Raw genomic sequence first — 111,311 nt, 5'->3', positions numbered from 1 at the left:
CTTCGGCCCATCCGCCACCACCCCGCCGCCAGGGCCGCGGCGGCGTAGACGGCGGGCACCGCCAGCCCGGCCCAGGTGCCGATCGGCGCCAGCCCGCCCTGCACGGCGAGCCCGGCCTCCATCGGCGTCAGCCAGGTCAGCCGCTCCTGCCAGAGGGGGTCCCGGAACAGGCGGACGACCAGCGGCAGTCCGTACAGGATGCCGAGGGTGACGCCCATGGCCACCGCCGCGTCGCGGACCAGCGCGGCCACGCCGAGGGCGAACTGCGAGACCAGGACGAGGTAGACGATCGACCCGGCGACCGCCGTCGGCGTGGCGCCGGGGCCGGCGAGCGCCGAGACGGGAATCGCGACCAGCGCCGCCGCGAGCGTGAGGCCGCCGGTCAGCAGGGCCTTGGCGGCGAGCAGCCGGCCCCGGCCGGGCACGGCGAGCAGGCTCGTCAGGACCATGCCGGTGCCGTACTCGCCCGACACGACCGCGACGGCCAGGGCGACGGCGGCGGCCTGCCCGGCCGCCACGCCCGCGAGCGAGACCCGTGACGGGAGCACGTCGCAGCAGGGCGTCAGCGCCGTGGCCGCCGCGCCCACGCCGACGGTCACCACGACCAGCGCCGCGACGAGCCACGGAAGGCCGGGCAGGGTGCGGAACTTGGTCCACTCCGCGCGGATCGCCGTCATGCGTCCCTCCGCCGCAGCAGCACGATCGCCGCGCCGAGCGCCGCGGCCGCGTACAGGAAGGAGACCGCGAAGCCGCCCCACGGCGGCAGGGGGTAGTAGCCGAGCGCGGGCACGGAGTAGTCCTCGACCTGCGGATACATGGGGATGCTCTGCTGGATCGCGAACCCGGCCGCCGGGGTGACGCGCAGCAGCCACTCGGCCGCCGCCGCCGGGATGACCGAGGCCGTCGCGAGCAGCTGCGGCAGCAGGACCAGCACGATCGTGGCGACGACCGCCGCCGCGCTGCGCCGGAAGATCGCGCCCATGGCGAGGGCCAGCACCGCCGTCACCGCCAGCAGCGCGGCCGTGCCGACGATCACGCGGACCTCGGTGAGCGTGCCGACGGGCGCGACGGCGTTGTTGCGGTCGCGCATCAGCCGCAGCCCGACGGGCACCGCGACGGCCGCCGCGACCAGCCCTCCGGCGAACGTCACCGCCGCGACCACGGCCGCCTTGGCGGGCAGGACCCCGGTCCGGCCGGGGGTGGCGGCCAGGGTCGAGCCGATCAGGCCGCGCCGGTATTCGGCCGTCACGAACAGCACCGCGACGACGATCACCGCGATCAGGCCGATGGTCGCGCCGCTCAGGGTGCGTTCGATGACCGCGCCGCCCTCGATCCCGGCCGGGGCGACGTCGCCCGACCCGGTGAGCTGGACGGCGGTCCCCCAGTCGCGCGCCGAACCGACCGACAACGAGGGCGCGCCGGGTTCGCCGCCGATGTCGTCGTGGGTCCAGCTTCCGGTGGCCCCTTCGACGCTGACGTTTTCGAATCTCCCGGTGACGTTGGTGAGCCGGCAGGCGCCGACGATGCCGCCGAGGGAACCCTGGCTGAGGGTGACGTCGCAGGGCGAGGCGGCGAACAGGCCGACGACCGCCGGTCCGGCCATTCGGGTCGAGGCGACCACCCGCCACGACTTCCCGTCGGGCGAGGTGGCCCCGGTGAGCACGTCGCCCTTCCGGGAGAGCCGCACCCAGGGGTCGCGGCCGGCGGCGAGGTCGTTCACGAAGTCGTCCTGCACGCGGGTGCCGTGGTCGCCGGTGACCATGACGGCGGTGTACGCCGACCCCTGGGTGAGGTCGCGCTTGACCATGACGCCGACCTTCGCCCAGGGCACCACGCCCGGAACGATCCGGTCGTGGCCGGGCGGCGGGTAGGTGATGACGCCGCTGACGCCGGTCACCCTGGCCGTGATCGAGCCGTCCGCGGGGAGCGCCCGGTGGTAGAAGGAGAATCGGTCGGTGACGGCCTGGCCGCCGGGCCCGATCGGGATCTCCGGGCAGACGTCCCCCTGCGGCCCTTCGCACGAGCGGACCGACCCGGCCGCGCCCAGCAGGCCGACCCCGGCGGTGAGCAGGATCGCGACGATCGACCCGGCGATCCAGCCGCGTACCGTGCGGAACTTGGTCCATTCGGACCTCAGCAGCGCGATCACCGGAACTCCACGCTCTCTCGGGTGAGCTCCATGTAGGCCTCCTCCAGCGTCGCCCGATGGGCGCTCACCTCGGCGAACGGCACCCCGGCCGCCGTCAGCACGGCGACCGTCCCGGCCCCCGGCAGCCCCGACACGGTCAGCGTGTCGGGGCCGGTCACCGTCACGGTCGCGCCCGCGCGGGCCAGCGCCTCCATGGCGTCCTCGCGCGCGGCGGTGCGCACGCCCACCCGGCCGTCGGAGGCGGCCGCGATGAGGTCCTCCACGTCGCGGTCGGCGACGACCCGGCCCCGGCCTGCGACGACGACGTGCCCGGCGACGTCCTGGAGCTCGCTCATCAGGTGGCTCGACACGAGCACCGCGCGCCCCTCGTCCGCCAGCGAGCGCAGCAGGCCGCGGATCCACACGATGCCCTCCGGGTCGAGCCCGTTGAACGGCTCGTCGAACAGCAGGATCGGCGGGTCGCCGAGCAGCGCGGCCGCGATGCCGAGCCGCTGCCGCATTCCGAGGGAGTAGCCGCCCGCCCTGCGCCGCGCGGCCGGTCCGAGGCCGACCTGGTCGAGCACCTCGTCGACCCGGCGGGCCCCGAGCCCCTGCGACTGCGCCAGCCACAGCAGATGGTGGCGGCCGGTCCTGCTCGGCTGCAGCGCCGAGGCGTCGAGCAGCGCGCCGACGTGGGTCAGGGGTCTTCTCAAGGTCCGGTACGCCACCCCTCCCACCAGCGCCGATCCCGCGTCGGGCCGATCGAGTCCGACGACGATCCGCATCGTGGTGGACTTGCCGGCCCCGTTGGGGCCGACGAACCCGGTGACCGTGCCCGGGCCGACCGTGAAGGTCATGCCGTCGAGGGCCGGGGTCGTCCCGAAACGTTTGCGCAGTCCGTTGACTGCGACGGTCGCGTCCATGCTCCGGAACCCTAGGGTCGGGGTCGCTGCGGGGGCGTCCCGCGACGGAGCGGTCTTGGGATCGCTCGTACGAGGGATGCCGGTTCCTCCCCCGGCGGGCAGAATGACCTGGGTGAACGGGCGTGTCGTCGCAGGTCTCCTCGTGGTGGCCGCCTTCGCCGTGGGCGTCTCCGAGTCGATGGCCCTGGCGCTGGTGGGCCTGGCGACGACCCTGCCGCTGGTGCTGCTGTGGCCGCAGCGTACGGCCGCCGCCGTGCTGGTCACGCTGGCCACGGCGGTCTCGCTGACGGCCTTCCGGCAGCCCGCGTACGCCGGCCTGGCGGCGTCCATGATCGCGCTGTTCCGTTTGGGCGAGACCGCCGACCGGGCGGCGCTGGCCTGTTCGCTCCCGTGCCTGGTCCTGGCCGTGACCGGGCACGCCCCGGTGGCGGCGGCGCTCACGCCCAGCGCCGCGCTGGCCGGGATCGCCTGGCAGGCCAGGAGCAGGGCCCGGGTCAGCGCCGCCGCGCGCGACGTGATCGAGGAGAGCCTGCTGCGCCGCAGCGCGGCCGGTGAACGGGCCAGGATCGCGCGGGAGCTGCACGACGTGGTCGCCCATCACATCTCGATGGTGGCCGTGCAGGCCGAGACGGCCCGGCTGGCCACCCCGGGGCTGCCGCCCGCCGGGGCCGAGCGGCTGCGCGCGATCGGCGACACCGCACGGAGCGCGCTGACCGAGATGCGCCGACTGCTCGGCGTGCTGCGGGAGGACACCGGGCCGCCGGAACGGGCGCCCCAGCCGGGGCTGCGGGAGCTGAACGCCCTGGTCGACGAGGCCCGCGCGGCCTCCGGCGGGGCCACCCGGCTCATCCTGCGCGGCACGCCGATCGCCCTCGATCCGGTGGCGGAGCTGGCGGCGTACCGGATCGTGCAGGAAGCCCTGACGAACGCCCGGCGGCACGCGCCGGGCGCGGCCGTCGACGTGGAGTTCGCCTACGGCGGCGGCGAGTTGCGGGTGACGGTCCGCGACAACGGGCCGGGGTCCGACGACCCGGCCGAGGGGCTGGGCCTGGTGGGCATGCGCGAACGCGCGGGCGCGGTGGGCGGCACGGTGCGGGCCGGAGCGGTGACAGGCGGCGGGTTCATGGTCGAGGCGGTCCTCCCCGGGGCGACGGCATGATCCGCGTCGTCATCGCCGACGACCATCCGGTCGTCCGGTCGGCCTTCGCCGACCTGCTCGCCACCCAGCCCGACTTCGCCGTCGTCGGCACCGCCTCCGACGGCGCGGAAGCGGTGCGGGTCTGCGCCGCGACCACGCCCGACCTCGTGCTCATGGACGTCCGGATGCCCGTCATGGACGGCATCGAGGCCACCCGGCGGCTGTCCCCCGGCGCCCGGGTGCTCATCCTGACCACCTTCGACCTCGACGAGTACGTCTACGACGCGCTGCGCGCCGGGGCCAGCGGCTTCCTGCTCAAGGACGTCACCGCCGAACGCCTCTTCGACGCCGTCAGGGTGGTGGCCGCCGGCGAGGCGCTGCTCGCGCCCACGGTCACCCGGCGGCTCATCGGCGAGTTCGCCCAGCTCCGGCCGAAGGTGTCGGTCGAGGGGCTGACGCCGAGGGAGACGCAGGTGCTGCGGCTGATCGCCGAAGGGCTGTCGAACCCGGAGATCGCCCACCGGCTGACCGTCACGGAGGAGACGGTGAAGACCCACGTCAGCCGGGTGCTGAACAAGCTCGGCCTGCGCGACCGGACGCAGGCCGTGGTCGCCGCCTACGAGTCGGGGCTGGTGGTGCCGCGCTTCAGGGGATGACGTCGAAGGTCGCCATCATGGCCATGTCCTCGTGTTCGAGGTTGTGGCAGTGGAAGACGTAGCGCCCCGGGTAGCCGTCGAACTTCGCGATCACCTCGAGGGTCTGCGCCTCGCGCAGTTCGACGGTGTCCTTCCACTCCGGGTTCGGCGTGCCGTCGGCCATCACCTGGAAGTGCGCCAGGTGCAGGTGGATCGGGTGGCTGACGTCGCTGGTGAAGCGCCAGATCTCGGTCGCGCCGAGCTTCACCGTGGCGTCGACCCGGTCGGCGGCGAACGGCTTGCCGTTGATGAGCCAGCCGGTGCCGCCGTGCAGGTTGCCGCTGGTGAACTCGAAGTCGCGGGTCGCGGTGGCCGACGCGGGGTCGAGCCGGTCGACCCGGGAGAGCACCTCGGGGATCGACGACTCGTCGGGGGCGTCGCGGTCGACGTCGAACCGCATCACGCGGCCGTCGTCGGCCAGGTCGCGCAGTTCGACGCGGTCGCCGATCCGGTGGGCGGCGAAGTCGACGACGAGATCGGCCCGTTCGCCGGGCGAGAGCCGTACGGAATCGAGGGTTCTCGGGGCGGGGAGGAGGCCGCCATCGGTGCCGATCTGGACGATCGGGCCGCCGGTCGACAACTCGTAGGGCCGCGCGTTCGACGCGTTGACCACCCGCAGCCGGTAGCGCGCGCGGGCGACCTTCAGCACCGGCCACGGCGCCCCGTTGACCAGCGTGACGTCGCCCAGCACCCCGCCCATGTACGCCTCCTTCGCCCCCGGCTTCCCCGGCACGCCCGGGTAGGGCATGGTGCCGTCGGCGGCGAAGGTGCGGTCGCAGATCACCAGCGGGACCTCGCGCTCGCCCTTCGGGAGCGGCAGGGCGTCCTCCTCGTCGTCGCGGACCAGGAACAGCCCGGCCAGGCCGCGCCAGACCTGCGGGCCGGTGTAGTCCATGCGGTGGTCGTGATACCAGAGCGTGGCGGCGCGCTGCGTCATCGGATAGTCGTATTCGCGGGTCGCCCCCGGGTGTACGAGATCGGTCGGATGCCCGTCCGAGGCCGCCGGGGTGTGGCCGCCGTGCAGGTGCAGCACGGTCGGCGCGGCCAGCCCGTTGGTCAGCCGGACCACGGTCCGCCGGTCGCGCCGGGTCTCGATGGTCGGGCCGGGGAAGACGCCGTCGTAGCCCCAGATCGGCGTGCGCAGCCCCGGGAGGATGGCGGCGACGGCCTGACGTGCGGTGAGATCGTAGTGGTCGGTGTCGCCGCGCCGGGCCGGCCGGGCCGTCGGCGGCACCGGCAGCGGGACGGCGAACGGTTCGGGCAGGGGCGCGGTGCTGCGCAGGACCTGGGGCACCGGGGTGCCCGCGAGCAGCGAGCACCCCGTGACCAGGGCGAACCCGCCCAGGCCGATGGTGGCCAGGGCCTCGCGCCGGCTGAGCCTCACGCCGCCGCCGACGCGGTCTGCCGGGCCGGGAACAGGTAGCCCAGCGAATGGACCACGCCGCCGAACATGAGCATGCCGATCGGCACGTGCAGCGCCTTGAAGTGCGCGATCCCCAGGTACATCTGCACGAAGACCAGCAGGAGGGTCATGACCGCCGGGACGATCACCTTCCGGTCCTTCGTCATGATCGACACCACCAGGGAGGCCAGCGCCGCCAGCAGCACCAGGATCGCGGTGGCGCGGTGCATGCCCCGCCCGCCCGGGGTGGCCAGCAGCAGCCCGGCGGTGATGCCCTGAATGAGGAGTGCGGCCGCGAGGACGATCGTCACGATCCGCCGCGCGCCCAGATATGCCGTGTTCATGGGCCGATCGTCGCCGCCCGCGGTGGCCCGGCGCGTCATGCCGGGGATGGCCCGTCGCCTACGCCCGCTGCGGTAGCCGTGGCCGCGTGTCAGCGCCGCGACGGTCCCGTGTCAGCGCGGTCGGCGACGGTTGACCCATCGAACACCGCTGAGGCGAGGAGCACCACATGTCCACCACACTGCAGGCCGCCATCGACGAGCTCGTCGGCCCCGGCATCCTGAGCGCCCAGCTGCGCCTGCGCGACCGGGGCGAGGTCTGGGTCGGCACGGCCGGCGTCGCCCGGCTGGGCGAGCCCGAGGGTCCCCCGGCCGACGGGCGGTTCCGGATCGGCAGCGCCACCAAGACCTTCGCCGCGACCGTGGTGCTGGCGCTGGTGGGCGAGGGCCGGTTCGGGCTCGACGACTCGGTCGCCGGCCACCTGCCCGGCTTCGACCTCGACCCCCGGATCACCGTGCGCATGCTGCTGCAGCACACCAGCGGGGTGTTCGCCTTCACCGGCGAGTACTTCGAGGACGGCACCGTCGTCCCCGGCATCCCGGTGCTGGGCAAGGAGTGGGTGGACGCCCGCTTCACCACCTACGAGCCCGCGGAGCTGGTCCGGTTCGCGCTGGCCAAGCCCGCGCGGTTCGAGCCGGGCGCCGACTGGAACTACTCCAACACCAACTACGTGCTGGCCCGGCTGCTGGTCGAGCAGGTCACCGGCCGCTCGCTGGCCGAGGAGACCCACCGGCTGATCCTCGGCCCGCTCGGTTTGGAGAACACCCTCCTGCCCGGGACCGACACCGGGATCCCCGGCCCGCACGCCCACGCCTACTACCGCTACGAGGAGGACGGCGTCGAGAAGACGGTCGACGTCACCGTCCAGAACCCGTCGTGGATCTCCACCGGCGGCGACATGATCTCCACCACCGAGGACCTCGCCACGTTCGTCTCCGCGCTGATGTCCGGCCGGCTCCTCCCGGCCCCTCTCCTGGACGAGATGCGCACCCCCCACCCCAAGGCGGGCTACGGGCTGGGCCTGTTCGTCCTCCAGGACGGCGCCCTGCTCAACCACAACGGCGGCCTGTCGGGCTACGCGACCCTCATGTACGCCACCCCTGACGGCGAGACCGTCCTGACCGGCTCGCTGACCTTCGTGGACGACGCCACGATGTCCCAGGTGGAGTCCTTCCAGAAGTTCGTGGAGCGGGTGCTCGCCGAGGTCTTCAGTCGGTGATCCGGTAGTGGTAGCCGTGGGACAGGGTGAAGCCGTGCCGGGCGTAGAGGGCCCTGGCGCCCGGGTTGTCCTCCTCGACCTGGAGGTAGAGACACCGGGCGCCCTCGCCCTCGGCCCAGGCGGCGCCCGCCGCCAGGATCTCCGAGGCGACGCCCCGGCGGCGCAGGCCGGGCCGGGTGACCATGCAGAAGACGCCGGCGTAGCCGTCGTCGACGGCGAACACCCCCATGCCGGCGAGCTCGCCGTCGACGGTCGCGGCGAAGAACGCGACCGGTTCGGGGATGCGCAGGACGACGTCGACGCTGGTGAGCCGCTCGTCGAGGCCGCCGAACACCTCGGGCCAGCGCGACCGGTCCCGGATCCGCTCCACCGACGGGGCCTCCCCCGCGACGGCCGACGCCGGAGCGGTCAGGATCAGGGTCGGGGCGTCGCGCCGGTAGCCCCGGGCGGCCAGGGCCGCGTCGAGGTCCGGGTGGGCCTCGGCCGGGCTGACCTGGACGCAGACCGCCCGGCCGCGCTCGCGGTAGTAGCGCTCGACCGCCTCGATCGACGGGGTCGAACCGGGCAGCGGCAGGGCCGAGTTGGTGCGCCGGCGCGGCACGGCGGGGGTGTGCCGGAGCAGCCAGCCGTCGCGCTCCTCGGCGTCGACGGCCGGCCAGGCGCGGGCGGCACGGCGTTCGAGCCGCCACCATTCGGGCTGGTCCATGGGCGGCACCATACACAAACCGGGCGGCAAAAGGTTCGCCCCGTATTGTCTAATGGCCAGCATGGAGATCGGGTGTGACGAGTCGGGAGCGGAGGGCGAGAAGCTCATCGGCGGGGTGACCGACGTGTTCGCCCACGCCGGCATCGCGCTCACCCTCGACGAGGCCGAGGCGTGCATGGACGAGGTGCGCCATCGCGCCCCCTCGCCGGTGACCGAGTACAAGGCGTTCGTCATCCGGCGGGCCAAGCACCGGCTGGCCCTGCAATGGCTGCTCGGCCCGACGGGGCCGCTGCCGGGCCGCGCCCACGTCCACCTGACCGACAAGACCCTCCACATGACCCGCCGGATCGCCGACCTGACGGGCGAGGACGGCGACCGCCTCTACCGGCTGGGCCCGGCCGCCTTCGGGGCCCGCTGGCCCGCCCTGCTGGAGGGCTTCAACGACCTGATGCGGCCCTACTCCGACCGGTCGATCGACGACGTGTTCGCCCTGGTCGACGACCTGGCCCAGATCCCCGGCGAGGCCGGCGACCTGCTGCGCCGCCTGGCCAAGACCCGCCCCCAGATCGAGGACCTGCGGGTGCGCCTGGCCCGCGAACCGGGCACCGCCGCGCCCCTCGACCCGCTGCTGCCGGCGATCGTGCGGGCGGTCGAGCACTGGGGCCGGGGCCGTCCGGTGACGATCGTGCACGACCGCCAGACCAGCCTCACCGAGGAGCGGGTCGAGCTGCTGCGCCGGGCCTGTCCTCTGGAGGAGCTGCGGCTCCAGGAGTCCCATCTCGACGCGCGCATCCAGGTGGCCGACCTGGTGGCCGGGATCGCCCGCGGGATCGCCGCCGACGCCCTGCACGGCCAGGGCGACCAGCTGCTGGCGGGGCTGCTCGCCCCCTACGTCGACTCCCAGTCGGTCTGGTCCGACGGGTCGATGTGGATCTTGGGGGGCTGATCGGGGTCGCGGCCGGCGGTCAGCGCCCCGGCCACGTCGTCGAGCCCGATGGTCGCGGCGACCAGCGGCGCCGGGTCGACCGCGCCGGAGGCATAGCGCTCGATCGCGCCGGCCAGCCCGCCTGACGCGCTGAGCACGCCGGTCACCCGCAGGTCCTTGAGCGCGATGACGCGGGTGTCGACCAGGCTCGGCTCCCCGGCCAGGCCGATGAAGACCACCCGCCCGCCGGGCTCGACCCTCTCGACGGCCAGGGCGGGCAGCCGGGCGGCGTTGGAGGCGTCGATGACCGCGTCGAACGGCAGGTCGGGCACCTCGGTGTGGCAGGCGAAGCCGAGCGAGCGGGCGAACCCCGTCGACAGGCCGAGCAGGTGGACCTCGGCGCCCTCGGCCGCCGCGAACATGGCCGCCAGCAGGCCGATCGTGCCCGGCCCGAGGATCAGCAGCCGGTCGCCCGCGCCCACCTGGGCCGCCCTGACGGCGCGCAGCGCGTTCCCGCCGGGCTCGACCAGCGCCCCGAGCGTGGGCCCGACCTCGTCGGGCAGCACGTGGAGCGCGAAGACGGGGACCGGCAGGAATTCGGCCAGGGCGCCCGGACGTCCGTACCGGATCCCGATCTCGAACCGGTCGGCGCACAGGTGCTGGCGCCCGCTGAGGCAGCGGTGGCAGGTCTGGCAGCCGAGCATGGTGTCCCCGGTGACCCGCCGGCCGAGCCACTCGCGGGAGACCCCGGCCCCGAGGGCGGTCACCACGCCGCACCACTCGTGCCCGATGCGGAGGGGGTAGCGGGCCTGTCCGTCGTGGAGGTAGGCCATCTCGCCGGTGAAGAACTCGGCGTCGGTGCCGCAGATCCCGGCGCGTTCGACCCGGACGATCACCTCGCCGGGCCCCGGCACGGGAGGCTCGACGTCCACGACTTCGCCCTGGAACGGCCCGGTTATGACGAACGCGCGCATGATCCCCTTTTCTCCTGGATCTTACGTTGGCGTACCGATTTCGGCCATCCCAAATCGCAAAGGGTTCTTTGCAAAGAGTTCTTTGCGGTTTATGGTGGTCGACATGAACGAGTCCGTCTTCCTCGACGCCAAGGGGCTGCGCGCGCTGGCGCACCCGGTCCGCGTGCAACTGCTCGGCCTGCTGCGGCTCCACGGCCCCCACACCGCGACCGGCCTGGCCGACCGGCTCGGCCTCACCTCGGGAGCGACCAGCTACCACCTGCGCCAGCTCGCCGGCGGCGGGCTGGTCGAGGAGGACGTGAACCGGGGCAACGGCCGCGAACGCTGGTGGCGGGCGATCCACCGCGTCACCCACTTCGACGACAGCGCGCTGGCCGAGCAGGAACCGGAGGCCACGTTCATGTACCTCCAGTCGGTGATCGACATCCAGGCCCAGCGCGCCCAGCGCACCCTGGCCGCCCACCAGACCATGCCCGCCCAGTGGCGCAACGTCTTCGACCTCAGCGACTGGTCGCTGCGCCTCACCCCCGAAGAGGCGCACAGCCTGATCGAGGAGCTGCACGCCGTGGTCGACCGCTACCGCCTCGACGGCGCCGACGCCCAGGCCCCCGACGACGCCGAGCGTGTCGTGCTCGTCGTCCACTCCCTCCCGGAGCCGTCATGACCCGCTCGTGGCGCCCGGTCGCGGGCCTGTTCGCCGCCTCCCTGACCGCCCTCACGGGCACCCGCGTCTCCGCGATCGCCATCCCCTGGTTCGTGCTGGTCACCACCGGCAGCGTCACCCAGACCGGCCTGGTCGCGTTCTGCGAGATGGCCCCGTACGTGCTGGTCAAAGCCCTCGCGGGCCCGGTCGTCGACCGGATGGGACCGCGGCGCATGTCGTGGCGGGCCGACGCGGTCAGCGCCGTGGCGGCCCTGCTGATCCCGATCCTGCACTTCTCCGGGGCGTTGTCGTTCCCCGTGCTGCTGGTCCTGGTCGCGGTCATCGGGGCGGTGCGCGGCCCGGGCGACCTGGCCAAGGAGATCATGGTCCCGGAGGCGGCCGAACTCGGCCGCATCCCCCTGGAGCGGGCGGCCGGCCTCGCGGGCGTCGCCGAACGGCTCGCGTCCACGGTCGGCCCGGCGGTCGCGGGCGCGCTGGTGGCCCTGACCGGCCCGATGGTCGCCCTGATCGCCAACGCGGTCTGCTTCGCCCTCGGCTCGGTGATCGTCGCGACCGTGCTGCCGAAGCACATGGGCCACCGCCCGGCCGAGACGGGCCCGAGCGCCGGCTACTGGCGGCGCTTCGGCGAGGGCTTCGCCTTCCTGAAGAACGAACGCCTCATGCTGACCATCACGATCATGGTCGGCCTCACGAACTTCCTGGACGCCGCCTTCGCCTCCCTGCTCCTCCCGGTGTGGGCCAAGGAGACCGGCGGCGGCCCGGCCGCGATCGGCCTGGCCACCAGCGTCATGGGCATCTCGGCCGTGGCCGGTTCGCTGATCGCGGCGATGGTCGCGCACCGGCTGCCCCGCCGGCTGGTCTTCTTCCTCGGCTTCCTCGTCATCGGCGCGCCAAGGTTCCTGATCCTGGCGGTCGACGTGCCGCTGTGGGCGGTGGTGGCCGTCTTCGCGGTCGGCGGCTTCGGCAGCGGCTTCCTGAACCCGATCATCGGCGCGATCTACTTCGAACGGGTGCCGAGGCCGATCCTGGGCCGCGTCAACGCCCTCAGCGACGCGGTGGCCTGGTCGGGCATCCCCCTCGGCGGCCTGGCGGCCGGCGCGGCGGTGGCCGCGACCGGGCTGGTCCCGGTGCTGATCGTCTGCGGCGTGGCGTACTTCCTGACCACGACGCTCACGGGCCTGCGCCCGGAGTGGAAGGAGATGCGCTCAGCGCCAGTGACCGGGCCGGTCGAGGTCGAGCCGGGTCTCCCGATCGCCTCGGGCGGCGGCGACCTGCGGCCGGGTCAGGAACAGCGCACCCCGTAGATCGGCCCCGCGCACGTCGGCCCCCCGCAGGTCGGCCCCGAGGAGGTCGGCCCGCCGGAGGTCGGCGCCGCGCAGATCGGCCCCGATGAGCAGCCGCCCCCGGAGGCTGACACCACGCAGATCCCGGCCGCGCAACCGCGCCCCGGCCAGGTCACGGCGCATCTCCTTGGCCGGCCCGCGCACCTGGGCGCTGATCTCCCCGAGCCGCGCCCCGACCCGCCCGCGCAGCTCGTCGACCGCGAACCCGTCGATCACCGATGAGGCGGCCAGCGCCTCGGCCTCCTCACGGAGGTCGGCGGCGTCCCCGTACCGGCACGCCTCCTCGAGATAACACAGCAGCTCGTGCAGCTGCCGCAGCAGCGGAAAGAGCGCGACGTCCCGCCCCTCCTGGGTGACCCGCTGCCCCGCCCCGAAGCAGTCGAAGGTGACGCACCCCTGGTAGCCGCTGTCGAGCAGCCGGTCGTGGATGCGGCAGCGGAAGTCCCCGGTCAGGTTCGCGCACGGCTTCCCGGCGGGCTTGTCGACGGCGAAGTCGGCCGACCGGGTGAACGGCAACTCCACGCAGCACAACCCGGCGCAGGAGGCGCAGTCGGAGCGCAGGTCGATCACACGTGCTCCATGACGATGACGGCGGTGGTCCGGGGTTCGAGCGCCCGGAAGACATGCGGCACGTCGCCAGGGTAGGTGATGTAATCCCCCGGCCCGAGCTCGACGGGCCCCTCGATCGGCCCGACGAGAGCCCGACCGGGCCCGATGATCACGTGCTCCATCGTGCCCGGGTTGTGCGGATCGGACACCCGCGCCTCACCGGGCTCGGCGTCGATGCGGAACAGATCCCGGCGAGCCCCCGGAGGACACGAGGCCAGCAACGTGGCCGCGTAGTCGGCCCGCTCGGAGTGCGTCACCGGCCCCTCCCCCGCCCGGATCACCCGCACATGCGGCCGGGGCGGATCGATGAGCCGGCTGATCGGCACCCCCAACGCGACCGCGAGCGCCCAGAGGGTCTCCACGCTGGGATTGCCGGCCCCCGATTCGAGCTGCGAGAGGGTCGACTTGGCGATCCCGGCCCGCTTGGCGAGCTCGGTCAACGACAGACCGGTCCGCTCCCGCTCCCGTCGAATCGACGCGGCGATGAGCGTGATCAACGCGGCGGAGGTGTCCAAGCCGTTCGCTCCATGAGTCCAATTGTTCGCCTTGACGAACAGTAGCGTGTGTGTTCATCCTAATGGCCATGCGTTCGATATCGCGAACGGCTTTGCGCGACATAGCCCTCGTCTGCACCGCCGACGCCATCGTGGGAGCCTCCTTCGGCGCGATCGCCGTGTCAGGAGGCTTCGAGCCATGGGTGCCCGTGGTGATGTCCCTGATCGTCTTCGCCGGCGGCGCCCAGTTCGCCGCCCTCGGCATCGTGCTGGGCGGGGGTGGTGTCGTGGCCGCGGTGGCGACCGGCCTGGTACTGAACGCCCGCCTGCTCCCCTTCTCGTTCGCGGTCGCCGATGTGGTGAGAGGGCGCTGGTACGGCGCCCAGCTCATCACGGACGAAACGGTGGCCTTCGCCCTGAAGGGGCGGGATGCACGGGAGCGGCACGACTACTTCTGGGTGAGCGGACTGACCCTGTTCGCGGCGTGGAACGTGTCGGTGGTGGTGGGGGCGCTGGCCGGGGCGGTCGTCGGGGACACCGACGCGCTGGGGCTCGACGCGATGTTTCCAGCGGTGCTGCTGGCTTTGATCGTGCCCGCACTTGCCGAGCGGAGGGTGCGGGTGCCGGTATTGGCGGGCGGGGTGGTGGCGTTGGCGGCTTCGGCGGTGCTGCCGGCGGGGGTTCCGGTGCTGCTGTCGTTGCTGGGGCTGCTGGCGCGGCCGAAGGAGGCGTGAGGTGGGGATGCTTCGGAGTTCCCCCTGTGCGGTGAAGGAGCCGACTCCTCATCTGGCCTGGGATTCATGCCCGCTGTCATCTACTGCGCTGCCGACGGGAGTTCCCCTGCCCTGCATCCATGGCCGCCTTCGGCGTGTTACGGGGATTCCTTTAAAGCGCTGCCTATAGGACCCGAGTCGACACACTGCGGGAGGCGTGGAATGGCCACCCTCCTAGGCGGTCGCCTGTCTCGACAGTCATCAAAGCGCCCTGCTGACTCGGCCAGAAAGTGGGGCCGGGCAACCGACAAGCGCCAGGGCCTCCGCCCGTCCGGTCTTTCGTGGCCGAGCCCATTGAAGCGCTCTGCCGACACGATCGGCGACGAAACCAGGACACGGTGGGGCGGCAGGACATTCACCCGCCCGGTCCTCCTTGACCGAGAACACCGAAGCGCCCTGCCGACACGACAACCAGGACTCCGACACGCTCCAGGGCATTCACCCGCCCGGTCCTCCTTGACCGAGAACACCGGAATGCCCTGCCGACACGACAACCAGGGGTCCGACATGCTCCAAGAAATTCACCCACCAGGTCTCCTCGGCCGAGGCCACCGAAACGCCCTGCCGACACGACAACCAGGACTCCGACACGCTCCAGGACATTCACCCGCCCGGTCCTCCTTGACCGAGAACACCGAAGCACCCTGCCGACACTCCGGCGACGAAAACCCAGACACCGACACGCTCCAGGACATTCACCCGTCCGGTCCTCCTTGACCGATGACACCGGAATGCCCTGCCGACACCACCCTTGATAGACCCGGCCGAAGGAGGGCCTGACATGGACATGCCGATCGTCGCCATCGTGGTGCTCGCCGCCGGAACGCTCGCGTTCCGGCTGGCGGGCCCCCTCTTCCGGGATCGGGTACGTATCCCGCCCCGCCTGGAGGACCTGCTGTCGGTGGCCGCACTCGTGCTGTTGTTCGCGCTGGTCGTGACCTCGTCGTTCGCCGGATGGGCGCGGCCGGCCGGGGTGCTGGTGGCGGGGGTGCTGGCCATCCGGAAGGCTCCGTTCCCGGTGATCGTGATCGCGGCGGCGGCGACCACGGCCGTGCTGCGGCTTATCGGAGTGCCGTGACGCGGGCGTCGAACTCCTCGCGGGTCGGCAGGAACCACGTCTGGTCGCCGCGGTTGCATTCGCGGACCAGGTCACGGAAGGCGTCACTGGCCGCGACATGGCGGGAGACGTCTCCGATGACGGCCAGGCGGAAGCCGTACTGGACGAACTTCTGCAGGATCGCGCCCGCGAGCCCGGTCCGCAGGGAGAAGAAGGCGTCGGGCAGCCGTTCGGCCGGGATGACCACCCAGGTCACGCCTTGTCCGAAGGTGGCACCGATGACGTCGAGCGCGTCGGCCTCGGTGGCGATCGGCGGCCCGTCGGCGGGAAGGATGTAGTGCACGGTCACTCCTGGGTGAGGGCGTCGACGATGGCGAGCAGCGCGGCGGTGTCGGCGACCCCGCCGATCACGATGATCTTCAGCGAGGCCCTGACCTCGTCGTAGACGGTCTCGACCCGGAGCCTGCCCTCGCCACTGCCGGTGTTGGCGGCGGCGATCAGCGCGTTGGAGAGGCGATCGGTCTGCTGCCGGCTGATCGCGTCGACCTGGACGACACTGGAGACCTCGACCGCCCGATGCCGCCGTACCGTCTCGGGGACCACGGGCTGTCCGGTGAAGGCTTCCAGGTCCTCGCGGGTGATGCGATATTGCTTGCCGATGCGGACGGCCTTCAGCTTCCCGTCCCGGACGTAGTTCCGCACCGTCTTGACGTGAAGGCCGAGCAGATTCGCGACCTGTTCGACCGAATATGGCTGCATCTTCCCCATTATAGGGAACGATAGGGAATGTCGGCGCCGTTAGCGAGAAGGCGACGAGCACCGCCTCGCTTAGGACGAACGGCGGTCAGCAGAGACCTGGCTGCCCCTGGTAGAGGTCCATCCAGCCGAAGATCCAGCGGATGAAGGCGTTGAACAGTAGCTCGTGATCAGCCGCATCCCCCCATGATCGGTGGTGCCATTGGAACCCTTCATGAGCGAGGGGCAGACCAAGGAGCCCGGGTCCCCTACGCACGGCACCGAGGCTGGCGGCAGCGACGGTCGCGGTGGTTTCGCAGGTCTCCTGGTGAAACGACTTCCGTCTTTCTGCTGACCGATTCGGCCTCGATCTCAGTGGAACCGCGCACTAGATGGCACCCGTCACGGCGAACACGGCCAGGGCGCGAAGCCGGCGCTCAGGCCAAGCCGTCCTTGTCGATCGCAGCGGGCCAGACAACAGCCGAATCGGAAGGAAGCACCTTGGCGGGATGGCGCAGTCCAGATGGACAAGCAGTCGGGCCGGAAATTACATGCGGCTTCCTCCCCTCACCCGGCCGCAACAAGGAACCAGCCAATCAAGCGGGGAGATCAGCGACTTGGCAGAGGAGCTAGTCGTAGCCATCTTCAGCAAACACGACCAAGCTGGGAGAACCAGCGGTCGAACCATCAGTCGGACCGCGAGAACCACCGGTCCAGCCGAGAAACCAGACGTGACCATCCTCAGCAAACGCGACCGAGCTGGGGGGGAACCGGCGGCCAAACCATCAGCTAGACCGCGAGAACCACCGGTCCGGCCGAAGAACCAGACATGACCATTTTCCAGCAAACACGACCGAGCTGAGAACGCCAGCGGTCGATCCATCAGCTAGGCCGTGAGAACCAGCGGTCCGCCCGAGAAACCAGACGTGGCCGTCTCCCCCGAATGCGTCTGCGCCGGGGAGAGCCAGCGACTGAGTCAGCAGCTGAGCCGGGAGAACCAGCGCGTGGCCGACGTAACCTAAGACTGAGCGTCCTCGTCGAAAGCGACCGAGCTGGGAGAAACAGCAGGCAATCAGGGGCTCGGCCGATGAACCAGATGCCATCTTCCCCTTGAGCGTGATCGCGTGTACCTGCGCCTCTGTGAGCTCCGTATGCAGGAAAGCCGATCAGCGCCCTCTCAGATATGCCAGCACGGCCAACACCCGGCGGTGGTCGTCTTCGGCCGGGGGCAGGTCGAGCTTGGCGAGGATGCTGGCGATGTGCTTGGCGACCGCCGCCTCGGTGACCACCAACGCGCGCGCGATGGCCGCGTTGGAGCGCCCTTCGGCCACCAGGCCCAGCACTTCGAGTTCGCGCGGGGTCAGCCGGGCCAGCGGTTCGCGGCGGCGGCTGATCAGTTGCCGCACTACCTCGGGATCGACGACCGTGTGCCCCTCGGCGACGCGTTCGACCGCTTCGACGAACTCGCGTACCTCGCCGATGCGGTCTTTCAGCAGGTAACCGATGCCGACGCCACCGCCGGAGTCGAGCAGTTCGGCGGCGTAGGTCTGTTCGACGTACTGGCTGAGCACCAGGACGGCCAGGCGGGGACGGGCGGCGCGCAGGGTGAGCGCGGCCCGCAGACCCTCGTCGGAGAAGCCGGGCGGCATGCGCGCGTCGGTGACGACGATGTCGGGTTCGTGGACGTTCGCGGCTTCGATGAGCGCGTCACCGTCGCCGACCGCGGCGACGACCTCGTGGCCGAACCGGTCGAGAAGCCCGGCGAGCCCTTCACGCAGCAACACGACGTCTTCGGCCAGCGCTACCCGGAGACGGGGCACACGACCTCCCCTTCACGATCTTCACTCGGGCGACCTGGAGAACCGAGAACCCGCTGGGAGAACCCTCGTAGACGGAACAACGGATCTCTGCCAGCGCTACACAGAATCGCCGGCGTCTCGTCTTGCGGAACTCGTCCACCGACTGACGAGAGAAGCGCCATTCCACCTCGCTTCGTCGACTACCCCCTCCCAGGTCATCGGGGGCATCACAAATGATCTCATCCGAAATCTCCCGCTAGACCCGGCATCGCCATCGGAACTATCCGGGCACCGGACACGGGATCTCCACTCGTAACAAGGTCGGGCCACCATGCGGACTGGAGACGGTCATCACGCCGTCGGTGACCGCGACGCGGTCGGCCAGGCCCGCCAGGCCCGAGCCCGCCGCCGGGTCGGCGCCGCCCACTCCGTCGTCGCGGACCTCCAGGATCAGGGCGCCCTCGTGGAGACGGCCGTACACGACGCCCTGTCGGGCGCCGCTGTGTTTGGCGATGTTCGCCATCGCCTCCGAGACGACGTAGTAGGCGGCGGTCTCGATCGGCGCGGGCAAGCGCCCAGGGAGCAAGACGTCGACGTCGACCGGGACCGGCGACCGGCCCGCCACGTCTTCGACCGCAGCACCGAGCCCCCGGTCGGTGAGGACCTGCGGGTGGATGCCCCGGATCAGTTCGCGCAGCTCGGCCAGCACACGTTTGGCCTCCTCATGGGCCTCGGCGACCTGGGTCTCGGCGGGCGAACCGGGTGGCAGGTCGAGGCGGGCGAGGCCGAGTTTCATGCTGAGGGACACCAGCCGCTGCTGGGCGCCGTCGTGGAGGTCGCGCTCGATGCGGCGGCGTTCGGCCTCGAACGCGTCGACGAGCCGGGCCCGGGAGCGGATGATCTCGGCCTCCCCCGGCGCGATGACCGCCCGCGCGATCATGGCCCGGGTGCCTGCCCAGGCCGCCAGCATGTAGGCCGACAGCGGCACCAGCAGCACCCCGCCGATGGCCAGGGGCAGACCGTCGGCCCAGTGCAGGCTCGGCTGGAACGGCGCCGACATCAGCAGCACCGGCAACCAGAACGCGGACGAGACGAGCCCGAGGTCCATCCAGCACAACACCGACAACGCAACGACCGTGAACCCCAGATCACGCCAGGTCGCCTGCTCCCGCACCCGGGTGTCAAGCCAGGCCCGCACCCCCGCTTTCGGTGGCCGCACATGCGGGTCATCCGCGGGCATGCGGTCGACCAGCCGCATCCGCAGCCGCTCGAACGCCGCCGCCGGCAACGACAGCACGATTAGGACGAGCAGCGCGGCCGCGAAGGCCGTGCCGGTGCCGAAGACGTAGGCGGTGTAGACGAGGAGGCACACGATCACGGCGTAGACGGCGCTGCACAATAGATATGCGAGCGCGCGCCACGGCCACGACGAGCACAGGAACGCCAGTGGCCGACGCGTCATCGCGGACATGACGGTTCTGGTCAGCACGCCCCGACCGTAGCCGATCGATCCGGGCCTGCACGGTAGTGCCAGGACTACCATCGCTTCTCGCCGCAGCACCAATGTGCCTGCATGGGCGGGTCGGCTTCGCTTGACGCCATGAAGGTTCACTTGAAAGCGGTACGCCGCACCTACGGAATGGTGGCCGCGCTCGACGGGGTGACGGCCGGCTTCGAGGCGGGCACCCTGACGGCGATCATGGGCCCGTCGGGGTCGGGGAAGTCGACGCTGCTGCACTGCGCGGCCGGCCTCGACCGACCGACCGAGGGAACGGTCATCGTCGACGGCACCGACCTCGGCACGCTGAACGAACACGGCCTGACCGTGCTGCGGCGCGAGCGGATCGGGTTCGTTTTCCAGGCGTTCAACCTGGTCTCCGCGCTGACCGCGGAGCAGAACGTCGCGCTGCCGTTACGTCTCGCCGGGCGTCCCGCCGCCCCCGCGTCGGTTCGCCAGGCGCTGGCGGAAGTCGGCTTGGCCGACAGGGCCGGTCATCGGCCGAACGGCTTGTCGGGCGGCGAGCAGCAGCGGGTGGCGATCGCCCGGGCACTGATCACCAGGCCCGCCGTGGTGTTCGCCGACGAACCGACCGGCCAGCTCGACAGCGAGACCTCACGCCAGGTGCTCGGCATGCTGCGCGGCCTGGTCGACGACCACGGCCAGACGATGATCGTGGTGACCCACGACCCGGTGACCGCGTCCTACGCCGACCGGGTGATCTTCCTGGAAGACGGTCGCATCGTCGACGAGTTGAGCGGCGCGCTGACGGCCGAGACCGTCGCCGCCCGGATGGCGGGATCATGCTGAGCTTCGCGACGGTGAGAGAACGGTGGCACTCGTTCGCCGGCGGCTTCGTCGTGCTGTTCCTCGGCATGGCGCTGGTGTCGATGAGCGTCTTAGCGCTGGCCTCGGCGCGGCCGAGGGTGCCCGACCGGCTGGCGGGCGCGCCGGTGTTCGTGTCGGCTCCGAGAGCGGAGCGGGCAGAGGGCAGCTTCGCCCCCGACCGCCCATGGTCACCCGAGACGGTCACGTCGCTGCTCGGCAGGCTGTCCGCGATCCCCGGAGTGGCACAGGCCGTCCCCGAACGCACCTTCTACGCCCAGCCGATCCTCGACGGTCGACCGGTGCCATCCGAGCGAGGTTACGCCTGGTCCACGGCGATGCTGGCCCCCTACCGGCTGATTGCGGGCACCGCACCGCGTAACGGCGAGGTGGTCGTCGACCGGTCGCTGGGGCTGGCGCCAGGGACACGGGTGTCCGTGCTGACGGCACCCGGTCCGGTGACCTACACGGTGTCCGGCACGGTCGACGGGCCCGGGGTCTTCCTGGACGACGCCGAAGCGGCCTCTCTCTCAGCGGGGGTGCGCGCGATCGGCCTGGTCGTCGAGCCGGGAGCCAACGTCGCCGCGATCGCGAAATCCGCGACTGTCATTTCCGCCGCTACGGAAGAGATCTCCGCCACTACGGAAGACAAGGCGGGCACCCCTTCGGAGGGCAGCGTATCGGGGCAGGAGCCTGCATTCGCAGGGTCCCCGACAGCCGACGCCACGATGCCACCGACGTCGGTCACCCCGTCGCAGAAGGTCGGCGACGTTCTCACCGGAGACGACCGGAGCGTGCTGGAATCCCGTGACGACGAGCGGACCCGCTGGATCGGCATGCAGGTCCTCACCGGCATGTTCGTCCTGTCGGCCCTCGTGTCCGTACTGGTGGTGGGGTCGACGTTCGCCGTCGGAGTGGCGCAGCGCCGCAGGGAGTTCGGGCTGCTGCGGGCCGTCGGTGCGACGCCGCGTCAGGTGCGGGCCATGGTCTACGGCGAGGCGCTCGTCGTCGGGGTCGCCGCGACGGCGGCGGGCGTGGCGGCCGGCGCGTTGCTCGCCCCCATGCTGGGCGGGGTCCTGGTCGATGTCGGGTTCGAGCCGGCGGGGTTCACGGTCGGTCTGTCACTGCTCCCGCTGGCGGGGTCGTTCGCAGGTGGGGTGGTTCTGACACTGGTGGCGGTCTGGTCGGCGTCGAGACGAGCGGCGCGGGTGAGTCCGCTGGAGGCGCTCCGCGAGGCCGACGTGGACAACCGGCCGATGCCGCGCCTGCGATGGATCACCGGGCTGGCCTTATGCGCGCTGGGCGTGGCCTCGGCGGTGAGCTCCGACTCTGAGGGCGCGTTCGTGATGTCGGGTCTGGTCGCCGCAGTCGGTGTGATCGCCGGTCTGGCGCTGCTGTCTCCCGTGGTGGTCCCGCCGGTGGCGCGGTTGGCGTCGTGGCCGTTCACCCGTGGACGTGGGGCGGTCGGGATGCTCGTCCGGGAGAACGCCCGGTCCTCGGTGCGCCGGACCGCCGCCACGGCCACGCCGGTGCTGGTCACTGTGGGATGCGCGGTGCTGATCACGGGCATGGTGCAGACGACAGCCGCCGGTTTCGCGGCGGTCCGCGCCACCACGATCCGCGCCAACGCGGTTATCGTGCCCGATGGCACCCCTGGCCTGACCGATGCGTCGGGTGGCGACTCGTCCTTGTTCAGTGCGGTGTTCGAGGCGAACGGCGACCCGCTGAGCGTCTTGGGGGCTACGCCGGAATTGCTGGAGAAGGCCGGGGATACCTCGGGTCCGCTCGATGTGCTCCGTCCTGACGACCGGATCCTGCTCGCCGACTGGCTCGCGGAGGAGCGGGGGCTGCGGCCGGGCGCGGTGCTGCCGGTGTCGTTCGAAGACGGCACGTCGGCACGGCTGACCGTCGCCGGCACCGTGGAGAACGCGGACGCCGACGCGCTCGTGTCCCGGGATCTGCTGAGGAGGCACGACCCGGCAGTGCTCGCGGACGAGGCCTACGTCGTCGGCGCCGCCGCCGACCCCGGTCCGGGGGCGCGGGTGGTGGACGTGGCGACCTACGCTGCCGAGGCCGACGCCGAGGAAGACCGGCTGGTGTGGATCGCGACGCTGCTGCTGGTCGTGGTGTCCACTGCTTACGCGGCTGTGGCGATCGTGAACACGATGGTGATGTCGGCCGCCGGCCGGGGACGCGACCTGGAGGTGCTGCGGCTGTCGGGGGCGACCCCTCGGCAGGTGCGCGGGACCGTCGCGGCGGAGTCGGGCCTCGTGGTGCTGCTCGGCGCCGGGTTAGGACTGGTGGTGGCGTTGCCCGCGCTGTTCGGCATCCGCGGCGCGTTCGCTGAGGCCATGAATGCGGAAGTCCCGCTGGTCATCCCGTGGCCGTTCATCGGAGGGCTGATCGCGGTCTGCCTGGTGCTGGCCGCCGGGTCGGCGGTGCTCGCGGCCACGACGAAAGTCGGGCATTGAGCGGCCGTTGTCGCATCGTCAGAGAGAAGGGTCTGTGGCCAAGCTCGGCACGATCGACGTCGCCACCGCTGCCGCTCCTGGTCCGTCGACTCGCATCGTTCGAGTCGGCAGTGGGCCTCGGGCTGCTCATAAGGCCACGCGGGTGCCAATCTCGATCTGCTGGCGCGCTTCGCTCTGGCCTTTCTCGACCAGGGGCGGGGACGGCGGACCGCGCGGCATCCGGTGGACGGCACCACCCGGCGAAGTTGCATGGGTCATCGTGGTCGTCTCAGTCCTGGTCGGACCTGATCGCGGGGCGCGACGATCGCGGCGCTGTGCAACCCGGCCATGTCTGGCTCATCTCACATGCCCGGGGCGTGTTCGGGCACTGCTCCCTGTCGCCTGTCGTCCTACGGCCCGATTCGGTCGATCTGAGTGGGACGTCCTGCTGGGCTCGCCCGTCCATGCCAGGGCCCTCTGGGGGATGGTGATCCATCATCGGCGGGAACTCGCACGATTGGGAGGCCCACATGGCGAGCGAGGCCCGTCTCTGGGCCGAACACGCCAGGTGCGGAAGCCATCGCCCGTCGGACGCACAACCTTCGTGGTGATGGGTTCTCAGCGTGCATGTGCGGGCGCTCGAGCTCTGCCCCGAATCAGCGGGCGGCAACGATCATCTGCGAGAGGACCTGGGTGATGTGATCGGAATGCCTGGCCTGCGGCAGCCGACTCCCGCCGAGGTCGGCCGGCTTATCGAGGAGCTGGATCCGGTGGGCATGCAGGGGAGATTGACGGAGAAGCTCGGGTGCGAGGTGCCCCCGCCTGGCCTCCGGGTGGAGCGGCCGCCGGGTTGTTCAGAGCGTCCGACCCACGCCCGCAAGCCCGCCCTGAACCGACGGGGAGGTGTCGATCACCCAGGCGCCGAAGGAGGGGCTTACGGTCGAGGACCGCAACTCGTGACCGCTAGAGCCAGAGTGATACCTGCGCCGATACCCGTATTGACGGCCAGCGCGGCACGCCAACTCACCGGGCCTGCTGTCCGTTCCCAGGTCCACGTAGCGGCGCTGAAGGTCGGCGCCGATGACTGCAGCGGAGCCGACGGCGCTCGGGCGCGCCTGATCCGCTGGCCACCTTTAACCGGTGACATGGACGAATGTCCGCCAGTTCCCCGTTGACGCGTCGGGGCCGGGCTGGGATTTAGTGGGCAATCCTGCGCTGGCTACCGAATGCGCACTCGGCTTTTGAGGCAGGTCAGGCAGTGTTGAACTACGACGTTGCCGATGCGCTCGGTGTCCTGCCAGTTGTGACGGAAGTGGAACCACCGTCGTCGACGTTCACGTTTCATAAGTGATCGCTTGCGAACTCTCTAGCGCCTGTGCGGACATCAAGGGGAGCTGGTTCAGACCTCGTCGATGCTCCGCGAATGCCAGGTGCCGTGATGGCATGAGAGAGCCGTCTCCGAACTGGAGGGAGCAGGGAGGTTCCCTGCTTGCTATCCGAAATGTCGCGATCGAATGATCTTCGAAGCGGACATTACGTCACAGGTCGGCGCGTGACAAGATCACCTAGGCGCTGACTTCATCTGTCGAAAATACTACGCTCTGAATTGTCAATGTTCACACACGGTAAGCATCCGAACGCACTGAACTAGTGTATTCACCTGACCAGTGGCGCACCGTCGCGATCGAGGTTGGAGATATGCCGTCTGTCACGATGGGTGATTGTTTAAGTCTTTTCTGTTTCTCGTGAGTGCCTATGCATGAGCGCACGAGGCGCAGCCGAATACAACACGGAGAACAAGCGCCAAGGGCCGCCAGCGAGTGATGCGGTTCAGCCGTTGGCACGGTCGGAGCGAGACTTGCGAGCCAATGTGTATGGGGGCAGGCGGGCGTTGGCTAACTACGTGCACTCATGAGATCGAGTGGGCAGCCAGCCGTCGCGTGTGGGTGCGCGGGCTTGCGAGTGTTGCCGGTCCAGGTGTGGGACGTGGCGGTTGAGACCTCATGGCGGATGAACTCATCGCTTTCCACCTGGTGCTGTAGCCCGTGCAGTTCACCCTGGTGCAGGGACCGGTGCAGCCACGCCGTCCGAATTTCGGCGCCCTGGCCATTGACCGATGTGTCGGCCGGGTCGGCCTCAATGCTGTTGGGACGTTGGGACGTTGGGACGTCGGGACGTCGGGACGTCGGGACGGCAGGGCTTCAGGACGGCGGGGCGTCGCGGCTTCGGGGCGTCGCGGCTTCGGGGCGTCGCGGCTTCGGGGCGTCGCGGCTTCGGGGCGTCGCGGCTTCGGGGCGTCGCGGCTTCGGGGCGTCGCGGCTTCGGGGCGTCGCGGCTTCGGGGCAGGATGTCGAAGCGGCAAGATGCCGAGGCGGCAGGACAGCAGGACAGCAGGACGGTGGGAAGGCAGTTGGCGGCGGGTGATTGCACGGGCGGCAGTCCGGCTTGGGCCAGAGTCACTTGATAGTCCGTCTGGTCGAGAGTGTGCCCAGTAGCCGGCCGTCGGCGGCCGGGACGAAACTGAGATCGCTCAACCACCTGCAGACTAGAGGTCGCCGTCGCGCGCGGTCATGGCAGCTCGAACGCCCAGATCAGTGCGGGACCTCATGCGCGCCTCCCAACGGTCAAGGCCGCGCGTCGAGCATCCTGGCCAAGGTCGGCTTCACATCGAAATGCACCCTCGGCCAAACCCTCCCTACCCTCTCGGGCGGTGAGCACCCGCACGGCCGTGAAAGGCGGCACTTACGTCAACGACAAAACTGGGCTGTTCCTCCGCGAGACGGGCCGGTCAACGCACCGCCTCGATGAGGATGCGCTGCGAGTGGGCCACGAACGGGCCGTGCCGCTCGATGAAGTCGTGCAGCGTCTCCAGGCGGTCACGGTAGGCATCAACGGTGAACCCCGGGACCGTCCAGACGACCTTGCGCAGGAACACCACGACGGCCGCGATGTCGAAGAACTCCATCCGCAGCGCCTCGTGCCGGACGTCGGTCACGTCGAGTCCGGCTCGTTCGGCTGCGGTCACGAGGCCGACGACGTCCACGCCGGAGTGGGTCGTCAGCGGGTCGTGGGGGCGGCGGCCGCCGGTGACCTGGCCCATCATGAACTCGGTCAGTTCGCGTACCGTGCCCGAGCCGACGTGCTGGGCCAGGTAGCGGCCGCCGGGGGTGAGGACGCGGGCGATCTCGTCCCAGCGGGTGGTGACTGGGTGGCGGGAGACTACGAGATCGAAGTGCGCGTCGGGGAAGGGCAGGTCGGCGTCGTCGGGAATGTGGGCGACGGCTTCGCCGAGCCGGCGACGGGCGAGGGCGAGGTTGGGCTCCCACGATTCGGTCGCGGCCACCACCGGTGGCAGGGCCGGCACCGACGCCAGCACCTCGCCTCCGCCGGTCTGCACGTCGAGCAGCGCCTTCGCCGAAGCGGCGCGGTCGGCGAGCAGGCGCGAATAGCCCCACGAGGGCCGCTGCTCGGTGGCCCGGCCGTCGAACCAGGAGAAGTCCCACCCTTCGACGGGAACGGCCAGGCCTTCTGCCAGACGATCGGAGAACATGCCGTCCACCCTGCCGGTCGCGATGCGGCATTCCCACCGATTTATCGGGCTCATGTACACCAGAGGTCATGCGGTGCAGAAGTGGACACGCTCGGGTTCTCGGCGATTCTGCGGCCAGCTGCGACGTAGAAACGTATGCGGCTCGCCCCGTGTATCCGGTCGGGGTGTCGTCCAAGACCGGCGGCAGGTTGCCCAATCAGTGCGTCGAACTCCTTGATGCACGCATTCACGTCGTGGCAGGTGACGCGTTCACGCTCGCCGATCTAGGCCACGCCGCCGTCGGCTGCCTTCTCATAAGCGGTGATCACGTCGGCGGGCATCGTCCACGAGGCGGAACACCGTCTGGAGCATCGCCTCGGTCGTATCGGACCTGCCCAACCAACGCCGGACGCGGTCTGCTCACGAGAAGCGCGCGATCAGCATGACACCCTGTCCACATCTCGGTCGCCGTAGAGGGGCGTTAGCGCTCCCCGTCCTCAACCGCCGTGAACTCTAGTGCCGGTGTCACCGCCGAGGAAGTCGTCCTCCGACACGTCGAGCATTCGGTCTCGGCCCCCCTCGACCACCCCGAGCCGCGGCCATGATCTCCGGCAGGTCGCGTTTTCCAGCCGGTCACACCCACCGCCGCAAACCCGATAGGGCCACCAAACGGTCACGTCCAAGATCACCCTGACCTCTCCCGAATGGGTCGTCGGACCATGAAGCGCCATGTGGCCCCACGCTGCGCGACCGAGACTTCACGCAGCCCCGCTGGTCATGCCTGTGATCGTCCCGAGCACTGGTGCCCAACCATGGGCCATCGAAAGCACGTGCCAGGGTCACCATCGAACGGCCCGGTCCACCAAGCCGAAAGTCGCACGCCAAAAACGCCCCCGCCGTCAGTTCACCTCTCCCCCCGAGCCCGTTCCGCCGCGATCCGCTCATCCAGTTCCGGCACCTCGAACACCTCCCGGATCTCCACCCCCTCCTCCCCGTCCTGCGCATAAGGCATCTTCAGCGCCCACCCCACCGCCTCCTCCTTGGAAGCCACCTCGATGATCCAGAACCCCGCGATGACCTCCTTCGTCTCCGTAAACGGCCCGTCGATCACGACGGCCTTCCCCTTCCGGTAAGAGATCCGCGCCCCCCGCGTCATCGGATGCAGCGCCTCCGCCGCGACCAGTACGCCGGCCTCCGTCATGGCCGCGTTGTACGCCCCCATCGCCGAGATCAGTTCGTCGCTGGGCAGCACCCCGGCCTCGCTGGCCTCGCTCCCCCGGCCCATGATCATGAATCGCATCCGCCCAGTCTGGTGGAATGGCCCGGTGACCAACAAGGCGCACCAGGCGGTGGAAGAGGTCTGGCGAGAAGAGGCGGCCCGGGTCGTCGCCGGGCTGGCCCGCCTCACCGGCGACGTCGCCCTGGCGGAGGAACTCGCGCAGGACGCCCTGGTGGCGGCCCTGGAGCAGTGGCCGCGCGACGGCGTGCCGAACAACCCGGGAGCGTGGCTGACCACCGTCGCGAAACGCCGGGCCGTCGACACGTTCCGCCGCCGGGCACGCCACGACGAGAAGCTCGCCGAGCTCGCCCGGACCGTCACCGAGGTGGAAGAGCAGCAGGAATTCGACACCATCGAGGACGACGTCCTGCGGCTGGTCTTCGTCGCCTGCCACCCCGTCCTCACGACCCAGTCGCGGGTCGCGCTGACGTTGCGCCTGCTCGGCGGGCTGAGCACCGACGAGATCGCCCGCGCGTTCCTCACCCCGGAGGCCACGCTGGCGCAGCGGATCTCGCGGGCGAAGAAGACCCTCGCCACGGAGCGGGTCCCCTTCGAGGTGCCGGACCGCGAGGAGCTCTCCGAACGTCTCGAAGCGGTCCTGGAGGTCGTCTACCTGATCTTCAACGAGGGTTACACCGCCACCGCCGGAGACGACTGGATCAGGCCGCACCTGTGCGAGGAGGCCCTGCGGCTGGCCCGGCTCCTGGAGGAGCTGCTCCCCGGCGAGCAGGAGGTCCACGGACTTCGGGCGCTGCTGGAGATCCAGGCGTCCCGGCTCGACGCCCGTACCGACGCCGACGGCGACCCGATCCTGCTGCCGGACCAGGACCGCACGAAGTGGGACCGGGCCCGCATCGCGGCCGGGCTCGCCGCCCTCGACCAGGCCGGGGAGGGGCCCTACGCCCTGCAGGCCGCCATCGCCGCCTGTCACGCGCGGGCCGAGACGGCGGAGGCGACCGACTGGCCGCGTATCGCGGCGCTCTACGAACGGCTCGACCCGTCGCCGGTCGTCGAGCTCAACCGCGCGGTGGCGCTGGCGATGGCCTACGGTCCCGAGGCCGGGCTCGAACTGGTCGACGAGATGGCCGGCGAGCCCGCGTTGCGGAACTACCACCTGCTGCCCAGTGTGCGGGGCGAGCTGCTGGCCCGGCTCGGCCGCGAGGAGGAGGCCCGCGCCGAGTTCCGGCGGGCCGCGGACCTGACGCGTAATGAGCGGGAGAGGGCGCTGCTGCTGGGGCGTGCCGGAGTATCCTGACGATCATGAGTCTGCCCGAACGGGTGATCGACGGCGTGGTGGCCCATGACGGCGAGGCGGTGCTCGACCGGCTCACGCGGGCCTGGTTGTTGTCGTTCGCCTCACCCCACACGCGGTCGGCCTACGGCTCCGATCTGAACCAGTGGCTCGCGTTCTGCGAGCGGCACGACGTCCATCCGCTGCGGGCGATCCGCGTGCACGGCGACGCGTTCGCGCGCTGGCTCGGGCCGGTCTCGCCGCGCACGCTGGCGCGGAAGTTGTCGGCGATCTCCTCCTGGTACGCCTATGCGACCGACGAGGGCGTGCTGGAGTCCAACCCTTTCACCCGGGTACGCCGCCCGAAGGTCGAACGTTTCCAGTCGGAGACCGTCGGGCTCACCGAAGACGAGGCGCGGGCCCTCGTGGCGGCGGCCGACGCGACGACCGGGCCGACGGCGCTGCGCACGGCCGCGTTCATCCGGCTGATGATCGAGCTGGGGCCGCGTGTGTCGGAGGCGCTTGCGGCCGGCATCGACGACCTGGGGCACCAGCGCGGGCACCGTACCCTCAGGATCGTCGGGAAGGGGCAGAAGACCCGCGTGCGCAACCTGCCCCCGGCCACCGCGGCGGCTCTCGACGCCTACCTCGACGACCGCGCCCGGCGCGCCGGGGTCGACAGGGAGAAGCTGACCGGGCCGCTGTTCGCGACGGCGGGCGGGCGGGCGCTCGACCGGGCCGACGCCTACCGGCTGGTCGTGAAGGTCGCCAAGGCGGCCGGGCTGGAGTCGAAGGTGACCCCCCACGCGCTGCGCCACACGTTCGCGACGGTCGCCAGCGACCGGGGCGCGTCGGTCAAGCAGCTCCAGCAGGCGCTCGGCCATTCGAGCTCGTCGACCACCGACATCTACATCCACAGCCGCGACAACCTCGAACGCGACCCGTCGCAGATCGTCGCGGCGGTCATCGGATGACCACGCCCGGCGAGCACGACCTCGCGACCCTGCTGGCCACCCTCGACCCGGTCCTCCACGACGGCGTCTACGTCTTCGCGACCGCCCCTGAGCGGCCGCCGGGCCTCACCCCGGTGTTCACGTTCAATGAGCCCGAGGGCGTCACGTTCGTGGTGCCCGAGGGGCAGGCCGAGGGCGTCTTCCCGTGCCGCTGGATCACGTTGCGGGTGCACTCGTCGCTGGCGGCGGTCGGCATGCTGGCCGCGATCACCGCCGCGCTGACGGCCGAGGGCATCCCGTGCAACGCGGTGGCGGCCTACTTCCACGACCACCTGTTCGTGCCGCCCGACCGGGCCGGCGACACGATGCGGGTGCTGCGTCAGTTGTCGGCGAACGTCCAGGCCAGGTGAGCCAGGCCCTCTTCGGCGTAGTGGTGGGCGCCGGGCTGGGTGAGGCCGTAGGCGATGTCCTCGACGATCGCGCAGCGGGCGTAGAAGCGGGCCCGCGTCTCGGCCGTCGGGCCGGCGTCGCCGCCGTGGGCCCGGTAGTGGCGCAGCGTCTCGGCGAACACCTCGGGGCCGAGGTCGCGCAGCACCAGGCCCAGGTCGTAGGCGGGGTCGGAGATGGCGGCGTCGGTCCAGTCGATGACCCCGGTGACGGTCGTGCCGTCGGTCAGCACGTGTTCGGCGCCGAGGTCGTTGTGGCAGAACGCCAGCGTCTTGGTCTCGTTGCGCGGCGGGTCGTGGCGGAGGAACTTCTCGATGGGCCCGCGCAGGTCGCCCGGCACGTGTTCGGCGACGACCTCCTGGTACTCCTCGATCGTCCCGGCCAGCCAGGCGTAGAACGGGTCGTCGTCGACCTCGACCAGGCCCGCGACCCGCTCGGCCGGCACCGCGTTCATCGCGGCGAGGAAGGCCCCCAGTGGTGCGGCGACCGCGATCCCGCGCCGGCTGTCGAGGGGGTCCCCCGCCAGTTTCCGGTACGCCATCACGCCCGCCGCCTCGTCCACGAACAGGACCTGGGGGGTCGGCACGGGTGAGACCTGCGCGACGACGGCGAGCAGCGCGGCCTCGCGGCGGATCTCCGCCGCGCCGCCCTCCTTGCTGCCGCGCACGATGAGGTCGCCGTCGACCTCGTAGGCGACGTTGTCCCAGCCTTCGCCGAGCTTGACCACCGAACGGGCCGGCCGCCCCAGATGACGCGCCGCCACGGCGCCGATCTCGTCGATCACCGGCCAGAGACTATCCGCCGCAGGTCGATGATCACCAACGTTCGGGCACCGGTCCGATGCGCGCTGAGCATGTCCCGCCGGTCGACGGTGACGGCGATCGTCGTGTACGCGCCCTCGGCGTTCAGCGGCATGTCGAGTTCCAGGCTCCCCGCCCGGCCGGTGGCCACGTCGACGAGGTACTGCTCCGACTCGCCCGAGCGGGAGTCGTCCAGTCCCATGATCCGGTCGGCGGCCAGCCCGAACGACACGCCCGGCAGCCTGCGCTCCCCGGTCCCGTCGCGGCCCCGGACGAACGGCGTGCCGTCGGCGTGCAGGCCCGAGCAGGTGGTCACCCCGCAGATCACGGTGCGGTCGCCCGGATCGGGGGTGACCTCGGAGACCTCGCCCGTCTCCAGGTTGACCAGGCGCCGGAACGCGATCTCCGCCATGTCGGACGGCTCGAAGGCGCCCGCCCACGGCCACTCCAGCAGGAACAGCCCCTGCCCGCCGGGCACCGGTTCGGGCCGGCCGCCGGTGAGCGGGACGCTGAACACCCCCTCCTGGGCGGAGTAGACGAACCGGTCGCCGCGCACCTCCATCCGCGCGGGGACGTGCGGAAGCCGGCCGGGCAGCCGCCGCGCGGTGCCGCCGGACAGCGGCGCCTCCCACATGACCGCCCCGGTGTCGGTGCTGACGTGCCAGATCAGCCGGTCGCCGACGACGAGGAAGCCGTCGGAGATCTCACCCCTGCGGGTGGGGACGTCGGTGACCTTGCGGGTCTCGCGGGTGACCTGGTCGTACGCGTAGACGGCGTTGGCGTTCTCGTGGGAGCCCCAGGTCGACAACAGGGTGGTCCGGTCGTCGACGAGCGCCAGCGCGCGCAGCCGGCCGACCCCCTTGAGGGTCGCCGGGACGACCCTGACCGCGTGCGGCCACACCTCCTCCACCGCCGGCGACCCGACCACCTGCTCGCGCGTGATCGCCGGCAGCGACGGGTTGACCACCACGGGTTCGGGCTTCTCGTACCGGACCGCGAAGACCGTGCCGGCCGTGACCACGGCGACGGCGGCGGCCGAGGCCAGCAGCCGGATCCTGGCCCGGCGGCGGCTCCTGCGGCCGACCCCGGCCAGCAGGCCGGGCGGGGCGAGGGGGGCGTGCCCGGCGGCCCGCCGCAGGGTGGCGCGCAGGTCGTCTTCGAGTGTCGTCGCGGGTTCCTGGCTCATCGCGCGCTCCTGTCGGCTTCGCGTGCTCCGATGACGGTGCGCAGGCGGGCCAGGCCGTGGCTCGCGTGGCTGCGGACGGTGCCGCGCGCGATGCCCAGCACCCGGGCGATCTCGGCGTCGGACAGGTCCTCGTAGTAGCGCAGCACGAGCACGGCGCGCTGTTTGCGGGGCAGGCCCGCCAGCGCCCGCCAGAGCCCCTGCTCGCGGTCGGAGGGGTGCTCGTCCTCCCACGCCCCGTCGGGCGGGTCGACGGCCAGGCTCTCGCGGCGGCGCCGCCGCCAGACGCTGATGTGCAGGCGGGCCATGACGACCCGGACGTAGGCCTCCGGGTTGTCCTTGCTCCGGACGCGGGGCCACGCCCGGTGCAGCCGCGCCAGCGCCTCCTGCGTGAGGTCGGCCGCGTCGTGGGGGTCGCCGCTCAGGACGTAGCCGTACCGTAAGAGGGCGTCGGCGCGTTCGGCGGCGAACGCGGCGAAGTCGGGGTCGGGGCTCACCTCACCTAGACGGCCGTGCCCCGCGAAGTGTTGAACGCCGGTCCGCCCGCCAGCGCCGTGAGCGTCTGACCCAGCGGCGCGTCGAGTTTCAGCAGCGCCTGGCCGTCGCCTCCGGTCGGGCCCTGGTTCACGATCGCGATCGGGATGCCGAGGGCCTCGGCCCGGTCGACGAAGCGGCGGCCCGACCGCACGGCCAGCGACGAGCCCAGCACCAGCAGCAGCCGCGCCGCCGCGACCATGCCGAAGCACTCGTCGACGCGCGGCTGCGGCACGTTCTCGCCGAAGAAGACCACGTCGGGCTTGAGCAGGCCGCCGCAGCCCGTGCAGTCGACCACGGTGAACCCGGCCACGAGCTCGTCGGGCACGACCGCGTCGCCGTCGGGGTTGATCGGGCCGACGGCCGCGTCGAAGCCGGGGTTGGCCGCCTTCAGGCGGTCGTCGAGCTCGGTACGCGGGATACGCGCCCGGCACTTCAGGCAGGCGACCCGGTCGAGGCCGCCGTGGAGCTCGACCACCCGCCGGGTGCCGGCCGCCTGGTGGAGGCCGTCGACGTTCTGGGTGACCACGCCGTCGACCAGGCCGAGCCGTTCGAGGCGGGCCACGGCATGGTGGCCGGCGTTGGGCTCGACGCGGCCCATGTGCCGCCAGCCGACGTGGCTGCGGGCCCAGTAGCGGCGGCGGGCGGCGGCGCTGGTGGTGAAGGTCTGGTAGGTCATCGGGTCGGCGCGGCGGGCCCGGCCTGTCTCGCCCCGGTAGTCGGGGATGCCCGACTCGGTCGACAGCCCGGCGCCGCTGAGGACCACCACTCCCCCGTCGCCGACCAGGCCGGCGAGTTCTCGCATCACCTGTCCATTCTGCGGTCGGCCTGGCGTGCCTTGTGCTCCAGGTAGCGGCGTTCGGGCTGGTTCGCGGTCTGGCGGGCCGCCTTGGCGTAGGCGGCGCGGGCGCCGTCGAGGTCGCCGGCCAGGTCGAGCAGGTGGGCCCGGACCGCCTCCACCCGGTGGTGGCCCTTCAGCCGGGCGTCCTCCTCGACCTCGGCGAGCAGGTCGAGGCCGGCCTCGGGGCCGTCGACCATGGCGACCGCGACGGCGTGGTTGAGGGACACCATGGGGCCGGGCCAGAAGCGCTTGAGGGTGGCGTACAGGACCAGGATCTGCCGCCAGTCGGTCTGTTCGGCGCTGGGGGCCTCGTCGTGGACGGCCGCGATGGCGGCCTGCACCTGGTAGGGGCCGAGCGAGGCCGAGCGCAGGGTCTCGGTGATCAGGTCGGTGCCTTCGGCGATCAGGGCCCGGTTCCAGCGGGAACGGTCCTGGTCGGCGAGCGGGATCAGGGTCCCGCCGGGGCCGGTGCGGCCGGGACGGCGGGCGTCGGTGAGCAGCATCAGGGCCAGCAGCCCCGACACCTCGCCGTCGCCGGGCAGCAGCGCGTGCAGCCGCCGGGTCAGCCTGATCGCCTCGGCGGTCAGCTCGACGTCGAGCAGCCCCTCTCCGGCGCTAGCGGCGTAGCCCTCGTTGAAGATCAGGTAGAGCACGTGCAGGACGACGGCCAGCCGCCCCTCCCACTCGGCGACCGGCGGGGGCTCGAACCGGGCCCCGGCGGCCCTGATCGCCTGCTTGGCGCGGCTGATGCGCTGGCCCATGGTCGCCTCGGGCACCAGGAACGCGCGCGCGATCTGGCCGGTCGTCAGCCCGCCGACGGCCCGCAGCGTCAGCGCGACCTGCGACGACGGCGAGATCGACGGATGGCAGCACAGGAACAGCAGGGTGAGGGTGTCGTCGTGGAGCTCGACGTCGTCGCCCTGGCCGGGCATCGCCGCGACACGCTCCTCGCGGCGTTCGCGCGCCTGGTCGCTGCGCGCCTCGTCGGCCAGTCGGCGGCCGGCGACGGTCACCAGCCACGCCTTGGGGCTGGCCGGCACGCCCTCGACGGGCCACTGGAGCGCCGCCGCCAGCAGGGCCTCCTGGACGGCGTCCTCGCACGCGTCGAACCGGCCCCAGCGGCGGACCAGCACCGCGAGCACCTGCGGCGCCAGCTCCCGCAGCAGGCGGTCGGTCACCGCGTCGACGCCGGTCATGCGCCCTCGTACACCGGTCTCACCTCGACGGCGGAGAATTCGGCCTCCGGCAGCAGGGCCGCCAGTTCGACCGCGCGCTCGGCCGAGCACTCGACGATGTAGAGGCTGGCCAGGAACTCCTTGGCCTCCACGAACGGCCCGTCGGTCACCACCGGGATGCCGTCGCGCACCCGGACCGACCGGGCCTGGTCTTCGCCTTCGAGCCCCTGCGCGGCCACCAGCTCGCCGGTCTCGCGGAGCTTGGCGATCCAGGCGTCGTGGCGGTCGACCAGGGCCTGGAACTCCTCCGGCGCGAACGCCGCGTAGCCCGCCTGATTGCCGTAGATCATCAGCGCGTACTTCATGGACCCGACCGTATCGCCCCCGATCAAAAAATCTTCAAAAACCGGTTGCCGCCCAGCTCACGGGCGGTTTCACCCTCGGTACGCCCCGGCCACCCTCCGGCGTTTCCGCAGGTCAGACCGAATGTGAACGTACATTTCACGTTTGCCTGCGAGCCGGTGGGCCGGTCAGGATGGAGCGATCCCGAAACGCCCCCGACCAGGGGTTTCTTCGGCGTGCAAGAAATCAAGGAGCGTCAATGATTCACGCCCGTGGACTGACCAAGACGTACACCCTCAAGAAGACCTCGGTCGACGCCGTGCGCGGCGTCGACCTGGACGTGGAGCCGGGTCAGCTGGTGGCCTTCCTCGGGCCCAACGGCGCCGGGAAGTCGACCTGCCTGCGGATGCTGACCGGCCTGCTCCCGCCGACGTCCGGGACGGCCCGGGTGGCCGGGCACGACGTCACCACCGAGGCGGCGGCCGTGCGCGCCCGGATCGGCTACATCGGCCAGAAGGGCGGCGCCGGGGAGGCGTTCCGGATCGGCGACGAGCTGGTCACCCAGGGCCGCTGCTACGGCCAGACCCGCCGCGAGGCGCGGTCGCGGGCCGAGGAACTGCTGACGGTGGTCGGCCTCGACGGCCTGTTCGCCCGCAAGCCGTCGACGTTGTCGGGCGGCCAGCGCCGCCGCCTCGACATCGCGCTCGGCCTGATGAACCGCCCGCCCCTGCTGTTCCTGGACGAACCCTCGACCGGCCTCGACCCGGCCAGCCGCGCCGACATCTGGTCGCACATCCTGCGGCTGCGCGCCGACCACGGGACCACGTTGTTCCTGACCACCCACTACCTGGAGGAGGCCGACACGATGGCCGAACGCGTCGTGGTCATCGACCAGGGCCGCATCATCGCCGACGGCACCGCCCGCGGGCTCAAGGCCGACCTGGCCGGCGACCGCCTGACCGTCACCCTGCACGACCCGGCCGACGTGCCCCGCGCGGCCGAACTGGCGGCGGGCCTGCCCGGCGCGGCCGAGATCGCCGCCGACGGGCCGCGGCTGACCCTGCGCGTCGCGGCGGCCGACCGCGCGCTCCCCGAGTTACTGCGGGCCCTCGACACGGCCGGCCTGAAGGCCGAGGCGGCCGAGAGCTCCCGCCCCACCCTCGACGACGTCTTCCTGGCCCTGACGGGCCGCACGATCCGGGACGAGGACGCCTGAGCCATGCCCTTCCTCCGCGACACCGCCACGATCTTCAGCCGCGAGTTCGCGCCCGTGTGGCGCGATCCCCTCTCGCTCGTCTTCACCATGGCCCAGCCCCTGCTGTTCCTCTACCTGTTCGGGCCACTGCTGGAGCAGGGCACCGCGACCCCCGGCCCCGCCTGGCAGTGGTTCGTCCCGGGCATCCTGATCATGATGTGCCTGTCGGGCCCGCTGATGGCCGGGTACTTCCTGCTGCTCGACCTCATCGGCGGCTCGATGGAACGCCTGCTGGTCACCCCGGTCAGCCGGACCGCCCTGCTGGTCGGCCGGACGCTCAAGGAGTTCGTCGTCCTGCTCGCCCAGTCGGTGCTCATCATCGGGCTGGCCGTGCCGCTCGGCCTCGACCTGCACGTGCCGGGCATGCTGACCGGGCTGACGCTGCTGGTCGTGTTCGGCGTCGGGCTCGGCGGGTTGTCGTTCGTGCTGGCCATCGTCTCGGCCCCCGGCGGGGAGCTGTTCTACGGCATCACCCAGGTCGTGATGTTCCCGCTGCTGCTGCTCTCGGGGGTGCTGCTGCCGGTCGAGAACGGGCCGGGCTGGCTCCAGACCGCCGCCGCCCTCAACCCGGTCACCTACGTCGTGGAGGCCGAGCGCGCCCTGTTCGCCGGCCGGTTCCTCGACGCGCCGGTCGTCGGCGGCGTCGCGGCGGCCGTGGTCACCGCGCTCCTCGGGCTGCACCTGGCCCGGCGGCGGATGGCGCGCGGGCTCTAGCCCTTGAACACCACCTCGTGGGAGGCGGCGGCCGGGTGGGTGAACTCCAGCAGCCGCTTGGCCTCGGCGACCAGCTCGGCCTTGGCCAGGATCGGCACCTGCTCCAGCGGGGTCAGCACCAGCGTCACCGCCCCGACCTTGGCGGTCGTCATCGCCCACAACCCGGCGACCTTCCCGTCGACCAGGAACGACGGCTTGAGCTGGCCGTTGGCCTTCACGTAGACGTGGTCCTTGTGCGGGTCGGGCAGGATGCGGGCGCGGCGGCCGGGGGCGTAGGCGAGCAGGGTGCTGTCGAACCAGGGCAGCAGCCTGACCGGCGCCTCGGCCTCCTCGCCCGGCCGGGGCGCGCCGGGCAGGTCGTAGAGGGTGCGGCCGTCGTCGTCGGTGAACGTCACCAGGTCGGCCATCGCCTGCAGCGCCGCGCGGACCGGCGTGATGTTCCAGGCGATCCACGAGGCGACGTCCTCGGCGGCGGCCGGGCCGAAGGCCCCCAGGTGGCGGCGGATCACGAACTCCAGCGCCTCGCCGAGCGGCGGGAACCCGGTGACCGGGCCGAGCGCGAACAACATCGGGGTGCGCTTCGACCACGCCCCCTCGGCCGGGACGCGAACGAACCCGACCCGCATCATCACCGACGTCCACCGGTAGAGGCGCTGGAGCTCGATCTCGCGCTCGGACAACACGCCCGGGTGCGCGACCACCCACGCGTCGATCGCGGCGACCAGGTCGGCCCCCGGGCGCGGGGTCGCGCCCATCTCGCGCATCAGGGCGAGCAGTTCGCCGATCTCGGGCTCGGGGCCGGCCCGGAACGAGCCCACCTTCGAGGCCGCCGCCACCGCCGCGTAGAAGGGGTAGTCGGCCGGGGTGACGGTGTGGATGGTGCCGCGCAGCAGGGTGCCGGTGACCAGGTCGCCGGCGGAGTGGGCGTGCCAGGGGGACTCGGGCGCGACCTCGTGGGTCCGGCTCCACAACGCCGGGCCCAGCGCGGGCCAATATTGCATCTGCAACGCGCCGATCCGCTCGGCCACGCCCGGCAGCGGGAGCCGCATCCGCTCCAGCAGACCCTGGCGGGCGAGCAGGGCACGGTTGAGGGCACGGAGCGTGATCGGCATGCCGCCAGCCTACGGGCCCGGGAACAGGGAGTCCGTGCGTGTGGTTAACTACGTAGTGCCGGTGTGGATGTGTCCCCCGGGCCGCATTTACCGCCTTCACGGAATACCGTTCGGCTGGAACCGTGTTGTGCATCTCGCCGAGGAGGCGACCACCACACCGGCCTAAAACGTTCTCCAGCGATGCCCCGCCACAGCGCGGGGCATCGTCGTCTCTCGGTCCCGGCGACACCTAGGCTTGGAGCGGTCAACCGAGGGAGGAGCCCCCGTTGTCGTCGCTGTTCTATCGCGTCGCCAAAGTCATCAGCGTCCCGGTGATGCACGCCGTCTGGCGTCCGCGTGTCGTGGGCATGGAGCACGTCCCCGCGACCGGACCGGCGATCATCGCCGCCAACCACCTGTCGGCGCTCGACTCCTTCTTCCTGCCCGCGCTGATGCCCCGGCCGGTGACGTTCGTCGCCAAGAACGAGTACTTCACCGGCAGCCCGATCACCCGCATGATCATGAGCGGCAACATCGCGATCGACCGCGAGAGCGCCGGGGCCGCCCAGGCGATGCTCGACGCCGCCGCCGGGATCCTCGACGAGGGCGGCCTGTTCGGCATCTACCCCGAGGGCACCCGCTCGCCCGACGGCCGCCTCTACAAGGGCAAGATCGGCGTGGCCTGGCTGACCCTGACGACCGGCGCGCCGGTCCTGCCGGTGGCGCTGGCGGGCACCGACAAGGTGCTGCCGCCGGGCGCGTCGGTGCCGCGCGTGCACCGCATCGACGTCACGATCGGCAAGCCGATGACGTTCGAGGGCGACGCCGCCAAGGCCCGCGACCGGCGTGAGGTGACCGACCAGATCATGGACGCCATCCGCGAGCTCTCCGGCCAGGAGTACGTGCCCAGCTACGCAAAACGGCCCAATTCGTAACCAATTCGCTAAGCTCGTCGCCGTGCGGGGACGAACGATAGCGATCATTTCGGTGGCGGGCGTGGTCGCCGCCGCGGGCGGCGGGGCCGGCGCCTGGTGGGTGCTGCACACACGCGGCACCCCTCAGGAGACCGCCCGGCTCTACACCGCCGCCTGGGCGGCCAACGACCTGACGGCGATGAAGACGCAGCTGGTGACCCCGGTCCCGGCGACGTTCGACACGGTGACCGGCTCGATCGCCAAAGACCTCAAGGCGACCGTGAAGTCGGTCGAGCTGGGCCAGGTGGCCCCGGCCGGCGAAGACCGCTACGAGGCGTCCTACACGGCCACCCTCGACATCGCCGACGTGGGGCCCTGGACGTACACGGGCACCTTCGGACTGGTCGTGTTCGACCGGCAGTGGAAGGTCGACTGGAAGCCGCAGGCCCTGCACCCGGGCATCGACGGCACCGCCAAGCTGGCGCTGAAGACCACCTGGCCGCAGCGGGCCGCGCTGACCGACGCCGACGGCAACCGCATCGACGGCACCGACGTCGGCGGGTCGGTGCAGCAGCTGGCCGGGTTCCTCGACAAGGCGACCGCCAAGGACGTCGCGAAACTCGGCCCGGCGTACCGGAAGAACCAGGCGATCGGGCGCGGCGGCCTGCAGGAGACCTTCCAGAAGCGGCTGGCCGGCACCCCCACCACCGACGTCATGGCGGGCGACAAGCCGCTGGAGTCGATCAAGGGCAAGGAGGGCGAGCCGGTCAAGACCAGCCTGGACATGCGCGTCCAGAACGCCGCCGCCGACGCGATCCGCGACCTCGAGAAGCCCGCCTCGCTGGTGGCCGTGCGCCCCTCGACCGGCGAGGTGCTGGCCATCGCCAACAACCGCGGCGACTTCAACCGCGCCCTCAACGGCCAGTACGCCCCCGGCTCGACCTTCAAGACGGTCACCGCCGCCGCCCTGCTGGCCAAGGGCGTCGGTCCGGGCGAGCGGGTGACCTGCCCGGAGAACGCGAACGTCGGCGGGCTGAAGATCCGCAACAGCGACAACGCCGAATACGGCACGATCAGCTTCAGCGACTCCTTCGCCTACTCGTGCAACACCACCTTCGCCCCGCTGGCGCAGGAGCACCTGGGCGCCGAGGGCCTCTACGACATCGCCGGCAGCCTTGGCTTCAACCAGCCGCTCAACATCGGCGTGCCGGCCGGCAAGGGCAGCATGCCGAAGGCGACCTCCGACGCGGAACTCGCCGCCGAGTCGTTCGGCCAGGCGAAGATCATCGCCAGCCCGCTGATCATGGCCTCGGTCGCGGCGGCCGTCGCCGACGGCACCTGGCGGCCCCCGACGCTGGTCCCCGGCCTGAAGCAGAAGGCCAAGGAGCAGCCGCTGCCCGACGGCGTGGCCGACGACCTGCGCGGCATGATGCAGGCCGTGGTCGCCAAGGGCACCGCCAAGGCGGCCGGGCTGCCCAAGGGGGCCTACGGCAAGACCGGCACGGCCGAATACGGCAGCGGGCCCAAGCTGCCCTCCCACGCCTGGTTCCACGGCTACCGCGACGACGTGGCGTTCGCGGTCGTGGTCGAAGGCGGCGGGGGCGGCGGCAAGGTGGCCGCGCCGGTGGCGGCCGACTTCCTGCGGGGCTTTTGACAAATTTTCTTGTCGGTGAGAATCTAAGGCCATGTTCGAAGTGGCGGTCATCGACGACCCCGCGGCCGCCGAAGTCTCCCTCGACCCGGTCCGCTCCCGCATCCTGGCCGAACTCGCCGAGCCCGGCTCGGCCACCCAGCTCGCCGTCAAGATCGGCCTGCCCCGGCAGAAGGTCAACTACCACCTCAAGACCCTCGAGAAGCACGGCCTGGTCGAGCTCGTCGAGGAGCGCCGCAAGGGCAACGTGACCGAACGCGTCATGCGCGCGACCGCCGGGTCCTACGTCATCTCCCCCGCCGCGCTGGGAGCCGTCGAACCCGACCCCTCACGACGCCCCGACCGCCTGTCGGCGGCCTGGCTGCTCGCCGTGGCGGCCCAGCTCGTCAAGGACGTCGGCGCGCTGATCACCCGCTCGGAACGGGCCCAGCAGAAGGTCGCCACGTTCGCGATCGACGGCACCGTGCGCTTCGCGAACGCCCGCGACCGGGCCGCCTTCGCCGAGGAGCTCTCGGCCACCGTGGCCGCCCTCGTCTCCCGCTACCACGACGAGCAGTCGCCAGGAGGCCGCGACCACCGCGTGGTCGTCGCCCTCCACCCGGCGATCACCCGCCAGGAGCCCTAGCCGGCACGTCTCCCGCCGGCCCGGAGCGGCGGCGCGTCGGGGACCATCGCCCGCACGATCTGCTCGACCACGTCCCTGGTGACCGTGCCCGCCGGCGCGGTGACCAGGGTGAACAGCGCGCCGCCGTAGAGGGCGATCAGGCCCGGCACCCGTTCCGGCGGGATCGCCAGCCCGAGCTGGGCGTGGTGACCGGTGGTGAACACGGTCGCGACCGCCTGGAGCCCTTCGAGTGCCCGGTTGAGCTCGGGACGCCGCACCGCCTCCAGGCGGAGCTCGAAGATCGCCAGGTAGCGGTCGCGCAGCACGGTCGCCGCGCCCAGGAGCGACTCGGTCAGCAGCTCGGCCAGGTCGGGCTCGCCCGCCTGGCGATCGGCGGCGGCGTCCATGTCGGCCAGGTGGAGCTCGACCACGCGTTCGGCGGCGGCGACCAGGAGGGCCTCGCGGTTGCGGAAGTAGTTGGAGGCCGTGCCCGTCGGCAGGCCCGCCGCGCGTTCGGCGGTGCGGTGGGTCAGGCCATGGACCCCCGAGGTGGCCAGCAGGTGGATGGCGGCGTCGGTGAGGGCGCGGCGGCGGTCCGGATTGGAGGGCGGCACCCGGTCATGCTACCAATAGCAGTAGTAGTACGACCGTAGTGAATGACGGGATCCCCCATGCGCATCGCGATCATCGGAGCCGGGCTCGGCGGCGTCGCCGCCGCCACGGGACTCCACCTGACCGGCCACGACGTCACCCTCTACGAACGCGCCCCCGAGCTCCGCGAGACCGGCACCGGCATCGTCGTGATGCCCAACGGCCTGGCCGCCCTCGACCGGCTCGGCCTGGGCGCGCCCCTGCGCGCGCACGCCGCGCCGACCACCCGGGGCGGGCTGCGCGACCGGGCCGGCCGTCCGCTCCTGGTCACCGACGCCGCCAAGGCCCAGGAACGCTACGGCCCGACGATCGTCGTCGATCGGGCCGTCCTGCACCGCGCCCTGCGCGAGGGGCTGCCGGCCGATCGCGTCCGCACCGGCGTGCCCGTCGGCGACCTCGCCGAAGGGCCAGGCGGCGTCACCGTCGACGGCGGCCAGGTCGTGGACGCCGTCGTCGTCGCCGACGGGATCGGCAGCCGCCTGCGCGCCCGCCTGTTCCCCGGCCATCCGGGCCCGGTGCGGACCGGCCGTCTCGACCTGCGCGGCACACTCGGCCCGATCCCCGGCGTCGGCGACCTGCTCACCGCGATCCTCGTCGACCGGCACAGCGGCGCGATGTTCGGCCTGTTCCCGATGGGGGCGGGCGGCCTGTACTGGTTCACCGACGCCCCCGCGCCCGCGACCCTCCCCTCGCCGGAGGAGGCCCGCGACCAGATGGCCGCGCTGATGGCCGGCTGGCACCCGGCCGTGCCGGCGGTGTTGCGGGCGACGGCCGCGGCCGACGTCCACGTTGACCCGATCACCCGGCTGGCGCGGCCGCTGGAGACGTACACCACCGGCAGGATCTGCCTGCTCGGCGACGCCGCCCACGGCATGACCCCCGACCTGGGGCAGGGCGCGAGCCAGGCGTTCGAGGACGCCGCCGCCGTGGTCGGGCACCTCGACGGGGCCGGCCCTGGCGAGGCGGCCGAACGGCTGGCCCGCTACGACGCCGAGAGGCGGCCACGGGCCAACCGGCTCATGACCGCCTCCAGCCGCCAGTCGCGGCTCACCACCAAAACCGGCCCGGCCGCCTGGCTGCGCGACGCGCTGCTGCGCGCCACCCCGCCGGCGCTGGCCGCCCGGCGGCTCGCCGCGATCTGGCTTCCGTAGCGGTCAGCACAGGTGCCGCCACAGGGTCACCCACTGGTCGGGGTGGACGTGCCCGACGACCGCGTCGCGGGGCACGCCCGCCGCCGCCAGGGCGGGGTCGACCCCCTCGTAACGGGTCTTCAGCGAGGCCCGCACCGAACCGCCGGTCCCGCCGAAGCCGAGCTCGACCAGTTCCCGGTAGGAACGCCGGCCGGACACCAGCGGTTCGGCCCGGCGCTCGATGCGCAGGATCGCCGAATCGACCGAGGGGACCGGCCGGAACGACTCGCGGAAGACGGTCTGCCCGAGCCGCCAGTCGAACCACGGCCACGACTCGACCGTGACCAGGCTCCAGCGGCCGAAGTCGCCGGTGCGCTTGCGGGCGTACTCCCGCTGGGTCAGCAGCGTCGCCGACGATAGGTCCGGCGCCCGAAGACACCAGTCGACGATCTGCGAAGTGACCGAATAGGGAATGTTCCCCACCACCGCGAACGGCTCCCGTGGTACCCGCGCACGCGTGAAATCACCTCTGACCACATCGATGACCGGGTTGTCTCTCGTCTGGGAGGCGAGCCGCCCCGCGAGCCGCGGATCGATCTCGTAGGCGACCACACGCGCCGCCACCTCGGCCAGCGCGAACGTGAGCACCCCCTCCCCCGCACCGGGCTCCAGCACGAGCCCCTCGGGTGCGGCGGCCTTCACCATCAGGTCGACGGCGTGCCGGTCGGCCAGGAAGTTCTGCGACAACGTCCGGCGCGCGCCGTCGGCGGGCGTACGGCCGCCACCGCTGTTCCTGGCCTTCTTCTGGGTATGCGAATAGTTTCCGTGCGCGAAATTCTGCGCCACAGCACTGCCCTTCTGGGTCTTCGAGATTCAGGGGGTCTCGAAGGGCCCTGGGCGCGCGGCGGACGCTCAGTTCAGAGAAGCAGCGCGTCCGCTAGCGGGCCAGAGCCCGGCCGTGGCGGATGCGGATGAACACGGGGCAGCAGAAGTTGGAGGCCATGCGGGTCACTGTAGACATCGGGGAATGGGACGGACAAAGCATTTTCACGGGCGGGGTGCGACGGCACCCAGATAGGCCGACCCCGCGAGCAGCTCGGGCGTCAGCCTGACCCCCGTCAGGTTCTCGGCCAGCGCGAAGACGGCCCCCGTGTGCCTTCGGACGTCGTCGACCGTGAAACACCCCGGCTCGCCCTCGAGGTCGAACCCGGCCAGCCGCATGGCCTCCACCGCTCCGTCGGGATCGGCGCCGTGGCGGGTCGCGGCGAAGGGAGGCTCGAACCGCAGGCGCAGTTCGCCGTCCTCCATCCAGTGGAACCGCTTCACCGCGTTGACGTTGCGGAAGTGGGACACCAGCCGCCTGCCTTCTGAGAGCGGGCCGGCGATCGCCGCGTCGACTCCCATGGAGTCGTTCGGCTCGACGATGAGACACCAGTCTCCGAGGGCCGCGGCCCCGAAGAAGTGGCCGTCCCACATGCCGTATTCGCCCGGGCCGGCCATGGCGGCCTCGCCCAGATCGTCGAGGCTCATTCCGTGGGGAACGTCGTCGAGCCACTCGGCGCATCGCGCGACGAGCTCGTCGCTCGTCGCGCCGAGCCGTTCCACCACGTCGCCGGGGCCCAGCCCCGAGACCAGGGTCAAGCAGTAGGCCTCCCCCAGAGCCGGGAAGCGGTCGAAGAACCAGAGGTAGTCGTCAGCCGTCGCGGTCACCCGCCGAGGATGGCAGGCGCGACCGACAGAACGGCCTCCCGACATGGCGACGGCCCCTTGGGGAAGGGGCCGAGGTGGTCGGATCGGCCGGGCTAGAAGGGCACGGCGGCCGCGTCGTTGTGGAAGGCCATCACCAGCAGCGTCGCGATCAACGTCGCGATCAGCAACCAGCTCACCGCGATCACCACCGTCGACCGCCGCCACCGGCGTTTCTTCCTGTCGGTGCGGCGGCGATTGCGCTCGCCCCGCTCGACCCGCTCGTTGAACGACTCTAAACGGGCGGCCAGCCGCGGATCCTCGTCTGTGAGGTGCCGCTCGATCATCGCCAGCATCCGCTCCTCGTCTTGCGACCAGGACATGGCGCACCTCCCAGGGATGCAAGGTGTGTGCCGACGTCGTTCCCCCTAAAGAAGATCGTTAGCCGTTTGGTGGGACGCGATTTGCCCTCGCTTTCCGTTGCGATCATGATCGAACAGATGTTCCAATCATGGGATGCGCTGGGACAACCTGCAACTCATCCCCGAACAGGCCGACAACGCCCTGATCACCAAGGGCGCGGTCGTGCGCACGTTCGACACGCCCGAGTTCCGGGGGGTCACCTTCTACGAGATCCACGCCCGCTCGATCGTCAACCGCGTCCCGGGCGCGAGCCGGGTGCCGTTCGAATGGACCCTCAACCCCTACCGGGGCTGCACCCACGCGTGCGTCTACTGCTTCGCCCGCAACACCCACACCTACCTCGACCTCGACGCGGGCCACGACTTCGACACGAAGATCGTCGTGAAGACCAACGCGGTCGAGCTGCTGCGCCGCGAGCTGGCCGCGCCGCGCTGGCAGGGCGACCCGATCGCGATGGGCACCAACGTCGACCCCTACCAGCGGTGCGAGGGGCGCTACCGGCTGATGCCGGGCATCATCCGGGCCCTCACCGACTTCGCCAACCCCTTCTCCATCCTCACCAAGGGCACCCTGATCCTGCGCGACCTCGACCTGCTCGCCGAGGCGGCGCGGCGGACGCAGGTGTCGGCCGCGATGTCGATCGGCACCACCCACCCCGCCGCCTGGCGGGCCACCGAACCCGGCACCCCGAGCCCGCGCGCCCGGCTCGGCGCGGTGGCCGCGCTCAACGAAGCCGGCGTGCCCTGCTCGGTGCTGATGGCGCCGATCCTGCCCTACCTCACCGACTCCCCCGCCCAGCTGGAGGCGACCGTCAAGGAGATCGCCGAGGCCGGGGCCACCGCGGTGATCCCGCTGGTGCTCCACCTGCGGACCGGCGCGCGCGAGTGGTGGCTCGAATGGCTGGCCCGCGACCATCCGCGCCTGGTGCCGCGCTACCGCGAGCTCTACGGGCGGGGCGCCTACGCGCCCAAGGCCTACCAGCAGAAGATCACCGCGCAGGTGGCCGAGCTGGCCCGCAGGCACGGCATCCGGGAGCGCGCGGCCCGTCAGCCGGCCCTCCCGGCGGAGCCGCCCGTCTCCGAGCAGCTGGGGCTGTTCCGCTAGGACATTTGTCCCGCCGATCCCGGTATCGGGCTCCCTACGACCGCGCCGCCGCCGGAAATAGCGTCGTCGACATGACCGACGCCATCGTCATCCGGGGCCTGCGCAAGGCCTACCGGCACGTCCTCGCCGTCGACGGCCTCAGCCTGACGGTCCCCCAGGGGCAGCGCCTGGCCCTGCTCGGGCCCAACGGCGCGGGCAAGACCACCACCATCAGCGTGCTGCTCGGGCTGCTCGCGCCCGACGCCGGCACCGTCTCCCTCTTCGGCCGCGACCCCCACTCGGCGGTGAACGACGGGCTCGTCGGGGTCATGCAGCAGGAGATCGGGCTGCCGCCCCGCGTCACCGTCCGGGAGCTGGTGCGGTTCGCCCGCGCCGTCTTCCCCGCGCCCCTCCCCTACGACGAGGTCGTCGCCCAGGCGGGGCTCGCCGGGCTCGACCGGTCCCGGGTCGACCGGCTGTCGGGCGGCCAGCGCCAGCGGGTGCGGTACGCCATGGCCCTGGCCGGCGACCCCCAGCTGCTCGTGCTCGACGAACCCACCGCCGGGCTCGACGTCGAGGCCCGCCGCGACTTCTGGAACGGCCTGTCGACGAGCGGCCGCACCGTCGTCTTCTCCAGCCACCACCTCGACGAGGCCGACCGGTACGCCGACCGCATCGCCGTGATGAACCGCGGCCGGCTCGTCGCCGACGGCACCAGCGCCGACATCAAGAAGGGCGGCGACCTCGAGGACGCCTTCCTCGCCCTCATCTCCGGGAGGATCGCATGACCGCCTACATCCGCCTCGAAGTCCGCAAGATGCTGCGCGACCACGGCTTCATCATCATGAGCCTGACCCTGCCGGTCGTGCTCTACCTGATCTTCAGCAACCTCGCGATGGGCGCCCAGGGCCCCGAGGCGCAGGCCGCCGCCGCGGCGTGGAGCATGGTGGGCATGGCCGCCTACGGCGCGCTCGGCGGCGCGTTCAGCAACGGCACCGGCACCAGCGAGGACAAGGCCCTCGGCTGGCTGGCCCAGCTGGCCGTGCTGCCGATCCCGGCCTGGCGGGTCATCGCCGGCAAGGCCGCCACCGGCGCCATCATCGTGGTGCCCTCGATCCTGCTCGTGCTGACCGCCGGAGGGCTGGTCAACGGGGTGCCGCTGACCCCGTTCGAGTGGGTCGCGGTCACCCTGCTGTTATGGGTCGGCACCATCCCGTTCAGCCTGTTCGCGCTGGGCAACGCCTACCTGCTGAGCCCGCAGAACTCGGCCGCCGCCAACCTGGCCGGGTACATCTCGTTGTCGGTCGTCGGCGGCCTGTGGTTCCCGGCCGCGAACTTCCCCGGATGGTTGCAGGCGGTCAGCGAGTGGAGCCCGGTGGCGGCGTACGCGAACCTGCCCTGGGCGGTGCTCTTCGGCGAGGCCCCCTCGCTGCGGTCGGTGCTGCTGCTGCTGGGGTGGACCGCCGTCTTCACCATCTACGCTTTGTACGGTTTCCGCCGGGCCGGGAGGAGCACATGACACCCCGTCAGGGAGGGTTCGCCTTCTGGGTCCTCCTCATGGCCTTCCCGATTCTCGAAACGGTCGCCCGGCCCTCGATCCTCCGCGGGGCGGCCGTGGTCGCGATCACCGGCCTCTACCTCTACACCGCCCGCCGCGAGTCCCTCCTCACCCTGGCCCTGCTCGGCCTCGCGAGCTCGGCCGCCGCCCTGGCCTTCGGCGGCTCCTGGACCTTCACCCTCACGATGAGCGCCGTCCTCACCGGCGCCATCGTGCGCCGCTGGCCCGGCGTGGCGCTGCTGCTGCCGCTCACCGCCGTCGCCGTCGGGGCCGCGATCAGGAGCGACGTCGGCGGGCTGAACGTCGCCTTCTCCGGGTGGGGGGTGTTCGTCGCCGGGCTGGTGCCGTGGATCATCGTGCAGCTGTGGGACACCATCGCCGAGCTCCAGGCCACCCGGCGCGAGCTCGCCCGGGTGGCCGTCTCGGAGGAGCGGCTGCGGTTCTCCCGCGACCTGCACGACCTGCTCGGCCACACCCTGTCGGTCATGGTCGTGAAGGCCGAGGTGGTGCGGCGGCTGGCCCCGAGCGACGGCGCGGCCGCCGCCCGGCAGGCCGCCGACATCGAGGAGATCGGCCGCCAGGCCCTCACCCAGGTCAGGGCCGCCGTCACCGGCTACCGGGGCCGGGGGCTCGACGCCGAGCTCGCCGCCGCCCGCGACGCCCTCGACGCGGCGGGCATCGAACTGACCCTGAGCAGCCCCGGCGCGCCCCTCGCGCCGGAGACCGACGCCCTGCTCGGCTGGGCGGTGCGCGAGGGCGTCACCAACGTGATCCGCCACAGCACCGCCCGGACCTGCGCCATCACCGTCGTCGTCGGCGAGGGCGCCGAGCTGACCATCGCCGACGACGGCGCCGGCGTCACCGGGACCGCGTCCGGGTACGGGCTCGGCGGCCTGCGCGAACGCGTCGAGGCGGCGGGCGGCCGGTTCACCGCCGGGAACGCCCCCGCCGGCGGGTTCCGGCTGAGCGTCGGCGTCCCGGAAGGAGCCACCCCCTGATGATCCGTGTGCTGCTGGCCGAAGACCAGGGCATGATGCGCGGCGCCCTGGCCCTGCTGCTCGGGCTCGAACCCGACATCGAGATCGTCGCCCAGGTCGGCGACGGCACCGAGGTCGTGCCCGCCGCGCTGGAGACCCGGCCCGACGTCGCCCTGCTCGACATCGAGATGCCCGGCCGGGGCGGCCTGGAGGCCGCCGCCGACCTGCGCGACCGGCTGCCCGGCTGCCGCGTGCTGATCCTCACCACGTTCGGCCGCCCCGGCTACCTGCGCCGGGCCATGGACGCCGGGGCGCGGGGCTTCCTCGTCAAGGACGGCCCGGTCGAGGAGCTCGCCGACGCCGTCCGCCGGGTGCTGCGCGGCGAACGGGTCGTCGACCCCGCGCTGGCCGCCGCCGCGTTGTCGGCCGGGCCGAGCCCGCTGACCGACCGCGAACGCGAGATCCTCGCCATCGCCGGCGACGGCGCCACCATCGCCGACCTGGCCGCCCGCCTCCACCTGTCGGAGAGCACGGTCCGCAACTACCTCTCGTCGGCCATCGGCAAGACCGGCACCCGCAACCGCGTCGAGGCCGCCGGGGTGGCCCGCCACAACGGCTGGCTCTAACCCGCCAGCCGGTCGCGCCGCCGGGTGAGCGCCGCGACCTCGGCGGAGTTGCCCGCCAGCTCGATCGCCGTCTCGTACGCCGCCCGCGCCTCCCCGCTGCGGCCGAGCCGGCGCAGCAGGTCGGCCCGGGTCGCGTGGAAGGCGTGGTAGCCGGCCAGGTCGCCGCCCAGCCGTTCGACGGCCGCCAGCGCCACGTCGGGCCCGTCGAGCTCGGCGACCGCCACGGCCCGGTTGAGCGCCGCCACGGGCGAGCGGTCGAGCCTGACCAGCTGGTCGTAGAGGGCGACCACCTGCGACCAGTCGGTGTCGCGCACGTCGCGGGCCGAGGTGTGCACCGCGTTGATCGCCGCGAGGATCTGGTAGCGGCCCGGCGCCTCCCCGGAGGCCAGGCGCTCGCGCACCAGCCGGTGGCCCTCGGCCACGAGCGCCGCGTCCCAGGCCCCGCGGTCCTGTTCGTCGAGGGTGACCAGCTCGCCGGTCCGGGACACCCGGGCGGGCCGCCGGGCCTCGATGAGCAGCATCAGCGCCAGCAGCCCCGCCACCTCGCCGTCGCCGGGCAGCAGGGCCCCGACCAGCCGGGTGAGCCTGATCGCCTCGGCGGTCAGCCCAGGTCGTACCGGATCGGCTCCCGGACCGGTCGCGAGGTAGCCCTCGTTGAAGACGAGGTAGAGGACGGCGAGCACCCCGGAGAGACGGACGGGCAGGTCGGCGGCCGACGGCACCCGGTAGGGCACGCGGGCGTCCTTGATCTTGGCCTTGGCGCGGGTGATGCGCCGCTCCATCGCGGTCTCCCGCACCAGGAAGGCGCGGGCGATCTCGGCCACGGTCAGCCCGCCGACCATACGCAGCGTCAGCGCCACCCGGGTCTCCATCGCCAGCGCCGGGTGGCAGCAGGTGAAGATCAGCCGCAGCCGTTCGTCGCCGACCGCGCCGAGGGGCTCGGGCGGGTCGTCGTCGTCGTACCTCATGAGGGCCTCCCGGTGCCGGTCGTCGCGTTTGCCCTCGCGGCGGACGCGGTCGATCGCCCGGCGGTTGGCGGTCAGGGTCAGCCAGGCCCCGGGATTGGGCGGCACGCCGTCGGCCGGCCACCGCTCGACGGCGGCCGCGAACGCCTCGGCCGCCGCCTCCTCGGCAACGTCGAAATCGCCGAAGCGCCGGGTCAGGGCGGCGACCACCCGCGCCCACTCCTCGTGGTGGGCCCGGGTGATCGCGTCGTGGACGTCGCTCGCCGTCACAGGAACGGCCGGACCTCGACCTTGCGGTTGCAGGCCCGCGACCCCTCGGCGGCGAGCCCGAGCGCCACGTCGAGGTCGGCCGCCTCGACGATCCAGAACCCGGCGAGGAACTCCTTGGACTCCACGAAGGGCCCGTCGGTGACCAGCGTCTCCCCGCCCCGGTTGTCGATCACGGTGGCCGTCGTGGGGGCGCCGAGGCCGCCGGCGAAGACCCAGCGGCCCTCGGCGACCAGCCGGTCGTTGAAGACGTCGATCGCGGCGTCCTCCTCGGGGGTGGCCCGGCCGTCTTCCTCGAAGATCACGGAAAGGAGGTACTGCATGCGGATCAGCTCCTGCGGTGGTGGGCGCCCCTGTCGGGCGGCCCTTCACCCCTGCAACGAAGACCCCCGCCCGGATCCGACAACTCTAGACAGGCGATTCCACGCGCTGGAACGACAACCGCGCGATCGTCTTCTGCCCCTCGGCGTTCGGGTGGAAGAAGTCCCACTTGCTCACCATCGAGACCGGGAACTGGTAACGGAACACCTCGCCCCCGTCGTGGCGGCACAGCGGCCCGTAGGCGGCGCAGGCCCGCGCCATCTCGGTGTTGTACGCCATCACCCGCGCCCGCACCCGATCACGCCGGTCCTCGTCCTTCCGCGCCGTCGAGGTCGGGTTGGCCAGCATCGTCTGGCAGATGCGGGCGATGCCCCAGAACGCCCGCGCCACCGGGTTGTCCTTGGCCACCCGCCACAGGCGCTTCAGGTCGGGGATGCTCAGGATGCGCACCTGCGCGCCGGTCGGGGCCAGCTTGGCCAGCGCCGCGTCGACCCGCGCCCGGTAGGTCGCCACCGGGGTCATCTGGCTCTCGGTCCGCACGCACGCGTCCTGGGCGCCGATGAGGATCGTCACGTAGGTGGCCTTGGCCTTGATGGCCTCGTCCATCTGCTCCATCAGGTCGTCGCTGGTCGCGCCGTTGTACGCGAAGTTGCGGTTGCGGCCCTTGACGTCGACGCCGTCGGCCAGCAGGCGCAGGTAGTGGCTGTTGACGTCTTTGTGGTCGCCGACCGCCCACGAGCGGGACGTGCAGGCGACGTACCAGCCGCAGGCGTTGAAGCCCGCGGTGATCGAGTCGCCGAGCGCCGCGATCGTCATCGGCTGGGTGGACGCCTGGACCGTTCCAGGCCACAGGAGCAGCGCGAGAGCCGCGGCCACCGGCGTGATCTTCTTGATCATGGACACCTCCGGGAGCCAAAGGTAGAGATCACGAACGCCAAGGCTCTATTACCGAGGCGGCAGGCGTCTCTTCCATGACCAAGCTGCTATCGGGTCTTGACACCGGCGTACCGACGAAAGGGACCCGATGTCGAACACGTTCAGTTTCTGCGTAAAGTGGGTGAGGTGAGCGTCGCCCCCGGACTTCATCCCCCGCTCCTGGCCCGCACGGTCCCGGTTCGCGACCCCGGCGACCTCATCTCCCTGCTCCCCGGCCCGGCCGCCTTCTCGTGGGTGCACCACGGCGACGGGCTCGTGGCCTGGGGCGAGGCGCTGCGCGTCACCATACCGCCGGGGCCCGGCCGCTTCGCCTGGGCCCGCGACTGGCTGGCCGGCGCCTTCGGCCACGCCGACGTCGACGACCGGGTCGGGCGTCCCGGCTCCGGGCCGGTCGCCTTCGGCAGCTTCACCTTCGACCCCGCCTCGCCCGGCTCGGTGCTGGTCGTGCCCCGCGTCGTGGTGGCCCGCCGCGACGGGCAGGCCTGGCTGACCACGGTGGGCGAGGAGAACCTCGGGCTGGTCACGCCCGCCGTGCCGCCGGGGCGCATCCGCTACTCCGACGGCGCGCTGACCGCGCCCGGCTGGGAGCACGCCGTCGCCTCCGCCGTCGAGCGCATCACCTCCGGCGGGCTGGAGAAGGTCGTGCTGGCCCGCGACCTCATCGCCACCGCCGAGACCGACATCGACCCGCGGGTCCCGCTGGCCCGGCTCGCCGCGCGCTACCCCGAGTGCTACACCTTCTCGGTCGGCGGCCTCATCGGCGCCACACCCGAACTGCTCGTGCGGCACACCGGGCAGGCCATCGAGTCGCTCGTGCTGGCCGGCACCATCCCCAGCGGCGCCGACCCCGCCACCCTGTTCGACTCGCCGAAAGACCGCTACGAGCACACCTGCGCGGTCGCCTCCGTCGAGGCCGCGCTGAAGCCGCTGTGCGCCGAGCTCGACGTACCGGCCGAACCCGAACTGCTCTCCCTGCCCAACGTGCAGCACCTCGCCAGCCGGGTCACCGGCAGGCTCGGCGACGGCGCGTCGGTGCTCGACGTGGTCGCCGCCCTCCACCCCACGGCCGCCGTCGGCGGCACCCCCACCGACGAGGCCGTCGCGCTGATCCCCCACCTGGAGCAGATGGACCGGGGCGGCTACGCCGGGCCGGTCGGCTGGATCGACGCCCGGGGCGACGGCGAATGGGGCATCGCCCTGCGCTGCGCCCAGCTCGACGGGCCGCGCGCCCGCCTTTTCGCAGGTTGCGGCATCATGGGCGGGTCCGACCCCGCGGCCGAACTGGCCGAGGCGCAGTCGAAGTTCCGCGCCATGCAGTACGCCCTGGAAGGCTGACCCGCACACCCCCTTGGAGGGCCGACCCCTGATCTCCTCCGCCGACCGCCGGGCCCGGGTCGCGGTCGCCCTGCTGTTCCTGACCAACGGCGCGATCTTCGCCAACCTGATGCCGCGCTACCCCGCCATCATCGAGGCGCTCGACCTGTCCAACGCCCAGTTCGGGCTGGCCGTCGCCGCCGTGCCCGCCGGCTCGCTCGCCTCCGGCCTGCTCGCCGGCATCCTCATCCGGCGGGTGCGGTCCTCCCGCGTCGCCGTCGGCGGCATGGTGCTGACCAGCGGGCTCGTGCTGCTCGCCGGGCTCGCGCCCAGCTGGGCGCTGTTCGCCGGGGCGCTCTTCCTCGTCGGGGCGCTCGACTCGGTCGTGGACGTCGCCCAGAACACCCACGGCCTGCGCGTGCAGCGGCTCTACGGCCGCTCGATCATCAACTCCTTCCACGCGATCTGGAGCCTGGGCGCCGTGCTCGGCGGCCTCATGGGCGGCGGCGCCGCGGCCCTGGACCTGTCGCTGGGGCTGCACCTGAGCATCTCGGCGGTCACGTTCGTCATCGTCAACCTGGTCTCCTACCGCTTCCTGCTCCCCGGCCCCGAGCCGCAGGAACCCGTGGAGGCCGCCAGCCCCGGCAAACCCGCCCTGCCGGTCAGGTCGGTCGCCTACGGCGCGCTCGCGCTGCTCGCGGTCATCGCGATCTGCGGCGCCACCGTCGAGGACGCCGGCGGCACCTGGGCCGCCGTCTACCTGTCGGGCTCGCTCGGCGCGGCCCCCGGCATCGCGGCGTTCGGCCTGGTCGCCGTGGTCGGCGCGCAGTTCGTCGGGCGCGCGCTGGGCGACCGGTTCGTCGACCGCTGGGGCCAGGCGGCCGTCGCCCGGGTCGGCGGGCTGCTGATCGCGGCCGGATTCGGGCTCGCGCTGGCCTTCCCGAGCGTGCCCGGCACCATCGCCGGGTTCGGCCTGGCCGGGTTCGGCAGCGCCACCCTCATCCCCGGCGCCATGCACACCGCCGACCAGCTCCCCGGCTTCCGCCCCGGCACCGGGCTCACCCTGCTGTCGTGGCTGCTGCGCGCCGGTTTCCTCTGTACGCCGCCGCTGGTCGGCCTCATCGCCGACGCGAGCTCGCTCCGGGCAGGCCTGCTGGTGGTCCCGATCGCCGGGCTCATCGTGGTGCTCTGTTCAGGCGTCTTCCGCCCGGACGAACAGCGGCTCGCCCGCTGACGCACGGGCCCGGCCGGCCGTCGCGGTGGCCAGCCACTCGTCGAAGGCGGCCGGGTCGGCCACCGCGACGTCGAAGGAGACTTCCGAGCCGTAGGCGACCCCGCGCACGTCGTGGCGGCCGCGCAGGTCGTTCTCCAGCCGGCCCGCATGGGCGTGGTCGATCGACACCGTCACCAGGCGGGCCTCGACCATCGTCACCGGGGTCACCCGGTCGAGGGTCTCCCCCACCGCGCCGCCGTAGGCGCGCACCAGCCCGCCCGCGCCCAGCAGCACGCCGCCGAAGAAGCGGGTCACCACCGTGACCACGTCGGCGTAGCCGCGCTTGAGCAGCACGTCGAGCATCGGGGTGCCGGCCGTGCCGCCGGGTTCGCCGTCGTCGTCGGAGCGGCGCGCGCCGGCGCCGATCACGTAGGCGGTGCAGTTGTGGGTGGCGTCGGCGTAGCGCGCCCGGCGGGCCGTGATGAACTCGCGGGCGGCCTGTTCCGAGGGGGCCGGCGCGACGGCGCAGACGAACCGCGACCGCCGCACCTCCGTCTCGTGTTCGACCACGTCGTCGAGGGTCTTGTACGGCACCGCGACAGACTAGCCCCGACCCGGCGCCTTTACAAAGTAGATCCCAATGAGGGGAGGTTGACCACGATCGCCTCCTGCGACGACCGGGCGATCACCACCACCGCCTCCTCGTCGGGCGAGGGGTTCTCCTCCCTATGGGGCGTGAACGGCGGCACGAACACGTAGTCGCCCGGCGAGGTGTCGATCCGCCGCTCCGCGCCGTCGTCGCCGAGGAAGACGAACGACGGGTGCCCGCTGACGACGTAGATCGCGGTCTCGGAGTCGCCGTGGTGGTGGTCGGCCGACCGCGTCGAGGGGGCGACGTGGGTCTGCCCCATCCACAGCCGGGACGACCCGACGCTCGGCCCGCTGATGGCCGCCCGCCGGTACATGCCCGACGACTGGGCCGTCTCGTCGGACAACCCGGCGGGCACGACGTGGTGCAGCGGTTCGTGGAACGACAAAGCGGTCTCCTAGGTGAACGACCCGAAGGCGCCGTCATGGTAGAGGAGCGGCCGCCGGCCGGGGATCGTCTCCCCCTCGGTGACCAGGCCGACCACCAGGCGGTGGTCCCCCGCCACGAACCGTTCCCTGATCTCGCACCGCAACCACGCCGCCACGCCGCCGATCACCGGTTCGCCGGTCGGCAGGGTGGTCCAGGGGGTCTCGACGCCGAACCGCTCGGCCCCGCTGCGGGCGAACAGCGCGGCCAGGTCACGCTGCGACTCGCTCAGGATGTGCACGACGAAACTGTCCCGGTCGCGGATCGCCGGCCAGCTCGACGACCCCAGCCCGATGCCGAAGGTGACCAGCGGCGGCTCCATCGAGACGGAGGCGAGCGAGGTGGCGGTGAACCCCACCGGCCCCGCCGTGGTCACGACCGCCACTCCGGCGGCGTGGCGGCGGAAGGCGCTGCGGAACAGGTCGCGGGTGTCGGTCGAGACGTCGGGGGGAATTCTCATGGTTCCACCTCTGGGGCGCGGGATATCCGACACGGCCGTCACGGGGTTCCTTTCGATCAGGTCCTCTCATCGTAGAAATACCCCCAATACCTGTCAATATAGTAGGGAATTGAGAACCCGCTCCCCCGTGCCCGGTACCGCACCGGTTACGAGCGGGCCCGCCGCCGCACCCACACCATGGTCGCCAGGCCGAACACGACCACCAGGACCAGAGCCGCCCACGACAGCTCCTTCAGCCACCGCTCGGCCGCCACGCCCAGGTAGTAGACGACCGCCGTGGTGCCGCCGGCCCACACGATCGCGCCCAGCACGTTGGCGGCCAGGAACCGCCAGTAGGGCAGGTGCAGCGCCCCCGCCAGCGGCCCCGCCAGGATGCGCAGCAGCGCCACGAACCGCCCGAAGAACACCGCCCACACGCCCCAGCGCCGGAACAGCGCCTTGGCCCGGCCGATGTGCTCGGGCCCGAAGTGCCGGGGGAAACGCCGCCCCAGCCGGTCGAACAGCCTCTGCCCGCCCCGGTGCCCGATGAAGAAGCCGGCCGAGTCGCCGACGATCGCCCCGGCGGTCGCGCACCCGCCGACCAGCAGCGGGTCGACGATGCCCTTCGCCGCCATCAGCGACGCGCTGACCAGCACGATCTCACCCGGCAACGGGATGCCGAGACTCTCGAGCCCGATGACCAGACCCACGACGACGTAGATCCAGACGTCCGGGATCGACTCCAGCCACTGTTCGAGATGCATCCGACTCCCCTCAGCCGATCGCCGCCCGCACGGCGTCGCGCATCGCCACGTGGACCGCCGCGTTCGCGTCGCGGTCGGTCCGGGCCTCCACCAGGCGGGGCCCCTCGCCGCGGATCGCCTTGGCCAGGTCGTCGGGGTCGCTGACGACGCTGTAGGGCGTGCCGGTCGCCGCCGCGAGGTAGCCGAGGTCGACGCCGTGGGGCGCGCCGAAGATCCGCTCGAACGATCCGCCGAGCGACGACTGCGGCAGCAGCGAGAAGATCCCGCCGCCGTCGTTGTTGACCACCACGACGCACAGGTCGGGCCGGGGCTCCCGGGACCCGATGACCAGCCCGTTCTGGTCGTGGAGGAAGGACAGGTCGCCCATCAGGGCGTAGGCGCGGCCGTGGTGGGCCAGCGCCGCCCCGGCCGCCGTCGACACCAGGCCGTCGATGCCGGAGGCCCCCCGGTTGGCCATCAGCCGTACCCCGCGCCGGGGCCGCATGGCCTGGTCGAGGTCGCGGATCGGCATCGAGGAGCCGCAGAACAGCAGCGAGCCGTTGGGGATGATCGCGGCCAGGTCGCGGGCCAGCCGGGGCTCGCTCAGCCCGCCCGCGTCGAGCACGTCGTCGACGGCGTGGCGGGCCGCCATCTCGGCCCGCCGCCAGGCGTTCAGCCACTGGTCGCCGCCGGCCGCCACCGGGATCTCGACCGCCTGGGCGACCTGGGTGGCCGAGCGCGTCGGATCGGGCCACCGGGTCAGGTCGCGGGCCACCACGACGTGTTCCTGGGCCCGCTTCAGCCAGGCCAGCAGGGGCCGCGACAGGCCGGGACGCCCGAGCGTGACGACCACGTCGGGCTGGTGGGCCTCGGCGAACCCGGGGGTGCCGAGCAGGAAGTGGTAGGTCGAGATCGCGGTGTCGCCGTAGCGTCCGCCGCCGTTGGGCTCCGAGAGCACCGGCCAGCCCGCCATGCCGGCCGCCGCGACGTAGCGCCGCACGTTGACCGCGCCGTCGCCGACCACCAGGACCCCGCGCCGGGTCGCCGGGATGTGCAGCGCCGACGACGGCGGGGCCACCCGGGCCCGCACCCACGGCCCGTTCGCGTCGAGCGTCTCGGGCCAGTCGTCGTTGCCGTCGGGGACGAGCGGCTCGCGGAACGCCACGTTCAGGTGGACCGGGCCGGGGTCGCCCGGCCCCTCGGCCCGCTGGTAGGCGCGGCAGGCCAGCGACCGCCAGTAGGCCACCTGCCCCGGCCGCTCTTCCGGCACCCCGATCTCGGCGAACCACCGCACGGCCGAGCCGAACAGCTTCACCTGGTCGATCGTCTGATTGGCGCCGGTCCCGCGCAGCTCCGGCGGCCGGTCGGCGGTCAGCAGCAGCAGCGGCACCCCCGCCTCGCTCGCCTCGATCACGGCGGGGTGCAGGTTGGCGGCGGCCGTGCCGGACGTGGTGACGACGGCGACCGGCTTCTCCAGGCGCCGGGCCAGCCCGAGCGCGAGGAACCCGGCCGAGCGTTCGTCGGTGCGCACGTGGAGCCGGATCCGGGGGTCGTCGTGGAGCGCCAGCGCCAGGGGCGCCGACCGGGACCCGGGGGCGACCACCGCCTCGGTGACCCCGCACCGCGCCAGTTCGTCGACGAGTACGGTCGCCAGCGCGGTAGCCGGATTCACCTGGCGGCCCCCTCCATCCGCCGAATCCACTCCGGCGACTCGATCTCGAAACGCGCCAGGGCGTCCTCGCTGACTTCGGGACGCCGCACGCGCAGGACTCCCTGCTGCTCTGCCAGCGGATCGGCCACGACATCCCCGGCCAGAAGCGACATGGTCCCGAGTCCGCAAGCGTACGGCAATTCCGGCAACGCGGCGGCCAGCGCCAGCCCCGCCGCCAGCCCCACCGAGGTCTCCACCGCCGACGACACGACGGCCGGCAGACCGCACGCCTCCACCACCCGCAGGGCGTTCGCGACCCCGCCGAGCGGCTGCACCTTCACGACCGCGACGTCGGCCGCCTCGGCCGCCCTGACCTTCAGCGGGTCCTCGGCCTTGCGGATCGACTCGTCGGCGGCGACCGGCACGTCGACCCGCCGCCGGACCCGGGCCAGCTCGCCGAGGGTCGCGCAGGGCTGCTCGACGTACTCCAGGGTGAACCGGTCGAGTTCCTTGATCGCGCGGACGGCCTCGTCGACGTCCCAGCCGCCGTTGGCGTCGACCCGGACCTTCCCGCCCGGACCCAGGGCGTCGCGCACCGCCTCGACGCGGGCCAGGTCGTCGGCGAGGCTCTGGCCGGTCTCGGCGACCTTGACCTTGGCCGTCGCGCAGCCCGAGGCGCGCACCATCGCGGCGGCCTTCTCCGGCCCGACCGCCGGCACGGTGGTGTTCACCGGCACGACCTCGCGCACCGGTTCGGGCCAGCCGTCGAAGGCGGCCTCCCGCGCGCAGGCCAGCCAGCGGGCCGACTCGGCCGGGCCGTACTCGGGGAAGGGGGAGAACTCCCCCCACCCGTGGGGACCCCTGATCAGGATGCCCTCCCGTGCGGTCTGCCCCCGGAACCGGACCACCATGGGAATCCGGAACACCCGCAGCTCCACGCCGCCCTCCCCGCTCTCCGGCACCGGCCCGGCTACCCTGACCAGGTGGTCGATCGTCCGGTGCACGCCCTCGTCCTGCCGCCAGGCCCCGCCCTCGCCGAGGCGGTGGCCGCCGCGCTCGACGGCGGCCCGGCGATCCTGCCGGTCGCGCCATCGTTGCCCGATCGGGCGGTCAGGGCCCTGTTCGACACGCTACGGCCGACCCATGTCACCACACCCGACGGCACGAGCGTGCTCCCGGAGGGCGTACCGGCAGAAGAGGACACGGCCGTGATCATCGCCACATCGGGGTCCACCGGGGCCCCGAAGGGCGTGGAACTCTCGGCGCGGGCGCTGCTGGCCTCGGCGCGGGCCTCGCTCGACCGGATCGGCGCCAAGCCCGGCGACCGGTGGTTGTGCTGCCTGCCCCCCTCCCACGTGTCGGGGCTCCAGGTCATCACTCGGGCGTTGTTGTGCGGCACCGACCCCATCGTCCACGAGGGCTTCGACCCCGACCGGGTCATGGCGTCGGGGGCCGACCACGTGTCGCTGGTGCCGACCCAGCTGCGCCGCCTGCCCGAAGTGTCGGCGTTCACCACGATCCTGCTGGGCGGCGCCCCGGCCACGGCCGACCTGAAGGCCCGCCACCCGCGGATCTTCCACACCTACGGCATGACCGAGACCTGCGGCGGCTGCGTGTACGACGGCCGCCCCCTTGACAATGTAGATCTCAAACTCGACGCCGAGGGCCGGGTCATGATCGCCGGTCCGATGCTGATGAACGGCCACCGCCTCGGCCCCCGCCTGGCCGGCCCCTGGTTCACCACCAGCGACCTCGGCGAGCTCGACGAAAGCGGGCTGCGCATCCTCGGCCGGGCCGACGACGTGATCAACACCGGCGGCCAGAAGGTGGTCGCCGGGGTCGTGCAGAGCGTGCTGGCGAGCCACCCCAAGGTCCGGGAGGTCGCCGTGATCGGCAGGCCCGACCCCGAGTGGGGGCAGATCGTGGTGGCCGTGGTGGCGGGCGAGGCGACGCTGGAGGAGCTGCGCAGCCATGCCAAATCGGAACTGCCCGCCTATGCCGCACCGAAGGCGTTGGTGCAGGTCACGGCGCTTCCGCTGCTCCCGAACGGCAAACCCGATATGGTTACCATACGGAACCAAGTGTGACAATCATCCGTCATACGATCAGGTAGGCCGACGAAAGGAAGCAGATCCATGATCCCGACCCCGAGGATGCTGGTCTCCGCAGGGATCGTCGGTGTCATCGTCGTCGGCGGCGTGGCCGTGGCGGCCACCGCGTCCACCGGCCGCCTGGAATTCGAGCAGCAGCGTTTGCTCAAGACCGTCGGGGGCACGGGAGTCTCCACGCCGACGCCGGAGCCCGTTCCGTCCAACGTCGTGGTCAGGGAACTCGAGACCGACCCCGAGGAGGTCGGCGGCTACTGGACCCCCGAGAACCTGGAGCAGGCCGACCCCATGCCGATCCCCCGCGTCGAAGTGACCCTCAACTGACCAGACCGCCTATTTCCGTGCGGTTTAGGTAACACGGGAACAAATATCCGGCGTTGGCGTTCTTACTAAGGCAGCCGCGTGGCGTGTGGGCGCCCGGGCATTGCCAGAACCCATTGACGACGAATCTTTGATCTCCGCGAAGGAGGAGGTGTCCTCATGCCCCGAACCGCCGTGGCGTCTGCCTCGCCCGCGCGTGAGGCTGTTCCGACGACTCTCGACCAGCTCCTGGAGCGGGGCCGCAAGCAGGGCCACCTTTCCCTGACCGAGCTCCGCGAGGCGTTCTCCGACGCCGGCGTGAGCGCGACCAAGGCCCGTGGCATCCTGCGCGGCCTCACCGAGGCCGGGGTGACGCTCGGAGAGGGCTCCGACGACACTACGAAGGCTACGACCCCTGTCAAGGACGACCCCGACCTCGCCGAAGCCGAGGTGGAGGCCGAGACCGCCGGGGTGGTGGACCTCGACGACACGTCCTCGGCGATGGGCGACTCCGTCCACACCTACCTGAAGTCGATCGGCCGCCGCACCCTGCTCACCGCCGCCCAGGAGGTGGAGCTGGCCCGCCGCATCGAAGCGGGCCTGTACGCCGAGTACAAGCTCGACCTGGCCGAGGAGACCGGCAAGCGGCTGTCGGCCGTCGAGCGCGAAGACCTGGAATGGGTCATCGAGGACGGCCGCCGCGCCAAGGACCACATGCTGGAGGCCAACCTCCGCCTGGTGGTCTCGGTGGCGAAGAAGTACACCGACCGGGGCATGGCCCTGCTCGACGTGGTGCAGGAGGGCAACCTAGGCCTCATAAGGGCCGTGGAGAAGTTCGACTACACCAAGGGCTTCAAGTTCTCGACCTACGCCATGTGGTGGATCCGGCAGGCCATCCAGCGCGGCTTCGCCGACTCCGCCCGCACCATCCGGCTCCCGGTCCACGTCCTGGAGATGCTCTCGAAGCTCTCCCGTGTGGAGCGTGACATGCACCAGCGCCTCGGCCGCGAACCCACGCCGGAGGAGCTGGCCGTGGAGCTCGACAAGACCCCCGACCAGATCGAGGAGCTGCTGCGCACCAGCCGCCAGCCGATCAGCCTCGACAGCACCATCGGCGAGGACGGCGAGACCCGGATCGGCGACCTCATCGAGGACGTCGACTCCCTGGAGGCCTCCGAGGTGGTCGACCGGCAGCTGCTGGCCGAGCAGCTCAAGGGCGTGCTGAACAACCTGTCGCCGCGGGAGGCCAAGATCATGGCCCTGCGGTTCGGCCTGGCCGACGGCAAGCCGCACACGCTCGACGAGATCGGCAAGCACCTGGGCCTGACCCGCGAGCGCATCCGCCAGCTGGAGAAGGAGTCCCTCTCCAAGCTCCGCCACCCCAGCAACGCCCGCCCGCTGCTCGACTGGGCGAGCTAGAACCTCCCGGTACGGGGTCACGCTCCCGACCCGCACCGTCCCTCGGCCGGCCCGGCCACCACTCCGCTCGACCGGGCCGGCCTTCTCACGTCTACGCGGTCAGCTCGATCAGCGACAGGACCGCCCCCGCCGGGTCGGTCACCACGGCCGCCCAGCCCGAGGGCAGGTCGAAGGGCGGCACCTGGACGGCTCCGCCCAGGTCGGCCACGATCCGGCACGACTCGCGGCAGTCGGCGACCGCGAAGTAGACCATCCAGTGGGGCGGGATCTCGGGCGGCCACGCGTCGGTCATCTCGACCATCCCGGCCACCGTCGTCTTCGACCTCTTGAGGTCGAACTCGGTGTAGCTGCCGTCGCCGCTCAGGAACGGCGCCCGCCGGGCCTGCCAGCCGAACAGCCGGCTGTAGAAGGCCACGGCCTCGCCGGCGTCGCGGGCGGCCAGTTCCGTCCAGCAGAAGGCCCCCGGCGCCCCGCGCACGCCCGCGCCTTCGAGCGCGACCGGTTCCCACAACGCGAACTCGGCCCCGGAGGGGTCGGCGAGCACGGTGCGCCAGCCCTGTTCGCGGCCCTCGTCGAAGACCTGCTCGGGCCCGTCGAGCACGCGGGCCCCGGCGTCGTCGGCGCGGCGGGTCGAGTCGTCGATGTCGTCGGCGGCGATGTGCACCAGCCAGGCCGGCCCGCCGGGACGGGCGGGGCCCAGCCCGGCGACCGGTTCGCCGCGCAGCAGCGCGGTGGAGTGGCTGCGCCCGCGCGGCTCGAAGTCCCAGCCGAACACGCCGTGGTAGAACTCCTCGCTGCGCGCGAGATCGGCGGTGCCGACCTCGACCCAGCACGGCCGGCCCGCCGCGTATCTCACCCGTCCGGGCATCTCTCCGGCCTCCCTGACCCCAAGGTAATCCTTAGACGGCGCAGCGTGCCGGTCCGTTGACGCCCCGGACATTCCGGGTGGGTATCTGTCAGCGGGCCGAAGCGGTCACCGGACGCGGCAGCCGGACGATGCCGGTCAGCCGGTTCTCCTCGCGGAGCGTGCGCAGCTTGCTCACCTCGGAGGTCCACTTGGCGCCCTCGGGGGTCGCCCGGCCCTTCCGGCGGCGGATGCGGTCGTCGTAGGCCTTCACGCCGAAGGTCGCCCGCTGCGCCGCCTCGGCGGCCCGCAGGGCGGCGGTGAGCGCCTGGTCGTAGGCGATGCCGGCCTCGCGCAGCTCGGCGCCGGGCGCGTGGGCGGCCCGGCGGGCGGCGAGGTGGGCCTCGGCCTGGCGGGCCTTGTCGAGCAGGTCACCGTAGCTCTTGGAGATCTCCTGGTCGGCGTGGAACCTGACCTCCGCCTCCCGGCTCACCCGCGGACGGAAAAACGCCATCGTCAACCTCTCAGTCCTGATTGAAACGCACTGGTCGACAGCGTAGACCCTCCCTCGCGCGACCGGGATGGCAGGATGATCGCATGCCTGCCAAGCGACCTCCGACCCCCCTATCGCGCGAGCGCATCATCGACGCCGCCCTGCACATCGCCGACGGGCAGGGGTTGCGCCGGTTGACCATGCGGCGGCTGGGCGACGCTCTCCAGGTCGAGGCGATGGCCATCTATCACCACCTCCCCCGGGGCAAGGAGGCGCTCATGGACGCCCTGGCGGAGCACGTGACGGCCGTCCAGGTCGAACCGCGCGAGGCCCCCTGGCAGGAGATCGCGCGCGACTGGGCGCGGGCCGCCCGCGCCGCCCTGATGGAGCACCCCGGCGTGTTGTCGCTGGCGCTGACCAAACCGCCCAAGGGCACCGCGCTGATGGCCGTGGCGACCCAGGTGGAGCAGTTGCGCGAGGCCGGCCTCGACCAGGCCCAGGAGGCGGTGCAGACGCTGCGCGCCTACGTCTACGGCGCGGTCGCGGTCGAGATGCAGGCGTCCGGCTGGGCCGACCCCGAGGCCGAGGTCGAGAAGGCGCGGGTGGCCGGCGGCGACGCCGACTTCGAGCGCGGGCTGACGGCGGTGCTGACGGGTCTCGCCGGCTCGTGACGGCCCTGTCCTCTCAGGCATGTCTCGCTTTACCGAAGTGACGGCGTGTCGCGCTTGGGGTGTTATCGTGCATCGGGCACCCTTGTGTCGTAGGTCACAGGCATGACCACACCCCCCTACCTGGGTGTGGGCGAAATCGTCCGAACGGGCTATGTCCTTGTCGAGTGACCTGGCGCACACTGGTGTAGGCCGACAGTGGTGTAGGCCAATTTGCGTCACCTCAACCCCATACGCTCGTCCCCCACATGGCTGGGCGGATCCACGTCACGAGCGACACGAGAAAGACACGGAGCCCCGGCGATGTGCCCTCATGAGCCCGGCTGTCCCAGCGCGGAAGCGCAGGACCGCGAAGCCGCCCGAACGGTCGCGGCCCACCCCGAACAAGGGTGGAGCCTCCTCTGCAACGGTGTCGTCCTCTTCGAGGACACCGGCGAGCTGCTCCCCAACGGGGCGATCATCGCTCCGCACCGGCCGACCGACATGGCCGTCACCGCCGCCTGACGCGGCTTCCACGGGGGATCACCGGCGCGCGGCCAGCCAGCGCGCCACCTCCGCCCCGACCAGGGCGGGGTTCTTCCGGAGATCGTGATTCTCTCCGGGCAGCACGACCAGCCGTTCCGCGTCAGCCTCATCAGGCACCCCGAACGGATCGCGGTCACCGTTGATGACCAGCACCCCCGCCCCCGCAGCCCGCAGTTCGGCGGCCCGTGACCTCTCCGGGTGACCGGGCGGATGCAGCGGAAACGCCAGCGCCACCACCCCGACCGCCCCCACCTCCCCGGCGGTACGGCAGGCGACCCGCGCCCCGTTGCTCCGCCCCCCTTGCGCCACGGGCAAACCGGGAAACAGCGCCTTCACCGCGCCGGCGACGGCGACCCAGCTCTCGTCCTGCTTCACGGCCGACCCCGGCGCCCGCGCCCCCCGCAGCCGGAACGGCTGGGTGACCCGGGCGACCGCGATGCCCTCGGCCACGCAGGCGTCGCGCACCGCGAGCAGATCGGGCGCGTCGACTCCCCCGGCCGACCCGTGCGTCAGCAGCAGGAGCAGCCCCGCCGAACCCGGGTCGTCGATCTCCGCGAGCCCCGGCCCGTGAGGTGTGTCGATCTGCATAACCGCACGTTATCGCGGGTCCACCCGTCGCATGACCGGCGTGTCATCCGAATGGATGATGACGCTTTACCGGCGTTGTGCCACATTTGTGGACGTGCCTGACACATCTCTTCCGCATGAGGACCTGCGCGCCACCCTGGCCGCCCGCCGCGATCTGGGCCCGGCCTACGAGGACGCGCTGGTCGACTCGTTCATCGAGAAACTCGACAGCGAGATCACCGCGCGCGTTCAGGCCGAGGTGGCCAGGCGCGGGGAGGTCAAGCCCCCCAAGCCCGACAACAGCCACATCCCGATCGCCCTGGGCTCACTCGGCATCGGAGTCCCGCTGACCGCCATCGCCGTCAGCCAGGCCGGCAACTTCGGCCTGTTCATGGCCTGGACCGGCATCATCCTGGTCAACATGGCCGCCGCGATCCGCCGCAAGCGCCACTAGTCCACGGGTTTCCAGAAGCCGGGCGACCACCAGTAGAGGGCCCTGTTGTCATCCGGCCATGGGTGCAGGGGTTCGTCGACGGGTTCGAACCTGTCGGTCTCCGGATCGATGATCCGCCACCCGTCGGCGACGGGTTCCGACTCCCGGGGCGGCCGCACGTGCGCGAGCATCGCCTCCTCACACGCCCCGAACCTGATGAAGTTGCGCTGCGCCTCCACCAGCGACGCCCGGTTGGCGCCGCCGGGGTCGTGCGGCCACCGCAACTGCATGGGGTCGTCCTCCCAGAAGCAGACGGGGCAGATCAGGTAGCCGCCCGGCCCCGTCTCCAGCGTGAGATGACCGCAGCAACTGCACGGGAACCTGCTCAGGAGCGGCCCTGGCGGATGTGGACCTGGGCGGCCAGGTCGGCGTCCTGGTGGTCGAGGCCGTAGCGCCAGACCGTTTCCGCGTCGGCGTCGCGCCCTCTCAGCGGCAGGGTCCGGGCCAGGAGTTCGATGGCCAGGGCCGCCGTGTCGGCGTCGGGGCCCGCTTCCACCGCCACCTCGAACTCGGCGCAGGCCATCTCCAGGTGGGCGATGCCCAGCAGGACGCGCAACCTCGCCGCGTCCGCCACGCCCGGGACGGCCAGGGCCTGCAGGAGCAGGTCGGCCGCCTCCGCGGGGGCGTTCTCCTCCAGCAGGGTCTGGGCCATGCGTTCGGCCGTGACCGACAGGCCGACCGCGGCGCTGGCCCGGTCGGGGCCCGCCGCGTCGGCCGCCAGGGTCGCGAAGATCGCCGCGGCGGCGTCGAGATCCCCGGCGTCATAGAGGCGCCGGGCCTCGTCGATCTGCCGTCCGGAGTCGATGGCCGTCATCTCGGGGGGCCTCCAGAGGGAACCGGGCCGAAAGGGTTGCGAAGATCCTAACGACCCGGTCCGCCCCAGGGCGGCAGACATGCGGAAGGTGATGGGTTTCTGTCCTCTTCCCGGGGAATGGCCAGGCGGTTCAGTCCTCGTAGGCGGAGAGCGGCGGGCAGGCGCAGACCAGGTTGCGGTCGCCGTACGCCTGGTCGATGCGGCGGACGGGCACCCAGTACTTCTGCTCCCGCAGCGTGGCCACCGGGTAGGCGGCCTCGGTCCGGGTGTACGGGTGGTCCCACGCGTCGGCCGTCAGCACGTCGGCCGTGTGGGGGGCGTTTCGCAGCGGGTTGTCCTTGGCGTCGTACGCGCCCGAGGCGACCTTGTCGATCTCGGCCCGGATGGCGACCATGGCGTCGACGAAGCGGTCGAGCTCGGCCAGGTCCTCCGACTCGGTCGGCTCGATCATCAGCGTGCCGGCGACCGGGAAGGACATGGTCGGGGCGTGGAAGCCGTAGTCGATCAGCCGCTTGGCGACGTCGTCGACGGTGACGCCGGTCTCCTTGGTGATCGTGCGCAGGTCGACGATGCACTCGTGGGCCACCAGGCCCTCGCGCCCGGTGTAGAGGACCGGGTAGTGCGGCGCGAGGCGGCGGGCCAGGTAGTTGGCCGACAGGATGGCCTGCTCGGTCGCGGCCTTGAGCCCGTCGGCGCCCATCATCCGCACGTACGCCCACGAGATCGGCAGGATGCCCGCCGAGCCGTAGGGCGCCGCCGAGACCGGGCCCACGGGGCCGCGGCCGGGCAGGAACTCCGCCAGGTGGGCCTTGACGGCGACCGGGCCGACGCCGGGGCCGCCGCCGCCGTGCGGGATGCAGAAGGTCTTGTGCAGGTTCAGGTGGGACACGTCGGCGCCGAACTCGCCCAGCTTGGCGAGGCCGACGAGGGCGTTGAGGTTGGCGCCGTCGACGTAGACCTGGCCGCCCGCCGCGTGCACCTTGGCGCACAGCTCGACGATGGTCTCCTCGTAGACGCCGTGGGTCGACGGGTAGGTCACCATGATCGCCGCCAGCCGATCGGCGTGCTTGGCGATCTTGGCGTCGAGGTCGGCCAGGTCGACGTTGCCCTCGGTGTCGCAGGCCACCACGACGACCCGCATGCCCGCCATGACGGCTGAGGCGGCGTTGGTGCCGTGGGCCGACGACGGGATCAGGCACACGTCGCGCCCGGCGTCGCCGTTCGCGCGGTGGTAGGCGCGGATGGCCAGCAGGCCGGCGAACTCGCCCTGCGACCCGGCGTTGGGCTGGATCGAGACGGCGTCGTAGCCGGTCACCTCGGCCAGCCAGCCCTCCAGGCCCTGGATCAGGTCGGTGTAGCCGCCGGTCTGGGCGGCGGGCGCGAACGGGTGGACGGAGGCGAACTCGGGCCAGGTGATCGGCTCCATCTCGGTGGTCGCGTTGAGCTTCATCGTGCACGAGCCCAGCGGGATCATCGACCGGTCGAGCGCGATGTCCTTGTCCTGGAGCTTGCGCAGGTAGCGCAGCATGGCCGTCTCGGAGCGGTAGGCGTGGAAGACCGGGTGGGTCAGGTAGCCGGTGGTGCGCTGGAGGTCCTGCGGCAGCGCGTCGTCGGTCGAGATGTCCAGGTCGTCGACCGACGGCCCGTCGACGCCGAAGGCGGCCCAGACGGCGTCGAGGTGGGCGGCGGTGGTCTTCTCGTCGCAGGCGACCGCGACGCGGTCGGCGCCGTCCTGCCGCACGTTGACGCCGCGCTCGCGGGCCGCCTCGGCGACCTCGGCCGCGCGGCCGGGCACGTGGGTGGTCACGGTGTCGAAGAACTCGTCGTGGACGACCTCGACGCCGCCCGCGCGCAGCCCGGCGGCCAGCACGGCGGCGTGCCGGTGCACCCGCTGGGCGATCCGGCGCAGGCCCTCGGGGCCGTGGTAGACGGCGTACATGGAGGCGATCACGGCCAGCAGCACCTGGGCGGTGCAGATGTTGCTCGTCGCCTTCTCGCGGCGGATGTGCTGCTCGCGGGTCTGCAGAGCCAGCCGGTACGCCGTCCGCCCGTCGGCGTCGACCGACACCCCGACCAGGCGGCCCGGCATCTGCCGCTGGAGGCCCTCGCGGACCGACATGTAGGCGGCGTGCGGCCCGCCGAACCCGAGGGGCACGCCGAACCGCTGCGACGATCCGATCGCGATGTCGGCCCCGAGGGTGCCGGGGGCCTCCAGCACGGTCAGCGCCAGCAGGTCGGCGGCCACGGTCACGACCGCCCCGGCGGCCTTGGCCCGCGCGGCCAGGTCGCGGAAGTCGGCCACCCGGCCGGAGGCGCCCGGGTACTGGACCAGCACGCCGAAGCACTCGGGCAGTTCGCCGGCGAAGTCGGACTCCACGAGGGTGATGCCCAGCGGCTCGGCCCGGGTGGCCAGCACCGCCTTGGTCTGCGGGAGCGCGTCGGCGTCCACGACGAAGACGTCGGCCTTGACCTTGGAGGCCCGGCGGGCCAGCGTCATCGCCTCGGCGGCGGCGGTGGCCTCGTCGAGGAGCGAGGCCCCGGCGACGTCGAGCCCGGTGAGGTCGCTCACCACGGTCTGGAAGTTGAGCAGCGCCTCCAGGCGCCCCTGCGAGATCTCCGGCTGGTAGGGCGTGTACGCCGTGTACCAGCCCGGGTTCTCCAGCACGTTGCGCAGCACCACGCCGGGCGTGATCGTGTCGTGGTAGCCCAGCCCGATCATCGAGGTCAGCACGGTGTTGCGGGCGGCCAGCGCGCGCAGCTCGGCGAGCGCCTCGGGCTCGGACACGGCGGCCGGCAGGTCGAGGGCGCGGGTGGTGCGGATCGACTCGGGCACCGCCACGGCCACCAGGTCGGCGACCGTCTCGTAGCCGACGGCCGCCAGCATGCGCGCCTGCGCGGCGTCGGAGGGCCCGATGTGGCGGGTGGCGAACGGCGGGGCGTCCAGGTCACGGAGCGGTGTGCGATCGGTCATGACAGGAACTCCAGGGCAGACGAGACCAGGGCGGTCTCCCCCTCTGTCATGGAACCTGAGAGCTTCACCGGACGCCGTCGGCCGGTTTTCCCCTTCGGTGAGGCGCCGCCTGGACGGCGGACCTGCTTTTCAGAGCTGCCTCGCCTGGCGGTACAGGGTGCCTGAGAGATTCCGGGGAGGTTTGCTCCTTCGGCGCCCCATCAGTGCTGATGGGGACTCTCCCGCACAGGGTCAGTGGCTACGACAACCTTACCCGTACCCGGGAGATGGAGCCTCAACCGGTGCGGCGCGCCCGCCGGCGCTGGGCCAGTTCGTCGGAGGGGTGGTCGGCCTCGTCAGTGTCGGGGCCGACCGCCAGTTCCCCCGGCAGCTCCGCGAGCGATCCCTCGACTTCTCGCCACACCCGGCCGAGGGCGATGCCGAAGACCCCCTGCCCTCCTTGGAGGAGGTCGATGACCTCGTCGGCGGAGGTGCACTCGTAGACGCTGACGCCGTCGCTCATGAGGGTGATCTGGGCCAGGTCGTTGACCCCGCGGTCGCGCAGGTGCTGGACGGCGGTGCGGATCTGCTGGAGGGAGACGCCGGTGTCGAGGAGCCGCTTGACGACCTTGAGCACCAGGATGTCGCGGAAGCTGTAGAGCCGCTGGGAGCCGGAACCCTGGGCCGCCCGGATCGTCGGCTGCACCAGGTCGGTGCGCGCCCAGTAGTCGAGCTGGCGGTAGGTGATCCCGGCGGCGGCGCAGGCCGTGGGGCCGCGGTAGCCGATGTCGTCACGCACCGCCGCGGGCCGCTCGTCGAACAGCAGACCCTGCTCGCCGGCGCGCTCCCGCGCCGACTCACGCTGAACCGCGTCGTGCTGGTCGGCTTTGTTACCCTCGCCGCTGCTGACCGCCACTGCGGACCTCCGGCTTTCTCTCATCCCACGGTCTGATCTGGGGGTACGCGAACTACAACCGTGGATTCCCTTGCACCGTAGGACTGGGGAAAGGCACAGTCAACGACCGCCCCCGGCGCGTCGTGAAGGTGAGATAACCCCTCAACTCAACCGGCACGGCCGAAATCCTCGGGGCTGATGTTGTCCAGGAACTCCCGGAACTTCTCGACCTCGTCCTCCTGGTCATCGGCCATGCTGACGCCGTTCTCCCGCATGACCTCCTCGCTGGCGTAGATCGTCGCGTCGGTCCGCAGGGCCAGCGCGATCGAGTCGGAAGGACGCGCGCTTACCTCTACGCCGTTGGAGAACACGAGGTCGGCGTAGAAGATGCCGTCACGCAGCGCGACGATGTTGACGCGTTCGAGTGACACCTTCAGCGCGCCCAGCACATTGCGGAACAGATCGTGGGTCAGCGGCCGGGGCGGCGGTTCGTCGGCCTGGGCGAGCGCGATGGCGGTCGCCTCGGTCATGCCAATCCAGATCGGCAGGTAGCGGTCGCCGTTCGCCTCCTTGAGAAGGACGATCGGCTGGTTCGAGGGCATCTCCACCCGGACCCCCACGAACTCCATCTGCAACACAGGCGCTCACTCTCCGGGATGCGGCATTTCACCAGGTATTCAACTCACCAGGCATTCAACGTAACACCCGCGCGCCGGACCCGCGTCAACGGCCGAGAGAGCCGCGGACGGCCCCTTCCAGCAGCGCGGCGTGGATACGTAATAACAACCCGGAGATCTCCCGTGCCGATTCCCCGGCATGGTCGATCGCCCCCGGGGCCCGGCGGCGCAGCAGCGGCGCGACGGCCTGCTCGACCAGGCCGGCCTCGCGTTCGGCGGCGGCCTTGACCGCGCGCAGGTGGCGGGCGTGCAGGCCGAACGCGGCCAGCGCGCCGACGCTGCGGGCGATCTCGAGGGCGGCCTCGTCGTAACGGCGGGCCGTCGCGGTGACCAGGCCGTAGTCTTCGAGCTCGGCCAGCGTCTCTTCGTCGATCTCGGCGGCGGCCAGCAGCTCCTCGCGGCTGAACAGCACGGTCACCGGCTCGCCGTCGACCGCCCGGGGCCGGGCCGACTCGTCGAGCTGGGTCTTGATCACGCGCAGCGGCAGGTAGCGGTCGCGCTGGGCGGTCAGGATGAACCGCAGGCGCTCGACGTCGCCGGGGGTGAACTTGCGGTAGCCGGAGGGGCTGCGCTCGGGCTCGATCAGCCCTTCGCCCTCCAGGAACCGGATCTTGGAGATCGTCACGTCGGGGAACTCACCCTGAAGCTGGGCGAGCACCTCCCCGATGCTCATGAAGGCCCTGGCCGCCTCGGCGCCCACGATCAGCCCCGGGTCAGGAACACCAGCCGGAACTTCCCGATCTGCACCTCGTCGCCGCCCGCGAGGGGGAACTCCTCGATGCGCTCACGGTTCACGTAGGTGCCGTTCAGGCTGCCGACGTCGCGGGCGGTGAACTGGCCGCCGCGCCGGTAGAACTCGGCGTGGCGCCGGGAGACGGTGACGTCGTCGAGGAAGATGTCGCTCTCGGGGTGGCGGCCGGCGGTCGTGAGGTCGCTGTCGAGCAGGAACCGGCTGCCGGCGTTGGGACCGCGCATCACGACGAGGAGAGCGGTGCCCGGCGGCAGCTGCTCGATCGCGGAACGGTCCGGAAGCAGACCCTGGCCGGTCGCCTCCTCGATCGCCTCAAGGGAGATCGTGGAGGTGTTGTCGGGCACGAAGCCCTGACCCGTCGCGTAGGGGTTGGGGGCCTGAGATTGTGCCGGTGGGCTCAGCGGCGAACCGCATCGCGAACAGAAACGGGCATCCTCGGGGTTGGGGTGACCGCACTGCGTGCAGTAGACGCTGGGCATCGAACGGCTCGGCCTCTCTCACGACTAGCTCAAACTTGCGAATGCCGAAACTTACGCTGATCAGGCACAAAGGTCAAGGCAGACGCGCCGGACAATGGCCACCCAACGTTATCGTCAGGCACCGGCCACGGTCCATGGCGCCACACCAACCACATGTGATCACCGTTTCCCGGCCAGGCTATCGTTTCATGCCGAACCGGCGGCACGCTCGACCACGTCGGCCCATCGTTCGAGAAGCGACTGCGCGGTGTCCATGTCGTGTCCCTCGGCCCACAGGTGGGTGACCGCCTCCGACGGGTCGGGCAGCACCAGCGCCCAGCTGCCGTCGTCGCCGACCACCCTCACCCCGTCGGTGGTGTCGATGCGGTCGCCCTCGGCGGCCTCGACGACCGAGCGCATGACCGTGCCCTTGTGGGCCCACGGCGTGGGCACGGTCCGGCGCAGCAGCTTGGTCTCGGGGATGCGGGCGTCGATCTGGCTGAGCGACAGGCGGGTGCGGGCGACCAGGCCGAGCAGCCGCAGGAAGACGGCCAGGCCGTCGACCGTCGGGCCGAACTCGGGCACGATGAAGCCGCCCCGGCCGTCGCAGGCGAACACCATCTCGGGGTGGCGGGCCGCCGTGGTCAGCGCGTCGGTGCTGGTGGCGGTCCAGTCGACGTGGACGCCGTGGAAGCGGCACACCATCTCGGCGACCCGCGTCGTGGTGACCGGCAGCGCCACCCGCCCGCCCCGGCGTTCGGCGGCGACCAGGTCGAGCACCACCAGCAGGGCCCGCTCCTCGCTGATGAGCTGGCCCTTCTCGTCGACGAGCGAGACCCGCTCCCCCACCGGGTCGAACCGCACCCCGAACGCGGCCCGCGAGGAGGCCACCAGTTCGGCCAGCCGCTGCAGGTCGCGGCGGCGTTCGGCGAAGGTCTCGGTGGGCGAGGCGTCGTCGAGCCGGTTGTTGACGGTCAGGACGCCGACCCCGACCCGGCCGAGGAGGCTGGGCAGCACGAGCGAGGCGGTGCCGCCCGCACAGTCGACGACCACCTTCATCTCGGCGTCCTTCACGCCGGTCATGTCGACGCAGCGGACCAGGTCGCGGCTGTAGGTGTCGAGGGCGCGGGCCGGGAAGGACAACTCGGCGATCTCGCCGGGGAAGGCGCGGCGGTACTCCTGCCGGGAGAAGACGCGTTCGAGCTTGCGCTGCGCGGTCTGGGAGAGGTCGGCGCCGGTCTCGTCCATGAAGACGATGTCGACGCTCTGGGGGTCGCCCGCCGTGGTGCGCAGCGCGATGCCGCCCTTGACGGTCTCGCGGGAGGTGTGGAAACGGGCCACCGGCATGGCGGCGGCCTCCAGGTCGACCACGTTGATCGCGCTGGCGTTGAGGGCGCTGATCACGGCGCGCTTGAGGGCGCGGGCGGCCCGGGAGCCGTCGCGGGAGGTGACGACGGTGTCGCCCTTGCTGAGCGTGGTGGCGTAGGCGCTGGCCAGCCGGACGCAGAGCTCGGGGGTGATCTCGACGTTGACCAGGCCGCTGACGCCCCTCGGGCCGAACAGGCTGCGCTGGCCGCGCGACTCCCAGATCACGCTGGTGTTGACGACGGCCCCGGCCTCGACGGTCTTGAAGGGGTAGATCTTGACCCCGCTGGAGACGTACGCCTCGGCCTCGATGACGCACTCGTCGCCGACGACCGCGTTCTCCTCGATCCGGGCCGCCGCCATGACGTCGGTGTTCTTGCCGATGACGCAGCCGCGCAGGTTGGCGGCCGGGCCGACGTAGACGTTGTCGTGGACGACCGCCCGGTGCAGGAACGCGCCCTCCTTGACCACGGCGTTGCTGCCGAGCACGGTGTATTCGCGCAGCTCGGCCCCGGCCTCGACCTTGGCGTAGTCGCCGATGAACAGCGGGCCCTTGAGCACCGCCTCGGGGTCGACCGAGGCGCCCTCGGCGGCCCACACGCCGGGCGAGAGCTCGAACGCGTCGAAGTCGATCTTGACGCGGCCCTCCAGCACGTCGGCCTGGGCCTTCAGGTAGCTCTCGTGGGTGCCGACGTCCTCCCAGTAGCCCTCGGCGACGTAGCCGAACAGGCGCTCGCCGCGCTCCAGCAGCGTGGGGAACACGTCGGAGGACCAGTCGACCGACCGGCCCGGGGGCACCTCGTCGAGGACGGACGGCTCCATGATGTAGATACCGGTGTTGACGGTGTCGGAGAAGACCTGGCCCCAGGTGGGCTTCTCGAGGAAACGCTGGATGCGGCCGTGGTCGTCGACGATGATGATGCCGAACTCCAGCGGGTTGGGCACCCGCTTGAGGCCGATGGTGACCAGGGCCCGGTTCTCGCGGTGGAAGCGCAGCATGTCGGTCAGGTCGATGTCGGTGAGGGCGTCGCCCGAGATGACCAGGAACCGGTCTTCGCGCAGCCGGTCGGCGGCGTTCTTGACGCTCCCGGCGGTGCCGAGGGGGATCTCCTCGGTGGCGTAGTGGAGGGTCATGCCGAGTTCGTCGCCGTCGCCGAAGTAGTTGCGGATCAGCGCGGCGAGGAACTGGACGGTGACGACGGTCTCGGTGAAGCCGTGGCGCTTGAGCAGCCGCAGCACGTGCTCCATGATCGGCCGGTTGATCACGGGGAGGAGGGGTTTGGGCTGGTTGGCGGTCATCGGCCGCAGCCTGGTTCCTTCCCCGCCCGCCATCACCACGGCCTTCACGGGATGATCACCCTCTTCAGGAAACGCGTGCGAGCTGCCGCACCTGCACCACGTACAGCACCCCTGCCCACCAGTACAGACCCGTACCCCAGATGACGAACGCCCACCCGAAAACCGCGCAGATCTCCGCATACCAGCTGGGGTGGGAGGCGAGGAACAGCAGAGGGAAGGCGTACATGAGGTTGGCGGTGGCGGCCTTGCCGAGGAAGTGGACCGGCAGCGCGTAGCCGTAGCCCATGCGGCGCAGGAACGGCACGGTGAACAGCAGCAGGACGTCGCGGCCGATCACCAGCGCCGCCAGCCACCACGGGATGATGTCGCGCAGCACCAGGCCGGCCAGGGTGGCCAGGATGTAGAGGCGGTCGGCCGCGGGGTCGATGAGGCGGCCGAGCTTGCTGGTCTGGTTCCAGGCGCGGGCGAGCTTGCCGTCGAGCCAGTCGGAGAAGCCCGCCACCATCAGCAGGGCGACGGCCCAGCCGTCGGCCTTCGGGCCGAGGATGAGCCAGAGGAAGACCGGCACGCCGAGCAGCCGCAGGAAGCTCAGCAGGTTGGGGATCGTGAAGATCCGGTCCTCGCTGGTTGTCACGACCCCGACCCTACATGTCGGCGGGACGGAAGTCGGGGCCGACCAAACCCAGACGGTGGGCGACCACGGCGACCTGGGTGCGGTTGCGCAGCCGCAGCTTCTCCATCAGCGCCGCGACGTGGGTCTTGACAGTGGTGACGCCGACGTGGAGGCGGGCGGCGATCTCCTGGTTGGACAGGCCGGTGCCGACCAGGGTGAGCACCTGGATCTCGCGTTCGGTCAGGAACGGGGGGCGTTCGGGGGCGCGCTGCTCCTCGGCCGACAGGGCCTTGGCGACGACGCGGCGCAGCACCGAGGGGGCCAGCAGCTGCTCGCCGTGGGCGGCCCGGCGGACCGCCTCGACCATGCGGTCGGGCGGATCGTCCTTGACCAGGAAGCCGGTCGCGCCGGCCCGGAGGGCGGCGTACACGTTCTCGTCCTCGGCGAAGGTGGTCAGCACGACCACGCGGGCCGACGGGTGGGCGGCCAGGATGCGGCGGGTGGCCTCCAGGCCGTCGACGCGCGGCATGCGCAGGTCCATCAGCACGACGTCGGGGCGTTCGCGCTCGACGACGCGGACGGCGTCGCCGCCGTCGGCCGCCTCGCCGCACACCGACACGTCTCCCGCGGCCTCCAGCATCATGCGCACCCCGGCCCTGACCAGCGCCTGGTCGTCGGCGACCACGACCCTGATCATCGGGCCGCCGCCTCGACCGGGAGGACGAAGGTCGCCACCAGGCGCCAGCCGCCGTCGGGGAGCGGGCCGGCGGTCAGCCGCCCGCCGAGCGCGCGGGTGCGCTCGCGCATCCCGGCCACGCCGTGCCCCGAGGAGGGCAGGTCGGTCGGACTCGTGCCTGGGGTGTTGCGGATCTCTACGACGAGCTCCTTCTCATCGGCCGTGACGCTCACCGTCGCCCGGCTTCCCTCTCCGGCGTGCTTGAGCACGTTGGTCAGTCCTTCTTGGACGATCCTGGCGGCCGACGCGCGGGCCACCAGGGCGGCCCTGGCCGTCTCGGGGGCGATGTCGAGCACCACCTCGACGCCCGCGGCGGTCACCCGGGCGGCGGCGTCGCGCATGACCTCGTCGGGGTCGGCCACCGGCAGCGTCGCGCCGGGGCCGGGGTCGCGCAGCACCGCGAGCAGGCCGCGCAGGTCGTCGAGGACCTGGTGGCCGGTGTCGCGGATGTCGGCCAGCGCCTCGGCGGCCGGGCCGCCCGCGCCGGCGTACTGGGCGGCGCCCGCGCGCAGCACGATCGCGCCGACGTGGTGGGCGACGATGTCGTGGACCTCGCGGGCGATGCGCTCGCGTTCGGCCAGGCGGTCGCTGCGGGCCCGTTCGGCCCGCAGTTCCTCCTCGCGGCGGGCGGCGGTGCGGCGTACACCGACATAGGCGCCGATCGCGGCCGGGGCCACGACCATGGTCGCGACGACGCCGTAGGTCAGGCCGGTGACGTCGCCCGTGGAGTCGATCACCGTGGCCAGGGTGACCCCGCAGGTCAGCAGGTAGCCCGCGCCGAGCCAGCGCCAGGTGGCCTGACTGGCGAACACCGCCAGGGCGACGAACAGCACGACCCGCAGGGTGTCGGCGACCGGGGGCACCAGGTTGTCGGCCAGCAGCACCAGGGCGCTCTCGAACAGCAGCACCGACCCGGGCAGCCACCGGATCGCGCCCAGGGCCAGCCCCGACAACACCGCCAGCAGGCCGACGCCGCCGACGCGCAGGTCGTGGCCGTCCCAGTAGGACCAGGTGCCGAGCACGGCGTAGGCGACGCCCCCGGCGGCGAACAGCACGTCGAGCAGGGGGGCCGGCTCCTCCTCCCGGTCGCGGCGGCCGGCCGCGCCCTGGAGGTAGCGCCCGATGAGCACCGGCAGCAGCACCACGCCGACGACGTAGTACCAGTAGTTGGTGGTGAACGCGATGCCGGGATCGGCCAGGTTGATCCCCGTGGCCAGGCAGGCGGCGACGGCGACCAGGGCGGTCCAGAGAAGGGTGCGCTGCCGGGCCACCACGCCGACCACTATCGGCAGCAGGATCTGGACGCCGTCGACCAGCCCCGACCCCGCATTGTCGAAGGCGACCAGCAGGGCGGCCAGCGTGAGGGCGACCGCGACGGGCCGGTGACGCAGGAAGACCAGCGGCAGGCCGGTGCAGAGGGCGATCAGCAGCACCAGCCGGCCGGACGCGGGCGGGTCGCCCGCCCACGACTCGCTCGCGAGCACCGAGAGCGCGACACCGGAGGCGGCCAGGACCAGGTCCGGCCACCAGGTGACGTGCCACCGGAGGTATGACATGAATGCACGGTAGCGGCCCAAATGGGCACCCGCTGCGCGCCTGTCCATTGGGCAGATTCAAAATGCGAGCCACAACCGGCCTCCGGCCGTCCGCGTCTCGCATCCGCCAAGTGGCCGGTCACTCAGGCCGTTTGGACGGCTCGGGCACTGCCCGGCGCCTCATACCTTGCAAGTCATGGCCAACGAATCAGCCCTCTTCTTCGGGCAGTTCATGCGCTCCCCCGCCTCCGTCGGCGCGATCGCCCCCAGTTCCCGCCGTCTCGCCGAGGCCGTGTGCGTGCCCATCCCGGAGCAGGGCGACCCCGTCGTGGTCGAGCTCGGGCCCGGCACGGGTTCCTTCACCGCGGAGATCCAGCGGCGGCTCGGCGGCCGTGGACGGCACCTGGCGGTCGAGATCAACCCCGCGCTGGCGGCCCACCTGTCCGACCGCCACCCGGGGGTCGAGGTCGTCGTCGACGACGCGTGCGGGCTGCCGACCCTGCTGGCCGACCGGGGGCTGGAGCGGGCCGACGTGATCATCAGCGGCCTGCCGTGGGCCGCGTTCTCCCCCAAGCTGCAGGACAGCCTGCTGAGCGGCATCCTCGGCTCGCTCCAGCCGGGCGGCGCGTTCACGATGTTCGCCTACGTCCACGCGATGCTGCTGCCGCCCGCGCTGCGGATCAGGCGGTCGCTGTTCGCCTCGTTCGAGGAGGTCGTGATGGGGCGGACCGTGTGGCCGAACCTGCCTCCGGCGTTCGTCTACCACGCCCGGAGGCCCCGCGCCCGGGGATAGAAACACGTTCTAGAATGCGGCATGGATTTCAGGCTGCCGGAGAGCGCGCGGGCCGTACGGGACGGCATCGGCGAGATCTGCTCCCACTACGACATGTCCTACTGGGAGCGGTGCGAGGCCGAGAAGCGGTGGCCTGAAGAGGTGTGGGCCGAGCTGGCCAAGGGCGGCTGGCTCGGTCTGGCCGTGCCCGAGGAGTTCGGCGGCGGCGGCCAGGGGCTGCTGGAGCTCGCGGTGGCGACCGAGACGTTGTCGGCGTCGGGGTCGGCCGGGGGTTCGGCGTTCACCTACGTGCTGACGCCCGGGTTCGGCGCGATGACGATCGCCCGGCACGGCTCCGCCGGGCAGAAGGCCGACCTGCTGCCGAAGCTGGCCGCCGGTGAGATCGAGACCTGTTTCGCGCTGACCGAGCCCGACGCCGGGTCGAACTCGCTGGCCATCACCACCTCGGCCCGCCTCGACGGGTCGGAGTTCGTGGTGAACGGGCAGAAGATCTGGATCACCGGGGTGCAGCGGGCCACCTGGATGCTGCTGGTCACCCGGACCATCCCGGCCGCCGAGGCCAAGCCGCGCACCAACGGGCTGACGGTGCTGCTGGTGAACGTGCCCGAGGCGGTGGCGGCGGGCACGTTGTCGTACCGGCCGATCCCGAAGATGGGGGCGAACACGACGCCGTCCAACATGGTGTTCTTCGACGACCTGCGGGTGCCCGCCCGCAACGTGGTCGGCGAGGTGCACGGCGGCGCGGTCGTGTTGTGGGACATCCTGAACCCCGAGCGCATCCTGCTCGGAGCCTCCGCGCTCGGCGGGGCCGAGGTCGCCCTGCGGGTCGGGGTCGAGTACGCCAGGCAGCGCGAGGTGTTCGGGCGGCCGATCGGGGCCAACCAGGCGGTCGCGTTCCCGCTGGCGGCGGTGAAGGCCAAGATCGAGCTGGCCCGGCTGATGCTCTACAAGGCGGCGTGGCTCTTCGACCGGGGCGAGCCGTGCGGGACCGAGGCCAACATCGCGAAGCTGACCGCCTCCCAGGCGTTCTGGGAGGCGGCCGACGCGGCGTTCCAGACCCACGGCGGCATGGCCTACTCGCTGGAGTATCCGGTGGCGCGGCTGCTGGCCGACGCCCGGATCGGGCTGGTGGCCCCGGTGACCGAGCAGCTGCTGCTCAACTACCTGGCCACGCAGGTGCTGGGGCTGCCCCGGTCGTTCTAGAACGACGCCCTGAGGCGGTCGGCGGCGTAGGCCCGCGCCTCGACCGCCTCGGGGAAGAAGCCGGGCAGGCCGAAGAAGCCGTGCAGGGTGCCGGCGAAGCAGCGGTACTCGGCGCCGAGTTCGGCGGCGTAGCGTTCGCACTCGGCGGTCAGCGGGTCGTGCTCGGCGGTGATCACCGTGGCCGGGGCCAGGCCCGACTTGTCGGCCAGCAGGGCGGGGGCGAAGCGCGGGTCGGTGCGGTCGGCGGCGCCGGCGTACTGGTCGAAGAGCCAGGTCACGCGGGCGGTCTCCAGGTTGTGGTGGCCCTCGTCGGCGAAGCCCTGGGTGTCGGTGCGCATCTCCGTACACGGATAGACCAGCATCTGGTGCGTGAGGGGCAGCCCGGCGTCGCGGGCCAGGGCGGCGCAGACGGTGGCGAGGTTGGCCCCGGCGCTCTCCCCCATGACCGCGACCGTGCCGTGGTCGGCCAGCACCTTCTCCAGCACCGCCCAGCAGTCGTCGACGGCGGCCGGGAAGGGGTGCTCCGGCGCGAGCCGGTAGTCGATCGAGACGACCAGCGCGCCCGTCTGGACCGCGAGGTCGCGGCACATCGGGTCGTCGACGTCGGCGCTGCCGAACACGAACCCGCCCCCGTGGATGTAGACGACGACCGGGAGGTCGCCGGGCGCCGGGCGGAAGACCCGGACCGGAACCCCGGCGATCTCGGTGTCGGTGATCTCGTGGAGCGGGATACGCGGGCTCCGGCCGTCGGCGTCGCCGTCGACCGGACGGCTCTCCCGGATCTCGGCGAGGGTCGGCGGGACGTAGTCGACGGCCGGGGGGAAACGGTCCAGGTAGGCGCGGGCCTGGTCGTGCAGTGTCATGCACCGCACCCTAGCCGCGCCTCCTCCATGCCCGGATGGACGGTCCCCCGGCCGCTGATCAGCAGCAGCAGGCCCGCGATCGGGCCCTCGACGCGGCGGCCGGAGCCCACCCGCCAGGCGCAGTCGGTCGCGACCAGTTCCCGGCCCGCGAAGGTCCTGCGCGCGTGGAACGGGGCGCCCATCGACCACACGCGGTCGGCCGCCGCCATCGCGGCCTCGGCCGGCATCGGGCGGTCGCGCCCCAACGGGACGGCCATGTCCTGGCCGTGGACCAGGACGTCGATGAGGGGCTCCAGGTGGCTGATGCCGGGAGCCTTGCGGCGTGAGCCGACCATCGCCCTGAGGTCTTCGGCGTAGGACTCGACGGGACGCCGCGCCGCCTGGACGGCGGTGTTGTGGATCAGGCGGTCCATGTCGCCCCGGGCCCTGAGCACCTCCCTGACCAGGGCGAGGTTGAGCCGGGCGTGGGCGAGGGTGAGATGGGCGGCGACCTCGCGCACCCGCCAGCCCGCGCAGAGCGACGGCGTCTCCCACTCCTCCTCGGTGAGCTCGTCGAGGAGGAGGGCCAGGGAGCGGCGTTCCTCGTCGATGGCGTGCCAGACGGCCTGTTCGTCCATGAGGACTCCCGTTGATATGATTCGATTCTCGAACAATATGGTTCGATACTCTGACTATGTCAACGGGTGCGTCCATGAACCTCGGCTTGCTCTGCTACTTCCCCTACCGGGCCATGGAGGCCCGGGTGATGGCGGCCGGCGAGGAGGCCGGGTTCACCTTCACCATCGCGCAGGGCCGCCTCCTGGCCCGCGTCGGCCCCGACGGCACCCGGATCGGCGACCTGGCCGAGCAGGCCGGGGTCACCAAGCAGACCGCGACGTTCCTGGTGAACCAGCTCGAGAAGGCCGGCTACGTCGAGCGGGTGCCCGACCCGGCCGACGCGCGGGCGCGACTGGTGCGGCTGTCGGAGGCCGGGTGGGCCGGGGTCGCCATCGCCCGGAAGGTCGAGGCCGAGGTCGAGGCCGAGTGGGTGGCCCATCTGGGCGAGGCCGACGCCGCCGCGCTGCGCCGGGCCCTGGAACGCCTCCGCGAGGTCACCGACCCCTATCAGTGATTCCCGTCATTCCCTACTATGTTTGCGGGCATGACCGAAGTGGCGCTGGCGTTGCTGGCCGGTTTCCTCGTGGCGGCGCTCGGCACCCCCGTCGGGGTCTCCGGCGCGGTGTTCCTGCTGCCGTTGCAGGCGGGCGTGCTGGGGGTGAGCGGGCCGGCCGTCAGCGCGACCAACCTCGTCTTCAACGCCGTCTCGACCCCGCTCGCGCTGCTGCGCGCGCCCCGGCCCGCCGGGCGGAGGGGCGAGCTGCTCGTCGTCGCGGGCGCGTGCGTGCCGGCGGCGGTGGCGGGGGCGTACGGGCGGGTGACGCTGTTCGCCGATCCGGCGCGGTTCCGGCTGCTGGTGATCGCGGTGCTGGCGCCGCTGGGCGTGCAGCTGCTGGTGCGGGCGGTGCGCGGGGCGCGGCTGCGGGACCGGGACGCGCCGCCCGTCGCGGCGTTCCGGCTGGCGCTGCTGGCGCTGGTCACCGGGATGGTCGGGGGCACGATCGGGATCGGGGGCGGGTCGATGCTCGCGCCGGTGCTGGTGGCCCTGGCGGGGCAGAGCGTGGCGCGGGCCGCGCCGCTCGCCCTCACGTCGACGCTGGCGACGTCGCTGAGCGGGCTGGTGGCGTACACGATGTTCGACGCCCTGCACATCGGCACGCCGCCGGCCGCGCCGGTCTGGCACGTCGGGATCGCGACCGGGCTCGGCGGGGTCGCCGGGGCGCTGGCCGGCGCGGCCGTGGCCCGGCGCATCGGGGAACGGGTGCTGACGCTGCTGCTCGGCACGACCGCGACGGTGACCGCCGCCGCCCACGTGGTGCAGCTGGCCCAGTGACGGCAAGGCCGTGTCAAGGCGGGGTGGCGATGCTGCCGGGAAACGTGCCTCCCCTCCTGGAGCGTTATGAGACACCTCCGGCGGCGGCTGCTGACCAGCGCCCTGATCGCCGCCTGTCTGTCGTCCCTGCTCACCTCTCCCCCCGCCGCCTCGGCGGATCCCCAGCCGCCGCCGGCCGCGCTCGGCCTGTCGGCGGTCCAGCCGGAGCTGCGCGACCGCGTGCTCGGCGCGGGCTGGCGCACCTCCTCCGACCTCGCCCTCGCCGCGACCGGTGACGCGACCGGCTTCCACGTGCTGACGGCCACGGCCGCCACGGGCTACCAGTGGCGGACCGTCGCCACGCTCAGCGAACCCGGCATGGACACCGACCAGTGGATCGGCAACGCCTGCCTGACCGGTTCCGGCGGCCGGATCGTGGCCGTCTACGCGCCGCGCCACTTCACCAACCGCCCGTGGTTGTTCGCCCGGGGCGCGTTCGCCGCCGTGATCGACGTCCGGACCGGCGCGGTCACCAAGCTCAAGGACCAGGTGACGCTCGCCTACTTCAACCCGGGGTGCGGGGCCGGCGACACGGTCGCGCTCACCCAGGGCGTCAGCGATCGGCAGGGCACCACCCGGCTGCTCACCGTCGACGCCGCGACCAACCGGGTGACCCGGGCCGTCGTCGCCGAAGGGCAGCTCACCTCGGCCGTGCCCGTGGGCGGCACGCTCGTCGCCGCGCACGGGACCGCACTCGTCGAGGTGGGCGGCGGCGGTGCGCTCCGGCAGCTGGCGGACACCGGCTCGGTGCCCTTCGACCTGCGCGCCACCGCCGACGGCGGGGTCGCCTTCGCCACCCGCGACGGGGCGTCGGTCCGGGTCCGGCAGCACCTCGCCGGGCAGACCCGCGAGCTGGCGTCCGGCCCGCTCGGCGAGCTGAGCGTGCGGTCGGGCACGAACGGCCGCGTCTTCCTCGTGGGCCGGGCCGACCGGACCGAGGCCCTGCCGCCCGGCGTCTCGGTGCTGGACGCCCCGGCCTCGGCGGCCGTCTCGTCGGAGGGCGGCCTGGCGATCACCGCCGCCGCGCGGCGGGGGCTGCGGAGCGGACCGCTCACGTCGGCCCAGGGCGACGACCGGCGCGGGGGCAGCCCCGGCAGGCCGGACGCCGAGCCCGTCGACATCACCGCCCAGGTGGTCGCGACCAGGGCCGACGTGGGCTTCGACGTGCTGCCGGACGCGGCCCCTCCGGGCCGTGTCGCCAACCCCCGGCTGGCCCTGGCCCTGCGCCCGGCGGGCACGGCCGCGACCAGCGCGGTGACCGGCACCGTCGACCAGGGGTACACGTGCGCCGTGCCGCGCAACGACCCGCAGGTGCAGGTGTACCAGCCGCACTGGCGTCAGGTGGAGTGGGCCGTCGACCAGCTGGTGTTCAAGAACCGGCTGGCGGTCTGGCGGCCGAACGGCTGGAAGGGCTCCGGCCTCGCCGGCTGGAACCCGCAGAACGAGTTCCCGATGCCGGACCTGCAGGGCGGGGGCCGGGTCCCGGTGTCGATCATGTTCGGCATCCTGGCGCAGGAGTCCAACCTCTGGCAGGCGCAGCGCAGCGTGCTGGAGGGCGAGACGGGCAACCCGCTCGTCGGCAACTACTACGGCGTCAACGTCTACGACAGCGACCCGTCGAACGACTGGGCGGTCGACTTCGCCAAGGCCGACTGCGGCTACGGCATTTCCCAGCAGACCGACAACATGCGCAGGAACAGCGGCGGGTGGAACGCCGACAAGCAGAAGCGGGTGGCGATCGACTACGTCACCAACATCGCGGCCGGCATGGCGACGCTCGCGGGCAAGTGGAACCAGATCTGGGCCGACACCAACGGGCTGGCCAAGGTCAACGACGGCAACCCGGCGAAGATCGAGAACTGGTATCTCGCGGTGTGGGCGTACAACTCCGGCTGGCACCCCAAGGCCGACGCGTGGGGACGCGACGGCAACGGCGAGCCGAACAACGGCGCGTGGGGGGTGGGCTGGCTGAACAACCCGGCCAACCCCGCCTACCGGCAGGACCGGCGGCCGTTCCTGCACGACAACTCCTACGCCGACGCCGGGCACCCGCAGGACTGGCCCTACCAGGAGAAGGTGCTGGGCTGGGCGGCGTGGCCGATCGCCAAGACCTACCTCGACCCCGCCACGAACAGGCCCGTCACCGAGGGCGGCTACAACTTCGCGTGGTGGACCTCCGACGGCTACCGCGCCTCGATCGTGCCGACCGTCTCCAACACCGGGTACGTCGACGTCAACGCCTTCTGCGCGCCGCCGTCGTCGGGGCCCGACCACAACGAGTGCCAGCCGCCGTCGTCGGGCGGCGGGCGCGGCACCTGCCTGCGGTCGGACTTCAAGTGCTGGTGGCACCTGCCGAAGGTGTGGAAGGACTGCTCGTCGGCGTGCGGCAACGAGGCGTCCCTGCGCTACGACTCCACCTGGTACGGCACCGAGCGCACCGAACCCACCGACCAGTGGATGCCGTGCCTGACCGCCGGCCTGCCCCCGGTCACCGGCGACACCGCCAAGCTCCTGATCGTCGACGACGTGACCGTCCCGGCGGTGCGCGGGGGCTGCGACAACAGCGGGTGGACCAACAGCGGCACGCTGTCGTTCGAGTTCGCCCAGGACTCGGCGGGCCGGGTGCCGGCCAGGGCCGACTTCCAGCAGCTCGGCAACGGGTTCGGCGGGCACGAGTGGTTCGCCTACACCCGGACGAGCGCCAGGAACGGCGACGTGATGCGGGTGACCGGCACCTGGAAGCCCAACGAGGACGTCAACGCGTGGGCCCGGGTGCTGGTGCACATCCCGAAGCGGCGGTCGGAGACGCAGCAGGCGCCGTACACCGTCAGCCTGGGCAACGGCCGCCAGATGACCCGCTACCTGAACCAGAGCCGGGAGCAGAACGGCTGGTACAACCTGGGCGTCTTCCCGTTCGCCGGCCGGCCGCAGGTGTCGCTCACCAACCTGAACCTGGAGGGCGACGGCTCGGCGGCCGTCTCGTGGGACGCGGTCGCCTTCCAGGTGCTCAAGAAGCGGCCCAAGCACTTCGTCGTCGCGATGGGCGACTCGATCACCTCGGGCGAGGGGGTCGGCAACTACCTCCCCGAGACCGACTTCGAGTACCGCACGCCGCGCTGGAACGCCTGCCGCCGCAGCAAGGACGCCTGGATCAGGCAGACGACGCTGCCGGGCGAGACGCAGACGGTCGGGCAGCTCGCCGACTCCTTCGACCCGAGGCTCGACTTCGCCTTCGTGGCGTGCTCGGGCGCGACGACGCGGGACATGACGGTGGGGCAGTACCAGTACATGACCCAGCCCATCAGTTCGTGGTCGGACTACCGGGGGCGGGCGGAGGGCCGGTTCCGTGAGGCGGCGCAGCTGGAGAGCGGCTACCTCAACGAGAACACCACCCTGGTCGCGCTGACCGTCGGCGCGAACGACACCGACTGGGACGGCGTCATCGCCGACTGCTACCTGTTCACCTGCGGTGACGCCAGCAACTACGAGAGCGACCTGCGGGCCGAGATCCTGGCCACTCTCAACACCCGGGTCGAGGCGGGCGACCAGGCCAACGTCGCGCACCTCCTCCAGGAGATCGAGGGCGAGGTCGACAACAAGAGCACCACTCGCGGCAAGAAGGCGAAGATCGTGCTGATGGGCTATCCCGACGTGTCCGGGAGCAACTCCTCGTGCACGACGTTCGACACCCAGGCGCAGGGCGTGCTGCGGCGGGCGAGCGAGTACTTCGTGACCGAGGCGAAGAACACGGTGCGGGTGCTGCGCGACGCCGGGAACGAGGTGTCCTTCGCCGACTCCCTGCCGGCCTTCCAGGGCCACGGCGTGTGCGACGCCGACCGATGGGTGAACCCGATCATGTTCACCAAGACCGGGCCGGGCGACTTCGGCGACTTCCGGGACGGCTGCGTCTTCGACGGCGGCCGTTGCGCGAGCCGCAGTTCGATGCATCCGACCAAGCGGGGCGCGACCGGGTTCGCCGCCGTGTTCGACGCCCACCTGCGCAGCTCGGAGGTGAACTACACGGGCTGGTAGCAGGGTCACCACCACGCGACGGCCGGTCCCGCCGGCCGTCGCGTCCCGGGCGGCGGCAGGTCGAGCGACCGGTCGGCCCGCACCATCCGGTCGTGGACGCGGCCGAGGTCGCCGGTCGGTTCGAGGCCGAGCTCACGCACGAAGTCGCCCCGCGCCCTGCGGTAGGCCGCCAGGGCGTCGGGGCGGCGTCCGTCGCGGTAGAGGGCCAGCATGTACGCGCCGATCAGCCGTTCCCGCAGCGGATGCTGCCGCACCAGGTCGGCCAGCTCGGGCAGCAGTTCGCGGTGCCGCCCGCACTCCAGTTCGGCCTCCACGCACGACTCGACAGCCGCCAGCCGCAGCTCCTCCAGGCCCACCCCCAGCCGGTCGCGGACCCGGTCGGTGGCGGCGTCGGCGAGCAGCGGCCCGCGCCACTGCGCCAGCGCGTCGCGCAGCAGCCGCGCCCGGCCGCCCGGCCCGGCCAGGCGGGCCCGCCCGACCAGGTCGCGGAACCGGTGGACGTCGACCGCGCCCGCGTCGGCCTCGGCGACGTAGCCGTCGCCCCGCAGCAGCAGCCGGAAGCCCCGTGACCCCGTGCGGTCGGGGTCGAGGGCGCCGCGCAACCGGGCGACGTGGCTGTGCAGCACGCCCCGGGCGTGGGCGGGCGGCTCGTCGTCCCACAACAGATCCAGCAACCGGCTCACCGGCACGACCCGGCCCGCCTCCAGCAGCAGCACGCCCAGCAGGCAGCGCTGCGCGCGGCGGGCCAGCGCGGCCCGGCCGCCGCCGCGCCACACCTCGACCGGACCCAGCAGCCGGAACTCCCAACCCCCGTCAGTCATGCCCGCCACGATCGGGATCACCGGTATACGAGGGGTATAGACGCAGGTCAGGGCGGCAAGCCGGTGTCAAGGCGGAGCGACGACGCTCGGCGGGTGCTGCGCATCCACTTCACCGCCGAGGACATCGCGCGGACCAGCCTGAGCACCGTCGCCGACCCGCTGTGGGAGGTCCTGCTGAGCCACTTCCGGCTGGGCGAGGCGAACCCGCCGATCCACCTGCGGCCCTGGACGGCGCGGCTGCGCGCCCGCCCCGGCCTGGCGGCCCCGATGCGGCCCGGCGCGGCGTTCCTCGCCGCGCTCGCGCCGCGCGGCCGCTACGTGCCCGACCTGCTCACCCCCGCGGAATCGGCGGGCGGGCTGGAGGCGGGCCTGGACGCGGTCAGCGCGACCGACCCGCGGCGGCTGCGGCGTGAACTCGGCCTCGCCGGGCGGCGGCTGCCGGCTCCCCTGCCGGAACTGACGCGGGCCCTGGGCGACTTCCACCGCGCGGCGGTCGGCGCGCACGACGACCTGGTGCGGGCGGGCGTCGAGGCCGACGTCGCGACGCGGACGGGCGCGCTGCTCGCCGGGGGCGTGGAGGCGCTGCTGCGGAGCTTCGCGCCGGCGATGCGCTGGCGGCGGCCGGTGCTGGAGGTGCGGTACCCCGCCGACCGGGACCTCCATCTCGGCGGCCGGGGCTTGCGGTTCGTCCCGTCGTTCTTCTGCGACGGGACGCCGGTGTCGCTCGCCGACCCGGGCCTGCCGCCGGTCGTCGTCTACCCGATCGCGGCCGAGCACCGGGTCGCCGCCACCGCGACCGGCGGCTCGCTGGCCGAGCTGATGGGCCCGACCCGCGCGGCCGTGCTCGACGCGCTGCGGCACACCGCCTCGACCACCCAGCTCGCCGCCCGGCTGCACGCCTCGCTCGCCTCGATGAGCCGCCACACCAAGACCCTCCGGCAGGCGGGCCTGATCACCAGCACCCGGCGCGGGCCCGCCGTGCTGCACGGCCTGACCCCGCTGGGCCGCCGCCTCCTCGACGGCGCGTGAGCACCCTTTGCGTTGCGGCGCAAAGGTCTTACCGGCGCGGGCGGCGCTGACCGAGTCTGGCGGCCATGCGAATCACACGATCCCTGATCTCGGCCGCCTTCGCCCTCCTCGTCGGCGTGGCCCTGTCGCTGACCACCGCGCCGGCCGCGCAGGCGGGCTGCAGCTCCGCCGTCTCCGGCAGCTACAACTGGGACGGCACCATCAGCACCCACGTGCGCGGCACCAGCTGCTCCACCCGCTCCGCCCACCTGACGGTGAGCGGCAACGAGAACTGCTGCACCCCGTTCTGGGTGAAGATCGAGCGGCAGCTGTGGGGCAGCTACGGCTGGCTGACCACCAACACCCAGGTCAAGAGCGCCCTCTGGAACGGGTACGTCGAGCTGAACACCGCGACCGTCCCCTCACGGCCGTCAGACGGGAGCGAGCGGTTCCACGCCTGCTGGGGCGTCGGCTCGTCGCAGCCGAGTTCGTGGGACTGCGGCCCCTGGGTCAGCTGACGGCAGAGGCGCGGCCGCCCCGATCGGGCGGCCGCGCCTCTCACTGTCCGGGAAGGTCCGGCCCCGTCCGGCCGGGAGTGTGGTCAGAAGGGGCGGGCCGCCTCGACCAGGGCCTCCATGATGCGGTTGTCCGTGCCGCGCTCGGGGTGCCACTGCACGCCCACGCAGAAGCGGTGGCCCTGCAGCTCGACGCCCTCGACGATCTGGTCGTCGGCCCAGGCCACCGCGAGCAGCCCCTGGCCCAGCTTCTTCACCGCCTGGTGGTGCGGCGCGTTCACCTCGAGGCGGTCGCCGACCGCCTTGCCGATCTTGCTGGACACACTGATGATCACGGTGTGCTTCGAACCGGCGTGCCGGTCGTGCGCCACCACGTCGGGCAACCACGGGATCAGCGAACCGCCCAGCGCCACGTTCAGCACGTGCATGCCGCGCGACACCGCCAGCACCGGCTTGCCCGCCGCCACGGCCGCCTTGGCCAAAGCGATCTCGAAGCGGTCGCGGTGGGCCTGCGGCTCGTCGACGCGCGATTCGCGCGCGTCGCCGTAGAGGGCGGGGTCGACCTCGATGCCGCCGGCGAGCAGGACGCCGTCGAGCCCGCGCAGGTGGTCGTCGACGTTGGCGGGCAGCAGCGGGGGCAGCACGACGGGGACGCCCCCGGCCTTCTCCACGGCCCGCGAGTATCCCTGCGGGGAGACCACGGCCTCCCGCACCCACGCACCCCAGCGGGCGGCCTCAAGGTAGCTGGTGATGCCGATGATCGGACGGGCCATGGATTCTCCAGTAGGTTGCGCGCGACGGCATGCCCATCATGGCGCACATGATTTCGGTTTTGTCACGTATCCCACGTATCAGTCACTGCGCCTTGTAACAACGCGAATGACATTCGCGTTTCTTGTCCGAAAATGTCGGGACCTTCCATCACAGAGAATGACACGTCGACTACAAACAGTCGCCTTTGGGGTGAATCAGTTGTGACGTGCATCTCAGAGTGGAAGACTCCCAAATGAGCGAAGGTTGTGCCGGGGGGCCGCCGCGCTCGTTCACCCGGAACCGTCAGGGAGGTGGATCGGCAGACCGGAAGAACCTATTCCGGTCACTCAGGGTGGGACCATTACATGTCGTTGAATCCGCGCCTCGTCAAAGAGAGTTTCTCCGTCGTCGAGCCCGTCGCGGAGCGAGCAGCCGCGTACTTCTACGGCCGCCTGTTCGCGCAGAGTCCGCATCTCCGGGGCATGTTCCCCCCGGCGATGGACATCACGCGAGACCGTCTTTTCGGCTCGCTGACCCGGATCGTCTGGATGCTCGACAGCCCGGACAGCCTGGGGGGGTATCTGGGACAACTCGGACGTGACCACCGCAAGTACGGGGTCGTGGCCGAGCACTACACCGCCGTCGGCAACGCGCTGCTGGCGACCATCAAACGCTTCGCGGCCGAGATCTGGAACGCGGAGATCGAGGCGGCCTGGGTGGCCGCCTACACCGCCGCCGCCGACGCGATGATCGGGGCGGCCGACGCCGACGCGGGCAAGAACCCCGCCTGGTGGCTGGCCGAGGTGGTCGACCACGACCGCCGCGCGCCCGACATCACCGTCGTCACGCTCCGGCCCGGCCAGCGCATGGACTTCGTCCCGGGCCAGTACGTCAACGTGCAGGTCGCCCGCTGGCCCCGCGTCTGGCGCACCTTCTCCATCGCCAACGCGCCCCGGGCCGACAACACCATCACGCTGCACGTGCGCACCCTGCCGGGCGGCTGGGTGAGCACCGCGCTGGCCCAGCACACCAAGGTCGGCGACCAGATCCTCCTCGGCCCGCCGGTCGGCACCATGGCCCCGCCCGACGGCCGGCGCGACATCCTGTGCGTGGCGGGCGGCACCGGCCTCGCCCCGCTGAAGGCCATCGTCGAGCAGGTCATCACCTCGGGACGGCGGCCCAACATCTCCATGATCGTGGGCGCCCGCCGCGCGGCCGAGCTCTACGACCTGCCCGACCTGCGCCGCATGGAGTCGGGCTTCCCGTGGCTGAGCGTGCTGCCGGTGGTGTCGCAGGAGGAGTCGTACACGGGCATGCGGGGCGACCTCGACGAGGTGGTGCCGAGGATCAGCGTGTGGACCGGCCACGAGGTGTACGTGTGCGGCCCGGCGACCATGGTGAACGCGACCGTGCGGCGGCTGCTCGACAGCGGGGTGCCGCTGGCCTCCATCCACCGGGACGCGATCCAGGGCGAACCCTGAACCGCGCCCCTCGACGCTCCGGGCCTGGCACGATGAACGGATGAAAGCCCGGCCGGTCACCCTGGTGACCTTCGTGCTGCCCAGTACCCTGCGCCACTGGATCGGTGACGACACCCAGGTGCGCGTGTTCGCCGTCGCGCCCCAGGAGTCGGAGACCCCGACCCTCGGGGGCGCGCTCGACACCCTGCGCCGCACCCACCCCGATCTGGAGGGGCGGCTGCGCGACGAGTACGGCGCCCTGCGGCGGCACATCGGCGTCTTCGTGTGCGGCGAGAACGCCCGGCGCCTGGGCGGGCTCGACTGCGAGCTCCCCCCGGGCGCCGAGGTCTACGTGCTCCCCGCGCTGAGCTAGTACCGCTCCGCGATCCCCGAGTTCACCTCCGTCAGGACCAGCGTCGACTTGGCGTACCTGACGAGGGTGGCCAGGGTCGGCGGCTGGGCCAGGGTGGTCTGGGCGTAGCGCACGGCGTCGCCGACCGAGCCGAGCCCGAGCGCCTGCGTCGTCAGGGTGCGGACCGTCGTGCCGGCGTTGATCCTGCGGGTCGCCGTGTTGAACAGGGCGGCCAGCAGGTCGGCGCGCAGCTGGCGCGGCTGGGTGACCGGCAGCAGCAGCACCGCCGACGCCTCCTGCTGCGACAACCTGCCGTCGGGGGCCGACCCGTCGGCGCCGTCCCAGCGGGTGTCGGTCGCCTGCACCCGGGCCAGGATCTCGGCCGTGCGCAGGTCGTCGCGGAGCGCCCACAACGCCCGCAGCATCGGGTTCCGGCTCGGCGCGACCGCGGTGACCGTGGTCGACGACGAGGCGGCGACCGGCGCGAAGACGCACGCCCCGCTCCCGTTCCTGTACGCGATCGACACGGCCCCGGCGAAGGTCGCGCCCGGGAGGGCGAGCAGGGTCGGCCGGGCGGTGAAGACGATCGCCCGGTCGCCCGAGTTCGCGGGCAGGTCGCCGGGGTTCCAGGTGAGGGTCCTGGTGCCGTCGGCGTTCAGGGTCACCGTGCCCGGTTTCGGCCCGGCGCCCAGGTCGAGCGGCTTGCTGTAGTAGACGTCCTTCGGCACGGTCGCCGTGACGGCCACGTTCGAGGCGGCGTCGCCGCCGGCGTTCGCATAGGTGATCGTGTACGTGATCGCCTCGCCCGCGTTCACCGACGGGGTCGCCGTCTGGGACACGGTCAGCTTGGGCGCCCGCGCGGTGGTCGCCGCCGAGGCGGTGTTGTCGGTCCGCGACGGGTCGGGCACGCCCTCGGCGTCGGTGCCGGTGACCGTGGCGGTGTTGGTGATGACGGTGCCGTCGGTGACCGCGCACGGCACCTGGTAGCTGAACGGCGTGGTCGTGGTCGCCCCGGCCGCCAGGTCGGGCAGCGTGCGGCGCTGGACCGTTCCGTCGGGCAGCGTGTCGGCGACCTCGATCGCCTTCGCCGGGCCGGGGCCCAGGTCGGTGACGCCCACGGTGTAGGAGATGGTGTCGCCGCCGGCCGCCGTCGCGCGGTCGGCCGTCTTGGTGAGCTTCAGGTCGGCCTGTTGCGTCATCGCCTTGAGGTCGTGCTCGGTCAGCTCGACCGGCAGGTCGCGCCGCGCGCCGTCGGCGAAGAAGCCCGCGTTCAGGCGGGGGTCGTACTGGATGCCGGCCCAGTCGTCGTGGCCCTTGAGCTCGGTCTTCTCCTGGATGTTGCAGCCCTTGCCCGGGTCGCCGATGGAGTCGATCCAGTTGACGTCGGCCTCTGCCTTGGTCTCCTTGTCGTCACCCTCGCCGTTCCAGTTGATGGGCTGGTCGTTGGCGTCGGCGAGCCGCCACTTGCCCTTGAGGCCCCAGATCATCTTGCGGGCCGGGTTCGGCGTCGCGTACAGGCGCTTGTTCTCGTCGAGTTCGGTCTCCTTCAGCGGGACGCCGAAGGCGGTGCCCTTGGCGGCGCTGCTGTAGTCGAGGGGACGGTTCGGGTCGCGGCGCGAGAACTGGAAGGCGTAGCTCATGATGCTCAGGTAGTTGGGCTTGCAGTTGACGTGGTCGCCGCCGCCGTGGCCCAGGCTCAGGGTGTGGCCGAGTTCGTGCATGAACGTCGACCCCTCGATCATCCGCCGGTCGGCGTCGTCGTCGAAGTCCCAGGTCGCGACGGTGACGATGAAGTCGTTGCCGCCTTCGAGGGTGGCGTCGTCGATCTCGGCCTGGCCCGAGGAGCCGAGGTTCCCCTCGTACTGGTGGCCGAAGATCATGTAGCGGTAGACCAGGCGGCGGGCGTCCAGGATGGCCTTGCAGTTGGGACTGGCGCGGTCGGCCGCGGTGCCGAGGTGGCCGTCGCAGTCCACGTCGGGCTTGCCGCCCTTGAGGTCGTTGAAGTCGTCGAGGTCGCCGGGACCGGGGTCGAGGAACTTCACCACGTTGACCCGGGGCACCTGCTCGCCGCTCAGGACGTGCAGGTTGATCCCCCGGTACTTGCCGGGTTCGTACAGGTCGACCGGGGCGGCGGCGAACGCGTTCACCACGTCGGTGATCGCGCCGGCCTGGGGGGCCGCGCCCTCCATGTGGTCGGCCTCGACGAACAGGTCCTTGCGGTAGGGCAGCGCGCCCAGGTCGCCCAGGGGCAGGTCGACGGTGCCGTTGCCGTCGGCGTCGACGCCCCGGCCGGGGGCCTCCCAGGCGTCCATGAGGCCGTCGCCGTCGCCGTCGGTGGTCTTGGCCTTCTCCAGGCAGTCGGGGGTGGTGATGGTGAAATAGCCGCGCGCCGAGTCGACGGCGCTCTGCTCGCTCTCCCCCGCCAGCGACGTGACGCCCGCGCCCTGCTGCGCCGTCAGGCCGCCGCCGGTGAACACGCACGTGTTCAGGTCGAACTTCAGGTCGACGTGGTCGCCCGGCGCGCCCCAGTCGATGGGGTCGTCGTCGCTGGAGTCGTCCTGGTCCCACAACTCCATGTGGACGTCGATCGGGTTCTGGCTGGTGTCGACGTCGGCCGAGTGCACCCAGTTGGTGCGGAAGTCGGTGCCGTGGGCGCAGCAGAAGTCGTCCTTGCCGTCGTAGAGCTCCTCGTTGCCGATCTTGAACTTCGGGTAGTAGTCGTTCGGGCACGGCACGGTCGCGCCCTCGTCACACGAGATCTCGACGACCCGGTAGAGGTGGACCGTGACCCGCACGGTCGCGGCATTGGCGGGCGGTGCGACGAGAAAGGCCGCCACGACCAGTAACCCGGTCAGGGCGGCCTGCACTTTCCTCATTTCGGGGGTGCTCCTTCCACGATGCTCGTCATCGCAGAATGGAGCCGCCCCACCCCAAGCGCCTGAGCACCCGGGTACTCAAATCACGGCGCGACGCGCCCGTTGGCGTTGAAGGCCGCGTGGGTGAGCGGCATCAGCCCGGCCCACAGGGCCTCCATCTTCTCGGCCACCATCTCGATCTCGCGCTGCGGGAACGACGGGACCGCGGCCCGGTCGTCCTTGGTGCGCAGCGACAGGAAGTGCATCAGCGCGCGGGCGTTGCAGGTGGCGTACATGGAGGAGAACAGCCCGACGGGCAGCACGGCCCGCGCCACCTCGCGGGCCACTCCGGCCTCGAGCATCTTCTGGTACGCCGCGTAGGAGGCCCGGTAGGACTCCTCCATCGTCTCGGAGACGAGGGCGTGCTGTTCGGGGGTGCCGTCGACGAAGACGTACTTGCCGGGACGGCCCTCCTGCACCAGCTTGCGGTCGGCGCCCGGCACGTAGAACACCGGCTGCAGCTCCCGGTAGCGGCCGCTCTCCTCGTTGTAGGACCACACGCGGTGGCGGTGGAACTCGCGGAAGACGAAGATCGGCGCGCTGATGAAGAAGGTCATCGAGTTGTGCTCGAACGGCGACCCGTGCCGGTCGCGCATCAGGAAGTTGAGCAGGCCCTTGGACCGTTCGGGATCCTTGTGGATCTCCTCCAGCGACTGCTCCCCCGCCGTCGAGACCCGGGCCGCCCACAGCACGTCCGAGTCGGACGCGCTGTGTTTGACCAGTTCGACGGTCACATCACTCTGCAACTTCACCATGGGCCACGAGCATAACGACCTCAGGTGATGTCCCTGCGGGTGGTGGTGACATTCGCGATGAGGGCGAACAGCAGGGCGTAGGCGACCAGGACGAGGGCGCCGCCCCAGGCGGGCAGCAGGTTCGACTCGCCGAGGCCGGTGTCGAAGTCGATGTTCATCAGCGCCTGCGCCGCTCCGCCGGGCAGCCACTTGCCGACCGTCTGGAGGGCCGGGAAGGCGCCCAGGATCGACTCGATCACGTAGGCCCACACGATGCCGCCGATCAGCGCGGCCACCTGGTTGCGCACGAGCGCGCCGAGGCCTATGCCGAACAGGGCGTACAGGACCAGGGTTGCGAAGACCCCGAGGGTGAGCTGCGGGATGCGGCCCGCCGTCAGGTCGATCGAGCCGCCCCCGATGAGCACGGCGGTGATGGCGACGACGGCGGTGAACAGCAGCGAGATGACCGCGAAGAAGACGCCGACGATCACCCCGGCGCCGAGCTTGGCGGCGATGACGCGGCCGCGCTTGGGCGTGGTGAGGAACGTGCCGGTGATGGTCTGGTAGCGGTATTCGCTGGTCATCAGCACGATGCCGAGGATCATCGTGAAGATGTTGGCCCCGGAGGCGAAGCTGAGGGCCAGCGGCAACCACGCCGGGTCGTCGAGCGCGGGCAGGCCCGGCTGGCCGTTGGCGGGCGCGACCCCGGCCTGGGCGATGAGGAAGGCCAGGCCGAACGCGGTGAACGCGAACATGACCAAAGCCATAGCCCACCACAGGCGGGTGGTGAAGAGCTTCTGGAGCTCCGCGCGGATGAGGTTCGTCATGCCCGCTCCCCCTCTCCGGTCAGGTCGAGGAAGACGCTCTGCAGGTCGGAACGCTCGTGGGCGACCTCGGTGAGGAGCACCCGCTGGTCGAGGGCCAGGCGGCCGATCTCCTCGGCGTCGAGGCCCTTGACGCGGAGCAGGCCCGGTTCGACCTCCTCGACCTCGGCGCCGGCGGCGCGCAGGGCGGGGGCGAAGTCGTCCTTGGTCTTGACGCGGACCGCGCCGCCGCCGTTGCCGGTGAGTTCGGCGAGGGTGCCCTGGCGGATCATGCGGCCCTTGGCGATGATCACCACGTTGTCGACGGTCTGCTCGACCTCGGCCAGCACGTGGCTGGAGACCAGCACGGCCGCGCCGGTGTCGTGGGCGAGGTGGCGCAGGAAGCCCCGCAGCCACTGGATGCCCGCCGGGTCGAGGCCGTTGGCGGGCTCGTCGAGGATGAAGATCTTCGGCTGGCCGAGCAGCGCGCCCGCGAGGGCCAGCCGCTGGCGCATGCCGAGGGAGAAGCCGCCGACCCGCTTGCGGGCGGCGTCGGCGAGGCCGACCTGTTCGAGCGCCTCGTCGGGCCGGGAGGCGGGCAGGCCCGCCGCGGTGGTCATGATGCGCAGGTGGTCGCGGGCGGTGCGGCCCGGGTGGAAGCTGGTGGCCTCCAGGACCGCGCCGACCTCGTTGAGGGGATGGTCGAGGCTGGCGTACCGCCGCCCGTTGACCAGGGCCTCCCCCGAGTCGGGGGTGACCAGGCCGAGCAGGGAGCGCAGGGTGGTGGTCTTGCCGGCGCCGTTGGGGCCGAGGTAGCCCGTGACGGTGCCGGCTTCCACCGTGAAGGAGACGTCGTCGACGGCGCGGACGGCGCCGAACGACTTGCTGAGGTTGCGGATCTCTATGGCAGTCATGGCGCTTTCAAGTCTTTCCGCCAAGATCTGCTGGTTCCTCCTACCTAAAGAGGATTTAAAGTCGGTAGATCCGACGAGCGTTCCCCGATCCGATCATCCCCGCGACCCGTTCCGCATCCCCGGCCGACCAGTCTCCGGCGTCGATGCGGGCGGAGAGTTCGCGGGCCAGCACGGTCCGGTGCCGCAGGGCGCCCAGGTAGACGGTCTCGGCGACGCCCCAGCCGCCCGAACCGAACATGATCTTGTGGAACGGCGCGAGCCCGAGCACCTCGGCGAGCCCGTCGCGCACGTCGATGTGCACATGGGGGAACGTGGCGGCCAGGAAGGCGGCGGCCCGCTCGTACGGGGAGCAGTGCAGCAGGATGACCGGCACCCCGAGCGGCCCGAGCGCCCGGATGAAGGGGGCCAGCGCGGTCGGGTCGGACCGGTGCAGCACACCCGGCTCGACCCCCGAGTGGCCGCACGGGATCTGCAGCGGCATCGCCCGCTCCCGGGCGACGTCGACGCCGGTCCAGAGCAGGTGGCGCAGCAGCACCGGGTCGGTCAGCGGCTTCTTCGGCTCGGCGGCCCGGCGTCCGGCCGCCGCCAGCACGGCCCCGCGCGCCGGACGGACCGGATCGACGTCGAGGCCGCAGCGGTAGCCGATCACGGTCGACAGGCCGACCGCCCGGGAGGCCCGCGCGGCGACCTCGGCGCGTAGCCGGTCGAGGTAGCCGGGCGCGCTCAATCCCTCTTCGGCGACGTCCTGCTCGACCCGTTCGAGCCGGACGATCTCGTCGGAGGCCGCGCCGCCGAGCCGTCCGGTCTCGGCCACCGACAGCAGGTCGGGCGAGGACTCGGTGCCGGTGTCGACCAGGAAGGCGACGACGCCGGCGGCCCGCAGCAGCGTCCGGTTGACCTCGGCCGCCCCCAGCTCGGCCCGGCGGGCCAGGTAGACGGCGGCCGGGGCGTGCGGTTCGAGCCCCAGGACGGGCGCGCACCAGCGCCGGATCGCCACCCCCTCGGGGGTGTCGAAATGGGTGGTCCCGGGCGGCGCGGAATGGCCCGCCCGGGTGATCAGCGTCTCGAACTGGGCCCTGACCAGGTCGTCGCGGCGCACCCCCTGGCAGTGGTGGTCGACCAGGGGCGCCGTCAGCGCCGCCCGGACCGGACCCGGCAGCACCGGCGTCATTCCCTCGTCCCCCTTGGCTTCGACAGGGACGAGACTCTAGGGCCGCGGCCGCCGGGCGGTCAGGCGATCGGTGCGATCTTTACCGGGCCAGCCTCAGCACGTTGGCGATGATCTTGGCGCCGGCGCCGCCCTCGGTGGTGAGGATCGACTCGGGGTGGAACTGCACCCCGAACCGGCGGTTGGCGACGTCCTCGATCGCCATGACCGCGCCGTCGGAGGTCGCCGCCGTGACCGTGAAGCCCTGCACGCCCGGGTGCTTGGCGTGCACCGAGTGGTAGCGCGCGGCGGTGAACGCCTCGGGCAGCCCTTCGAGCAGCGCGCTGTCGCCCTCGCGCTTGATCTGCCCGCGCTTGCCGTGCTCCGGGTAGGGCAGCAGGTCGAGCTGCCCACCCGCCTGCTCGACCATGGCCTGCAGCCCGAGGCAGACCCCGAAGACCGGCAGGTTCCGCTCGTAGAGGGCGGCGACGAGCCGGTCGGTGCCGAAGTCGGACGGCCAGCCGGGGCCGGGCGAGAGCACCACGAGGGTCGGCGCGATCTCCTCGATCATCGTGGTCGGGAAGCCGTGGCGCAGCGTGACGACCTTCGCGCCCTGCTGGCGGAAGTAGTCGGCCAGGGTGTTGACGAACGAGTCCTCGTAGTCGACGAGGAGCACGGTGTGGCCCTCGCCCGGCTGCTCGGCCGCGACGGCCTCCTGCGCCACCTCGCCCCGGCCGACCGCCGCCAGCGCGCCCAGCAGGGCGCTGGCCTTGAGCTCGGTCTCGCGCTCCTCGGCGTCGGGGTCGGAGTCGACCAGCAGGGTCGCGCCCGCCCGGACCGTCGCCACGCCGTTCTTGATCTGGGCGGTGCGCAGGGTCAGGCCGGTGTTCATCGAGCCGTCGAAGCCGATGAAGCCGACCGCGCCGCCGTACCAGCGGCGGGTGGTGGCCTCGTGGTCCTCGATGAACTGCATCGCCCACGTCTTCGGGGCGCCGGTGACGGTGACCGCCCACATGTGGGTGAGGAAGGCGTCGAGGGCGTCGAACTCGGGGCGCAGGTAGCCCTCGATGTGGTCGACGGTGTGGATCAGCCGGGAGTACATCTCGATCTGGCGGCGGCCGATGACCTTGACCGAACCGGGCACGCAGATGCGCGACTTGTCGTTGCGGTCGACGTCGGTGCACATGGTCAGCTCCGACTCCTCCTTCACGCTGGACAGGAGGGTGCGGATCGCCTCGGCGTCCTCGACCGGGTTGGCGCCGCGGGCGATGGTGCCGGAGATCGGGCAGGTCTCCACCCGCTCGCCGGAGACCCGGACGTACATCTCGGGCGAGGCCCCGACCAGGTGCTCGCCGTCGCCGAGGCTGAGGATGAACTCGTACGGCGCCGGGTTGCTGGTGCGCAGCCCCCGGTAGAAGGCGGGCGGGTCGTCGCAGGGCGCGTGGAAGACCTGGCCGGGCACGACCTCGAACAGGTCACCGCGCCGGAACTTCTCCTTCGCCTTGGCGACGACGTCGGCGTACGCGCCCCTGACCGGGTCGGCCGGGATCTCGCCCGCCTGGACGAGCTCGCGGGAGTCGCCGGTGCGCGGCAGGCCCTTCGTGCTCTTCCCGTCGTAGGCGAACTCGTAGGAGTACTCCAGCACGGTCTCCTTCACCCGGTCGATCACCACGAGGCGGTCGGGCAGGTGGAGGACCAGGTCGCGCTGGTCGTCGGGGCGGGTGAGCGCGTAGCGGATGGGCTCGAACTGGAAGGCCAGGTCGTAGCCGAACGCGCCGTAGAGCCCGAGGTGCTGGTCGTCGCCCTTGAACGCGGCGATGACCTCGCGGATCGCGGTGAAGACCGTGGGGCGGCGCGAGCGCATCTCCTCGGGCAGCCACTCGTCGGACGGGTGCACCTCGACCTCGGTGAAGGTGGCGGTGGGCGTGCCGACGACCTCCCCGGCGGCGCGGAGACAGGCCGCGACGGCGGGGAGCACGACGGCGCCCCGGTCGTTGAGCGCGCGGGCCGAGATGCGGCGGCCGCGCGCGACGAGCTCCAGGCAGGGATCGGCGTAGCCGAAGGCCCATCGGCTGTACCTGCCCGGATAGTCCATGCCCGAGGAGAACGCCCCGCCCCGGCGAGTGCCGAGCGAGTCGACGATCTCGTCGAGGGCCGCCTCGGGCACGGCGCGCACCACGCGCTCGACCCCGATGCCGCCCGCCGTGGTGTAACCGCTGGTCTCCACTGTCGCCCCTTGATCCACTCATGCCCCGGGGGCGGAAACACAGAAGGCCGCCCAATCCCGGGGCGGCCTGTTTCGATTCGCGAGAAACCTGAGCTGAGGGCCGCCTGTTAGCGGCGCCACCACTGCTGCTGAGGAATCTGCATGCGGCACACAATAACACGCCGCAATCCACATGTCGGGCGAATGACCTGACCGTTCGGCGCGCCCAGGCCGCCGCTCGTCGATGGGAGCTCCACCTGTGACACCCGTCACTTTACGCTCCAATCGACAACCTGTCGGAAGGAGTGTCCGTTGACGGATCCACGTTCCCCCAGATCGGACCGCAGCCGCTGGAACTGGGTGCTGGCGCCGGCCATCGTCGTCCCCCTCGTACCGGCCCTGTTCAACCATGAGGAGCCCCGGCTGTTCGGCGTTCCGCTGTTCTACTGGCTGCAGCTCGCCTTCCTGGTCATCAGCGTGTCGGCGACCCTGATCGTCTACCGGGTGACCCGCCGATGAACGAGCACATCACCGAGATCGTCATCTTCACCGCCCTGTTCCTGCTGGTCAGCGGCATGGGCTTCGTGGCCGCGCGGTGGCGGCGGGCCGACAACCTCGCCTCGCTGAACGAGTGGGGGCTGGGCGGGCGCAACTTCGGGTCGTGGATCACGTGGTTCCTGGTGGGCGGGGACCTCTACACGGCGTACACCTTCGTCGCGGTGCCGGCGCTGCTGTTCGGGGCCGGGGCGACCGGGTTCTTCGCGGTGCCCTACACGGTCATCACCTATCCGCTGGTGATGCTGGTGCTGATCCGGCTCTGGTCGGTGTCGCACGTGCACGGGCTGGTGACGCCCGCCGACTTCGTGCGGGTGCGGTTCGGCTCGCCGACCCTGGCGCTGCTGGTCGCGATCACCGGGATCGTGGCGACGATGCCGTACATCGCGCTCCAGCTCATCGGCATCGAGGCCGTGCTGAAGACGATGGGGGTCACCGGCGACCTGCCGCTGATCATCGCGTTCGCCATCCTGGCGGCGTACACCTACCAGAGCGGGCTGCGGGCCCCGGCGCTGATCGCGTTCGTGAAGGACATCCTGATCTACATCGTGATCCTCGTCGCGGTGATCTACATCCCGGCGCGGCTCGGCGGGTTCGGGTCGATCTTCGACGCGGCCGACGCCAAGTTCGCCAAGACCCCCGCGCCCGGCGACGGGACCCTGCTGAACGCCAACAACCAGCTGCAGTACATCACCCTGGCGCTGGGGTCGGCGATGGCGCTGTTCCTCTACCCGCACAGCGTGACCGGGGTGCTGGCCTCGCGGTCGCGCGACGTGATCAAGCGGAACATGTCGGCGCTGCCGGCCTACAGCCTGTTGCTGGGGCTCATCGCGCTGCTCGGCTACATGGCCATCGCGGCCGGGATCACCCCGATCGGCACCGACGTGAACACGGTCGTGCCGCAGCTGTTCGACCAGATGTTCCCCGACTGGTTCACCGGCGTCGCGTTCGCGGCCATCGGCATCGGCGCGCTGGTCCCGGCGGCGATCATGTCGATCGCGGCGGCGAACCTGTTCACGCGGAACATCTACAAGGAGTACCTGCGGCGCGACGCCACCGACGCCCAGGAGGCCCGGGTCAGCAAGCTGACCTCGCTGGTCGTCAAGGTGGGCGCGGTGCTCTGCATCCTGCTGATCGACCCGCAGTTCTCCATCGACCTGCAGCTGATCGGCGGCGTGATCATCCTGCAGACGCTGCCGTCGGTGGCGCTGGGGCTGTTCACCCGGTGGTTCCACCGGGTGGGCCTGATCGCGGGCTGGACGGCCGGGATGACGGCCGGGATGGTGCTGCTCTACAACATCGCCAACCCGGCCAACAACCACGCCCACTTCGGCGGGTCGGCGTTCCCGCTGAGCAAGCTCGGCTTCGACACGCCGATGACGGTGTACGCCGGGTTCCTGGCGCTGATCGTGAACCTGGCCGTGGCGGCGCTGGCGACCGTGCTGGCCCGGCGGCTCGGGTCGTCGGAGGGGGTCGACGGGACCAGCCCGCGCGACTACACCGCCGACGCCGGGGACCCCGAGGTGAAGGACGACCTGGAGGTGGCCGGGTCGACGTGATCTCCCCTTACGGCGCCTTTACAAAGTAGATCTCAAGGCGGTTCTCACGTGGCCCTCATGTCCGGTTCCTAGCGTGACGGGCATGACAGACCACGACGAAGGCCGCCGGGTCAGCCGGCGCACGATGATCGCCGGGGTGGGTTCGATCGGTCTCGGCACGCTCCTCGCGGCGTGCGGCGCGACCGGGTCCACCCCGGTGACTACCTCCACGGGTGCGGCGACCATCAGCCCCCGGTCGGGCGTGCCCGGCGACCTAACGGCGCTCTTCGACTCCTCCGGGACCTGCACACTGACGCCCTCCACCACCCCGGGGCCCTACTACTTCGACGCGGACAAGATCCGCTCGGACATCCGCGAGGACCGGCCGGGAACGCGGCTGGACATGGCGATCCGGGTACGCGACAGCGAGACCTGCGAGCCGCTGAAGGACGCGGTCGTGGAGATCTGGCACTGCGACGCGGGCGGCCTCTACTCGGGCGCGGAATCAGCCTCGACCGGCGGGCCCGGCGGCGCGCAGCCCCCAGACGGGCAAACTCCAGGCGATGCTCCGGTTCCAGACGGTCAGGCTCCGGGCGGTGCTCCGGTTCCAAACGGTCAAGGTGCGGGCGGTCAAGGTGCGGGCGGTCAGGCTTCCGGAGGTCAGGCTTCGGGTGGTCCGGGGGCTTCCGGCGCTATAGGTGATCTCGTGCCGACCGATGACGAGCGGTATCTGCGGGGTGCTCAGGTCACCGGGGCCGATGGGATCGTGGTGTTCACCACCATCTGGCCCGGGTGGTACCGGGGGCGGACCGTGCACGTCCACGCCATGGTTCACGTCGGCGACGAGCGGACGCTCACCACCCAGGTCATGTTCGACGAGGCGCGCAACGACGAAGTGCTGGCCGCCGGCGCCTACGCCGGGCGGGGCGCGCGCGACACGCGGAACGACGGCGACTCGATCTTCCGGAGCTCCATGGTCATGGCCACGGCGCCGAGCGGCGACGGCTTCCAGGGGGCGATCACCTTCGACGTCGACCCCGGCCGCGACGGACGGTAGCCCGCCGCCCGCGATCTCTGGGATCATCGGCGGGCATCGACCGTGACGGGGAGGGAACGCCGATGGCAGATCCGGGAGCCGCGGGGGACGGCCTGCGCAGGGCCAGCACGACGGCGGGGCGCATCCTCGTCCTGATCGCCCTGACGGCGGTCATCCTGTGGATCGTCTACCAGATCAGGACCGTCGCCATCAGCGTCGTGTTCGCGATCTTCATCACGGCGCTGATGATGCCCCCGGCGCGGCGGCTGCGCCAGTGGGGCCTCAACCGCGCCCTGTCCACGCTGCTCGCGTTCGTGGCGGTGATCGCGGTGCTGGCGGGGGTCATCGCGCTGCTGGTCCCCCCGACGATCGACGGGTTCGCCGAGCTGAGCAACAGCATCGGCAAGGTCGTCACCGACCTCCAGGCGACCGCCGCGCGCTTCGGCTTCGACCAGGCCCGCATCCAGGAGATCGTGCACGACGTCCAGACGTTCCTGTCGCAGCGCGGCGGCGAGGTCGCCTCCGGCGCGATCACCGGGGTGAAGACCGTCGGCGAGATCGTGGTCGGCGGGGTGCTGGCGCTGATCCTGGCCGTCTACCTGGTGCACGGCGGCGACCACCTGGTGCGCTGGGTGGCCGACCTGGCCCCGCGCGGCAGCCGCGACCACATCATGACCACCAGCAAGATCGTCTTCGACGTGGTCGGCCGCTACGTGCGGGGCGTCGCGGCGGTCGGCTTCGTCGACGCCTTCTTCATCGGCCTCGCGCTGTGGATCCTGGGCGTGCCGATCGCGCTGCCGCTGGCGGTGCTGACGTTCGTGGGCGCGTTCCTGCCGGTCATCGGCGCGCTGTTCGCGGGGCTGCTCGCGGCGGTGGTGGCGTTCGTGGCCAAGGGCTGGCTGGTGGCCCTGATCGTGATCGCGGTGACGATCCTGGTGCAGCAGCTCGAAGGCCACGTGCTGGCGCCGATGATCTACGGCAAGGCGCTCGACCTGCCGGGCGCGGTGATCCTGCTGGCGCTGACGGTCGGCAGCGTGGTCGCGGGCATCATCGGCGCGTTCCTGGCGGCCCCGGTGACCTCCGTGATCGTGGCGCTGATCCGCAACGCCCAGGGCCGCTCCCCCGACTCGGGCCCGCCCGCGTCCCCGCCGGAGCCGCCGCCCCCGGCCCGGCCCGCGGTGGCCTGACCGCTCAGCGGGACGCCAGTTCCCGCAGGGCGGCGGCGAGGCGGTCGACGTCGGCGGCCGAGGTGAACAGGGCCGGGGTGACCCTGACGCAGTCGCCTTTGGTGACGCCGCCCCGGTGCACCGTGAAGATGCGGTGCCGGGTGTAGAGGTGGTCGACGACGGCGGTGTTGTCGGCCTCGGAGGTGCGGCCCGCGAAACGGAAGGCGGTCATGCCGCCGTACATGGCCGGGTCGTCGGGGGTGAGGATTTCGATGGGCAGGTCGCGCACCTGGCCGACCCAGCGGTCGCGCAGGTGGCGCAGGCGGGCCTCCTTCACCTTCGCGCCGAGTTTCTCGTGGAAGTCGAGGGCGGCGCCGACGCTGAGGATCGGGGCGACGTCCATGGTGCCCGTGTGGACCCGGGAGCGGATGTCGGCCTGCTGCGACTCGTCGCCGAAGACGGGGGCGACGTCGGCCAGGCGCTCCTTGCGGATGTAGAGGAAACCGCTGCCCAGCGGCGCGCCCATCCACTTGTGCAGGGAGAAGACGCCGAAGTCGGCGCCGAGTTCCGGCAGGGTGAAGTCGAGGTGGCCCCACGTGTGGGCGGCGTCCACGATCACGTCGACGCCCTTCGCGCGGGCCATCTCGACGATCTCCCTGACGGGCACGACGAGGCCCGTGAGGTTGTTCATGTGGCTCAGCAGCAGCAGCCGCAGGCGCGGCGTCTTCTCCAGGGCGGCGGCGTAGGCGTCCACGACCGCCTGGCGGGTGGCCGGTTCGGGGATCACCAGGCGTTCGACGCGGGCACCGTGCCGGTCGGCCAGCCATTTCAGGGCCGACTTGCCGGTGTGGAAGTCGAGGTCGGCGTGCATGACGGCGTCGCCGGGGGCGAGCCGCCGGTAGCCGGTGATCAGGTTCTGCAGGGCCTCGGTGCCGCCCCGGGTGAAGGCGATCTCCTCCTTGGTCACGCCGAGCAGGCCCGCGACGCGCGCGGCGGCCTCGTCCGCCGGCTGCCGGTACGCCGTGCGCAGCAGCCGGCTGTTCTCCGCGTTCAGCCGGTCGGCGTGGGCGTGGTAGGCCAGCCTGACGGGTTCGGGCATGCTGCCGAAGTAGCCGTTCTCCAGGTTCACGAAGCCGGGGTCGACCCGGAACGCCGCCGCCACCGACCGCCAGTAGACCTCGTCGCGGGCGACCTCCTCGGGAGCGCCCGCGGGGGCCGCCACCGCGGTCGCGGGGCGGGCCATCAGAGACAGCGGCAGGCCGGTGAGCATCGCGCGGCGTGACAGGGTCACGTCTCCCCCTTCGGTACGGCTGGGGGGCGGCTCGATTATCCGCCGCCCCGGCCGCCGGGACCGGCGGGGCACCACCAAACACGCGGAAAGTTCGGTTACTTTGCGTGACGACATGTCTTCTCATCTGGTGGGCGGCACCCCGGTACGCCTGATCACCGAGCCCTTCGCCCCCGCCGGGCGGGGCTTCTGGGCCAAGCTGGAGGCGGTCAACCCCGGCGGCCTGAAGGACCGGGCCGCCCTGCAATCGTCGGGCGGGCCAGGGAGCGGGGCGAGCTCGCGCCCGGCGCGATGATCGTCGAGTCGACGTCGGGCACGTTCGGGCTGGGGCTGGCGCTCGCCGGGATCGTCTACGGCCATCCGGTCACCGTCGTCACCGATCCCGGCATGGAGCCCCTCGTCCACCGGCTGCTGACCGCCCACGGCGTGCGGGTCGAGACGGTGTCGCGGCCGCATCCGGACGGCGGCTGGCAGCATGCCCGGCTCGACCGGGTGGCCGAGCTGCTGGCGGCGCATCCGGGGGCCTACTGCCCCGACCAGTACGCCAACCCCGACAACGTCGGCGCCTACGCGGGCCTGGCCGACGAGCTGGCCGGGCAGCTGGGGCGGGTCGACGTGCTGGTGTGCAGCGTGGGGACGGGCGGCCACTCGGCCGGGGTGACGAGGGCGCTGCGGCGGCGCGACGGGCGGGTGGTCCTCGTGGGGGTCGACGCGGTCGGGTCGACGATCTTCGGCCAGCCGGCCCGGCCCCGGCTGATGCGCGGCCTGGGCAGCAGCATCCACCCGCGCAACGTCGCGCACGGCGAGTTCGACGAGATCCACTGGGTCGCCGCCAACGAGGCCGTCTGGGCCTGCCGGACCCTCGCCGCCACCCACTACACGACCGGCGGGTGGAGCGTCGGCGCGGTCACCGTCGTCGCCTCCTGGCTGGCCCGCACCCTGCCGCCGGACACCCGGATCGCCGCCGTCTTCCCCGACGGCCCGGCCCGCTACGGCTCGACCATCTTCGACGACGCTTACTGCGCCGCCCACGGCCTGCTGCACCGGCCGCCGGCCGCCGAACCCGACGAGATCAAGACGGCCGACGAGGCCGAGGTGACCCGCTGGACGCGGATGGTGGTCCGGTGAGGGCCTGGCGCTCGTTCGACGGCACCGCGCGGCTGCTGATGGTCAACCAGTTCACCATCAACGTGGCGTTCTACCTGCTGATGCCGTTCCTGGCCGGGCACCTGTCGGGCGGGCTGGGCCTGGCAGGCTGGACGGTCGGGCTGGTGCTCGGGGTGCGCAACCTGAGCCAGCAGGGCCTGTTCCTGCTCGGCGGCACGCTGGCCGACCGGCTCGGCTACCGGCCGGTCATCATCGCCGGGTGCCTGCTGCGCACGCTCGGGTTCGCGCTGCTCGGCTTCGCGGGCACGCTGCCGGTGCTGCTCGCCGCCTCGGCGATGACCGGGTTCGCGGGCGCGCTGTTCAATCCGGCCGTACGCGCCTATCTCGCCCACACGGCCGGTGATCGGCGGGTCGAGGCGTTCGCCCTGTTCAACGTCTTCTACCAGGCCGGGATCCTGCTCGGGCCGGTGGTCGGGCTGGCCCTGATGGCGGCCGACTTCCGGCTGGTCTGCGCGGTGGCCGCCGGGTTGTTCGCGGTGCTGACGGTCGTGCAGGTGCTGGCGCTGCCGCCCGGTCCCGGGACGCGGGCGGAGTCGGCGGGGGTGCTGGCCGACTGGCGGACCGTGCTGGCCAACCGGCCCTTCGTGCTGTTCGCGGGGGCGATGACGGGGTCGTACGTGTTGTCGTTCCAGGTCTACCTGGCGCTGCCGCTGGCGCTCGGCGACCCGGGCGCGGTGACGCTGCTGTTCGTGGTGTCGGGCGGGATCGCGGTGCTCGGCCAGCTGCGCATCACCGCGTGGGCGCGGTCCCGCTGGACGCCGGAACAGGCCATGACGTGGGGCCTGGCCCTGATGGGCGCGGCGTTCACGCCGCTCACGGTGACGGCGTGGCCGGGCGCGGTGCTGCTGTGCGCGGCGCTGCTCGGCGTCGGCACGGCGCTGACGTACCCGTTCGAGATGGACACCGTCGTGGCGCTGTCGGGCGGGCGGCTCGTCGCCACCCACTACGGCCTCTACAACTCGATCGCCGGGATCGGCATCACCGCGGGCAACCTGGCCGTCGGGGCGCTGCTCGACCACACCGCCCTGCTGTGGGCGGCGCTGGCGTGCCTGGGCGCGGGGTGCGCGGCGGGCGTCCACCTGCTCGGCCGCTCGGGCCTCACCCGGCCGCTACCGTGGTCGCATGGCTGACGGATGGCAGTGGGACGCGACCCTGTTCCAGGGCGCCGCACCGCACTACGAACGCGGCCGGCTCCCCTACGCCCCCGGCTACGCCGCCACACTGGCCGCCGCGCTGGGTCTCGACCACCGCAGCCGCGTGCTCGACGTCGGCTGCGGCCCCGGGACCGTCACCCTCGCCCTGGCCCCCCACGTGGGCGAGGCGATCGGCCTCGACCCCGACCCCGGCATGCTGGCCGAGGCCCGGCGGCGGGCCGAGCTCAGGGGCGTGACCAACGTGCGCTGGGTGGCGGGCCGGGCCGAGGACCTGCCCGGCGACCTCGGGACTTTCCAGGCGGTGGTGTTCGCCCAGTCGTTCCACTGGACCGACCGCGACCGCGTCGCCTCGGCCGTGCTGCGCATGCTGCCGCCGGGAGGCGCGTTCGTCCAGGTCGGCGAGGTGAAGACGCCGCAACCTCCGGTGTACGCCGCGATCGGCGAGCTGGTGCGGCGTCACCTCGGCCCGGTGCGCCGGGCGGGTCAGGGCGTGCTCGTGAACGGCACCCCGGGCCGGGAGGACCTGGTGCTGGCGCGGGCCGGGTTCGGCCCGGTCGAGCGCATCGTCGTCCCGGCCGGAGAGGTGATCGACCGCACGGCCGACGACCTCGTGGCGTGGACGTTCTCCCGCTCCGACTCCGCGCCGCACCTGTTCGGCGACCGGCTCGCCGACTTCGAGCACGACCTGCGAACATTGCTCGGCGCGGGCCCGTACCCCGAACGCCTCCCGGCGACCGAGATCAGGCTCTGGCGCTCCGCCCAACATACGTATACTTATGCGCATACGGAGGAGGCCGACGATGCCCAATAAAACGATCTACGTCTCTGATGACGACCTGCCGCTCTTCCAGCGGGCCACCGAACTCGCCGGGGGCAAGCTCTCGGCCGCGATCAGCACCGCCCTGCGGCGCTACGTCGAGATGGAGGAGGGCCGCGAGGAGGGCTACGACGAGGTCATCGTCAAGGTCGGCCAGGGCACGGCGGTGCGCAAGCAGCGCTTCTCCGGGGTGCTGCTCGGCGAGTGGAGCCGCCTGGTGGGCCAGCGCAACGAGACGTTCCGGGTCTACCGGTCCCGCAAGGGCAAGTACGTCCTGCACGTCGAGCGCTCCCCCGAGTGGACCGACAGCATGACCCGCGACGCCGAGAACTGGTTGTCGGGGCTGTTCTCCCGCGAGGCGCTGCGCACCTACCTCGGCCTGGCCGACTCCGACTACGGGTTCATCCAGGGCGAGGCCACCCTGGAGGTCCTCGACACGTTCGAGCAACTGCGCGGCCGGGTCCCCGACGAGTTCTTCGCCATGATCACCGATCTCGGCAAACCGCCTGTCGTCGAGGACCTCGACATCTAGTTCCTGAGACCGGAAACGTTGGGCGGTCAGGCCACGGCTGACAGTGGTCGGCCGCCCCATCGGATGCGTTTCTCGCTGCGGACGCGGGCGCGTTCACGGGCGACGCGGAAGAACGCGCATAGGTCCCCCGCGAACATGTCGGACGTTTCCATCGCCGGGAAATGGCCGCCGCGGTCGAATTCCGACCAGTCGGCAAGGGGGCGGATCGTCATGTCGGCCGCGTACACGGCGATGCCCTGCGGCGGCGCGGACGGCCGGCCGGACGCGGCGGCGGACATCTCGCGGTAGGCGCGCATGCCCTCGCAGAGGATGTCGGCCGAGGACGCGCCGGAGCCGGTGAACCAGTACAGGCTCACGTTGGTCAGCAGCCGGTCGCGGTCCAGCGCGTCCTCGGGCAGGGCGGCGGGGTCGGTCCACTCCTTGAACTTCTCGGCGATCCACGCCAGTTGGCCGATCAGTGAGTCGTCGAGCGCGTAGGCCAGGGTCTGCGGGCGGGTGGACTGCAGGTGCAGGTAGCCCAGGCCGTCTTATTGGGCCGCGTTGAAGCGCTCGGCACGGGCGCGGTCGGCGGCGGACAGGCCGTCCAGGTCGATGGGCGGGCCGAGCGGGTAGGGCGACGTGGGTGGCGGACACACGGCCGGGGGCGGCCATGGGCAGCAGGGTGGTCACGCCGCCTCCGATGTCGCCGCCCTGTGCGGCGAAGCGCGGGTAGCCGAGCCGGCTCATCAGTTCGGCGAAGGCGGCGGCCACGCGGAACAGGTTCCCCCAGCCGGGTTCCCACACCGGGTTGGAGAAGCCGAAATCGAGGAGCGAGGGGATCACGACGTGGAAGGCGTCCGGCGGGGTCGCCGCCGTGGGCGCGGGGGTCGGTGAGAGGGCCGATCACGTCCAGGAAGTCGACGAATGAGCCCGGCCAGCGTGGCTGAGGATGAGCGGGAAGGCGTCCGGTTCGGGTGAGCGGACGTGCAGGAAGTGGATGTCCTGGCCGTCGATCGTGGTCACGAACTGCGGGTGCTGGTTCAGGAGTTTCTCCTGGGCGCGCCAGTCGTAGCCGTCCGCCCAGCGGGTCACGAGGTCCTTGAGGTAGTTCGCGGGGACGCCGCGCTCCCAGCCGGTGCCGATGTGGCGGGGCCAGCGGGCGCGGGTGAGGGGGTCGCGCACGTCGTCCAGGTCGGACTAAGAGCTCCTAACAAAATGAGTTGAGTCGGCGCCAGCAGATGAGGGCGCACGCCAGTTTGAGGAAGGCTTCGTGGATGTCCGCGCGGGCTTCCCAGCGGATCCGTAATCGCCGGAATGCGTGCAGCAGGGCGAAGGTCTGCTCGACGACCCAGCGGTGTCTGCCCAGGCCGGAGCCGTGCGGGGTGCCGCGGCGGGCGATCAGCGGGCGGATCTGCAGGGCACGGACCAGGCGGCGGTACTTGTCGTGGTCGTAGCCGCGGTCGGCCAGGACGGCATCAGGTCGTTGCCGGGGCCGGCCGCACTTGCCACGGATCTTGGGGATGGCGTGCAGCAAGGGCAGCAGCTGGGTGACGTCGTTGCGGTTCGCGCCGGTCAGGATCACCGCCAGCGGGACGCCGGTGGCGTCGGTGATCAGGTGGTGCTTGCTTCCGGCCCGTCCTCGATCGACCGGGGACGGTCCGGTCTGCGGCCCCCTTTTAACGCTCTGATTTGGGAGGAGTCCACCGCAGCGCGGGACAGGTCCAGGGCATCGACACTCCGGAGCCGATCGAGCAGAACTTCATGCAGCCGCTGCCATATCC

112 protein-coding genes, 1 pseudogene and 2 riboswitches (1 of these 115 running past the window's edge) are annotated in these 111,311 nt (G+C 71.9%); of the genes and pseudogenes, 50 read left to right on the top strand and 63 right to left on the bottom strand.

All coding sequences use genetic code 11. From position 1 onward, the window contains the following. The 3 genes in view from AW274_RS23740 to AW274_RS23730 are tightly spaced (each overlapping or abutting the next) and all read right to left on the bottom strand, a layout consistent with a single transcriptional unit that may run on beyond the window. Nucleotides 1-677: the 5' portion of an ABC transporter permease gene (locus tag AW274_RS23740; protein ID WP_062436415.1), read on the bottom strand. Its footprint begins 19 nt before the window's first position; only the first 677 of its 696 coding nucleotides appear in the window; it begins with the start codon at nt 675-677; the stop codon falls past the left edge of the window. Further along, on the bottom strand, nt 674-2,149 hold the full coding sequence (locus AW274_RS23735) for a DUF1349 domain-containing protein (RefSeq protein WP_062436413.1): 1,476 nt from the start codon (nt 2,147-2,149) through the stop codon (nt 674-676). Before AW274_RS23735 ends, AW274_RS23740 begins: the two co-directional genes overlap by 4 nt. Continuing rightward, nucleotides 2,146-3,051, bottom strand: coding sequence for an ATP-binding cassette domain-containing protein (locus AW274_RS23730; protein ID WP_062436411.1), 906 nt, complete (start codon nt 3,049-3,051; stop codon nt 2,146-2,148). Before AW274_RS23730 ends, AW274_RS23735 begins: the two co-directional genes overlap by 4 nt. 112 nt (nt 3,052-3,163) lie before the next feature. Between AW274_RS23730 and AW274_RS23725 the strand changes: the two genes are divergently transcribed. After that, complete coding sequence (locus tag AW274_RS23725; RefSeq protein WP_198169375.1) at nt 3,164-4,210, top strand: sensor histidine kinase; 1,047 nt, start codon at nt 3,164-3,166, stop codon at nt 4,208-4,210. Beyond that, nucleotides 4,207-4,845, top strand: a complete 639-nt coding sequence (locus AW274_RS23720) for a response regulator (protein ID WP_062436407.1) — start codon at nt 4,207-4,209, stop codon at nt 4,843-4,845. The genes AW274_RS23725 and AW274_RS23720 overlap by 4 nt, the downstream gene beginning before the upstream one ends. Here the strand turns inward: AW274_RS23720 and AW274_RS23715 are convergent. Together AW274_RS23715 and AW274_RS23710 are read right to left on the bottom strand one after the other, a co-directional pair. Continuing rightward, complete coding sequence (locus AW274_RS23715) at nt 4,835-6,268, bottom strand: multicopper oxidase family protein (RefSeq protein WP_062436405.1); 1,434 nt, start codon at nt 6,266-6,268, stop codon at nt 4,835-4,837. The genes AW274_RS23720 and AW274_RS23715 overlap by 11 nt on opposite strands. After that, nucleotides 6,265-6,630, bottom strand: a complete 366-nt coding sequence (locus AW274_RS23710; RefSeq protein WP_062436403.1) for a hypothetical protein — start codon at nt 6,628-6,630, stop codon at nt 6,265-6,267. The genes AW274_RS23715 and AW274_RS23710 overlap by 4 nt, the downstream gene beginning before the upstream one ends. A gap of 167 nt (nt 6,631-6,797) precedes the next feature. On the opposite strand from AW274_RS23710, the gene AW274_RS23705 reads away from it, so the two are divergent. Beyond that, nucleotides 6,798-7,847, top strand: coding sequence for a serine hydrolase domain-containing protein (locus AW274_RS23705; protein ID WP_062436401.1), 1,050 nt, complete (start codon nt 6,798-6,800; stop codon nt 7,845-7,847). Here AW274_RS23705 and AW274_RS23700 read toward each other — a convergent pair. Continuing rightward, entirely contained in the window at nt 7,837-8,553 is a 717-nt protein-coding gene (locus tag AW274_RS23700; protein ID WP_062436398.1) for a GNAT family N-acetyltransferase, read from the bottom strand. The two genes, AW274_RS23705 and AW274_RS23700, sit on opposite strands and share 11 nt — an antisense overlap. A gap of 61 nt (nt 8,554-8,614) precedes the next feature. Here AW274_RS23700 and AW274_RS40500 point away from each other — a divergent pair, with 61 nt between their 5' ends. After that, entirely contained in the window at nt 8,615-9,499 is an 885-nt protein-coding gene (locus AW274_RS40500) for a DUF3800 domain-containing protein (RefSeq protein ID WP_232320311.1), read from the top strand. On the opposite strand, the gene AW274_RS23690 is transcribed toward AW274_RS40500, so the two are convergent. Then, nucleotides 9,442-10,452 carry a zinc-dependent alcohol dehydrogenase gene (locus tag AW274_RS23690; RefSeq protein WP_062436394.1) on the bottom strand — a complete coding sequence of 337 codons (1,011 nt, stop codon included), beginning with the start codon at nt 10,450-10,452 and terminating at the stop codon, nt 9,442-9,444. The two genes, AW274_RS40500 and AW274_RS23690, sit on opposite strands and share 58 nt — an antisense overlap. A gap of 103 nt (nt 10,453-10,555) precedes the next feature. Between AW274_RS23690 and AW274_RS23685 the strand changes: the two genes are divergently transcribed. After that, on the top strand, nt 10,556-11,116 hold the full coding sequence (locus tag AW274_RS23685; protein WP_232320309.1) for an ArsR/SmtB family transcription factor: 561 nt from the start codon (nt 10,556-10,558) through the stop codon (nt 11,114-11,116). Continuing rightward, nucleotides 11,113-12,420, top strand: a complete 1,308-nt coding sequence (locus tag AW274_RS23680; RefSeq protein WP_063813569.1) for an MFS transporter — start codon at nt 11,113-11,115, stop codon at nt 12,418-12,420. Before AW274_RS23685 ends, AW274_RS23680 begins: the two co-directional genes overlap by 4 nt. Here the strand turns inward: AW274_RS23680 and AW274_RS39430 are convergent. Next, nucleotides 12,322-13,029 carry a pentapeptide repeat-containing protein gene (locus AW274_RS39430; RefSeq protein WP_062436390.1) on the bottom strand — a complete coding sequence of 236 codons (708 nt, stop codon included), beginning with the start codon at nt 13,027-13,029 and terminating at the stop codon, nt 12,322-12,324. The genes AW274_RS23680 and AW274_RS39430 overlap by 99 nt on opposite strands. Next, nucleotides 13,026-13,583: a helix-turn-helix domain-containing protein gene (locus AW274_RS23670; protein WP_062436388.1), complete on the bottom strand. Its 558-nt coding sequence runs from the start codon at nt 13,581-13,583 to the stop codon at nt 13,026-13,028. Before AW274_RS23670 ends, AW274_RS39430 begins: the two co-directional genes overlap by 4 nt. 92 nt (nt 13,584-13,675) lie before the next feature. On the opposite strand from AW274_RS23670, the gene AW274_RS23665 reads away from it, so the two are divergent. After that, nucleotides 13,676-14,296 carry an AzlC family ABC transporter permease gene (locus AW274_RS23665; protein ID WP_232320307.1) on the top strand — a complete coding sequence of 207 codons (621 nt, stop codon included), beginning with the start codon at nt 13,676-13,678 and terminating at the stop codon, nt 14,294-14,296. Nucleotides 14,297-15,116: 820 nt separating this feature from the next. Next, entirely contained in the window at nt 15,117-15,413 is a 297-nt protein-coding gene (locus AW274_RS23660; protein WP_062436386.1) for an AzlD domain-containing protein, read from the top strand. Here AW274_RS23660 and AW274_RS23655 read toward each other — a convergent pair. From AW274_RS23655 to AW274_RS23640, 4 genes are all read right to left on the bottom strand, one after another. Further along, nucleotides 15,397-15,735: a DUF4180 domain-containing protein gene (locus AW274_RS23655; RefSeq protein WP_232320306.1), complete on the bottom strand. Its 339-nt coding sequence runs from the start codon at nt 15,733-15,735 to the stop codon at nt 15,397-15,399. The two genes, AW274_RS23660 and AW274_RS23655, sit on opposite strands and share 17 nt — an antisense overlap. Before the next feature lie 2 nt (nt 15,736-15,737). Further along, on the bottom strand, nt 15,738-16,151 hold the full coding sequence (locus tag AW274_RS23650) for a helix-turn-helix domain-containing protein (protein ID WP_232320304.1): 414 nt from the start codon (nt 16,149-16,151) through the stop codon (nt 15,738-15,740). Between the two features lie 1,142 nt (nt 16,152-17,293). Beyond that, entirely contained in the window at nt 17,294-17,947 is a 654-nt protein-coding gene (locus tag AW274_RS23645; protein ID WP_062436379.1) for a response regulator, read from the bottom strand. A 259-nt stretch (nt 17,948-18,206) separates the two neighbouring features. Continuing rightward, the gene (locus AW274_RS23640; protein WP_232320302.1) at nt 18,207-19,415 is read right to left on the bottom strand and encodes a sensor histidine kinase; all 1,209 of its coding nucleotides are present in this window, start codon (nt 19,413-19,415) and stop codon (nt 18,207-18,209) included. A 111-nt stretch (nt 19,416-19,526) separates the two neighbouring features. Here AW274_RS23640 and AW274_RS23635 point away from each other — a divergent pair, with 111 nt between their 5' ends. Both AW274_RS23635 and AW274_RS23630 read left to right on the top strand, forming a co-directional pair. Then, entirely contained in the window at nt 19,527-20,234 is a 708-nt protein-coding gene (locus tag AW274_RS23635) for an ABC transporter ATP-binding protein (RefSeq protein ID WP_232320300.1), read from the top strand. Continuing rightward, entirely contained in the window at nt 20,228-22,720 is a 2,493-nt protein-coding gene (locus AW274_RS23630; protein ID WP_062436376.1) for an FtsX-like permease family protein, read from the top strand. Before AW274_RS23635 ends, AW274_RS23630 begins: the two co-directional genes overlap by 7 nt. A gap of 2,767 nt (nt 22,721-25,487) precedes the next feature. Here AW274_RS23630 and AW274_RS23625 read toward each other — a convergent pair. After that, entirely contained in the window at nt 25,488-26,249 is a 762-nt protein-coding gene (locus AW274_RS23625; RefSeq protein WP_062437866.1) for a class I SAM-dependent methyltransferase, read from the bottom strand. 883 nt (nt 26,250-27,132) lie between these two features. Continuing rightward, on the bottom strand, nt 27,133-27,528 hold the full coding sequence (locus tag AW274_RS23620) for a YciI family protein (protein ID WP_063813567.1): 396 nt from the start codon (nt 27,526-27,528) through the stop codon (nt 27,133-27,135). Nucleotides 27,529-27,553: 25 nt separating this feature from the next. Here AW274_RS23620 and AW274_RS23615 point away from each other — a divergent pair, with 25 nt between their 5' ends. Genes AW274_RS23615 through AW274_RS23605 form a run of 3 tightly spaced genes read left to right on the top strand, consistent with a single transcriptional unit; the run spans nt 27,554 to nt 30,101 of the window. Beyond that, nucleotides 27,554-28,762, top strand: coding sequence for an RNA polymerase sigma factor (locus AW274_RS23615; protein WP_232320298.1), 1,209 nt, complete (start codon nt 27,554-27,556; stop codon nt 28,760-28,762). 5 nt (nt 28,763-28,767) lie between these two features. After that, entirely contained in the window at nt 28,768-29,712 is a 945-nt protein-coding gene (locus AW274_RS23610; protein ID WP_062436369.1) for a tyrosine-type recombinase/integrase, read from the top strand. After that, nucleotides 29,709-30,101: an ACT domain-containing protein gene (locus AW274_RS23605; protein ID WP_062436367.1), complete on the top strand. Its 393-nt coding sequence runs from the start codon at nt 29,709-29,711 to the stop codon at nt 30,099-30,101. The genes AW274_RS23610 and AW274_RS23605 overlap by 4 nt, the downstream gene beginning before the upstream one ends. Here the strand turns inward: AW274_RS23605 and AW274_RS41445 are convergent. The 6 genes from AW274_RS41445 to AW274_RS23575 are packed head-to-tail and all read right to left on the bottom strand — an operon-like array spanning nt 30,071 to nt 35,036. Beyond that, nucleotides 30,071-30,922 carry a phosphotransferase family protein gene (locus AW274_RS41445; RefSeq protein WP_198169374.1) on the bottom strand — a complete coding sequence of 284 codons (852 nt, stop codon included), beginning with the start codon at nt 30,920-30,922 and terminating at the stop codon, nt 30,071-30,073. The two genes, AW274_RS23605 and AW274_RS41445, sit on opposite strands and share 31 nt — an antisense overlap. After that, nucleotides 30,919-32,124 (bottom strand): hypothetical protein, encoded by a 1,206-nt coding sequence (locus AW274_RS41440; RefSeq protein WP_062436365.1) that lies wholly within the window; start codon nt 32,122-32,124, stop codon nt 30,919-30,921. The genes AW274_RS41445 and AW274_RS41440 overlap by 4 nt, the downstream gene beginning before the upstream one ends. Beyond that, nucleotides 32,121-32,618, bottom strand: a complete 498-nt coding sequence (locus AW274_RS23590; RefSeq protein ID WP_062436363.1) for a SigE family RNA polymerase sigma factor — start codon at nt 32,616-32,618, stop codon at nt 32,121-32,123. Before AW274_RS23590 ends, AW274_RS41440 begins: the two co-directional genes overlap by 4 nt. 5 nt (nt 32,619-32,623) lie before the next feature. Further along, a complete protein-coding gene (locus tag AW274_RS23585; RefSeq protein ID WP_062436361.1) occupies nt 32,624-33,460 on the bottom strand; it encodes an NAD-dependent protein deacetylase in 837 nt (278 codons plus the stop codon). Further along, nucleotides 33,460-34,692: an RNA polymerase sigma factor gene (locus AW274_RS23580; protein WP_062436358.1), complete on the bottom strand. Its 1,233-nt coding sequence runs from the start codon at nt 34,690-34,692 to the stop codon at nt 33,460-33,462. The genes AW274_RS23585 and AW274_RS23580 overlap by 1 nt, the downstream gene beginning before the upstream one ends. Then, complete coding sequence (locus AW274_RS23575) at nt 34,689-35,036, bottom strand: YciI family protein (protein WP_062436356.1); 348 nt, start codon at nt 35,034-35,036, stop codon at nt 34,689-34,691. The genes AW274_RS23580 and AW274_RS23575 overlap by 4 nt, the downstream gene beginning before the upstream one ends. Before the next feature lie 236 nt (nt 35,037-35,272). Between AW274_RS23575 and AW274_RS23570 the strand changes: the two genes are divergently transcribed. After that, entirely contained in the window at nt 35,273-36,229 is a 957-nt protein-coding gene (locus AW274_RS23570; protein ID WP_062436354.1) for an ATP-binding cassette domain-containing protein, read from the top strand. A 3-nt stretch (nt 36,230-36,232) separates the two neighbouring features. Then, nucleotides 36,233-36,982, top strand: a complete 750-nt coding sequence (locus tag AW274_RS23565; RefSeq protein ID WP_062436352.1) for an ABC transporter permease — start codon at nt 36,233-36,235, stop codon at nt 36,980-36,982. On the opposite strand, the gene AW274_RS23560 is transcribed toward AW274_RS23565, so the two are convergent. After that, entirely contained in the window at nt 36,979-38,094 is a 1,116-nt protein-coding gene (locus AW274_RS23560) for a winged helix DNA-binding domain-containing protein (protein ID WP_062436350.1), read from the bottom strand. The genes AW274_RS23565 and AW274_RS23560 overlap by 4 nt on opposite strands. A 266-nt stretch (nt 38,095-38,360) precedes the next feature. On the opposite strand from AW274_RS23560, the gene AW274_RS23555 reads away from it, so the two are divergent. Genes AW274_RS23555 through AW274_RS23545 form a run of 3 tightly spaced genes read left to right on the top strand, consistent with a single transcriptional unit; the run spans nt 38,361 to nt 41,263 of the window. Continuing rightward, nucleotides 38,361-39,008, top strand: coding sequence for a lysophospholipid acyltransferase family protein (locus tag AW274_RS23555; RefSeq protein ID WP_232320296.1), 648 nt, complete (start codon nt 38,361-38,363; stop codon nt 39,006-39,008). A gap of 22 nt (nt 39,009-39,030) precedes the next feature. Beyond that, entirely contained in the window at nt 39,031-40,641 is a 1,611-nt protein-coding gene (locus tag AW274_RS23550; protein ID WP_062436349.1) for a penicillin-binding transpeptidase domain-containing protein, read from the top strand. 31 nt (nt 40,642-40,672) lie between these two features. Next, entirely contained in the window at nt 40,673-41,263 is a 591-nt protein-coding gene (locus AW274_RS23545; protein WP_157520678.1) for an ArsR/SmtB family transcription factor, read from the top strand. Here the strand turns inward: AW274_RS23545 and AW274_RS23540 are convergent. After that, nucleotides 41,260-41,856: a TetR/AcrR family transcriptional regulator gene (locus AW274_RS23540; RefSeq protein WP_062436347.1), complete on the bottom strand. Its 597-nt coding sequence runs from the start codon at nt 41,854-41,856 to the stop codon at nt 41,260-41,262. The two genes, AW274_RS23545 and AW274_RS23540, sit on opposite strands and share 4 nt — an antisense overlap. Nucleotides 41,857-41,913: 57 nt before the next feature. Between AW274_RS23540 and AW274_RS23535 the strand changes: the two genes are divergently transcribed. Then, nucleotides 41,914-43,044 (top strand): FAD-dependent oxidoreductase, encoded by a 1,131-nt coding sequence (locus AW274_RS23535; protein WP_062436345.1) that lies wholly within the window; start codon nt 41,914-41,916, stop codon nt 43,042-43,044. 3 nt (nt 43,045-43,047) lie between these two features. Here AW274_RS23535 and erm read toward each other — a convergent pair whose 3' ends face one another. The 3 genes from erm to AW274_RS23520 all read right to left on the bottom strand — a co-directional run bounded on the left by erm (nt 43,048) and on the right by AW274_RS23520 (nt 45,092). Continuing rightward, the gene (gene erm, locus AW274_RS23530) at nt 43,048-43,770 is read right to left on the bottom strand and encodes an ErmE/ErmH/ErmO/ErmR family 23S rRNA (adenine(2058)-N(6))-methyltransferase (protein WP_063813625.1); all 723 of its coding nucleotides are present in this window, start codon (nt 43,768-43,770) and stop codon (nt 43,048-43,050) included. A 300-nt stretch (nt 43,771-44,070) separates the two neighbouring features. Then, entirely contained in the window at nt 44,071-44,733 is a 663-nt protein-coding gene (locus tag AW274_RS23525) for a DUF6461 domain-containing protein (protein WP_062436341.1), read from the bottom strand. A gap of 92 nt (nt 44,734-44,825) precedes the next feature. Continuing rightward, complete coding sequence (locus AW274_RS23520) at nt 44,826-45,092, bottom strand: DUF3040 domain-containing protein (protein WP_062332313.1); 267 nt, start codon at nt 45,090-45,092, stop codon at nt 44,826-44,828. A 133-nt stretch (nt 45,093-45,225) separates the two neighbouring features. On the opposite strand from AW274_RS23520, the gene AW274_RS23515 reads away from it, so the two are divergent. From AW274_RS23515 to AW274_RS23495, 5 genes are all read left to right on the top strand, one after another. After that, nucleotides 45,226-46,236, top strand: a complete 1,011-nt coding sequence (locus tag AW274_RS23515) for an Rv2578c family radical SAM protein (RefSeq protein ID WP_062436339.1) — start codon at nt 45,226-45,228, stop codon at nt 46,234-46,236. 71 nt (nt 46,237-46,307) lie between these two features. Beyond that, a complete protein-coding gene (locus AW274_RS23510; protein ID WP_062436338.1) occupies nt 46,308-47,003 on the top strand; it encodes an ABC transporter ATP-binding protein in 696 nt (231 codons plus the stop codon). Continuing rightward, nucleotides 47,000-47,734 (top strand): ABC transporter permease, encoded by a 735-nt coding sequence (locus AW274_RS23505; RefSeq protein ID WP_062436337.1) that lies wholly within the window; start codon nt 47,000-47,002, stop codon nt 47,732-47,734. The genes AW274_RS23510 and AW274_RS23505 overlap by 4 nt, the downstream gene beginning before the upstream one ends. Then, on the top strand, nt 47,731-48,771 hold the full coding sequence (locus AW274_RS23500; protein WP_062436336.1) for a sensor histidine kinase: 1,041 nt from the start codon (nt 47,731-47,733) through the stop codon (nt 48,769-48,771). Before AW274_RS23505 ends, AW274_RS23500 begins: the two co-directional genes overlap by 4 nt. Further along, entirely contained in the window at nt 48,771-49,376 is a 606-nt protein-coding gene (locus AW274_RS23495) for a response regulator transcription factor (protein WP_062436335.1), read from the top strand. Before AW274_RS23500 ends, AW274_RS23495 begins: the two co-directional genes overlap by 1 nt. Here the strand turns inward: AW274_RS23495 and AW274_RS23490 are convergent. The 3 genes from AW274_RS23490 to AW274_RS23480 form a co-directional block, all read right to left on the bottom strand. Beyond that, nucleotides 49,373-50,611, bottom strand: a complete 1,239-nt coding sequence (locus AW274_RS23490; RefSeq protein WP_062436334.1) for an RNA polymerase sigma factor — start codon at nt 50,609-50,611, stop codon at nt 49,373-49,375. The genes AW274_RS23495 and AW274_RS23490 overlap by 4 nt on opposite strands. After that, nucleotides 50,608-50,931 (bottom strand): YciI family protein, encoded by a 324-nt coding sequence (locus tag AW274_RS23485; RefSeq protein WP_062436333.1) that lies wholly within the window; start codon nt 50,929-50,931, stop codon nt 50,608-50,610. Before AW274_RS23485 ends, AW274_RS23490 begins: the two co-directional genes overlap by 4 nt. Before the next feature lie 85 nt (nt 50,932-51,016). Beyond that, entirely contained in the window at nt 51,017-51,826 is an 810-nt protein-coding gene (locus AW274_RS23480; RefSeq protein WP_062436331.1) for a GDSL-type esterase/lipase family protein, read from the bottom strand. A gap of 165 nt (nt 51,827-51,991) precedes the next feature. Between AW274_RS23480 and AW274_RS23475 the strand changes: the two genes are divergently transcribed. Both AW274_RS23475 and AW274_RS23470 read left to right on the top strand, forming a co-directional pair. Then, complete coding sequence (locus tag AW274_RS23475) at nt 51,992-53,200, top strand: isochorismate synthase (protein ID WP_062437858.1); 1,209 nt, start codon at nt 51,992-51,994, stop codon at nt 53,198-53,200. A gap of 13 nt (nt 53,201-53,213) precedes the next feature. Continuing rightward, nucleotides 53,214-54,413: an MFS transporter gene (locus tag AW274_RS23470; protein ID WP_062436328.1), complete on the top strand. Its 1,200-nt coding sequence runs from the start codon at nt 53,214-53,216 to the stop codon at nt 54,411-54,413. Here AW274_RS23470 and AW274_RS23465 read toward each other — a convergent pair. The 6 genes from AW274_RS23465 to AW274_RS23440 all read right to left on the bottom strand — a co-directional run bounded on the left by AW274_RS23465 (nt 54,372) and on the right by AW274_RS23440 (nt 59,232). Next, complete coding sequence (locus AW274_RS23465; RefSeq protein WP_062436326.1) at nt 54,372-54,986, bottom strand: IMPACT family protein; 615 nt, start codon at nt 54,984-54,986, stop codon at nt 54,372-54,374. The two genes, AW274_RS23470 and AW274_RS23465, sit on opposite strands and share 42 nt — an antisense overlap. A gap of 29 nt (nt 54,987-55,015) precedes the next feature. Continuing rightward, nucleotides 55,016-55,429, bottom strand: coding sequence for a cupin domain-containing protein (locus AW274_RS23460; RefSeq protein ID WP_062436323.1), 414 nt, complete (start codon nt 55,427-55,429; stop codon nt 55,016-55,018). 9 nt (nt 55,430-55,438) lie between these two features. Beyond that, nucleotides 55,439-55,927, bottom strand: coding sequence for a flavin reductase family protein (locus AW274_RS23455; RefSeq protein WP_062436321.1), 489 nt, complete (start codon nt 55,925-55,927; stop codon nt 55,439-55,441). 146 nt (nt 55,928-56,073) lie between these two features. Beyond that, the gene (locus AW274_RS23450) at nt 56,074-56,670 is read right to left on the bottom strand and encodes a DedA family protein (protein ID WP_062436319.1); all 597 of its coding nucleotides are present in this window, start codon (nt 56,668-56,670) and stop codon (nt 56,074-56,076) included. A gap of 10 nt (nt 56,671-56,680) precedes the next feature. Then, nucleotides 56,681-58,321: a 2-succinyl-5-enolpyruvyl-6-hydroxy-3-cyclohexene-1-carboxylic-acid synthase gene (gene menD / locus AW274_RS23445; protein ID WP_062436317.1), complete on the bottom strand. Its 1,641-nt coding sequence runs from the start codon at nt 58,319-58,321 to the stop codon at nt 56,681-56,683. Beyond that, entirely contained in the window at nt 58,318-59,232 is a 915-nt protein-coding gene (locus AW274_RS23440) for an o-succinylbenzoate synthase (protein ID WP_083974897.1), read from the bottom strand. Before AW274_RS23440 ends, menD begins: the two co-directional genes overlap by 4 nt. Nucleotides 59,233-59,283: 51 nt before the next feature. On the opposite strand from AW274_RS23440, the gene AW274_RS23435 reads away from it, so the two are divergent. The 3 genes from AW274_RS23435 (at nt 59,284) to AW274_RS23425 (ending at nt 62,127) form a co-directional block, all read left to right on the top strand. Continuing rightward, nucleotides 59,284-60,387, top strand: a complete 1,104-nt coding sequence (locus AW274_RS23435; RefSeq protein WP_062436313.1) for an AMP-binding protein — start codon at nt 59,284-59,286, stop codon at nt 60,385-60,387. A 48-nt stretch (nt 60,388-60,435) separates the two neighbouring features. Next, complete coding sequence (locus tag AW274_RS23430; protein ID WP_062436311.1) at nt 60,436-60,732, top strand: hypothetical protein; 297 nt, start codon at nt 60,436-60,438, stop codon at nt 60,730-60,732. Nucleotides 60,733-60,888: 156 nt separating this feature from the next. Next, nucleotides 60,889-62,127, top strand: a complete 1,239-nt coding sequence (locus AW274_RS23425; protein ID WP_062436309.1) for an RNA polymerase sigma factor — start codon at nt 60,889-60,891, stop codon at nt 62,125-62,127. A gap of 91 nt (nt 62,128-62,218) precedes the next feature. Here AW274_RS23425 and AW274_RS23420 read toward each other — a convergent pair whose 3' ends face one another. Then, complete coding sequence (locus AW274_RS23420; RefSeq protein WP_062436307.1) at nt 62,219-62,995, bottom strand: VOC family protein; 777 nt, start codon at nt 62,993-62,995, stop codon at nt 62,219-62,221. An 88-nt stretch (nt 62,996-63,083) separates the two neighbouring features. Further along, a complete protein-coding gene (locus AW274_RS23415; RefSeq protein ID WP_232320294.1) occupies nt 63,084-63,464 on the bottom strand; it encodes a hypothetical protein in 381 nt (126 codons plus the stop codon). A 104-nt stretch (nt 63,465-63,568) separates the two neighbouring features. On the opposite strand from AW274_RS23415, the gene AW274_RS23410 reads away from it, so the two are divergent. Both AW274_RS23410 and AW274_RS23405 read left to right on the top strand, forming a co-directional pair. After that, a complete protein-coding gene (locus AW274_RS23410; RefSeq protein ID WP_062436304.1) occupies nt 63,569-64,135 on the top strand; it encodes a TetR/AcrR family transcriptional regulator C-terminal domain-containing protein in 567 nt (188 codons plus the stop codon). Between the two features lie 300 nt (nt 64,136-64,435). Further along, nucleotides 64,436-64,636, top strand: a complete 201-nt coding sequence (locus AW274_RS23405; protein ID WP_030453600.1) for a DUF5999 family protein — start codon at nt 64,436-64,438, stop codon at nt 64,634-64,636. 18 nt (nt 64,637-64,654) lie between these two features. Here the strand turns inward: AW274_RS23405 and AW274_RS23400 are convergent, their stop codons facing one another. Beyond that, nucleotides 64,655-65,245 carry an alpha/beta hydrolase family protein gene (locus AW274_RS23400; RefSeq protein ID WP_062436301.1) on the bottom strand — a complete coding sequence of 197 codons (591 nt, stop codon included), beginning with the start codon at nt 65,243-65,245 and terminating at the stop codon, nt 64,655-64,657. 94 nt (nt 65,246-65,339) lie between these two features. On the opposite strand from AW274_RS23400, the gene AW274_RS23395 reads away from it, so the two are divergent. Beyond that, a complete protein-coding gene (locus AW274_RS23395) occupies nt 65,340-65,678 on the top strand; it encodes a hypothetical protein (RefSeq protein ID WP_157520676.1) in 339 nt (112 codons plus the stop codon). Here the strand turns inward: AW274_RS23395 and AW274_RS23390 are convergent. From AW274_RS23390 to AW274_RS23340, 11 genes are all read right to left on the bottom strand, one after another. Further along, a complete protein-coding gene (locus tag AW274_RS23390) occupies nt 65,675-66,046 on the bottom strand; it encodes a CPCC family cysteine-rich protein (RefSeq protein ID WP_062436299.1) in 372 nt (123 codons plus the stop codon). The genes AW274_RS23395 and AW274_RS23390 overlap by 4 nt on opposite strands. After that, entirely contained in the window at nt 66,043-66,531 is a 489-nt protein-coding gene (locus AW274_RS23385) for a hypothetical protein (protein WP_062436297.1), read from the bottom strand. The genes AW274_RS23390 and AW274_RS23385 overlap by 4 nt, the downstream gene beginning before the upstream one ends. A gap of 130 nt (nt 66,532-66,661) precedes the next feature. Beyond that, nucleotides 66,662-69,502, bottom strand: coding sequence for an aminomethyl-transferring glycine dehydrogenase (gene gcvP, locus AW274_RS23380; protein WP_062436295.1), 2,841 nt, complete (start codon nt 69,500-69,502; stop codon nt 66,662-66,664). A gap of 36 nt (nt 69,503-69,538) precedes the next feature. Further along, nucleotides 69,539-69,640, bottom strand: a riboswitch (glycine riboswitch). Beyond that, nucleotides 69,641-69,736: riboswitch (glycine riboswitch) on the bottom strand. A gap of 40 nt (nt 69,737-69,776) precedes the next feature. Continuing rightward, nucleotides 69,777-70,397: a MerR family transcriptional regulator gene (locus AW274_RS23375; protein ID WP_062332237.1), complete on the bottom strand. Its 621-nt coding sequence runs from the start codon at nt 70,395-70,397 to the stop codon at nt 69,777-69,779. 146 nt (nt 70,398-70,543) lie between these two features. Continuing rightward, nucleotides 70,544-71,014: a bifunctional nuclease family protein gene (locus tag AW274_RS23370; RefSeq protein ID WP_157520675.1), complete on the bottom strand. Its 471-nt coding sequence runs from the start codon at nt 71,012-71,014 to the stop codon at nt 70,544-70,546. 85 nt (nt 71,015-71,099) lie between these two features. Continuing rightward, entirely contained in the window at nt 71,100-71,726 is a 627-nt protein-coding gene (gene ftsR, locus AW274_RS23365; protein ID WP_062437856.1) for a transcriptional regulator FtsR, read from the bottom strand. A gap of 29 nt (nt 71,727-71,755) precedes the next feature. Continuing rightward, on the bottom strand, nt 71,756-72,283 hold the full coding sequence (locus AW274_RS23360) for an FHA domain-containing protein (protein WP_062436293.1): 528 nt from the start codon (nt 72,281-72,283) through the stop codon (nt 71,756-71,758). A 186-nt stretch (nt 72,284-72,469) separates the two neighbouring features. After that, nucleotides 72,470-74,974, bottom strand: a complete 2,505-nt coding sequence (locus tag AW274_RS23355; protein ID WP_062436291.1) for a mannose-1-phosphate guanyltransferase — start codon at nt 74,972-74,974, stop codon at nt 72,470-72,472. 16 nt (nt 74,975-74,990) lie between these two features. Next, nucleotides 74,991-75,560: a cardiolipin synthase ClsA gene (gene clsA, locus AW274_RS23350; RefSeq protein ID WP_062332225.1), complete on the bottom strand. Its 570-nt coding sequence runs from the start codon at nt 75,558-75,560 to the stop codon at nt 74,991-74,993. Nucleotides 75,561-75,570: 10 nt separating this feature from the next. Beyond that, entirely contained in the window at nt 75,571-76,236 is a 666-nt protein-coding gene (locus AW274_RS23345) for a response regulator (protein ID WP_062332222.1), read from the bottom strand. Further along, nucleotides 76,233-77,831, bottom strand: a complete 1,599-nt coding sequence (locus AW274_RS23340; RefSeq protein ID WP_083974719.1) for a sensor histidine kinase — start codon at nt 77,829-77,831, stop codon at nt 76,233-76,235. The genes AW274_RS23345 and AW274_RS23340 overlap by 4 nt, the downstream gene beginning before the upstream one ends. Nucleotides 77,832-78,006: 175 nt before the next feature. Here AW274_RS23340 and AW274_RS23335 point away from each other — a divergent pair, with 175 nt between their 5' ends. Together AW274_RS23335 and AW274_RS23330 are read left to right on the top strand one after the other, a co-directional pair. After that, nucleotides 78,007-78,603 carry a class I SAM-dependent methyltransferase gene (locus AW274_RS23335; RefSeq protein WP_062436289.1) on the top strand — a complete coding sequence of 199 codons (597 nt, stop codon included), beginning with the start codon at nt 78,007-78,009 and terminating at the stop codon, nt 78,601-78,603. Between the two features lie 21 nt (nt 78,604-78,624). Further along, on the top strand, nt 78,625-79,806 hold the full coding sequence (locus tag AW274_RS23330) for an acyl-CoA dehydrogenase family protein (RefSeq protein ID WP_062436287.1): 1,182 nt from the start codon (nt 78,625-78,627) through the stop codon (nt 79,804-79,806). Here AW274_RS23330 and AW274_RS23325 read toward each other — a convergent pair. Together AW274_RS23325 and AW274_RS23320 are read right to left on the bottom strand one after the other, a co-directional pair. After that, nucleotides 79,803-80,669, bottom strand: a complete 867-nt coding sequence (locus AW274_RS23325; RefSeq protein ID WP_062436284.1) for an alpha/beta hydrolase — start codon at nt 80,667-80,669, stop codon at nt 79,803-79,805. The genes AW274_RS23330 and AW274_RS23325 overlap by 4 nt on opposite strands. Further along, entirely contained in the window at nt 80,666-81,286 is a 621-nt protein-coding gene (locus AW274_RS23320; RefSeq protein ID WP_062436282.1) for a maleylpyruvate isomerase family mycothiol-dependent enzyme, read from the bottom strand. Before AW274_RS23320 ends, AW274_RS23325 begins: the two co-directional genes overlap by 4 nt. A 74-nt stretch (nt 81,287-81,360) precedes the next feature. Between AW274_RS23320 and AW274_RS23315 the strand changes: the two genes are divergently transcribed. From AW274_RS23315 to AW274_RS23305, 3 genes are all read left to right on the top strand, one after another. After that, nucleotides 81,361-81,780: a MarR family winged helix-turn-helix transcriptional regulator gene (locus AW274_RS23315; RefSeq protein ID WP_232320292.1), complete on the top strand. Its 420-nt coding sequence runs from the start codon at nt 81,361-81,363 to the stop codon at nt 81,778-81,780. A 30-nt stretch (nt 81,781-81,810) separates the two neighbouring features. Then, a complete protein-coding gene (locus AW274_RS23310; RefSeq protein WP_062436278.1) occupies nt 81,811-82,599 on the top strand; it encodes a sulfite exporter TauE/SafE family protein in 789 nt (262 codons plus the stop codon). Nucleotides 82,600-82,665: 66 nt separating this feature from the next. Continuing rightward, nucleotides 82,666-86,670, top strand: a complete 4,005-nt coding sequence (locus tag AW274_RS23305) for a golvesin C-terminal-like domain-containing protein (protein ID WP_062436276.1) — start codon at nt 82,666-82,668, stop codon at nt 86,668-86,670. A 5-nt stretch (nt 86,671-86,675) separates the two neighbouring features. On the opposite strand, the gene AW274_RS23300 is transcribed toward AW274_RS23305, so the two are convergent. After that, on the bottom strand, nt 86,676-87,491 hold the full coding sequence (locus AW274_RS23300) for an AfsR/SARP family transcriptional regulator (protein WP_157520674.1): 816 nt from the start codon (nt 87,489-87,491) through the stop codon (nt 86,676-86,678). A gap of 63 nt (nt 87,492-87,554) precedes the next feature. On the opposite strand from AW274_RS23300, the gene AW274_RS23295 reads away from it, so the two are divergent. Both AW274_RS23295 and AW274_RS23290 read left to right on the top strand, forming a co-directional pair. Then, nucleotides 87,555-88,520 (top strand): ArsR/SmtB family transcription factor, encoded by a 966-nt coding sequence (locus AW274_RS23295; RefSeq protein WP_198169373.1) that lies wholly within the window; start codon nt 87,555-87,557, stop codon nt 88,518-88,520. 65 nt (nt 88,521-88,585) lie between these two features. Next, nucleotides 88,586-89,017: a hypothetical protein gene (locus AW274_RS23290; protein WP_062436270.1), complete on the top strand. Its 432-nt coding sequence runs from the start codon at nt 88,586-88,588 to the stop codon at nt 89,015-89,017. 83 nt (nt 89,018-89,100) lie between these two features. On the opposite strand, the gene AW274_RS23285 is transcribed toward AW274_RS23290, so the two are convergent. Beyond that, nucleotides 89,101-89,787, bottom strand: a complete 687-nt coding sequence (locus tag AW274_RS23285; protein ID WP_062436268.1) for a gamma-glutamyl-gamma-aminobutyrate hydrolase family protein — start codon at nt 89,785-89,787, stop codon at nt 89,101-89,103. A 345-nt stretch (nt 89,788-90,132) separates the two neighbouring features. On the opposite strand from AW274_RS23285, the gene AW274_RS23280 reads away from it, so the two are divergent. Then, on the top strand, nt 90,133-91,248 hold the full coding sequence (locus tag AW274_RS23280; protein ID WP_062436266.1) for a globin domain-containing protein: 1,116 nt from the start codon (nt 90,133-90,135) through the stop codon (nt 91,246-91,248). A 40-nt stretch (nt 91,249-91,288) separates the two neighbouring features. Next, nucleotides 91,289-91,600, top strand: a complete 312-nt coding sequence (locus AW274_RS23275) for a ubiquitin family protein (RefSeq protein WP_062436264.1) — start codon at nt 91,289-91,291, stop codon at nt 91,598-91,600. Here the strand turns inward: AW274_RS23275 and AW274_RS23270 are convergent. The 6 genes from AW274_RS23270 to AW274_RS23245 all read right to left on the bottom strand — a co-directional run bounded on the left by AW274_RS23270 (nt 91,597) and on the right by AW274_RS23245 (nt 100,319). Continuing rightward, complete coding sequence (locus AW274_RS23270) at nt 91,597-94,455, bottom strand: CLIPPER-2 domain-containing protein (RefSeq protein ID WP_157520673.1); 2,859 nt, start codon at nt 94,453-94,455, stop codon at nt 91,597-91,599. The two genes, AW274_RS23275 and AW274_RS23270, sit on opposite strands and share 4 nt — an antisense overlap. A gap of 83 nt (nt 94,456-94,538) precedes the next feature. Continuing rightward, nucleotides 94,539-95,249: an FAD-dependent thymidylate synthase gene (gene thyX, locus AW274_RS23265; protein ID WP_062436260.1), complete on the bottom strand. Its 711-nt coding sequence runs from the start codon at nt 95,247-95,249 to the stop codon at nt 94,539-94,541. A 20-nt stretch (nt 95,250-95,269) separates the two neighbouring features. Further along, on the bottom strand, nt 95,270-96,055 hold the full coding sequence (locus AW274_RS23260; protein WP_062436258.1) for an ABC transporter permease: 786 nt from the start codon (nt 96,053-96,055) through the stop codon (nt 95,270-95,272). Next, the gene (locus AW274_RS23255) at nt 96,052-96,945 is read right to left on the bottom strand and encodes an ABC transporter ATP-binding protein (protein WP_062436255.1); all 894 of its coding nucleotides are present in this window, start codon (nt 96,943-96,945) and stop codon (nt 96,052-96,054) included. Before AW274_RS23255 ends, AW274_RS23260 begins: the two co-directional genes overlap by 4 nt. A gap of 55 nt (nt 96,946-97,000) precedes the next feature. Further along, complete coding sequence (locus AW274_RS23250; protein ID WP_062436253.1) at nt 97,001-98,116, bottom strand: amidohydrolase family protein; 1,116 nt, start codon at nt 98,114-98,116, stop codon at nt 97,001-97,003. Nucleotides 98,117-98,195: 79 nt separating this feature from the next. Beyond that, nucleotides 98,196-100,319 carry an anthranilate synthase component I gene (locus tag AW274_RS23245; protein WP_062436251.1) on the bottom strand — a complete coding sequence of 708 codons (2,124 nt, stop codon included), beginning with the start codon at nt 100,317-100,319 and terminating at the stop codon, nt 98,196-98,198. A 291-nt stretch (nt 100,320-100,610) separates the two neighbouring features. Here AW274_RS23245 and AW274_RS23240 point away from each other — a divergent pair, with 291 nt between their 5' ends. From AW274_RS23240 to AW274_RS23225, 4 genes are all read left to right on the top strand, one after another. After that, the gene (locus tag AW274_RS23240; RefSeq protein ID WP_062436249.1) at nt 100,611-100,817 is read left to right on the top strand and encodes a DUF3311 domain-containing protein; all 207 of its coding nucleotides are present in this window, start codon (nt 100,611-100,613) and stop codon (nt 100,815-100,817) included. Next, complete coding sequence (gene mctP / locus AW274_RS23235) at nt 100,814-102,412, top strand: monocarboxylate uptake permease MctP (RefSeq protein WP_062436247.1); 1,599 nt, start codon at nt 100,814-100,816, stop codon at nt 102,410-102,412. Before AW274_RS23240 ends, mctP begins: the two co-directional genes overlap by 4 nt. Before the next feature lie 82 nt (nt 102,413-102,494). Further along, a complete protein-coding gene (locus AW274_RS23230) occupies nt 102,495-103,448 on the top strand; it encodes a peptidase associated/transthyretin-like domain-containing protein (RefSeq protein ID WP_062437852.1) in 954 nt (317 codons plus the stop codon). 62 nt (nt 103,449-103,510) lie between these two features. Then, on the top strand, nt 103,511-104,614 hold the full coding sequence (locus tag AW274_RS23225) for an AI-2E family transporter (RefSeq protein ID WP_062436244.1): 1,104 nt from the start codon (nt 103,511-103,513) through the stop codon (nt 104,612-104,614). A gap of 4 nt (nt 104,615-104,618) precedes the next feature. On the opposite strand, the gene AW274_RS23220 is transcribed toward AW274_RS23225, so the two are convergent. After that, a complete protein-coding gene (locus tag AW274_RS23220; RefSeq protein WP_062436242.1) occupies nt 104,619-105,884 on the bottom strand; it encodes an aminotransferase class V-fold PLP-dependent enzyme in 1,266 nt (421 codons plus the stop codon). A gap of 112 nt (nt 105,885-105,996) precedes the next feature. Between AW274_RS23220 and AW274_RS42695 the strand changes: the two genes are divergently transcribed. Genes AW274_RS42695 through AW274_RS23200 form a run of 5 tightly spaced genes read left to right on the top strand, consistent with a single transcriptional unit; the run spans nt 105,997 to nt 109,551 of the window. Further along, entirely contained in the window at nt 105,997-106,176 is a 180-nt protein-coding gene (locus tag AW274_RS42695; RefSeq protein WP_269750618.1) for a hypothetical protein, read from the top strand. Continuing rightward, the gene (locus AW274_RS23215) at nt 106,173-107,009 is read left to right on the top strand and encodes a PLP-dependent cysteine synthase family protein (RefSeq protein WP_269750617.1); all 837 of its coding nucleotides are present in this window, start codon (nt 106,173-106,175) and stop codon (nt 107,007-107,009) included. The genes AW274_RS42695 and AW274_RS23215 overlap by 4 nt, the downstream gene beginning before the upstream one ends. Further along, nucleotides 107,006-108,178, top strand: coding sequence for an MFS transporter (locus tag AW274_RS23210; protein ID WP_232320290.1), 1,173 nt, complete (start codon nt 107,006-107,008; stop codon nt 108,176-108,178). Before AW274_RS23215 ends, AW274_RS23210 begins: the two co-directional genes overlap by 4 nt. Continuing rightward, nucleotides 108,171-109,013, top strand: a complete 843-nt coding sequence (locus AW274_RS23205; RefSeq protein ID WP_062436240.1) for a class I SAM-dependent methyltransferase — start codon at nt 108,171-108,173, stop codon at nt 109,011-109,013. The genes AW274_RS23210 and AW274_RS23205 overlap by 8 nt, the downstream gene beginning before the upstream one ends. After that, nucleotides 109,003-109,551, top strand: a complete 549-nt coding sequence (locus AW274_RS23200) for an EXLDI protein (protein WP_062436238.1) — start codon at nt 109,003-109,005, stop codon at nt 109,549-109,551. Before AW274_RS23205 ends, AW274_RS23200 begins: the two co-directional genes overlap by 11 nt. A 26-nt stretch (nt 109,552-109,577) precedes the next feature. On the opposite strand, the gene AW274_RS43025 is transcribed toward AW274_RS23200, so the two are convergent. The 3 genes and pseudogenes from AW274_RS43025 to AW274_RS23190 form a co-directional block, all read right to left on the bottom strand. Beyond that, a complete protein-coding gene (locus AW274_RS43025) occupies nt 109,578-109,907 on the bottom strand; it encodes a hypothetical protein (protein WP_063813564.1) in 330 nt (109 codons plus the stop codon). A gap of 526 nt (nt 109,908-110,433) precedes the next feature. Beyond that, nucleotides 110,434-110,712 carry an epoxide hydrolase N-terminal domain-containing protein gene (locus AW274_RS43020; RefSeq protein ID WP_063813562.1) on the bottom strand — a complete coding sequence of 93 codons (279 nt, stop codon included), beginning with the start codon at nt 110,710-110,712 and terminating at the stop codon, nt 110,434-110,436. 25 nt (nt 110,713-110,737) lie between these two features. Continuing rightward, a pseudogene (locus tag AW274_RS23190) lies at nt 110,738-111,311 on the bottom strand (IS5 family transposase); the annotation flags it as partial.

It is taken from the genome of Herbidospora daliensis, assembly GCF_001570585.1.
Classification (GTDB): Bacteria; Actinomycetota; Actinomycetes; order Streptosporangiales; family Streptosporangiaceae; genus Herbidospora; species Herbidospora daliensis.
The sequence above is the reverse complement of the archived record's forward strand: the minus strand, read 5'-3'. Positions and strand labels throughout refer to the sequence as shown.

Excerpts from the sequence above, each read along its gene's own strand:
- AW274_RS23730 (WP_062436411.1), bottom strand. The coding sequence starts at position 3,051 with ATGGACGCGACCGTCGCAGTCAACGGACTGCGCAAACGTTTCGGGACG.
- AW274_RS23720 (WP_062436407.1), top strand. The coding sequence starts at position 4,207 with ATGATCCGCGTCGTCATCGCCGACGACCATCCGGTCGTCCGGTCGGCC.
- AW274_RS23710 (WP_062436403.1), bottom strand. The coding sequence starts at position 6,630 with ATGAACACGGCATATCTGGGCGCGCGGCGGATCGTGACGATCGTCCTC.
- AW274_RS23705 (WP_062436401.1), top strand. The coding sequence starts at position 6,798 with ATGTCCACCACACTGCAGGCCGCCATCGACGAGCTCGTCGGCCCCGGC.
- AW274_RS23700 (WP_062436398.1), bottom strand. The coding sequence starts at position 8,553 with ATGGACCAGCCCGAATGGTGGCGGCTCGAACGCCGTGCCGCCCGCGCC.
- AW274_RS40500 (WP_232320311.1), top strand. The coding sequence starts at position 8,615 with ATGGAGATCGGGTGTGACGAGTCGGGAGCGGAGGGCGAGAAGCTCATC.
- AW274_RS23690 (WP_062436394.1), bottom strand. The coding sequence starts at position 10,452 with ATGCGCGCGTTCGTCATAACCGGGCCGTTCCAGGGCGAAGTCGTGGAC.
- AW274_RS23685 (WP_232320309.1), top strand. The coding sequence starts at position 10,556 with ATGAACGAGTCCGTCTTCCTCGACGCCAAGGGGCTGCGCGCGCTGGCG.
- AW274_RS23680 (WP_063813569.1), top strand. The coding sequence starts at position 11,113 with ATGACCCGCTCGTGGCGCCCGGTCGCGGGCCTGTTCGCCGCCTCCCTG.
- AW274_RS23660 (WP_062436386.1), top strand. The coding sequence starts at position 15,117 with ATGGACATGCCGATCGTCGCCATCGTGGTGCTCGCCGCCGGAACGCTC.
- AW274_RS23650 (WP_232320304.1), bottom strand. The coding sequence starts at position 16,151 with ATGCAGCCATATTCGGTCGAACAGGTCGCGAATCTGCTCGGCCTTCAC.
- AW274_RS23635 (WP_232320300.1), top strand. The coding sequence starts at position 19,527 with ATGAAGGTTCACTTGAAAGCGGTACGCCGCACCTACGGAATGGTGGCC.
- AW274_RS23630 (WP_062436376.1), top strand. The coding sequence starts at position 20,228 with ATGCTGAGCTTCGCGACGGTGAGAGAACGGTGGCACTCGTTCGCCGGC.
- AW274_RS23625 (WP_062437866.1), bottom strand. The coding sequence starts at position 26,249 with ATGTTCTCCGATCGTCTGGCAGAAGGCCTGGCCGTTCCCGTCGAAGGG.
- AW274_RS23620 (WP_063813567.1), bottom strand. The coding sequence starts at position 27,528 with ATGCGATTCATGATCATGGGCCGGGGGAGCGAGGCCAGCGAGGCCGGG.
- AW274_RS23610 (WP_062436369.1), top strand. The coding sequence starts at position 28,768 with ATGAGTCTGCCCGAACGGGTGATCGACGGCGTGGTGGCCCATGACGGC.
- AW274_RS23605 (WP_062436367.1), top strand. The coding sequence starts at position 29,709 with ATGACCACGCCCGGCGAGCACGACCTCGCGACCCTGCTGGCCACCCTC.
- AW274_RS41440 (WP_062436365.1), bottom strand. The coding sequence starts at position 32,124 with ATGAGCCAGGAACCCGCGACGACACTCGAAGACGACCTGCGCGCCACC.
- AW274_RS23585 (WP_062436361.1), bottom strand. The coding sequence starts at position 33,460 with ATGCGAGAACTCGCCGGCCTGGTCGGCGACGGGGGAGTGGTGGTCCTC.
- AW274_RS23580 (WP_062436358.1), bottom strand. The coding sequence starts at position 34,692 with ATGACCGGCGTCGACGCGGTGACCGACCGCCTGCTGCGGGAGCTGGCG.
- AW274_RS23575 (WP_062436356.1), bottom strand. The coding sequence starts at position 35,036 with ATGAAGTACGCGCTGATGATCTACGGCAATCAGGCGGGCTACGCGGCG.
- AW274_RS23570 (WP_062436354.1), top strand. The coding sequence starts at position 35,273 with ATGATTCACGCCCGTGGACTGACCAAGACGTACACCCTCAAGAAGACC.
- AW274_RS23565 (WP_062436352.1), top strand. The coding sequence starts at position 36,233 with ATGCCCTTCCTCCGCGACACCGCCACGATCTTCAGCCGCGAGTTCGCG.
- AW274_RS23560 (WP_062436350.1), bottom strand. The coding sequence starts at position 38,094 with ATGCCGATCACGCTCCGTGCCCTCAACCGTGCCCTGCTCGCCCGCCAG.
- AW274_RS23545 (WP_157520678.1), top strand. The coding sequence starts at position 40,673 with ATGTTCGAAGTGGCGGTCATCGACGACCCCGCGGCCGCCGAAGTCTCC.
- AW274_RS23535 (WP_062436345.1), top strand. The coding sequence starts at position 41,914 with ATGCGCATCGCGATCATCGGAGCCGGGCTCGGCGGCGTCGCCGCCGCC.
- AW274_RS23520 (WP_062332313.1), bottom strand. The coding sequence starts at position 45,092 with ATGTCCTGGTCGCAAGACGAGGAGCGGATGCTGGCGATGATCGAGCGG.
- AW274_RS23515 (WP_062436339.1), top strand. The coding sequence starts at position 45,226 with ATGCGCTGGGACAACCTGCAACTCATCCCCGAACAGGCCGACAACGCC.
- AW274_RS23510 (WP_062436338.1), top strand. The coding sequence starts at position 46,308 with ATGACCGACGCCATCGTCATCCGGGGCCTGCGCAAGGCCTACCGGCAC.
- AW274_RS23505 (WP_062436337.1), top strand. The coding sequence starts at position 47,000 with ATGACCGCCTACATCCGCCTCGAAGTCCGCAAGATGCTGCGCGACCAC.
- AW274_RS23500 (WP_062436336.1), top strand. The coding sequence starts at position 47,731 with ATGACACCCCGTCAGGGAGGGTTCGCCTTCTGGGTCCTCCTCATGGCC.
- AW274_RS23495 (WP_062436335.1), top strand. The coding sequence starts at position 48,771 with ATGATCCGTGTGCTGCTGGCCGAAGACCAGGGCATGATGCGCGGCGCC.
- AW274_RS23485 (WP_062436333.1), bottom strand. The coding sequence starts at position 50,931 with ATGCAGTACCTCCTTTCCGTGATCTTCGAGGAAGACGGCCGGGCCACC.
- AW274_RS23480 (WP_062436331.1), bottom strand. The coding sequence starts at position 51,826 with ATGATCAAGAAGATCACGCCGGTGGCCGCGGCTCTCGCGCTGCTCCTG.
- AW274_RS23455 (WP_062436321.1), bottom strand. The coding sequence starts at position 55,927 with ATGAGAATTCCCCCCGACGTCTCGACCGACACCCGCGACCTGTTCCGC.
- AW274_RS23450 (WP_062436319.1), bottom strand. The coding sequence starts at position 56,670 with ATGCATCTCGAACAGTGGCTGGAGTCGATCCCGGACGTCTGGATCTAC.
- AW274_RS23430 (WP_062436311.1), top strand. The coding sequence starts at position 60,436 with ATGATCCCGACCCCGAGGATGCTGGTCTCCGCAGGGATCGTCGGTGTC.
- AW274_RS23425 (WP_062436309.1), top strand. The coding sequence starts at position 60,889 with ATGCCCCGAACCGCCGTGGCGTCTGCCTCGCCCGCGCGTGAGGCTGTT.
- AW274_RS23420 (WP_062436307.1), bottom strand. The coding sequence starts at position 62,995 with ATGCCCGGACGGGTGAGATACGCGGCGGGCCGGCCGTGCTGGGTCGAG.
- AW274_RS23410 (WP_062436304.1), top strand. The coding sequence starts at position 63,569 with ATGCCTGCCAAGCGACCTCCGACCCCCCTATCGCGCGAGCGCATCATC.
- AW274_RS23405 (WP_030453600.1), top strand. The coding sequence starts at position 64,436 with ATGTGCCCTCATGAGCCCGGCTGTCCCAGCGCGGAAGCGCAGGACCGC.
- AW274_RS23400 (WP_062436301.1), bottom strand. The coding sequence starts at position 65,245 with ATGCAGATCGACACACCTCACGGGCCGGGGCTCGCGGAGATCGACGAC.
- AW274_RS23385 (WP_062436297.1), bottom strand. The coding sequence starts at position 66,531 with ATGACGGCCATCGACTCCGGACGGCAGATCGACGAGGCCCGGCGCCTC.
- gcvP (WP_062436295.1), bottom strand. The coding sequence starts at position 69,502 with ATGACCGATCGCACACCGCTCCGTGACCTGGACGCCCCGCCGTTCGCC.
- ftsR (WP_062437856.1), bottom strand. The coding sequence starts at position 71,726 with ATGAGCATCGGGGAGGTGCTCGCCCAGCTTCAGGGTGAGTTCCCCGAC.
- AW274_RS23360 (WP_062436293.1), bottom strand. The coding sequence starts at position 72,283 with ATGCCCAGCGTCTACTGCACGCAGTGCGGTCACCCCAACCCCGAGGAT.
- AW274_RS23345 (WP_062332222.1), bottom strand. The coding sequence starts at position 76,236 with ATGATCAGGGTCGTGGTCGCCGACGACCAGGCGCTGGTCAGGGCCGGG.
- AW274_RS23340 (WP_083974719.1), bottom strand. The coding sequence starts at position 77,831 with ATGTCATACCTCCGGTGGCACGTCACCTGGTGGCCGGACCTGGTCCTG.
- AW274_RS23335 (WP_062436289.1), top strand. The coding sequence starts at position 78,007 with ATGGCCAACGAATCAGCCCTCTTCTTCGGGCAGTTCATGCGCTCCCCC.
- AW274_RS23330 (WP_062436287.1), top strand. The coding sequence starts at position 78,625 with ATGGATTTCAGGCTGCCGGAGAGCGCGCGGGCCGTACGGGACGGCATC.
- AW274_RS23325 (WP_062436284.1), bottom strand. The coding sequence starts at position 80,669 with ATGACACTGCACGACCAGGCCCGCGCCTACCTGGACCGTTTCCCCCCG.
- AW274_RS23320 (WP_062436282.1), bottom strand. The coding sequence starts at position 81,286 with ATGGACGAACAGGCCGTCTGGCACGCCATCGACGAGGAACGCCGCTCC.
- AW274_RS23315 (WP_232320292.1), top strand. The coding sequence starts at position 81,361 with ATGAACCTCGGCTTGCTCTGCTACTTCCCCTACCGGGCCATGGAGGCC.
- AW274_RS23310 (WP_062436278.1), top strand. The coding sequence starts at position 81,811 with ATGACCGAAGTGGCGCTGGCGTTGCTGGCCGGTTTCCTCGTGGCGGCG.
- AW274_RS23305 (WP_062436276.1), top strand. The coding sequence starts at position 82,666 with ATGAGACACCTCCGGCGGCGGCTGCTGACCAGCGCCCTGATCGCCGCC.
- AW274_RS23300 (WP_157520674.1), bottom strand. The coding sequence starts at position 87,491 with ATGACTGACGGGGGTTGGGAGTTCCGGCTGCTGGGTCCGGTCGAGGTG.
- AW274_RS23290 (WP_062436270.1), top strand. The coding sequence starts at position 88,586 with ATGCGAATCACACGATCCCTGATCTCGGCCGCCTTCGCCCTCCTCGTC.
- AW274_RS23285 (WP_062436268.1), bottom strand. The coding sequence starts at position 89,787 with ATGGCCCGTCCGATCATCGGCATCACCAGCTACCTTGAGGCCGCCCGC.
- AW274_RS23280 (WP_062436266.1), top strand. The coding sequence starts at position 90,133 with ATGTCGTTGAATCCGCGCCTCGTCAAAGAGAGTTTCTCCGTCGTCGAG.
- AW274_RS23275 (WP_062436264.1), top strand. The coding sequence starts at position 91,289 with ATGAAAGCCCGGCCGGTCACCCTGGTGACCTTCGTGCTGCCCAGTACC.
- AW274_RS23270 (WP_157520673.1), bottom strand. The coding sequence starts at position 94,455 with ATGAGGAAAGTGCAGGCCGCCCTGACCGGGTTACTGGTCGTGGCGGCC.
- thyX (WP_062436260.1), bottom strand. The coding sequence starts at position 95,249 with ATGGTGAAGTTGCAGAGTGATGTGACCGTCGAACTGGTCAAACACAGC.
- AW274_RS23260 (WP_062436258.1), bottom strand. The coding sequence starts at position 96,055 with ATGACGAACCTCATCCGCGCGGAGCTCCAGAAGCTCTTCACCACCCGC.
- AW274_RS23255 (WP_062436255.1), bottom strand. The coding sequence starts at position 96,945 with ATGACTGCCATAGAGATCCGCAACCTCAGCAAGTCGTTCGGCGCCGTC.
- AW274_RS23250 (WP_062436253.1), bottom strand. The coding sequence starts at position 98,116 with ATGACGCCGGTGCTGCCGGGTCCGGTCCGGGCGGCGCTGACGGCGCCC.
- mctP (WP_062436247.1), top strand. The coding sequence starts at position 100,814 with ATGAACGAGCACATCACCGAGATCGTCATCTTCACCGCCCTGTTCCTG.
- AW274_RS23230 (WP_062437852.1), top strand. The coding sequence starts at position 102,495 with ATGACAGACCACGACGAAGGCCGCCGGGTCAGCCGGCGCACGATGATC.
- AW274_RS23225 (WP_062436244.1), top strand. The coding sequence starts at position 103,511 with ATGGCAGATCCGGGAGCCGCGGGGGACGGCCTGCGCAGGGCCAGCACG.
- AW274_RS42695 (WP_269750618.1), top strand. The coding sequence starts at position 105,997 with ATGTCTTCTCATCTGGTGGGCGGCACCCCGGTACGCCTGATCACCGAG.
- AW274_RS23215 (WP_269750617.1), top strand. The coding sequence starts at position 106,173 with ATGATCGTCGAGTCGACGTCGGGCACGTTCGGGCTGGGGCTGGCGCTC.
- AW274_RS23205 (WP_062436240.1), top strand. The coding sequence starts at position 108,171 with ATGGCTGACGGATGGCAGTGGGACGCGACCCTGTTCCAGGGCGCCGCA.
- AW274_RS23200 (WP_062436238.1), top strand. The coding sequence starts at position 109,003 with ATGCCCAATAAAACGATCTACGTCTCTGATGACGACCTGCCGCTCTTC.